Genomic DNA, 111,960 nt, shown 5'->3' with positions numbered 1-111,960 from the left:
TGTGAGCATGTCGACCTTGATGTCGTTGCGCACGATGTCGAGCTGCGTCGCTTCGCGCACCAGCTTCAGCAGCGCGTCCATCAGGTTGCCGGCACCGAACACCGCAGGCTCGGTGAGCGCGGCGGCGAAGCGCTCGGCCGTGGCCGGCAACGGCACCAGGCGCGAGCGCGGTCGCTGGTGCAAGGTCTTGAGCAGCGCCAGCAATTTGTCCTTCAACATGCCGGGCACCAGCCAGTCGCAGCGGTCTTCGCTCACCTGGTTGAGCGCAAAGATCGGCACCGTGACGCTCAGGCCATCGCGCGGATCGCCCGGCTCGTGCAGGTAGGTGCAGGCGCAGTCCACTCCGCCCAGGCGCAGCGTCTTCGGGAACGCCTGCGTGGTGATGCCGGCCGCCTCATGCCGCATCAGCTCGTCTTTGGTCAGCAGCAACAGCTTGGGGTTGAGCTTGACCGCACCCTGGTACCAGCGCTCGAAGCCGGCGCCGTTGCACACGTCGGCGGGCAGCTGCTGGTCGTAGAACGCGTAGATCAGCTCGTCGTCGACCAGCACGTCCTGCCGGCGCGACTTGTGCTCCAGCTCCGCCACCTGCTTCACCAGCTTCTGGTTGGCAGCGAGGAACTGCAGGCGCGTCTCCCAGTCGCCGGCGACCAGCGCCTCGCGGATGAAGATTTCGCGCGCGCCCGCCGGGTCCACCCGGCCATAGTCGGTGCGGCGGTTGTGATAGACCACCAGGCCGTAGAGCGTGGCACGCTCCAGCGCCGACACGCGCGCGGCCTTCTTCTCCCAGTGCGGGTCGAGCAACTGCTTCTTGATCAGGTGGCCGCCGACCTGCTCCAGCCAGGTCGGGTCGATGTTGGCAATGCCCCGCCCGAACAGGCGCGTGGTTTCCACCAGCTCGGCGCAGACGATCCAGCGCCCCGGTTTCTTGCTCAGGTTCGCGCCCGGGTGGCGGTAGAACTTGATGCCGCGCGCGCCCAGGTACCAGTCTTCGGTTTCGCTCTTCTGGCCGATGTTGCCCAGCAGGCCCGAGAGCATGGCCAGGTGCAGCTGTTCGTAGCTCGCCGGTTGCGTGTTCAACGTCCACTTGTGTTCGGCCACCACGGTGTGCAGCTGGGTGTGGATGTCGCGCCATTCGCGCACGCGGCGCACGTTGATGAAGTTCTCGCGCAACAGGTTTTCGTACTGGCGGTGGCTCAATTTGTGATCGTTGCCGTGGCCGCCCTTGGCGTCGTCCAGCCACTTCCAGAGCTTGAGCGTGCCGCTGAACTCGCTCTTCTCGTCGTCGAACTTGGCATGCGCCTGGTCGGCCTGGGCCTGCTTGTCCATGGGCCGGTCGCGCACGTCCTGCACCGAGAGCGCCGAGGCGATCACCATCACCTCGTCGAGCGCGCCACGCTGCTGCGCCTCCAGGATCATGCGGCCCACGCGCGGATCGAGCGGCAGGCGCGAGAGCGTCTGGCCGATGGGCGTGAGCTCGTTGGCCTCGTCCACCGCGCCCAGTTCGGAGAGCAACTGGTAGCCGTCCACGATGGCGCGCTTCTGCGGCGCCTCGATGAAGGCGAAGTCTTCCACCGCGCCCAGGCGCAGCGCCTTCATGCGCAGGATCACGCCGGCAAGCGAGCTGCGCAGGATCTCGGGGTCGGTGAAGGCCGGCCGGCCGTTGAAACCGGCTTCGTCGTACAGCCGGATGCAGATGCCGTCGGCCACGCGGCCGCAACGGCCGGCGCGCTGGTTGGCCGCCGCCCGACTGATGGGCTCGACCATCAACTGCTCGACCTTCTGGCGGAAGCTGTAACGCTTCACCCGCGCCGTGCCGGCGTCGATCACGTAGCGGATGCCCGGTACCGTGAGCGAGGTCTCGGCCACGTTGGTCGAAAGCACGATGCGCCGACCGCTGTGGTCCTGGAAAATGCGGTCCTGCTCGGCCTGCGACAGGCGTGCGAACAGCGGCAGCACTTCGGCGTTGCGCAGCGTGGGGATGTGGCTGAGGTGCTTGCGCAGGTGGTCGGCGGCTTCGCGAATTTCGCGTTCGCCGGGCAGGAAAATCAGGATGTCGCCACCTTGCGGTGTCCGCCACAACTCGTCCACGCCATCGGCGATCGCGTTGTTGAGGTCGTAGTCGCGGCTCTCTTCAAATGGCCGGTAACGCACCTCCACCGGGAAGGTGCGGCCCGACACCTGGATGACCGGCGCCGGGCCTGCTTTTGAGGCGAAGTAGTCGGCAAAACGCTGCGCGTCGATGGTCGCCGAGGTCACCACCACCTTCAGGTCCGGCCGGCGCGGCAGCAGCTGGCGCAGGTAGCCGAGCAGGAAGTCGATGTTGAGCGAGCGCTCGTGCGCCTCGTCGATGATGATGGTGTCGTAGGCACGCAGGTCGGGGTCGGTCTGCGTCTCCGCGAGCAAGATGCCGTCGGTCATGAGCTTGACCGAGGCGTCCTTGGAGAGCCGGTCCTGGAACCGCACCTTGAAGCCCACCACCTCGCCCAGCGGCGTCTTCAATTCCTCGGCAATGCGCTTGGCCACGCTGGAGGCCGCGATGCGGCGCGGCTGCGTGTGGCCAATCAGCTGCGGGCGCTGGCCCGGCTTCGCGTTGAGCTTGCCGCGGCCCATCTGCAGCGCGATCTTGGGCAGCTGCGTCGTCTTGCCCGAGCCGGTCTCGCCGCAGACGATGACCACCTGGTGCTCGCGCAGGGCGGTCTCGATCTCCTCCCGGCGGGCGGAGACGGGCAGGGACTCGGGAAATTCGATGTGCAGCGGCGCGGAGGTCAAGGAGGAACTTCAGTCAAAATCAGGCAACCGGCGATTATCCGCGCCCCGCCCAACGTCTGTCCGATCCGCTGCCCATGTCCAACGTCTTCAACTTCACCTTCGTTCCCTGGTTCCGCTCGGTCGCGCCTTACATCCACAAGCTGCGCGGCAGCACGGTGGTGGTGGGCGTTGCCGGTGAGGCCATCGCGGCTGGCAAGTTGCCCCTGATCGCGCAAGACCTCGCGCTGATCCAGAGCATGGGCGTGCAGATCGTGCTGGTGCACGGCTTTCGCCCACAAGTGAACGAGCAGCTCCAGGCCAAGGGCCACGAAGCAAAGTACTCCCACGGCATGCGCATCACCGACTCGGTGGCGCTGGACTGTGCGCAGGAAGCCGCAGGGCAGCTGCGCTACGAAATCGAGGCCGCCTTCAGCCAGGGCCTGCCCAACACGCCCATGGCCGGCGCGACGGTGCGTGTGATCTCGGGCAACTTCATCACCGCGCGCCCGGTGGGCCTGATCGACGGCGTGGACTTCATCCACTCCGGCCTGGTGCGCAAGGTGGACACCGAAGGCATCCAGCGAACGCTGGACATGGGCGCCATGGTGCTGCTCTCGCCCTTCGGCTTTTCACCGACCGGCGAGGCCTTCAACCTCACCATGGAAGACGTGGCCACCTCCATCGCCGTGGCGCTGCAGGCGGACAAGCTGATGTTCCTGACCGAGGTGGCGGGCATCGCGCTCGACGCGGGAGCGCCACACCCGGCCAAAGACAGCGAGATCGACACCGAGCTGCCGCTGGCCGACGCCAAAAAGCTGCTCACTGCCCTGCCCCAGGCCACACAGCCGACCGACACGGCTTTCTACCTGCAGCACTGCATCCGCGCCTGCGAGGGTGGCGTGGAGCGCAGCCACATCCTGCCGTTCGCGGTGGACGGCGCGCTGCTGCTGGAGATCTACACCCACGACGGCATCGGCACCATGGTGGTGGACGAGAAGCTGGAGAGCGTGCGCGAAGCCACCATGGACGACGTGAGCGGCATCGTGGCGCTGATCGAGCCGTTCGAGAAAGACGGCACCCTGGTCAAGCGCGACCGCACCGAGATCGAACGCGACGCCGGCAACTACACCATCATCGAACACGACGGCGTGATCTTCGGCTGCGCCGCGCTCTACCCGTACCCCGAGGCCCGCACCGGCGAGATGGCCGCACTCACCGTGTCGCCCGACACACAAAGCCAGGGCGACGGCGAGCGGCTGCTCAAGCGCATCGAAACCCGCGCCAAGGCGCAGGGCCTGCAGAGCATCTTCGTGCTCACCACGCGCACCATGCACTGGTTCCTCAAACGCGGCTTTGTGCAGGTCAACCCCGACTGGCTGCCCGAGGCGCGCAAGCGCAAATACAACTGGGATCGCAAAAGCCAGGTGCTCGTGAAAAAAATCGGTTGACCCTGCCTTTGAATGGGCCGATTTGACAAATATCAAACAGCCCATTCAGCATCTCAACATACTGGGATGTTTGATGACAGGAGCCGAAGAACATGACCGAACGAAGCCTGCCCGCTGTCACCGCGCCCGTGTCCGCCAGCGGTTCGGGCCATAAACCCGCAGCCAAACCGGCGGTCCGAAAAATCGCAAAAGCCCAGGCTCTCCCGAAGAAAGCCGTGGCCGCCAAAGCGGTCAAAACCCGCAAGACGGGCGCTGCGCCTGTCGAAAAGCCGCGCCGCACCAGCCTGGGTGACGTCACCGGGAGCCAGCAGCCCGGGAAGATCGCCAGGATCAGCGCGGCCACGGTCACCGAAGCCCGCCAGCAAGCCAAGTTCGCCGCCGTGCGCGACATCCTGGGAAAAACCAGTACCAGCAAAAGAGCCAAGGCCGAGTCCCTGCGCGCGATCCTCGAAGGCGCTGCACCGGACGACGCCAAGGCAATCCGCCGGCTGCTGCGCCAGGAAGCCGATGTGGCGCGCAGCAAGGCCATGGCCGTCGCCAATCCGGATGAAGTGCTGGCGGCCGACTGGCGCAGTGGCGCCTACCCCTACAAGAACCTGCTCTCGCGCAAGGTGTACGAGTCGCAGAAATACCTGCTCCAGGTCGAGCTGCTCAAACTGCAGGCCTGGGCCAAGGAGACCGGGCAACGCATCGTGATCCTGTTCGAAGGGCGCGATGCAGCCGGCAAGGGCGGCACCATCAAACGCATGATGGAACACCTGAACCCGCGCGGCGCGCGCGTGGTCGCACTAGAAAAGCCCAGCGAGGTCGAGCGCGGACAATGGTATTTCCAGCGCTATGTGCAGCACCTGCCCACCGCGGGTGAGATTGTGCTGTTTGACCGCAGCTGGTACAACCGCGCCGGGGTCGAGCGCGTGATGGGGTTCTGTTCCACCCCCGAGTACGAGGAGTTCATGCGCCAGGCACCCCAGTTCGAGCGCCAGTTGGTGCGCAGCGGCGTGCACCTGATCAAGTTCTGGTTTTCGGTCAGCCGCGAAGAACAGCGCCGCCGCTTCAAGGAGCGCAAGGCCCACCCGCTCAAGCAGTGGAAGCTCAGTCCTATCGACCTCGCGTCGCTCGACAAGTGGAACGACTACACCAAGGCCAAGGAATCGATGTTCTTCGAGACCGACACGGCCGACGCACCCTGGACCGTGATCAAGAGCGACTGCAAGAAGCGCGCGCGGCTGAACGCCATGCGCTACGTGCTGCAGAAACTGCCCTACACCAACAAGGACACGGCCAACATCGGTTCGCTGGATTCGCTGATCGTGGGTCGCGCGCACGTGGTCTACGAGCGCGGCGAGCGCCCGGGCAACGCGATTCTGTGAGCTGCGAAGTGGCGGGCAAAACAAAGCCGCCCGAGGGCGGCTTTGTTTTGTGCGAGGCACTGGTAGCTCAGGCGGCCCGGGGACGCAACAGCAGTACCAGGGCCAACAGGGCAATGGCCGAGAAACACAGGAACGACCAGTTGGCGATCGACAGGCCGAGGAAAGTCCAGTCCACGGCCGAACAATCACCGCTGCCCTTGAAGATCATGGGAATGGCCCGCTTGAGCGGGAACGATTCGATCATTCCGTAAATGTCACGACCGCAGGTCAGGATCTCCGGCGGATTCCACTGCAACCAGGTCTGGCGCGCCGCCACAAAGGCGCCCGCCAACGCGAGCGCGCCCATGAGACCCACGCCGATCTGTCGGGTACTGCGCCCGCTGCAGGCCGCCGCCACACCCGCCATCAGGGCCACCAGCAACAACGCATAGCGCTGCACGATGCACATGGGGCAAGGCACCAGGCCCACGACCTCCTGCAGGTAGATGCCAAAGGCCAGCAACCCCAAACAACCCACCGCCACCAGGGTCAGCAGGCGGCGCGGGTGGCGGTCAAACAAAGCAAGCACGGGGGCAGCGGTTGTCAAGTGATCTCCTGAAAATGAAACAAGGCGCCCCGGTGGACCCGGCGAACGCCTCGGAGTTCCGGCCGCTCGGATGGGTTCAACTGTCAGCGAAAGCGCGCTCGATCACGAACTGGCCCGGGCGCGTGGTGTTGCCTTCGGCAAAGCCGCGCTTCTCGCACAGGGCCTTGAGGTCGCGCAGCATTTCAGGGCTGCCGCAGATCATGACGCGGTCTTCTGCGGGGTTCAACTCAGGCAGGCCCAGGTCTTTGGCGACCTGACCGTTTTCGAGGATCACGGGGATGCGGCCCTGGTGCACAAAGGGCTCGCGTGTGACCGTGGGGTAGTAGAGGAATTGCTGCTGCACCATTTCGCCCAGGAACTCGTCCTGCTTGAGCGTGTGCTCCAGCATCTCGCGGTAGGCCAGCTCCTTGACCTCGCGCACACCGTGGATCAGCACCACCTGTTCAAATTTTTCGTAGGTCTCGGGGTCGCGCACGATGGACAGGAACGGCGCCAGACCGGTGCCGGTGGCCAGCAGGTACAGGCGCTTGGCCGGCAGCAGGTAGTCGATCAGCAGCGTGCCAGTGGGTTTGCGGCCCACCACGATGCTGTCACCCACCTGGATGTGCTGCAGGCGCGAGGTCAGCGGACCGTCCTGCACCTTGATGCTCAGGAACTCCAGGTGTTCGGCGTAGTTGGGGCTGGCGATGCTGTAGGCGCGCAGCAGCGGCTTCTCGTTCACGCGCAGGCCGATCATGGTGAAATGCCCGTTGGAGAAACGCAGCGCCTGGTCGCGGGTGGTGGTGAAACTGAACAGGCGATCGGTCCAGTGGTGCACGCTCAACACGCGCTCTTCCAGAAATGCACTCATGGTCTTGGGTCAGATGAACGGCCGCCCCTTGGCAGGCCTGTGAAAAAACTGGGCAAACGGACAGGGAAAACCCTGATCGATCACCGCGCGGATAACCAGCGATTGTAAAAGTCTTGCCAACCGTCCCTCTTGCGATATGTCAGGAACCGGATCGGCCACGACCTGAAGTCGCCCCGAGGGCCTTCATTCGTTGATACAGTCGGAGACTCGGGCACCCAGCGCCCCCGGCGCGTCTCAAACGTTCAGGCGTTCGCATGATGCCCACAAGCTTATAAAACCGGAAAGAATAAATTCTCATTTCGGTTATACGGAAATCAATCTTAAACAGGAAACCCCATGGCACGCACCGTCAACTGCATCAAGCTCGGCAAAGAAGCCGAAGGCCTGGACTTTCCGCCCTACCCGGGCGAACTGGGCAAGCGCCTGTATGAAAACGTGAGCAAGGAAGCCTGGGCCGCCTGGCTCAAGCACCAGACCATGCTGCTCAACGAAAACCGCCTCAACCTGGCCGACGCGCGTGCGCGCCAGTACCTGGCCCGCCAGATGGAAAAGCACTTTTTCGGCGAGGGCGCCGACGCCGCCGCGGGCTATGTTCCGCCGGCTGACGCCAGCTGAGGCCGGTCGGTGCCATCTGCCCTGGTGATCGGGGCCGGACTCGCTGGAGCTGCCAGTTGTGTGGCGCTGGCCCGACGTGGCTGGCAACTGACCTTGCTGGACGCAGCCGATGGTCCGTCCTTGGGTGCATCGGCGCTGCCGGTGGGCATGCTGAGCCCGCACGTCACCCGCGCCCCCACGCCGCTCTCCCGCCTGTGCGCGTTGGGCGTGTCCGACATGCGCTCCCAGCTGGAGCGGCTGGTTCCACCTGGCCGGGGCTGGCAGCCCTGCGAGGTCGACAACCTGGGGCACGACCCCGGTCGATGGCCAGCGGCGCTGGTGAGGCCTTCCGCGCTGGTTGAAGCCTGGCTCGACGAATGCCGGCGGCTATCGGCCCTCACGACACGCTGGCGAAGCCCTGTCGATCGCCTGGTCAACCGGTCAACCCCGGACCAGCCGCTGTGGCAGGCCCTGGATGCCGAAGGCCAGGTGCTCGCCGAGGCACCGGTGGTGGTCATCGCCGCTGCGTTTGGCAGCCATGCCCTGCTCACGCAAGAAAACGGCCCGATGTCGCCCGAGGCCCTGCCCTTGCGCCCGGTGAAAGGCCAGATGAGCCTGGCCGCCCTGCAGGGCGAACCGCTGGCCGAACGGCCACAGCGCAACAACGGTGTTTTCGTACCCATTTATGAAGACGCTGGCCTGCCGCCCCAGTGGCCGGCACGCATCTGGGCCATGGGCTCCACCTACGAGCGGGGCGACAACTCCAGCCATGTGAACGCTGCAGCGCACGAGCGCAACGCCCACAGCCTAGAGAGCATCAGTCCCGCAGCCGCCTTGCGACAGCGCGAAACCGCCGCCCGGGGTGAGTTGCTGGGCTGGGCGCAGGTGCGTTGCGCCTCGCTGGACCGCGTGCCCATGGTGGGCGCGGTGCCCCATCTGCAGGATCTGCAAGCGCTGATGCAACAAGCCGGTGCACGGCGAGGACGTGTGCCCATGGCCGACACGCCACGCTGGCCCGGGCTTTTCATGCTGGGCGCGCTGGGTTCCCGTGGCCTGACCCTGGCGCACGCGATGGGTGAATTGCTGGCCCGGCTGATAGAGGGCGAAGACCCGAACCTTGAGGCCGATCTGCTGCGTGCACTCGACCCGGCGCGTTTCGCCTGGAAACAGGCCCGGCGCCAGCCCGCCTAGCGCAGGCGCTCCAGGCCCTGCATCAGATCGGTCGTCTGCAGCGGCCGCCCCAGCAGCGCGTGGATGCCGGTTCGCTGGGCGTCGCGCACGACCCGCCTACGGCGCCACCAGGCGGCCAAGGGCCCTGCGTGTTCGCTGATGCCCATGTTGAGGGCTCGTGGATTGCCCTGCCCGAAATACCGGGCCAGTGACCAGGCATCCAGATGCGGGTTGTCCAGATTGAACACGCCACAGCAATAAGGGTGGCGCCGCATCAGGTTCATCGTGGCCTCGGTGCTGTCGACCTCATCGATCTCCGGCACAGCCATCGCTGTCAGCCCGGCACGCAAAGTCAACCGCTCCTGTCCGTTGAGCCCGACAAGCAATGCCCGCCGCACGGGCTCGCGGCTGGGCTCGAGTTCCATGTCCAGCGGCGCCGGCTGGGTGACATCCAGGTCCAGAAGACCTGAATCGGCCTGTCGCGCCGCGTACACAGCGTCAAGGTCGTTCAGCACACTGGCCCACTGAATGGGGCGATCCAGCACACGCCAGGCATGGGCCGGTGCACCCGGACCGACCCAGATCAGGCGTTGCCCGGTGGGCAAGCCCTTGGCGTGTGAGAGCACCGCCTCCGCGCTCTCACCGTCCACCAGCATCACTTCAGCGTTCATGGCGGGTGGTTTGGCGCCGGGAGCGACGAGCGGCACCCAGGGGGCATACGACAGCTCGCGAGTCTCCGAAAGACGGAACACGGTGTTGAGTGCGTGCCTTTCGACATCCGAAAAGCCCACAACGCCGACAAATATCCGCTGTTTTTGCATGACGGTCATGGTACCTCGGCACCGTCTTTCTGGGCAGATGCAGGTCGCCTGAACCGCCTGCATGCTTCCCTTGCCCGGGCTGGGAGCGCGGGCATTGAAAACGCGGCGTCGCTCGCTTATTCAAATATGGAATAAGCGAATGAGAAAAAAATCGTTTGGAATATATGGAGTCAAAACTACAGTCGCCTCCATGCCCGAATTCGCCATCATCTTTGCCGGCTTTGCCGTTGGACTCATCGTCGGTCTGACCGGCGTGGGTGGCGGCTCGCTGATGACGCCGATCCTGATCTTCTTCTTCGGCATCAAGCCCTACCTGGCCGTTGGCACCGACCTGCTGTTCGCTGCGGTGACCAAGGCCGGTGGCACGCTGAGCCTGGCCAAGCAACGCTTGGTGCCCTGGCGCGTGGTGGGCCAGCTCTGCGCCGGGAGCATCCCGGCCGCACTGATCACCCTGGCGGTGTTGCACCGGGTCGGCCCGGCCAACCCCCAGGTGCAGGCGGTCATGACGCACACCCTGGGCATCGCCCTGCTGCTGACCGCCGCCGCCATGCTCTACAAGGCCGCCCGCGGCAAACAGCTGCCACGCACCCTGCCCGAAGGCCGGCTGCAGGACGCGACCCGCGCCCGCCACTGGAGCCTGCCGGTGCTGTTTGGCGCGGTCATCGGCACCCTGGTCACGCTCACCTCGGTCGGCGCCGGTGCCATCGGCGTGTCGGTGCTGCTGATCCTGTTCCCGCTGCTGCCGCTGCCGCGCATCGTGGCGGCCGACATCGCCTACGCCGTGCCGCTCACGCTGGTGGCCGGTCTGGGCCACGCCAGCCTGGGTTCGGTGGACTGGCCGTTGCTGGCCCAGCTGCTGGCGGGTTCGCTGCCCGGCATCTGGCTTGGCACACGCCTGATGCGCCACACCCCCGAGCGCCTGGTGCGCTCGGTGCTCTCGCTGCTGCTGGCCTACGCCGGCACCAAGCTGATCGCCTTCTGATACCCCTATCCCACGAAGCCCATGTACCAGTACTCCGACTTTGACCGCCAGTTCGTCCAGCAGCGCGCTGCCCAGTTCCGCGACCAGCTCGAACGCGCCGATGCGGGCACGCTCGGCGGCGACGAGTTCAAGCCCCTGCGCCTGCAGAACGGCTGGTACATCCAGCGCTTCGCGCCCATGCTGCGCGTGGCCGTGCCTTACGGCGAAATCTCCAGCGCCCAGCTGCGCGTGCTGGCGAAGATCGCGCGCGACTACGACCACAAGGAAGACCACGACGTGTCCAAGGCCAACGCGGCCCTGGCCGATGTGCCCAGCCTGCCCGACCGCTGCGGCCACTTCACCACGCGCCAGAACGTGCAATACAACTGGATTCCGCTGCACCGCGCGGCCGACGTGATGGACCTGCTGGCCAGCGTCAACCTGCACGGCATCCAGACCAGCGGCAACTGCATCCGCAACATCACCACCGACGCGCTCGCCGGCATCGCGGTGGACGAAGTCGCCGACCCGCGCCCGTTCTCCGAAATCATGCGCCAGTGGAGCACGCTGCACCCCGAGTTCGCCTTCCTGCCGCGCAAGTTCAAGATCGCCATCACCGGCGCCCGCGAAGACCGCGCCGCCACGCCGTGGCACGACGTCGGCCTGCGCCTGCTGCGCAACGTGGACGGCGACCTGGGCTTCCAGGTGCGCGTGGGCGGCGGCATGGGCCGCACGCCGATCATCGGCACGGTGGTCCGCGAGTTCCTGCCCTGGAACCAGATCCTCAACTACCTCGAAGCCGTGGTGCGCGCCTACAACCGCTTCGGTCGCCGCGACAACATCTACAAGGCGCGCATCAAGATCCTCGTGAAAGCCGAGGGCCAGGCCTTCACCGACCAGGTGGAAGCCGAATACGCCGACATCATCGAGAAAGACGGCGCGCCCCACACCATCACCCAGGCCGAACTGGACCGCGTGAGCGCCTTCTTCGTGCAGCCCGAGCTGCGCTGCGACCGCAAGAGCGCCGACGCCAAGATCGCCCACATCCTCAAGGCCGCGGCCGAAGACGACGTGGAGTTCAGCCGCTGGCTCACGCAAAACGTGAAGCCACACCAGAACCCCGACCTGCGCGCCGTCACGCTGTCGTTCAAACGCCTGGGCGCGGCCCCCGGCGATGCGAGCGCCGATCAGCTGGAGCGCGCCGCCGACCTGGCCGACCGTTTCTCCGCCGGTGAAGCCCGCGTGACGCACGAACAGAACCTGCTGCTGCCCTGGGTCAGCTGCGACCAGTTGCCCGAGCTGTGGCGCGAAGCGCGCCGCCTGGGCCTGGCCAAGCCCAACATCGGCCTGCTGAGCGACATGATCGCCTGCCCCGGCGGTGATTTCTGCGACCTGGCCAACGCCCGCTCGCTGCCCATCGCGCAGGCTCTGCTGGCGCGTTACCAGGACCTGGACGAACTGCACGACCTGGGCGAGATCGACCTGCACATCAGCGGCTGCATCAACAGCTGCGGCCACCACCACAGCGGCCACATCGGCATCCTCGGTGTCGACAAGGACGGCCAGGAGTGGTACCAGGTGACGCTGGGCGGATCGGATGGCACGCGCCTGTCGGGTGAAGCCGTGCCGGGCAAGGTGATCGGCCCATCCTTCGCCGCCAACGAAATGACGGACGTGATCGAGGCCCTGCTCACCACCTACCGCGCAGAGCGCCAGTCGGCCGAAACCTTCACCCAGACCGTCAAGCGCGTCGGCATCGACCCCTTCAAGACCGCCGCCAACGCGGTGCGCGTGGCCACCGCCCGCACACCCGTCGCCGCCTGAGCCCAGCATCCGAGAACCGCATGAAACCCACGCTCCAACTCCTCCAGGCCGAAGCCGTCCCTGCAGACGAAGCCGGCACCCTGACGCTGGCCAACGATGCCGATCCGCGCGAGGCCGATCTGGACGGCGTCACCACCGTCGTGCTGCAGTTCCCCAAGTTCACCGACGGTCGCGCTTTCAGCCAGGCCTTCCTGCTGCGCCGCCGCCTCGGTTTCACGGGCGAGATCCGCGCCACCGGCGACGTGCTGATCGACCAGCTGGCTCAGATGCAGCGCAGCGGCTTCAGCCAGGCCGTGCTGCGCGAAGACCAGAGCCTGGACCACGGCCGCAAGCTGCTGGCCCACTACCCCGCCTTCTACCAGGGCGATGCGGTGCACACGCAACCGCACTTTGCCGTCGTTGCCTGAACGGAGAAACCATGAGCCCCCACGTTCACATTCGTTCTCTGCCCCCCAAGGGGGTGTTGCCCTCCTTGAGGCGGCTCGGCGGAGGTCAGCCATGAGCGCCATCGACCTCTACAACAAGCCCTCGGCCGACTTTGATGCCAAGGTCGCGAACAGCATCGCGCTGCTCCAGCGCGCCGCTGCGCAGTACCCCGCGCTGACCCAGGCCTCCAGCCTGGGCGCCGAAGACATCGTGGTCACCCACCTGATCCACCTCGCTGGCATCTCCTCCGGCGTTTTCGTGCTCGATACGGGCAAGCTGCACGCCGAGACGCGGGCCCTGATCGGCCTGATCGAGAAGCGCTACACCCGCAGCGTCGAGGTCTACCGCCCGAAGAACGAATCGGTGATCAAGTTCGTTCGCCACCACGGTGAAAAAGCCATGTACGACAGCATCGAGCTGCGCAAGCAGTGCTGCGACATCCGCAAGATGGAACCACTGGCCCGCGCCCTCGCGGGCAAGGACGGCTGGATCACCGGTCTGCGCCGCGAGCAGTCCAATGCCCGCGCCGAAGTGGCCGACATCGTGCAGGAACCGGGCCGCGTGAAGATCAGCCCCATCGTCGAATGGACCTGGGGCGACGTCTGGCATTTCATCGCCCAGCACCAGCTCGACTACAACGCCCTGCACGACCAGTTCTTCCCCAGCATCGGCTGCGAGCCCTGCACCCGCGCCATCAGCGTCGGCGAAGACTTCCGCGCCGGCCGCTGGTGGTGGGAGCAGGAGAGCGCCAAGGAATGCGGCCTGCACGTCGAGCCCATCGGCGAAACCAGCCCGCTGAAACAGCCCGCCTGAAGAAGAACACACCATGAACGCACGCACCGAACCCGAAGTGATCCATACCGCCCTGCAGGCCGCCGCCGGCCACCATCTGAGCAACGCCCACCTGGACGCGCTCGAAGAAGAAACCATCTTCATCCTGCGCGAAGTGGCCGCGGCTTTCGAGCGCCCCACCCTGCTGTTCTCGGGCGGCAAGGATTCGCTGGTGATGCTGCGCTGTGCCGAAAAGGCCTTTGGTGTCGGCCGCATCCCCTACCCGCTGCTGATGATCGACACCGGCCACAACTTCCCCGAAGTGACCGATTTCCGCGACCGCCGCGCCGCCGAGCTGCAGGCCGAACTGATCGTGCGCAACGTCGAGGACTCGATGAAGCGCGGCACCGTGCGCCTGGCCCACCCGGGCGAAAGCCGCAATGTGCACCAGTCGGTCACGCTGCTCGAGGCGATCGAAGAATTCCGCTTCGACGCGCTGATCGGCGGCGCCCGCCGCGACGAAGAAAAGGCCCGCGCCAAGGAGCGCATCTTTTCGCACCGCGACAGCTTCGGCCAGTGGCAACCCAAGGCCCAGCGCCCCGAGCTCTGGACACTGTTCAACACGCGCCTGGCCCCGGGCGAACACTTCCGCGTGTTCCCCATCAGCAACTGGACCGAGCTGGACGTGTGGCAGTACATCGAGCGCGAAGCCATCGCCCTGCCATCGATCTACTACACGCACCAGCGCGAGGTGGTGGACCGCCGCGGCCTGCTGGTGCCGGTGACCGAACTGACCCCGCCAAAAGACGGCGAAACGGTGCAGGTGCGCGACGTGCGCTTCCGCACCGTGGGCGACATCACCTGCACCTGCCCGGTGGCAAGTCTGGCCGCCACGGCCGGCGACATCGTCATCGAGACCCTGGCCGCCGACGTGAGCGAGCGCGGTGCGACGCGCATGGACGACAAGACCTCGGATGCTTCCATGGAAAAACGGAAGAAAGACGGGTACTTCTAGCCCACCCCCATCGCCGGCTCACTGCGTGTAGCCAGCTCCGCCCCTCAAGGGGCAACACCTGCGGCCCGGCGAAGCCGGTTCCGCGGTGTTCTGGGTTTCAGGCACCTGCTCCGGCCACCTCTTTGATTTTGTGATTGACTGACATGAACACCACTTCCTCCGTTCGGGCTGAGCCTGTCGAAGCCCTCGCACAAGACACCCGCCCCGCCCTGAAATTCATCACCTGCGGTTCGGTCGATGACGGCAAGAGCACGCTGATCGGCCGCCTGCTGGTGGACAGCAAGGCGGTGCTGCAAGACCATCTGGCCGGTGTGCAGCGCCAGGGTGAAACCGACCTCGCCTTGCTGACCGACGGCCTCTCGGCCGAGCGCGAGCAGGGCATCACCATCGATGTGGCCTACCGTTACTTCAACACCGAAACCCGCAAGTTCATCATCGGCGACGCACCCGGCCATGAGCAGTACACGCGCAACATGGTGACCGCCGCTTCCGCCGCCGACGCGGCCGTGGTGCTGGTCGATGCCACCAAGCTGGACTGGCAGGACGCAGGCCTCAAGCTGCTGGTGCAGACCCGCCGCCACTCGCTGCTGCTCAAGCTGCTGCGCGTGCCGTCCATCGTGTTCGCGGTCAACAAGCTCGACGCCGTGGCCGACAGCGCGCTCGCGTTCGCCCACATCAGCGCCGCACTCACCGCCTTCGCGGCCGAAGCCGGCATCGCCGTGACGGCCACCGTGCCGGTTTCGGCCCTCAAGGGCTGGAACGTGGTGGACGCCGCGGCCGACGCCGCCTGGTGTGGCTACAACGGCCCCACGCTGCTGGACATCCTGGAGCACCTGCCGGTGACCGCGGCCGACACCGCGCTGCCCTTCGCGTTCCCGGTGCAGTGGGTGGAGAAGTTCTCTTCATCGTCCGACACCAGCCAGGGTCGTCGCGTGTTCTGGGGCCGTGTGGCCACCGGTGGCGTGGCGCCCGGCCAGCCCGTCAAGGTCATGCCCAGCGGCCAGACCGCGACCGTGGCCCAGGTGCTCGATCACGCGCGCAATCCAAAGGCCGTGCTGGCCGGTCACAGCGCCGGCATCGTGCTGGACCGTGAAGTCGATGTGTCGCGCGGCGACTGGTTGCTCGCGGCCGACGGCGAAGGCGCTGCGCTCGAAGCCAGCCGCGAGATCAGCGCCACCGTGGCCTGGATGGACGACGAAACCCTGGTCGCCGGCCGTGTGTACTGGGCGCTGCACGGCCACCGCTGGGTCAAGGCCAAGGTCAAGCGCATCGTGCACAAGCTGGACATCAACACCCTGGCAGAGGAAGATGCGACACAGCTGGAGCCCAACGCCATCGGCCACATCGAACTGGCCTTGCAGGAGCCGCTGGTCACCCTGCCCTTTGCCCAGTCGCGTGCGCTGGGCTCGCTGGTGCTGGTCGATACGGCCAGCCATCGGACCTCGGGAGCACTGCTCGTGAACTGACGCCAGGCCGGCTCCTGCAGCCGGCCAAACCGGTTAACTTATGTCAAGGCAAGGGCCTAGGCCCTGCCTTACGCTCCGGAAACCCTAAAATCCGGGGTCTTACCGATTTCTCACCATTACCATGACCCACGTCGTCACCGAATCCTGCATCCGCTGCAAATACACCGATTGTGTTGATGTCTGCCCTGTGGACTGCTTCCGCGAAGGTCCCAACTTCCTGACCATCGACCCCGACGAGTGCATCGACTGCGCGGTGTGTATTCCGGAATGCCCGGTGAGCGCCATCTACGCCGAAGAAGACCTCCCCAAAGACCAGTTGCACATGACGGCCCTCAACGCCGAACTGGCGCTGTTGCCGACCTGGAAGAGCATCACCAAGCGCAAGGACGCGCTGCCCGACGCCGAAGAGTGGAAAGACCGCACGGGCAAGCTGAACCAGCTGATCCGCTGAAGCAGCGCCCGCCATGGAACCCCAGCTGAACCGGCAAGTGGTGGACACCGCGGTGGCCCATGACGGGCCGATTGAAACCGATGCCGTCATCGTCGGCGCCGGGCCGGTGGGCTTGTTCCAGGTGTTCGAGCTCGGACTGCTCGAAATCAAGGCCCACGTGATCGACTCTCTCGCCTACCCGGGCGGCCAGCCGGTGGAACTGTATCCCGACAAGCCCATCTACGACATCCCGGCGGTTCCGGTCTGCACCGGTCAGGAACTGACCGATGCCCTGCTCAAGCAGATCGAGCCTTTTGGCGCCACTTTCCACCTTGGGCAGGAAGTCACCACGGTCCAAAAACAGGACGATGGCCGCTTCTTCGTGGAAACGTCCAAGGGCACGCGCTTCCTCACCAAGACCATCTTCATCGCCGCTGGCGTGGGTGCCTTCCAGCCGCGCACGCTCAAGGTCGAAGGCCTGGATCCGTTCGAAGACTCACAACTGTTTTACCGGGTGAAGAACCCCGCCGACTTCGCCGGCAAGAACCTGGTGATCGTGGGCGGCGGCGACTCCGCGCTCGACTGGGCGCTGAACTTCGTCGCCGAGGGCCCGAACAAGGCCGAGAGCGTGATCCTGATCCACCGCCGCGACGGCTTCAAGGCCACACCTGCCAACGTGGCGAAGATGCGCGAACTGTGCGAGCAGCTGGAGATGCAATTCATCGTCGGCCAGGTCACCGGCTGCGAGGAAAAGAACGGCCGCCTCACCGGCATCAAGGTGACCGGTTCCGATGCCGTCACCCGCGTGGTCCCGCTGGACGTCCTGCTGGTGTTCTTCGGCCTGTCCCCCAAGCTCGGCCCGATCGCTGAATGGGGCCTGGAGATCGAGCGCAAGCAGCTCGTGGTGGACACCGAAAAGTTCTCCACCAGCATCCCAGGCATCTTCGCGGTGGGCGACATCAACACCTACCCGGGCAAGAAAAAGCTCATCCTCTCGGGCTTCCACGAATGCGCGCTGGCCGCCTTCGGCGCCATGCCCATCATCTTTCCAGAGAAAAAAGTGTTCCTCCAGTACACGACCACCAGCCCGAAGCTGCACAAGGTGCTGGGCGTGGAGTCACCGGTGTTCGACTGAGGATCACCATCGCTGGGTGCTGCGACATTTTTTGACAAAAATTCGCCAACCTCCAAAAACGGCAAAAATCACACTATAATTTGAGGCTGTTCCCTGATAGCTCAGTCGGTAGAGCGACGGACTGTTAATCCGCAGGTCCCTGGTTCGAGTCCAGGTCGGGGAGCCAGAAATTTGGAATCGAATCAAGCACTTGTGTCTCACGACCCAAGTGCTTTTTTCTTGCCTGATGACAACTCAGTTCGCTGCAAAACAATAGAACAGCCCTGCCCCTCCGGTGGCCTTGAGCGCGTCCATGCCGCAACCCCGTGTGCCGTGCGACGCGTTCCACGACTTGGCGGGTGCGGAGTCGTCCAGACCCATGCGGTCGTGGTGACCAACGACGGCGGACCCAGCGCCGCTCTGACTCCAGTTGCCACAGGTCGTGTCACCCGACGCCATGGCCACGCGCCCGTCTGGTGTCGATCCGGTCAGGATGTCGTGCATGTTGACCGGGTCACCCCGGCCGCTGATGACCTCGCCTTTTTCGGTCAGCGCCGTCTGCTTGTTGAGCATGTTGGATCCATGCAGTTCATCCACGCTGGCCGCGACCAGCGCGCCCTTGGCGTTGTGCCAGGGTCCACGGCCGATGCGGTCGCGGGCGTTCACGGCGGGGCTTCCGCCACTCGCCGTGGCGCTGAGATAGGCACGCCAGTTCTTGCCACCCGCGTTGACAGCGGCGGCGAGCTTCTCGCAATAGGCATCGGCGCCCGCCAGCCCACCGACGTCTGCACCCTGCCCCGGGTTGGCACTGGTCAGAAAAAAGCTCATCGCGTTTTGCGACACCGCGGGTGTCGACAGACTCACACCCAGAACAGCCATGGGCAAAAGCAGAACGGCACGTTGGATCCGAAGTTGCATGACAGTCTCCTTTTCTTGACGTCGCAGACAGCTCGACGCGAGGCTCAACATACTCCGACCCTTTGGTCAGTTCAAGAAACCACACGGTTCGTCGGTACACTGCAAAACAAAATAGGGGGGCATCAGCACCCTACCCGACGAGAAGCTCCATGTCCCTCCTGCTCAAGACATCGTTCTGGCTCAGCACCATGGCGGTGGTCGTGCTGTCCCTGCTGCCGGTGGCCTACCTGCCACCACAAAGCTTCGACATCTGGGACAAGACCCAGCACGCCGCAGGCTTTCTCGTCCTCACGGTGCTGGGACTGGCGGCATATCCCGCCACCCCGGCCCTGCGACTGTGCCTGGGGTTGCTGCTGCTGGGAGGCGCGATCGAGTTCGCCCAGTCAGCCACGGGCTGGCGACAGGGTGATCTGCTGGACCTGCTGGCCGACGCGGTGGGCATTGTGCTCGGTGGCGGCCTGGGCTGGCCGTTGCGCCGGCTGCTCGCTGCGGCTTCCCGCCATGTCCGGCACCAGGGTTGATGGCAGGTTCTCTGGCATCGGGTGAAAACGGCGAAGCACAATAGCGGCATGTCGTCTTCGCCCACCTTGCCCGCACTGCCCTGGCTTGAACCCGGTGACGTTTTCCCTCCGGTTGAACAAGCCTGGGGACCTGCCGATCCGGCCCCCGGTCTGTTGGCCGCCGGTGGCGTGCTGGACGTGCCAACGCTGGTCGCCGCCTATTCCCAGGGCATCTTCCCCTGGTACAGCGCCGGACAGCCCATCTTGTGGTGGAGCACCGATCCACGCATGGTGCTGCACTGCCATGCCGTGCGGCTGCACCGCTCCCTGCGAAAGACGATCCACAAGCTTTTGCTGCAGAACCGGCTGGAAGTTCGTTTCGACAGCGCTTTTGACCGGGTGATCCAGGCCTGCGCGCACATTCCCCGCGATGGTCAAAACGGTACCTGGATCGTGCCCGCCATGGTGCAGGCCTACATCCAGCTGCATCGGGCGGGCCGGGCGCACAGCGTGGAAACCTGGATCGATGGCGAGCTCGTCGGCGGTCTGTACTGCGTGAACCTGGGCGCCATGGTGTTTGGTGAGTCCATGTTCTGCCGCCAGAGCGATGCCTCCAAGATTGCACTGATGGCGCTGGTGTCGTTCTGCCGGGCACAGGACATTCCCCTGATCGACTGCCAGCAGGACACACCCCACCTCTCGTCTCTGGGTGGACAGTTGATGCCGCGCGAAGTCTTCAGCCGACACCTGCAACAGGCCACGCCGCAACCGGCGCCGGTTTGGCGCTTCGAGCCCGTATACTGGAAACACCTCCTCTCCGAAGACGGCGAACGAGCGTGACCCACCTCAAAGAACTTCCACTGCAGGCGCTGCAGTTTTACGCCACGGCACCGTACCCGTGCAGCTACCTGGCGGGCCGCATGGCCCGATCACAGGTCGCCACCCCCAGCCACCTGATCAACAACGATGCCTATTCGGATCTGGTAACGCACGGTTTTCGCCGCAGCGGCATGTTCACCTACCGCCCGAACTGCGATGACTGCAAGGCCTGCGTACCCCTGCGCTTGCCGGTGGCCCAGTTCAAGCCCAGCCGCAGCCAGCGTCGCAGCCGGGCAAACCACGACCAGTTGCACACCCGGGTGCTCAAGCTCTGCTTCATCCCCGAGCACTACCAGCTGTACCTGCGTTACCAGAACAGCCGCCACGCGGGCGGCGGCATGGACCACGACAGCATCGACCAGTACACCCAGTTCCTGCTGCAGAGCCGGGTCAATTCGCGTCTCGTCGAGTTCTATGAACCGGCGGCGATCGGCCGTCCGGCCCGGCTCAAGATGGTGTCCATCGTGGACGTTCTCAACGACGGACTCTCGGCGGTCTACACCTTCTACGAGCCTGACGACAAGGCGAGTTACGGCACCTACAGTGTGCTTTGGCAAATCGAACAGGCCCGTTCCCTCGGCCTGCCCCATGTGTACCTGGGCTACTGGATCGCGCAGAGCAGCAAGATGAGCTACAAGGCGGGCTTTCGGCCACACGAAGTCCTGCTCAACGGCAGCTGGGTCCCGGTTGCCTGATCGCCTGGCAACCGACCGCACCCGCGGTGGGTGGTTGCACCTTCGTGCCACGCAATTTCATCTTGTAAAATACAGGTCAACCTCTTGCAGCCATGACCAAACGTCCAGACTCCCTCCCCAGCACGCCGACCGTCCAGGTGATTGAGCGCATGTTCAACCTCCTCGAAGTGCTGGCAGCACGCGAAGAACCTGTTTCACTCAAGGACATCAGCGAAAAGACGGGGCTCCATCCTTCCACCGCTCACCGCATCCTCAACGACCTCACGATCGGCCGGTTCGTCGACCGGCCCGAGGCAGGCAGTTACCGACTGGGCATGCGGCTGCTCGAATTGGGCAATCTGGTCAAGGCGCGCCTGAGCGTGCGCGACGCGGCGCTCGCCCCCATGCGCGAACTGCACAAATTGATCCAGCAGCCGGTCAACCTGAGTGTGCGCCAGGGCGACGAAATCGTGTACGTGGAGCGCGCCTACAGCGAACGCTCGGGCATGCAAGTCGTGCGCGCCATCGGCGGCCGTGCGCCCCTGCACCTGACATCGGTGGGAAAACTCTTCCTGGCGGCCGATGACCCCCAGCGTGTTCGCGCCTACGCCGCTCGCACCGGCCTGGCCGGCAACACGCGCAACAGCCTGACGCAACTGGCCACCCTGGAGCGTGAACTCAACCAGTGTCGCCAGGCCGGGCTGGCCCGAGACAACGAGGAACTGGAGCTCGGCGTGCGCTGCATGGCCGCGGGCATCTACGACGACCAGTGCAAACTGGTGGCCGGGTTGTCCATTTCTGCGCCAGCCGACCGCATTGACGAAAGCTGGGTGCCGAAGCTGCGTGCAACCGCCGCCGACATCTCGGTCTCTCTGGGTTGCCCGAAGGCAACGGCCGCCATCGCCAATAGCCGTTGATCCGGCAAAAGCAAAAAAAGGGACCCCGTTGCGGAGTCCCTTTTTTTATGGCTGGCTACAGACAGGCAGATCGATCAACCTTGCGGTCTGCTGGCCATCAGTCGCTGGCTGGCGCCTTGGGCCTCGACCCAGTGGCGAACCCGTTCCGCGTCCTGCGCCCGACCGAGTTTGCCGGCCGAATCCAGGAAGACCATGATGAGCTTGCGACCGCCCACCTTGGCCTGCATCACCAGGCAACGCCCGGCTTCTGATATGTAGCCGGTTTTTTGCAGACCGATGTCCCAATCCGGGTTGCGGATCAGGCGGTTCGAGTTGTTGAACTGCAGGGTACGGTTGCCCAGTTCCAGCAGGTGGCTGGGCGACGTGGACAGGTCGCGAAGGATCGGGCGCTCATAGGCCACCGACACCAGCGTGGCCAGATCGCGGGCACTGGACTGGTTCTGGCTCATCAATCCGGTAGGCTCGACATAGCGAGTGTCCATCATGCCCAGATCACGGGCCTTGGCGTTCATCAGTTGGACAAAATGCGCCAGGCCACCAGGATAGGTGCGCCCCAGGGCATTGGCCGCCCGGTTTTCACTGGACATCAGCGCCAGGTGCATCATTTCACCTCGGCTCAGCGTGGTGCCAACGGCCAGACGGGATCGGCTGCCCTTGTGGGTGTCCACATCATCCTGTGTGATGGTGATCATTTCGTCCATCGGCAGGTTGGCATCGGCGATCACCAGGCCCGTCATCAATTTGGTCAGCGAAGCAATGGGCAACACCGCCGAATCGTTCTTGCTGAACAGCACTTCGCCCGTGTCCTGGTCCATCACCAGCGCCACGCTGGAGTTGAGTTCCAGCGGGTCGTTCACTGAACGCAAACCCAGACGCTCACCGGTGGACAGGCTCGGAAGGCTCGCCACACGGACCATGCTGGAGCGGCTTGCCCGCGGGTACGCCGCAAGCTGCATGCTGCCCTTGTTGCTGCGCGCCAGACGACTGGCCCTGCGCGCCTCAAGGCGACGGGCCGTGGCCGTCATCGGCGTCTTGGCCAGCCTGCGCGCCTCCAGGCGCTGGATCTGACGGGCCTCTTCACGGCTCAGCCGCTTGCCCTTGGTCGCCACCACCTGTTTGCGCGGCGCCTTGGCCACAGCGGTCTTCCGGGTGGTCGATTTCTTGCGCTCGACCACCTTGGTGGCCACCGGCTTTTTGCTCTTTCCGGACTGCTTTCGTTCAGAGGCAGCCTGACCACTCATCGGCGTGAGCAATGCAGCAGCCAGCACCGTACAGACGGCAATCTGCAAGGTTTTCTGAAAGCAGTCAGGGAAATAAGTCATCGCTCCACTCCAGCGCGCGGGTTGTGCTGGAGCGGAGTATATGAGATGTCAAAAAAACTAGCAATATCAAAAACTTGCGACGTCTTCTTCAGCGAACGGTGGAACAGGTGCTACTTTTGGTATCTGTTTCACGTATATCACCTGAATTTGTTACAAGTCCTTGATTCCATTGGCTTTAACCCTGAGCCGCAACCTTGTCGGATTTGTTTTCCAGCTTGTTGAGCGCGCTCAGATAGGCCTTGGCCGACGCCACAACGATGTCCGGGTCGGCGCCCACGCCATTGACCACCCGCCCGCTGTGCTGCAGGCGCACCGTCACTTCGCCCTGGCTTTCGGTCGAACCACTCGTGATGGCATTGACCGAATACAGCACCAGCTCGGCCCCGCTCTTGACGTGGCTTTCGATGGCTTTGAGCGAAGCATCCACCGGCCCGTTGCCGTCGGAGATGCCCTGATATTCCTTGCCCGCGATGGTGAACACCACCTCAGCGTGCGGGCGCTCCCCCGTTTCGCTGCGCTGGGAGAGGGAAACCAGCCCGTACTGCTCTTTTTCAGCACTCACGCTCTCATCGCTGCACAGCGCCAGAATGTCCTCGTCGAAGATTTCACTCTTGCGGTCAGCCAGTTCCTTGAACGCGGCGAAAGCGGTGTTGATCTCGCTCTCCGACTCCATCTCGATGCCTAGCTCCTGAAGGCGTTGCTTGAAGGCGTTGCGGCCGGAGAGCTTGCCCAGCACGATCTTGTTGGCGGCCCAGCCCACGTCCTCGGCGCGCATGATCTCGTAGGTGTCGCGTGCCTTGAGCACCCCGTCCTGGTGGATCCCGCTGGCGTGCGCGAAGGCATTCGCACCGACCACCGCCTTGTTGGGCTGCACCACGAAACCGGTGGTCTGGCTGACCATGCGGCTGGCCGGCACGATTTGCGTGGTGTCCACGCCCACATCGAGGTTGAAATAATCGCGGCGGGTGCGCACCGCCATCACGACCTCCTCCAGAGAGCAGTTGCCCGCGCGCTCGCCCAAACCGTTGATGGTGCACTCGATCTGGCGCGCACCGCCAATCTTCACGCCGGCCAGCGAATTGGCCACGGCCATGCCCAGATCATTGTGGCAATGCACCGACCAGATGGCTTTGTCGGAGTTCGGCACGCGCTCACGCAGACTGCGGATGAACTCGCCATACAGTTCGGGAATCGCGTAGCCCACGGTATCCGGGATGTTGAGTGTGGTGGCACCTTCATTGATCACCGCTTCGAGCACACGGCAGAGAAAATCCGGGTCGCTGCGGTAGCCGTCTTCAGGACTGAACTCGATGTCGGCACACAGGTTGCGGGCAAAACGCACCGACTGGATGGCTTGCTCCAGCACCTGTTCAGGCGTCATGCGCAGCTTCTTCTCCATGTGCAACGGACTGGTCGCAATGAAGGTGTGGATGCGGGCGCTGTTGGCACCCTTGAGCGCCTCGGCCGCACGGGCAATATCGCGGTCGTTGGCGCGGGCCAGCGAGCACACCGTGGAATCCTTGATGGTGTTGGCAATGGCATGCACACAATCAAAGTCACCATTGGAACTGGCGGCAAAACCAGCCTCGATCACATCAACCTTCAGGCGCTCCAGCTGACGTGCAATGCGCAGCTTCTCGTCCTTGGTCATGGACGCGCCGGGCGACTGCTCGCCGTCACGCAAGGTGGTGTCAAAAATGATGAGCTTGTCCGTCATGTGATTCTCCGGTGGGTTGCCTCGTGGGCAGCGCTTGAAAAAACCCGCAGTCCAAAACAAAACGGCCCGCTGCGGGTGCAAACGGGCCGTTGTTGGAAATCACTCTCGCGTTACCAGACCTGCCCGTGTCGGACACCCAGTAGTAGCGAAAGCGAAACTTGTTTCATGCCAAGCAATGTATCACAAAGCCTGGGTATTCCGCATGGAGGAAAACCATGGGCATCATGCGCGGATCCTATTCGTGCAGACCGCGCTCGTCGGGCTCATCGGTGGAGGTGCTGATGACGCTGGTCGGACGTCCCTTGGCCTTGCGCCAGAAGTACATCGCATAACCCGACAGTCCGTAAACCACAAACAGCCCGAACAGCACGGTGGGCGGATGGATGTTGATCACCGCAATGCCCAGAGCCACCAGCACGATGGCTGCGAACGGCACACTCTTCTTGAGGCTCAGGTCCTTGAAACTGTAGAACGGCACATTGGTCACCATCGTCAGGCCCGCGTACAGCGTGAGCGCAAACATGGGCCAGGTCAAGTCGGCCCGGTCGAGTTCCAGCTCGGTCGCCAGCCAGATAAACCCGGACACCAGCGCGGCCGCTGCAGGCGACGGCAAGCCCTGGAAATAGCGCTTGTCCACCACGCCGGTGTTGACGTTGAAACGCGCCAGACGCAACGCCGCACAAGCGCAATAGACGAAGGCGGCGATCCAGCCCCAGCGGCCAATGTCCTTGAGCACCCAGACATAGGCCACCAGCCCGGGAGCGGCGCCAAACGACACCATGTCCGACAGCGAGTCCATCTGCTCACCGAAGGCGCTCTGGGTATGGGTCATGCGCGCCACACGGCCATCCAGGCTGTCCAGCACCATGGCCGCAAAAATGCCCACCGTGGCCAGATCGAAACGACCGTTCATGGCCATGACGATGGCGTAGAACCCGCCGAACAAAGCGGCCAGCGTGATCATGTTGGGCAGCATGTAGATGCCCTTGCGGCGCCTGGGGATGTCGGCGCTGGGTTCGTTCAGGGGATCGGATCCGTCGTGCATGGGTGGTTCTTGGCGTCAGCCGCAATGGAGCGCGCAGAGCGCAGGCTGGCAGTGTAAGCCAGTGCATGGACCCCAGAAAACACAAAGGCCACCGAAGTGACCCTTGTGCAAACGGAAAGCCAGATCAGTTGCGGGTCTGGTCGACCAGCTTGTTCTTGGCGATCCAGGGCATCATGGCGCGCAGCTGGGCGCCCACCACTTCGATCTGGTGATCGGCGGTGTTGCGGCGGCGGGCGGTCATGCTCGGGTAGTTCAGGCGGCCTTCCTGGATGAACATCTTGGCGTAGTCGCCGTTCTGGATGCGCTTCAGGGCATTGCGCATGGCTTTGCGCGACTCTTCGTTGATCACCTCGGGGCCGGTCACGTACTCGCCGAACTCCGCGTTGTTGGAGATCGAGTAGTTCATGTTGGCGATACCGCCTTCGTAGATCAGGTCGACGATGAGCTTGAGTTCGTGCAGGCACTCGAAGTACGCCATTTCGGGGGCGTAGCCGGCTTCCACCAAGGTCTCGTAACCCATCTTGATCAGTTCGACGGCACCGCCGCACAGCACAGCCTGCTCGCCGAACAGGTCGGTCTCGGTCTCTTCCTTGAAGTTGGTCTCGATGATGCCGGCCTTGCCGCCACCGTTGGCCATCGCGTAGCTCAGGGCCAGATCGCGGGCCTTGCCGCTCTTGTCCTGATGGATCGCGATCAGGTGGGGCACGCCGCCACCCTGGGTGTAGGTGTTGCGCACGGTGTGGCCGGGGGCCTTGGGAGCAACCATCCACACGTCCAGATCGGCGCGTGGCACGACCTGGTTGTAGTGCACGTTGAAGCCGTGGGCGAACACCAGCGAAGCGCCCTGCTTGATGTTGGGCGCCACGTTGTTGGTGTAGACCTCGGCGATCTGCTCGTCGGGCAGCAGGATCATGACCACGTCAGCGGCCTTGACGGCATCGTTGACTTCCATCACGGTCAGGCCGGCCTTGCCAACCTTGTCCCAGGAAGCGCCGCCCTTGCGCAGGCCGACCACGACCTTCACGCCGCTGTCGTTCAGGTTCTGGGCGTGTGCATGGCCTTGCGAGCCGTAGCCAATGATGGCAACCGTCTTGCCCTTGATCAGGCTCAGGTCACAGTCTTTGTCGTAGAAAACTTTCATGAGGTTGCTCCAGTTGAAATCTTGAAAAAAACCGCTAATGGTAACCAGCGGAAGTGACTTATCCAGCGGGTGCCGTGGAACCGGCTTCGCCGGGCCACTGGCGCCGTCACCTTGAGGGGAAGCCGCGCAGCGGCGCAGGGGTGGGCTTATCTAAACCCTCAGGATGCGCTCACCCCGACCGATGCCGCAGGAACCGGTGCGAACCGTTTCCAGAATGGCCGCCCGGTCGATGGCTTCCAGAAAAGCGTCGTTCTTGCCCTGGTCGCCGGTGAGTTCGATGGTGTAGCTCTTCTCCGTCACGTCGATGACGCGGCCACGGAAGATGTCGGCCATGCGCTTCATTTCCTCGCGCTCCTTGCCCACCGCACGCACCTTCACCAGCATGAGCTCACGTTCGGTGTAGGCGCCTTCGGTCAGGTCCACCACCTTGACGACTTCGATCAGCCGGTTCAGGTGTTTGGTGATCTGCTCGATCACATCGTCCGAACCGGTGGTCTGGATCGTCATGCGCGAGAGGCTGGGGTCTTCCGTGGGAGCCACGGTAAGGGATTCGATGTTGTAGCCCCGCGCAGAGAACAACCCCACCACGCGCGAGAGCGCACCGGGTTCGTTTTCGAGCAGGACAGCGATGATGTGTTTCATGAATGAGATTCCTCTTTTCTGAGCCCTCCCCTGCGCACGGTAATGCGCAGGCTTGGCTGCAAATAGATTCGTCGAAGGGACTGCCACTCGGGGTGGCAGGGGGAAAAGCTCAGAGATCTTCGGCGCCCAGCGTCATCTCGGTGATGCCCTTGCCGGCGCGCACCATGGGGAAGACGTTTTCCGTCGGGTCGGTGCGGAAGTCCATGAACACCGTGCGGTCCTTGAGCTTGCGCGCCTCGCGCAACGCACCTTCCACGTCCTGTGGCCGCTCGATCAGCATGCCGACGTGGCCGTAGGCCTCGGCCAGCTTGACGAAGTTGGGCAGCGCATCCATGTAGCTGTGGCTGTAACGACCCTCGTAATCGAGTTCCTGCCACTGGCGCACCATGCCGAGATAGCGGTTGTTCAGCGCCACGATCTTGATCGGCGTGTTGTATTGCAGGCAGGTGGAGAGTTCCTGGATGCACATCTGCACCGAGCCTTCGCCGGTGACGCAAAACACTTCGCTCTCGGGCTTGGCCAGCTTGATGCCCATGGCGTAGGGAATGCCCACGCCCATGGTGCCCAGGCCACCGGAGTTGATCCAGCGGCGCGGCTCGTTGAACTTGTAGTACTGTGCGGCCCACATCTGGTGCTGACCCACGTCGGACGTGATGTAGGCATCGGCGTCCTTGGTCATGTTCCAGAGCGTTTCCACCACGTGCTGCGGCTTGATCACGTCCTTGTTGCCACGGTCGTACTTCAGGCAGTCCGTCGAACGCCAGCCTTCGATGGCTTCCCACCAACCCGCCAGCGCCTTTTCGTCGGCCCGGGTGCTGCTTTCGCGCACCATGTTGATCAGCTCGGTCAGCACATCCTTCACGTCACCGACGATGGGCACGTCCACCTTGACGCGCTTGGAAATGCTCGACGGGTCGATGTCGACGTGGATGATCTTGCGTTCGTTCTGCGCAAAGTGTTTGGGATTGCCGATCACGCGGTCATCAAAGCGCGCGCCCACAGCCAGCAGCACATCGCAATTCTGCATCGCGTTGTTGGCCTCGACCGTACCGTGCATGCCCAGCATGCCGAGGAACTTGCGGTCGGAGGCGGGATAGGCCCCCAGGCCCATCAGCGTGTTGGTGACGGGATAGCCCAGCAAGTCCACCAGAGTGCGCAGTTCCTGCACCGCATTGCCCAGCAGCACACCGCCACCGGTGTAGATGTAGGGACGCTTGGCCGTCAGGAGCAGTTGCAGGGCCTTGCGGATCTGGCCGCCGTGGCCCTTGCGCACCGGGTTGTACGAACGCATCTCGACCGACTCGGGGTAACCGGCGTAAGCGGTCTTGTTGAAGGACACATCTTTCGGAATGTCCACCACCACGGGACCGGGACGGCCGGTGCGCGCGATGTGGAAGGCCTTCTTCATCACCATGGCCAAATCACGCACATCCTTCACCAGGAAGTTGTGCTTGACGATGGGACGCGTGATGCCGACGGTGTCGCACTCCTGGAAGGCGTCCAGACCGATCGCGGCCGTGGGCACCTGGCCGGCGATGATCACCATCGGGATGCTGTCCATGTAAGCGGTGGCGATGCCGGTCACGGCATTGGTCAGGCCGGGGCCCGAGGTGACCAGGGACACGCCCACATCGCCAGTGGCGCGTGCATAGCCATCGGCGGCGTGCACAGCGGCCTGCTCATGGCGCACCAGCACGTGCTGGATGGTGTCCTGCTTGTAGAACGCGTCGTAGATGTGCAGCACAGCACCGCCGGGATAGCCCCAGATGTACTTCACGCCTTCGGCCTGAAGGGCCTTGACGAGGATTTCTGCGCCGCGGAGTTCTTGAGTGGCTGCGCCGTGGGCGGCAGCAGCGGAGGCCAGCTCGGCCTTGTTGATTTCCATGATGAACCTTTCGAGAATTTCTCTGACGAAATACCTTGGGTGCCCCTCCACCCACTCTTGTGAAGCGGTGTCAGGACTTGAGGCCAATGGACATGAGCGGACACATACCCCGCCGGACCTTGACCCGTTTGCCTTTTTGAATTGCAGCCTGACATTATCGCACTGCAACACGCCATTGCACCAGCCTGCGACTTGAGCATTGGAACAAAACAGGTTGGCATGGGCCGCAATGCGACAATCCAGTGCCCGTCCTGATCACAAAAAATGACCGAAGCCGCCTCTCCAGCGCCCTCAACAGGCGCCCTCACCGCCCCACCGATCGCGCGCCGCATGGCCTGCTGGCTCTACGAGGGCATGCTGATGTTTGGCGTGGTATTCATCGCGGGTTATCTGTTTTCCACACTGACGCAGACCCGGCACGCGCTTGACAACCGCCACATGCAACAGGCCTTTCTGTTCGTGGTGTTCGGCATCTACTTCACCTGGTTCTGGGCCAAAGGACAGACGCTGGCCATGAAAACCTGGAACATCCGCGTGGTGGACCGGCAAGGCCGACCGATCACGCAAGCGCGCGCGCTGGGGCGCTACGTGCTGTCATGGTTGTGGTTCCTGCCACCGCTGGCCGTGGGTGGCGCGTTCGGTCTGCCTGGTGGCGAGCTGACGGTGATCGTGATCGGCTGGGTGGCCATCTGGGCCTTGCTCTCACGCTTCCATCCCCAGCGGCAGTTCCTGCACGACGCGCTGGCGGGCACGCGCCTGGTTCATTTCAAACCGCCTCAGCCCGTCAAAGCCCAGAAGAGACCCGCCTGAGCCATCGCGGGAACCACCGCTCAGCGGACACGCCTGAAACATGACCGACACAACACACCGCGAACCCACCAACGCCCAGAAACAGCGCACCGGCCTGGCCCGCATGTGGCACGCCTTCGGCTATTCCATGGCGGGTCTGCGTGCAGGCTGGCACGAAACGGCCTTCCGCCAGGAGGCCCTCGCGGCCATGGTGCTGGTGCCGCTGTCCTTCTGGCTGGGCCGCACCTGGGTCGAGGTCGCTTTGCTGGCTGGCTCGGTGGTCCTGGTGATGGTGGTGGAACTGCTCAACACCGGCATCGAGACCGCCATCGACCGCATCGGCCCCGAGTGGCACGATCTGTCCAAACGCGCCAAAGACATGGGCAGCGCCGCTGTGCTGCTGAGCCTGCTGGTGTGCACCGGGATCTGGAGCGCAGCGCTCTGGACCGCCTTGACCTGAGCATCTTCAAACGGAACTCCTTCGATGAGCGATCCCCATTTTTCCCTCTGCGTGTACTGCGGATCCCGCCCCGGCAGCCGACCCGAATTCACCGAAGCAGCGCGGGCAGTGGGCGAGTGGATCGGCCGCCATGGTGGACAACTGGTCTATGGCGGGGGCTGCAACGGGCTGATGGGCACCGTCGCGCAGGCCACGCTGGATGCGGGCGGGCGTGTCGTCGGCGTCATCCCGAAGGCGCTGGTTGACAAGGAGTGGGCGAACCACGCCTGCACCGAACTGCATGTGGTGGAGACCATGCACGAGCGCAAGCGCCTGATGGCCGAACACGCCGACGCCTTTCTGGCCCTGCCCGGCGGCATCGGAACGTTCGAGGAATTTTTCGAGGTCTGGACCTGGCGCCAGCTCGGCTACCACGACAAGCCTGTGGGACTGCTCAATGTGGCTGGCTACTACGACGGCCTGATGCAGTTCCTGCACAGCACCGTAGAGCAGCAGTTCATGGGCACCTGGCAGATGAACCTGATCCGCATGGACTCAGACCTGCAGCGCCTGCTGCCGGGTCTGGTTCAGGACGCCGGTCTGGCGCCAGCCGCGCAGCTCGAAGCGATCTGAAACCGTCGTCGCGCAAGGGGCGCACCGTCAGACCGCGGTTTCGTCCTCTTCGCCGGTGCGGATGCGCACAACACGCTCCACCGTCGTCACGAAAATCTTGCCATCCCCGATCTTGCCGGTGCGGGCGGCGCGCACGATGGCGTCCACACAGCGCTCCACGTCATCCGTCTTGACCACCACTTCCAGCTTCACCTTGGGCAGGAAATCCACCACGTATTCGGCACCGCGATAGAGCTCGGTGTGGCCTTTCTGCCGGCCAAACCCCTTCACCTCGGTCACGGTCAGGCCCGTCACGCCCTGCTCGGCCAGGGCCTCGCGCACTTCTTCGAGCTTGAACGGTTTGATGACGGCGGTGATCTGCTTCATGGGGGTCTCCAATGCGGGTCGGGTATCGATGGCTTTTGATTATGCCCAAGGCCTGCTCGCCCACAGGGCAGGAAGGACAAACCCGCGCATCAAGCGCGGTACTTGCTGGTGATCGGGTATCGCCAGTCCTTGCCAAAGCTGCGGTGGGTCACGCGGATGCCCACCGGCGCCTGACGGCGCTTGTACTCGTTGATGCGGATCAGCCGCACCACCTTGTCGACATCGGCCCGGTCAAAGCCATCGGCCACGATGCTGGCCGGGCTCTGGTCGTTCTCCATGTAGCGCTCGATGATGGTGTCGAGCACATCGTATTCGGGCAGGCTGTCCTGGTCCTTCTGGTCGGCCCGCAGTTCGGCGCTGGGCGGGCGGGTGATGATGCGTTCGGGAATCGGGTTCGCCCCGGTGCCATACGGATCGTGCTCGTTGCGCCAGCGCGCCAGGCGAAACACCATGGTCTTGGCCACGTCCTTGATCACCGCAAAGCCACCCGCCATGTCGCCATAGAGCGTGCAGTAGCCGGTCGCCATCTCACTCTTGTTCCCGGTGGTCAGCACGATGCTGCCGAACTTGTTGGACATGGCCATGAGCAGCGTGCCGCGGATGCGCGCCTGCAGGTTTTCTTCGGTCGTGTCCTCGGTGCGACCCTCGAACAGCGGGGCGAGCGAGGCCTTGAAAGCTTCGAACTCGGGCGCGATGGCGATTTCGTCATGGCGCACACCCAGGCGTTCGGCCATGTCGCGCGCGTCGATCCAGGAAATGTCGGCGGTGTACGGCGAGGGCATCATGACGGAGCGCACGCGGTCCTTGCCCAACGCGTCCACCGCAATGGCCAGCACCAGCGCCGAATCGATGCCCCCCGAGAGACCCAGGATGGCACCGGGAAAACCGTTCTTTCCCAGGTAGTCGCGCACGCCGAGCACCAGCGCGTGCCAGAGATCGGCCTCCAGGCTGTGCGCCCGGTCGGTGATGGCCTCGATGCGCCAGCCAGCCGGTTCGCGGTTGAAGTCGATGTCGAACAAGGCCTCTTCGAAACTGATGGCACGACCCGCCAGGCTGCCATCAGCCGCCAGCACAAAACTCCGGCCCTCGAACACGATCTCGTCCTGCCCACCCACCAGGTGCGCGTACACCAGCGGCACACCCGTGGCCTGCACGCGCTGGCGCATGGTGCCTTCGCGCTCGTTGCCTTTGCCGGTGTGGAACGGCGACGCGTTGATCACCGCCAGCAGTTCAGCGCCCGCGGCGCGGGCATCAGCGGCCGGTGCATCGAACCAGGCGTCCTCGCAGATCAGCAGCCCCACGCGCACGCGCTCGCCCTCGGCATCGGTCACATCGAACACGCCAACCCCGTTGCCGGGCACAAAATAGCGGCGTTCGTCAAACACCTGGTAGTTGGGCAGTTCGCGTTTGGCGTAGCGGTGCACCACCTGGCCGTCACACAGCACGCTGGCGGCGTTGTACAGGCCCGCCACCGAAACACTGCGCTCGCGACGCTCCTCGCCCGCGAGGCTCGGCACGCGCACCGGATGCCCCACCACGATGTGCAGGCCTTTGAGCGCTGCGGTCTCCCCGGCCACGGTTTTCAGGGCATCATCGCAGGCGTCGATGAACGCGGGCCGCAGAAAAAGGTCTTCGGCCGCGTAGCCACACAGGGCCAGTTCGGGCGTGAGCAGCAGGCCGATGCCGCGGGCATGGGCATCGCGAGCGGCATCGATGATCTTTCGGGCATTTCCCGCCATGTCACCCACCACAAAATTCAACTGGGCCACACAGATTTTGAGCGTCATGGAATCGGAAAAACTTGCGGGAAACGGGGTATTGGACAGAAGCCCCCGGCGCCGGGCGGTGAGGACTTCACGGCCCTGCAGACAAGGCTCTGCAGGTCGCTGACATGGCGAAATTTGATTATGTCACCCGGGTCCTGAACTCGCCGCTGGACGTAACGGCGTCTGAGTGGGACGCCCTGCTGGCCCTGGAGCCAGACCCCAGTCCGTTCATGCGCCACGACTACCTCGCTGCGCTGCAGGCCAGCGGCTGCGCCACCGCTGCGACAGGCTGGCAGGCCCGGTTCGTCACGCTGTGGGTGGGCGACACACTGCACGCCGCCTGCCCGATGTACCTGAAGCAGCATTCCTATGGCGAGTACGTGTTCGACTGGGCCTGGGCCAACGCCTACGAGCAGCACGGTCTGTCCTACTACCCCAAGGCGCTGGTGGCGGTGCCGTTCACGCCGGTGCCCGGCGCCCGGTTGCTGGCGCGCGATCCCGCTGCGCGCGCAGCGCTGGTGCAAGCGCTGCTGCAACACGCGCGCGATGAAGACCTGTCCTCACTGCACCTGCTGTTCGCACAGCCACAGGACGTCGCGGCCTGTGAACAGGCAGGGATGATGTTGCGCCACACAGTGCAGTTTCATTGGCAGAACAGGGGTGTTTCCGACTTCGACCACTTCCTGGCCAGCCTGCAGCAGGAGAAGCGCAAGAAGATCCGGCAGGAGCGGCGCAAGGTGGCCGAGGCCGGTGTGAGCTTCCGCTGGTCTCGCGGTGCCGATATTGGTCCAGAAGACTGGGAATTCTTCTACCGCTGCTACGAACGCACCTACCTCGAACACGGCAACGCGCCCTACCTGAACCGCGATTTTTTCCACCGCCTGGCCCGCACAGCGCCCGAAAACTGGCTGCTGTTCGTGGCCGAACGCGAGGGCCAGCCCATGGCCTCCAGCCTGATCGGCATCGATGCCGAACACGGCGTCGCCTATGGCCGTTACTGGGGTGCCCTGGAGCGGGTGGATTGCCTGCACTTCGAGGCCTGCTATTACCAGCCCCTGGCCTGGTGCATTGAACACGGTTTCCAGCGCTTCGAGGGCGGCGCCCAGGGCGAACACAAGATGGCGCGCGCCCTGCTGCCGGTTCGCACCACCAGTGCGCACTGGCTGGCGCACCCCGCCTTCGCCGATGCGGTGGAGCGTTTTCTGCAGCGCGAGGGTGATGGCATCGCGCAGTACCTCGATCACCTGTCCCAGCGCAGCCCCCTCAAGGTAACAGCCGCATCACCGGACGCACCCGTACCCCACAATAGAGAATGAATGCGCAGGAAAGAGCGAAAGCCAGGCCGTGCTTCACGCAGAAGCGCCCCTTGCACTCCGTCTTTTGCAGCATTAAGTTACACAATAGCTACACTCACTCCGCATGGACGAAGCCGACGCCTTTTTCACCCAGACCATTGTGGGCGCGCCCTTCACGGTCTTGCTCGGCCGTCGCATTCAGCCGGGCTCTGCTGAGAGCCAAGGCCTTGAAATCAACCCGATCACCGGCGAAAGCCGCCTGACCCGCGTCTGGCAGGAGTGGGTCGTGCTCAGTCATGCCTGCGATCCGGTGGGTCAATCCCGTTTGCGGCCCGGCCGGTTGCGGCGCCTGCTGGAACGCCACGCCTTGTGGATCGGCGTCCTGGGCCTGCTGTCGTTGGCGGGTTCCCTCGTTGTCTGGGGGATCACTCAATGGAGCTGAAGACCCCGCAAGACACCCTCACGCTGGACCCGATCGCAATGAACGTGGTCAGTCGCGTGGCGGCGGGCAGCCGGCTCAGCGGCGAGCTCCAGTTCGAAGGCGGCCTGCTGGTGCAAGGCGAGATCTCGGGTCATATACGGATCAATGGCCGGCTGATCGTCTGGACCGGTGGCGTGGTGCGTGGGCGCGTGAAGGTGCACGGTGATCTCTACCTGTTTGGGCAACTGGGTGACACCGGTGCCAGCCCGCAAGACACCAGCCTGGAGTGCACCGGCATGGCCTATGTGTCCAAGACCGCCGTGTCCACGGGCACGCTGCTGGCCAGACGCCTGCAGCTCTACGAGGGTGCTGACTTGCAGGGGCCGTTCAAGACGCTCAAACTCGGCGACAACCTGCCGGTGCTGCACGATGTGCACACCGGCCCCCGTTGAACCGCCCGAGTCCGCCACCATGCCGCCCCTGAAAGCCCATCGTTATCAGAACCCCGACCGCCATCTGGAACAAGACATGGAAAACAACGACATGAACGACAACCACCAGACACCCGATGCCAGCCAGGGTTACGACGAGCCCGCCAACGGCCCGGTGGACAGTGGCCAGACCCTGGAAGTGGCCGTCGGCAACGCCATGCCGCCGAGCCAGCCCAGCCACCTGCCCTTGCTGCAGCCCACGCCCCTGTCGGGTGTGGCAGGCGAAGCCCTTGAAACGAACACGGCGCGCAGCATGGTGGCCGAGGGCATGCACTTTGTGGGCAACGCCCTGCTGCGCGGCCCCTGCAGCGTGGCCGGTCTGGTGGAAGGCAACCTGACGCAGGCCCCCGATGCCTCGGTGGCGGTCGTCGTGACCGAAACCGGGCGCGTCAAAGGCGACATCACCGCACAAAAAATCTCGGTCATGGGCCACACCGATGGCATCCTGGACTCCGGTCAGGGTGAAGTGGCCCTGCACGACACCGCCAGCGTGCACGGTCTGGTGCGCTATGGGCGGATCCAGGTCAACGGCGCCGACCTCAATGCCACGCTGGAGCGTGTGGCGATCCAGAAGCCGGGGGCCTGACGGTTTTCCATGCTGTGGCGCCAAACTCCACAAACCCTCCTGATTCCGCAAACAGCGCCCGTGCCGGACGCCGAAGCCTTGCGCCGCGCGGTGCTGCAGGCGAGCTGGCGGCGCGATCGCAGGGTCGCGCGTCGGCGCGTGTGGTTGCGCTGGCTGCTCTGGTTGACCGGGCGTTACCTGTTGCCGGCCCTGCTGGTCTTCGGCTTGGGCGCCTGGCTCTGGCTGGGGGTACTGCCGGGCATGGGCAACCCTTTGGACCAACTGACCAGCATCCAGAAACCCACCGCCAGCCTCGCACCGGCCGCCACGCCAACGCACAAGGCTGTGCCCGAACCTGCCATGTTGCCGCCGCCTTCATCGGCCGAGCCAGAAGAGTTGGTCAGCTACAGCCCGGAGGGCGAAGAACTGCCCGTGCCACTGACCCTTCGGTTCGAATCGCGCTGGGCGACAACGGTCACCGGCAACCACACCACCACCGTGTCCGCTGCACCCGACAAATTCACCCCGATCCAACCGCATCTGAAACCCGAAAACTGGTTGCACAGCAAGGAGCCCTGACCCCATGAACAACAATCCCGCTTCCACCCGCCTCGTCCCGGCCGAACGCCTCTCCGCCATCACCAGCCTGATCGCCGAAGGTGCCGTGTTCGACGGCAACTTCCACACCACGCGCGACCAGGGCATCAAGGTCGACGGCCAGCTCAAGGGCAACATCACCTTCGAGACCGGCGGCACGCTGCATGTGGGCGCCACGGGTGTGATCGAAAACACCCGCCTGGAAGCGGACTACGTGTTCATCGAAGGCAAGGTGATCGGCACCGTGATCGCACGCAAGGCGCTGGAGATCACCGGTTCGGCCACGCTGATCGGCGACGCCAGCTACGACGAAATGATCGACATGCACCCGCGTGCCCGCGTGCGCGGCAAGATCGAATACCGCGGCGACATTGACGCGACGCAGTCCTGATCCCGCCTCCAGAATCACAAAAAAAAGCCTGCCAGATCGCTCTGGCAGGCTTTTTTTTCAGAGTGACGCCCCGCGCACGGCGGGGTCTTCAACAGGGATCAGGCCGCTTTGGCGTTGTAGGCCGCGATGCCGTCCAGGATTTCCTTGTGGGCGGATGCCTTGTCTTCCCAGCCCTGCACCTTGACCCACTTGCCCGGCTCCAGGTCTTTGTAGTGCTCGAAGAAATGCTCGATGGCCTTCAGGCGCATCGGGTTCAGGTCCTCCGGCTTTTGCCAGCGGCTGTAAAGCGACAGGATCTTGTCGGTCGGCACGGCCAGCACCTTGCCGTCTTCGCCGGCTTCGTCGGTCATCTTCAGGATGCCGATGGCGCGGCATGGCACCACCACACCGGGGATCAGCGGCACGGGCGTGATCACCAGCACGTCCACCGGGTCCCCGTCGCCCGACAGGGTCTTGGGCACATAACCGTAGTTGGTCGGGTAGTGCATCGCGGTGCTCATGAAACGGTCCACGAAGATCGCGCCGGTTTCCTTGTCCACTTCGTACTTGATCGGGTCGGCGTTCATCGGGATTTCGATGATCACATTGAACGACTCGGGAACATTCTTGCCAGGGGTGACGTTGTCGAGAGACATGGGAATTTTCTGAGAGTTGATGAATTGGAAGCGGCCACGTGTGCACAGGCATGGCGCACGGAACCCGAACAGATGGGCGCAAACGGTGCGCGCATGGGCAGGATTTACCCTGATTTTACTGATCCCAGCCTTACTTCCTGATCCATATCATTTCCCAAACGAAGCAATTCCCGCTAAATTCCAGCCGTTGGCCAATCGCCCTGCCGTGCTGCACCACCTGTAGCACAAGGACACGAGGAAGCAACGCAGCGGGGGCCACCCTCAAAGCGTTGCCCCCTCCAAGTCAAAACGAATGAGCAGGAGTAATCTATGGTTGGACAATCCGCGCTGATCTTTGCGCTGGTGTGTGGGCTCGTGGCCGTGGCATACGGTTTCTGGTCCCGAAGCTGGATTCTTTCTCAGGACGCGGGCAACGCCCGCATGCAGGAAATCGCCGGGGCCATCCAGACTGGTGCCGCCGCCTACCTCGCCCGACAGTACAAGACCATCGCCATCGTGGGCGTGGTGCTGGCGATTCTCATCGGTGTCTTCCTCGACAGCACGACCGCCATCGGCTTCGTGCTCGGCGCAGTGCTTTCGGGTGCCTGCGGCTTCATCGGCATGAACGTCTCGGTGAAAGCCAACGTGCGCACGGCGCAGGCCGCCACCCGGGGCATCGGCCCGGCGCTGGACGTGGCCTTCCGTGGCGGCGCCATCACCGGCATGCTGGTGGTCGGCCTGGGCTTGCTGGGCGTGGCCGGCTTCTTCTGGTTCCTGGTCGGCAACGGCAACCTGACGCCCGACAAGAACCTGGCCAACCTGCTGAACCCGCTGATCGGCTTCGCCTTCGGTTCCTCGCTCATTTCCATCTTCGCCCGTCTGGGCGGCGGCATCTTCACCAAGGGCGCCGACGTCGGCGCCGACCTGGTGGGCAAGGTCGAAGCCGGCATCCCCGAAGACGACCCGCGCAACCCGGCGGTGATCGCCGACAACGTGGGCGACAACGTCGGCGACTGCGCCGGCATGGCGGCCGACCTGTTCGAGACCTATGCGGTGACACTGATCGCCACCATGGTGCTGGGCGCCCTGATGGTGACGGTGGCCCCGATGCAGGCCGTGCTCTACCCCTTGGTGCTCGGTGGCGTGTCGATCATCGCGTCCATCATCGGCTGCTTCTTCGTGAAGGCCAGTCCGGACATGAAAAACGTCATGCCCGCGCTGTACAAGGGCCTGGCGATTGCCGGTGTGCTCTCGCTGATTGCCTTCTACTTCGTGACCGCCTGGATCATGCCTGACGACGCCATCAGCGCCAGCGGCAGCCAGCTGCGCCTGTGGGGCGCCTGCGCCGTGGGCCTGATCCTGACGGCGGCCCTGGTCTGGATCACCGAGTTCTACACCGGCACCCAGTATTCACCGGTCAAACACATCGCCCAGGCCTCCACCACCGGCCACGGCACCAACATCATCGCGGGTCTGGGGGTGTCCATGCGCTCCACCGCCTGGCCGGTGCTTTGCGTCTGTATCGCCATCATCGCGGCCTACACGCTGGCCGGTCTGTACGGCATCGCCATCGCCGCGACCTCCATGCTGAGCATGGCCGGCATCGTGGTCGCACTCGATGCCTACGGCCCCATCACCGACAACGCCGGTGGCATCGCCGAGATGGCCGAGCTGCCCAGCAGCGTGCGCGATGTGACCGACCCGCTGGACGCGGTGGGCAACACCACCAAGGCCGTGACCAAGGGCTACGCGATCGGCTCGGCCGGTCTGGCCGCGCTGGTGCTGTTTGCCGACTACACCCACAAACTGGAAACCTACGGGCACCAGATCAGCTTCGACCTGAGCAACCCGATGGTGATCGTCGGCCTGTTCATCGGCGGCATGATCCCCTACCTCTTCGGTGCCATGGCCATGGAAGCCGTGGGTCGCGCCGCGGGCGCCGTGGTGGTCGAGGTGCGTCGCCAGTTCAAGGAGATCCCCGGCATCATGGAAGGCACGGCCAAGCCCGAATACGGCCGCGCGGTCGACATGTTGACCACCGCGGCCATCAAGGAAATGGTGATTCCCTCGCTGCTGCCGGTGGTGGCGCCCATCCTGGTGGGCGTGTTCCTCGGACCCCAAGCACTGGGCGGTCTGCTCATGGGCACCATCGTCACCGGCCTGTTCGTGGCCATCTCCATGTGCACCGGCGGTGGTGCCTGGGACAACGCCAAGAAATACATCGAAGACGGCCACCACGGTGGCAAGGGCAGCGAAGCCCACAAGGCGGCCGTGACCGGCGACACCGTGGGCGACCCCTACAAGGACACCGCTGGCCCGGCCGTGAACCCGCTGATCAAGATCATCAACATCGTGGCCCTGCTGATCGTGCCGCTGCTGCCGATGGCCGCCTGACCCGCGGGCAGGATCACCAACCTCAAGGCCCGCTTCGGCGGGCCTTGTTGTTTTCGGGACTTTGCCTGCCCCAACGACAGCTAGGTTGCGTCGGCCCGGGTGAGCAGGCGCACCACCGCGCTGGCACTGGGTGTCAGTTCCTGAAGCCGATCGACCTCCCCGCGCTCGATGGCCAGCATCACCAGTTCATGGATGCCCCCCACTGCGGCGAGGGCCATGGTGGGTGTCAGCACCGGGCTCATGGACACCCCGCCAGAACAGGACCCACCGTTGACCGTCTCCAGCACAAAGTCGGCAAACTGCGCCATCACTTCGCGGCGCACCCGGAGTCCTTCGGGTCCCAGGTGATGGATTTCAACAAACAGCGTCCCGACCAGCCCCGGCCCCGCCGCCAGGTGCGCGAAATAGGCGTCCAGCGCATGCTCCACCTGGGTTTGCCAGGGGCGATCGGGCTGGACCGCTTCGCGCAGCGTGCGCAGCGCCGATGCGCTGGTCAGCCGGTACAGCGTCAGAAAGCAGGCTTCCTTGCAGTCGAAATGTTCATAGAACGTGCGCTTGGAAACCCCCGCTTCGCGCACGATGTCGGCAATGGTGGCCGCGGCAACGCCTTTGCTGGCCGACACACCCGCCATCGCTTGCAGCAAGCGCGACTGGTGTTCGTGATGCTCGCGGGTGGTGTCGCCTGTAGCCATGGATGGGGCATTCATGCGCGGCATCTTAGGCCAGCCGCTTGTCCGCCGGCTGACAACGCCCGGCCTTGTTCACCGCGGAACCCCGCTTGACAGTGCTCCCTCAGGCAGGCAGCATGACCCCCTTGGTACCCAAAAGTACCGCCACCCGAAAACCGCCCATGACCGAACTGATTGTCCGCCGCCTGCTGATCGATCTGGAGCAGCCGGTCGCCCGCCACTGGTGCGCCGGCGATGCGTTCCTGACCGCCTGGTTCAACGCCCTGTCCATGAGCTTCCCGGTGGGCGAACAGTTCTTCATCGACTCGGTGCGCAACGGTCTGCAGGCGCTGGCGCCGGAGCAGCGCAACCGCCACCAAGGCGAGGTCCAGGGATTCATCGGCCAGGAAGCGACCCACCGCCGCATTCACGCGCTCTTCAATGCGCAGATCGAACGCCACGGTCTGGTCAACGACTGGGAACCGCGCGCCCGCGAGCGCCTGCGGCTGGTCGAAGGCACCGACCCGCGCCACGGCCTTGCCATCACCGCGGCCAATGAACACTTCACCGCCCTGTTTGCCGAATGGATGCTGTCGCACCACCACCTGCTGGACGGCTGCGAGCCCCGTCTCAAGGCTTTGTGGCTCTGGCACAGCGCCGAAGAGGCCGAACACAAATGCACCGCGTTCGACCTTTACCAGGCCCTGGGTGGCAGCCACGCCTGGCGGGTGAAATGGATGCGGCGCATCACCCTGATCTTCCTGACCGACACGCTGCGCCAGACCGCCAACAACCTGCGGCGCGACGGCACGCTCTGGCGCTGGAGCACCTGGCACAGGGCGGCACGTCACATGCTCGGCCGCGAGGGTCTGCTGCGCCAGAGCTTCAAACCCTGGCGGGCGTATTTCCGGCGCGATTTCCACCCCAGTCAACAAAGCAGCGATCTCTCACAGAACTGGCTGCGCGACAACAGCCGCCTGTACACCCGGGTCGGCGCCGCCTGAGTGCCCCACCCCCTGGGGTTTAACCCCGATTCGCCAGGGTCTGTGTGCCAGCTCCCGCGCAGCGTCCACCATAATCGGAGCATGTCCGAACGCGTCATTCCCCTGGTCGATCACCGCATGTCCACACTGTCTGCGGCGATCCCGTCAAAGGCCATTCCCGCCACGGGTCTGCTGGGCGATGCCCTGGGCCGGCCGCTGCGCGACCTGCGCATCAGCGTCACCGACCGCTGCAACTTCCGTTGCAGCTACTGCATGCCCAAAGAGGTCTTCGACAAGGACTACCCCTACCTGCCGCACAGCGCGCTGCTGAGTTTTGAAGAGATCACGCGCGTGGCGCGCCAGTTCGTGGCCCATGGCGTGCAGAAGATCCGCCTCACCGGCGGCGAGCCCCTGCTGCGCAAGAACCTCGAAATCCTCATCGCTCAGCTCGCGGCGCTGCGCACGGTTGAAGGCCGGCCGCTGGACATCACGCTCACCACCAACGGGTCGCTGCTGGAACGCAAGGCGCAGGCCCTCAAAGATGCCGGGCTGCAGCGCGTCACGGTCAGCCTGGACGGCCTGGACGACACCGTCTTCCGCGCCATGAACGACGTCGATTTCCCGGTGGCCGACGTGCTGCGTGGCATCGAAGCCGCGCAGGCCGCGGGCCTGGGCCCGATCAAGGTCAACATGGTGGTCAAGCGCGGCACCAACGAGCATCAGATCCTGCCCATGGCGCGCCATTTCAAAGGCACCGGCATCGTGCTGCGCTTCATCGAATTCATGGACGTCGGCGCCACCAACGGCTGGCGCATGGACGAAGTGATGCCGAGCGCCGAGGTGGTGCAGATGATCCACCGCGAGCTGCCGCTGGTGCAGCTGGAACCGTCGGCGCCGGGTGAGACCGCCGAGCGCTGGGGCTATGCCGATGCGAACGGCCAGCACGATGTACGGGCGGGCGAGATCGGCGTGATCAGCAGCGTCACGCAGGCCTTTTGCAGCGACTGCAACCGCGCCCGCCTGTCCACCGAAGGCAAGCTGTACCTGTGCCTGTTCGCCAACCAGGGCCACGACCTCAAACCGCTGGTGCGGGGTGGTGCGTCTGACGAACAACTCGCCAGCGCAATCGCGGCCATCTGGCAGGGTCGCAGCGACCGGTACTCCGAACTGCGCGCCAGCCTGCCACCCGACGAGTCGGGTGGTGGCCGGCGGGTAGAGATGAGCTATATCGGAGGCTGAACAGGAACACCCCTGCGCCGCCTCGCGTCACCCCCTCAAGGGGGAGGCACTGGCCGTCCGGCAAAGCCGACCCGGCGGTGCCCCCGGTTAAAAACACCCCAATCGCTGCACCTCAGAAAACCTGACCGCGTTCCGCCATGAATCCCATACAACCTGGACAAATCACCGCCCTCGTGCTCGCCGGAGGCCGCGGCTCCCGCATGGGCGGGGTGGACAAGGGCCTGCAGAACTTCAACGGCACGCCGCTGGCGCTGCACACCGTGTTGCGGCTGCAGATGCAGGCCGGTGGCCTGATTGGCGACCTGATGATCAACGCCAACCGCAACCTCTCGGCCTACGAGGCCTTTGGTGCGCCGGTCTGGCCCGACACGCTGTCCGACTACGCCGGACCGCTGGCGGGTTTCATGACCGGGCTGGAGCGCTGTGAAACGCCTTACCTGCTGACGGCCCCCTGCGACACACCGCTGTTCCCGCTCGACCTCGCACAGCGGCTGGCGCAGGCCTTTGAAGACGACTCCACCGAGATCGCCATGGCCGCGGCGCGCGAAGCCGACGGCCAGGTCCGCACCCAGCCGGTCTTTTGCCTGATGCGGGTGAACCTGCTGGAGAGCCTCGTCGCCTTCACCCAGGCGGGCGGTCGCAAGATCGACCGATGGACCGACCAGCACCGCACCGTGGTGGTGACCTTTGACCAGCCGGACGACGATCCACGCGCCTTCTGCAACGCCAACACCCTCGCCGAACTGCACGCGCTGGAAATCGGCTGAAACCCGACCCGATGAAAACGATAGAACAGATCGCAGCCGAGCTGCAGGGCTACGACCCGCAGGCCCTGAGCGCAGAACGCGTCAACCAGTTCCTGGCCCACCTGGTCGAACCCGTCACAGCCACCGAAACGGTGGGCGTGTTCGAGGCGCTCGACCGCGTGCTCGCGCAGGACGTGGTCTCGCCCATCAGCGTGCCGCCGCACGACAACTCGGCCATGGACGGTTTTGCGTTTCACAGCTCACAGCTCCAGCCGGGGCAGCCGCTGTCGCTGCGCGTGGTCGGCACCGCCTTCGCCGGCAAAGCCTGGCAGGGCACGGTGGCGGCAGGTGAGTGCCTGAAGATCATGACCGGCGCGATCATGCCGCCCGAGCTGGACACCGTGGTGCCACTGGAGTTTGTGAAGGCGCAGGATGACCGCGTGGAAATCCCCTCCGGTGTGGTGAGCGCCGGTGACAACCGCCGCCTGCTCGGCGAAGACCTCATGGCGGGGCAGCCCGCGCTGCGCAGCGGCCAGACGCTCGGCCCCGCTGCGCTCGGCCTGATCGCCAGCCTCGGCCTGCCTAGGGTTGCGGTGTATCGACGGGTCAAGGTGGCCTACTTCTCCACCGGCGACGAAATCCTCAGCCTGGGCGAACCGCTGCGCGAAGGCGCGGTGTACGACAGCAACCGCTACACCGTCTTCGGCCTGCTCACGCGCATGGGCGTCGAGGTGATCGACATGGGCGTCATCAAGGACGAACCCGCCGCCCTCGAGGCCGCCTTCCGCCAGGCCGCGCTGGAGGCCGACGCCATCATCACCAGTGGCGGCGTGAGCATGGGCGAGGCCGACCACACCAAGGCCATGATGAAGCAGCTCGGTGACGTGGCGTTCTGGCGCATCGCCATGCGGCCCGGTCGGCCCATGGCCGTGGGCAGGATCACAGAAAACAGCAAGTCAGCCGTCCTCTTCGGCCTGCCGGGCAACCCGGTGGCCGTGATGGTCACGTTCCTGGCCTTCGTGCGCCCCGCCCTGCAGCGCCTGATGGGCTGCCAGGCCTGCGAGCCGGTGCTGCTCAAGGCGCACAGCGCCGAGGCCCTGCGCAAGAAACCGGGCCGAACCGAATACCAGCGCGGCATCGTCAGCCGCGGTGCCGACGGCTCGCTGCAGGTGCGCACCACCGGCAACCAGGGCTCGGGCGTGCTGCGCTCCATGGCGGAGGCCAACGGCCTGATCGTGCTGCACCACGGCCAGGGCAACGTGGCCGTGGGCGACGAGGTGGACGTGATGATGTTCGACGGCGTGATCTGAGCGCTTGATGCCACCTGCCCGGCCACTGGGCGCAGGGTAGGCGCCCTGTTTATCGTGCGTCCTGCTCTCGCGCAACCGCTGCGGACTGCTGGGCCAGAAACTCGTCGGCCCAGCGCTGGGCGCGGGGCAGGCAACTCGCCAGCGAGGCCTGCAGCTCGGGCACCTGAAAGTACTCAGGATCATGCAGGTAAGGGTGGCGCATGCACGCGACATCCCGCGCTTCATGACTCAGATCCACCCGTTGCCCGTCGATGAAGTTGTACTGGTGCTCATAGTGCCCCCGGATGGCACCGCCAAACACACGCTGCATGAAGAGGGACCCGTACTTGCAGGCGCCCGAGAGGTCCTGCGGGACTTTGTCCGGCTGGCCGATGGCTTCTTCACACCACTTAGCGAACACGAAGACTTTGGCCGCCCGGAAGTTCTCGTCGGTGTAGGGCAGGCGCCCGGCCTGCGGCAAGGTACAGTCCAGGCCCATCGGTGGCTCCGGATCGGCCATCACTTCGCCACCAGGATGTCTTCGGACCCGGGTTCTCCGTGGCCCGGCACATCTTTCGGCAGCACCCGGGAACCATGCCTGGTACGCGCCAGCAACGTGTACATGGTGGGCACCACAAACAGCGTGAGCAGCGTGCCCAGGCTCATGCCGCCCACGATCACCCAGCCGATCTGCTGGCGGCTCTCGGCACCGGCCCCGGTGGCCAGCGCCAGTGGCATGGCGCCGAGCACCATGGCACCGGTGGTCATCATGATCGGGCGCAGGCGCAATGCGGCAGACTCCTTCACCGCTTCGAGCTTGTCTTTGCCCTTCTCGCGCAGCTGGTTGGCGAACTCCACGATCAGGATGCCGTGTTTGGTGATCAGGCCCACCAGCGTGATGAGCCCGATCTGACTGAACACGTTGAGCGTGCCGCCGCTGAGCTTGAGCGCCAGCAGCGCACCCAGCATGGACAGCGGCACGCTGAGCATGATGATGAGTGGATCGACAAAGCTCTCGAACTGCGCCGCCAGCACCAGGTAGATGAACAGCAGCGAAAGCGCGAACACGATGGCCAGCGAGCCCGATGAGCTGCGGAATTCGCGGCTCTGCCCGTTGAGATCGGTGGTGTAGCCGGGTGGCAGCACCTCGGCCGCGATCCCGTTCATGATCTGGAGCGCCTCGCCCAGCGCCAGTTCGGGCGCGAGGTTGGCCGTGATGGAGGCACTGCGGCGCTGGCCGAAGTGGTTGAGCTCGCGCGGCACCACGACCTCGCGCAACTGCACCAGCGAAGCCAGCGGGATCATGGCGTCGCCGCGACCGCGCACGAAGAGCTTGTCGATGTCATCGGGCGCGCTGCGCTGGGCACTGTCGGTCTGCACCACCACGTCGTACTGTTCACCGCCCTGCTTGTAGCGTGTGACCACGCGCCCGCCCAGCAAGGTTTCCACCGTGCGCGCGATGACTTCGACGCTCACGCCCATGTCGGCGGCGCGCTCGCGGTCCACGTCCATGCGGATCTCGGGCTTGTTCAGGCGCAGGTCGGTGTCCACCTGCACGAAGCCCGGGTGTTTGGCCATCTCGTCCTGGAAGCGGCGCACGGTTTGTGAGAGGTTCTGGTAGCTGTCGCTGGTGACGATGACGTAGTTGATCGGCCGCTCGCGAAAGCCCTGGCCCAGCGAGGGCGGCGTGATAGGGAAGCCGCTGATGCCGGGCAACGCGCCGATGCGCGGTGCGATTTCGCGCGCGATCTCCTGCGTGCTGCGTTCGCGTTCTTCCCAGGGCTTGGCACGCAGGAACACCGAACCCTGCGCCACCGTGGGGTTGCCGATGTTGCTGAAGATGCGGTCGAACTCGGGGTAGTCCGCACCGATGCGCTCCACCGCCTCGGCGTAACGCCGGGTATAGGCCAGCGTGGCACCGTCAGGGCCGTTGACGTTGACCAGGATCACACCACGGTCTTCCAGCGGCGCGAGTTCCTGCTTGGTAGTCTGCAGCAGCCACCAGCTGCCCGCAGCACTCGCCAGCATCACGCCCACCACCAGCCAGCGCACGCGCAGCGCCCCGGCCAGCAGGCGGCTGTAGCCCCGGGTGATGGCGACGAGCACGCGCTCCATGCCGCGGTCGAACCCGCCCGGGTTGGGGTTGTGGCGCAACAGCTTGCTGCTCATCATGGGCGAGAGCGTGAGCGCCACGAAGCCCGACACCACCACCGCACCTGCCAGCGCGAGCGCGAACTCGGCGAACAGGCGCCCGGTGCGCCCGGGCGTGAAGGCCAGCGGCGCGTACACGGCGGCGAGCGTGAGCGTCATGGCCACCACAGCGAAGCCGATCTCGCGCGCCCCTTTGATGGCCGCTTCAAACGGCTTCATGCCTTCCTCAATGTGCCGGTAGATGTTCTCCAGCACCACGATGGAATCGTCCACCACCAGGCCGATGGCCAGCACCAGCGCCAGCAGCGTGAGCGTGTTGATGGAAAAGCCGAACAGCGCCATGAGCGCGAAGGTGCCGATCAGGCTGACCGGAATCGTCACCAGCGGGATGATGGACGCGCGGAAGGTGCGCAGGAAGACGAAGATGACCAGCGCGACCAGCACCACGGCCTCGGCGATGGTGGTGTAGACGGCCTTGATCGAACGGTCGATGAAGACCGAGTTGTCGTTGGCGATCTCGACGTTGATGCCCGGCGGCAGGTCGGTCTTGACCTTCTCCAGCAACTGGCGCACACCGGCCGCGAGCTCCAGCGGGTTGGCCGTGGCCTGGCGGATCACGCCCAGCGACACCGAGTCGCGCCCGTTCAGCCGCACCGAGCTGCGTTCGTCCTGCGGGCCCTGCACCACACGCGCCACATCGCCCAGCCGGATCGACTGGCCGTTGACCGTGCGCAGCGTCACCGCGCGGAACTGCTCGGGCGTCTGCAGGTCGGTGGCGGCCGTGACGTTGAACTCGCGCTGGCTGCTCTCGATGCGCCCGGCGGGCACTTCGAGGTTGGAGCGGCGCAGCGCGTCTTCCACGTCCTGCACCGTCAGGTTGTAGGCGGCCAGGCGGTCGGGGTCGATCCAGATGCGCATCGAATAGCGGCGCTCGCCGTAGATGCGCACCTCGGCCGCGCCGGTGGCCGTCTGCAGCACCGGTTTGGCGATGCGGTTGGCCAGGTCGGAGAGCTGCAGCGCGTTATGGGTGTCGGAATTGAGCGAGATCCACATCACCGGAAACGCATCGGCCTCGACCTTGGCGATCACCGGCTCGTCAATGCCCTGCGGCAGGCGCTGGCGCACCCGGCTGACCTTGTCGCGCACGTCGGCGGCGGCCGAGTCGGGGTCGCGCTCCAGCTTGAAGCGCACCGTGATCTGGCTGCGCTCCTGCCGGCTGATGGAGGTGATCACGTCCACGCCTTCGATGCCGGCGATGGAATCTTCCAGCGGTTTGCTCACCTGCGACTCCACCACCTCGCTGGAAGCGCCGGTGAAGGTGGTGCTCACGGTGACGGTGGGCTCGTCGATCTTGGGGTACTCGCGCACCGTGAGACCGCTGAAGGCCACCAGCCCGATCAGCAGGATCAACATCGACAGCACGCTGGCAAAAACGGGCCGGCGGATCGCGACTTCAGGCAGTTGCATGGTGCGCTTCCTGCGGGATCAGCCGCCACTCGCCGGCGGGGTGCCAGCGGGTGCGCCCTGGGGTCCGGCGACCGGAGCGCCCGGGGGACGGCCCATCTCCACCACGCGCACGGCCGTGCCGTCTTTCTGCAAACGCTGCTGGCCCGCCACCACCACGGTGTCGCCCTCGGCCACGCCCTGCGTGATCTGCACCTGGGCGCCCCGGCGCACGCCGAGCTGCACCTCGGTGCGGCGCGACACCAGCTTGGCGCCATCGCCCTCGCCTTCTTTCAGCAACCGGAAAACAAACTGCTTGCCCGCCTGCGGCACGATGGCTTCTTCGGGCACCACCAGCGCAGCGGCGTTGGTGGTGAACACGGTGGTCACGCGGGCGAACATGCCGGGGCGCAACTCGCCGCCGGGCGCGGGCGGCAGCACGGCGCGCACGGCGATCGAGCGGCCGTTGGCGTCCAGCAGCGGATCCACCGCCTGCACCTTCGCGCTGAAGCGTTTTCCGGGCAATGCGTCCAGTTCCACCTCGACCGGCTGGCCGGCGGCGATGCGGGTCTGGAAGCGCTCGGGCAGACGGAAGTCCACCGTGAGCTGCGAGGTGTCTTCCAGGTTCACGAGGTCCGCGCCGTCCTTGACGTAGTCGCCCAGGTGAACCACGCGCAGCCCCACGGTGCCGTCGAACGGTGCGGTGAGGCGCATGCGCGAGAGGCGCGCCTGCGCCAGCGCCACCTGCGCTTCGGCCACCTGCAGTGCCGCGCGGTTTTCGTCCAGCACGCGCTGGGCCACAAAGGCCTGCGCCACCAGTTCCTCGTTGCGTTTGAGGTTGGCGCGCGCGATGGAGAGCTGGGCCTGCGCCTGGCTGAGTTCGGCCTTCTGCAACACGTCGTCCAGCTGCACCAGCAACTGGCCACGCCTGACCCGGGCGCCGTCGGCAAAGGCGATCTGAGAGATGCGGCCGCTGACCTCGGGCCGCAGGGTGACTCTCTGGCGCGAGCGCAGGGTGCCCACCGCCTGAGCGTCGTCCCGCAAGGCGAGGGACTTGACCTGCGCCACCTCGACACCGGGCGTGCCGGCGGCCGGTCGTCCCGCGGAAACCGCGGCGCTGCCCCCAGGGCTGCCACCCGCAGCAGCAGCCTGGTTGGGCGCACGGTTCTGGAGCCACCAGGCACCCGCCGACGCCAGCCCGAGGCCGGCCGCAGCGATCACCACATAAAGGGTCTTTTTTGCCATGTTTCGATCAGGTGCAGGGGAGCGCGCCAAGTGTCACAACCTTTTGCAATGTATCAGTGCATAGACACCCACAAGCGCATAAGTTCAATCGCCCGGCCAACCGGAGGCTCGCCGTCCCAAGCTCTCAGCCCGGCACGCCCCGGTTGGCCAGTGCATCGGCCTTTTCATTCCCCGGGTCGCCGGCATGGCCTCTGACCCAATGCCATTCGATCTGGTGCACCCCGTCGTGCACCAGGGCATCGAGCTTCTGCCAGAGGTCGGCATTCTTGACCGGCTGTCTGGCCGCCGTCTTCCAGCCCTTGGTCTTCCAGCCATGGATCCACTCGGTGATGCCTTTGCGGACGTATTCGCTGTCCAGGTAAAGCGACACCTTGCAGGGGCGCTTGAGCGCACCGAGTGCTTCGATCACGGCCGTGAGTTCCATGCGGTTGTTGGTGGTCTCGCGCTCACCACCCCAGAGCTCTTTTTCATGGCCGCCGGCCTTGAGGTAAACGCCCCAGCCGCCCGGGCCCGGGTTGCCTTTGCAGGCGCCATCGGTGTAGATCACCACGTGATTCAAATCAGAGTCTCCAGAGATATGGGGGAACCGGTCCGCTGTCCAGCACGCCGGTGATGAAAAGGTGCGCTGCGTCAATGCCGGTTGGCCACCGACACCGGCGCCGCGGCCACAGCCCGCCGCGGCTTCCACGCCGGACCGAGCAGGCGCACGCCCCGCACGCGCTTGACCGCCACCTGAAAATAGACCGCGCCGAAGATCGGCCACCAGCGTGGGCCGGCCCGGTCCATCCAGGCGCTGTGATTGAGCCACTTTTCGGTCCTCACCGCCGGCCGGTAGCAGCCAAAGCGCTCCGACTCTACTTCAAAACTCAGCAGCCGCAGCCAGTCGCGCAGCCGGCGCGGGCCGATGAATTCACCGGCCTCGGGCAGGTACAGGCTCGACAAACCCAGCCCATGCAAACCCAGCCGCCCTGCCAGGCGGGCGCGCCCCTGGCGCAGGCCCCAGAGACTGGTCGGATTGAAACCCGAAATCACCACCCGGCCCTCGGGCACGAGCACCCGCTCCACCTCGCGCAACACGTGGTGGGGGTCGGCGCTGAGCTCCAGCGTGTGCGGCAGCACCACCAGGTCCAGACTCGCCGGCGGAAACGGCAGCGCAGCCGCGTTGGTCACCAGCGCGACCCGCGGCGACTCGCCCGGGGCCGGCCAGGTCGAGACCCGGTCACCACGGTCCACGGATGGGGACTGCGGAGCATCCAGATCCACCGTGCGACCGCCCTCCCCGGTGAACAGCCGCTCGTCCAGCGGCGCAACGAGCATCTCTTCGGGCAAGGCCAGCCAGCGGTGCGGCATGCGGTTCGCGTCAAGGGTACGCAGCTCGGGCAGTCCCAGCTGCAGCGCGTTGTAACCAAACAGATCGCTCACGGCCAGGTCAAACTGCCGCTGCTCCCAGTCCAGCAAGTAACGCCCTGGAGCGGTCTGAAACCAGTCGGTCAAACTTATAATGGGTGGATACATGGTGTGAGATGAAAAGACGGAGCTGGCGCAAGTCCGGCACCCCCAACCCGGCTTTTCCGCGTACTCTACACGCCAACCCCGCATTCACACCGGGCTCCGCGCATGACACTTTTTCCCCTACCCGCGTTCAGCGACAACTACATCTGGGTGTTGCACGACGGGCAGCGGGCGCTGGTCGTGGATCCCGGCGAGTCCGATGGGGTACTGGCCTGGCTGGCCGACCAACGGATCGACCTCGACACCATCCTGATCACCCACCACCACGCCGACCACACCGGTGGCGTGGCGGCCTTGCGCCGGGCCACCGGCGCGCGTGTCATCGGCCCGGCGGACGAACCCATGCCCGAGCCCCTGCTGCGCGTGGGTGAGGCCGATACCGTAAGTGCGCTGGGTCTGGACTGGTCGGTGATCCATGTGCCGGGACACACGGCCGGCCACATCGCCTACTTTTGCCCCGACGTGGACGGCCGGCCCCTGGTCTTTTGCGGCGACACCCTGTTCTCGGCGGGCTGCGGCCGGCTGTTCGAGGGCACGCCGGCGCAGATGCTGGACTCACTCACCCGCCTGGCCCAGTTGCCCGACACCACCCGGGTCTGCTGCACACACGAATACACGCTCTCCAACCTGCGTTTTGCGCTGGCGGTCGAGCCCGGCAATACCGAACTGACGCAGCACGCCGCGCATTGTGCGCAGCTGCGTGCCGGGAACCTTCCCACGCTGCCCAGCTCCATCTGGCTGGAAAAGCAGATCAACCCCTTCCTGCGCACCCATGTGCCCGCGGTGGCCCAGGCGGCCCGTGCACATGAACCCGGCGCAGGATCCGATACCGTGAGCGTGCTGGCCACCCTCAGGGAATGGAAAAACAATTTCAAATGACTCTCGCCTCCGCTCCGACCGCTTTCCATCCGCCCCCTGATCCCTCCCGCACCCGCCCGCCATTGACACCGTCAGGCGGTCGTCTGGCCGGACTGGTCTGGACCCTGGGCCTGACCTTGCTGATCGCCGGTTGTGCCGGTACGCCAGCACCGCGCCAGTCCACACAGACAGGGGATGGGTCAACGGTGCCCAGCGGCAGGCCCCTGCCAGCCACCGCGTCCCCCAACTACAACCACCCACCGCTGAGCACCATCGTCTCCGCACAGGCCAGCGCGCCCCCGGTCGTCACACTGGCCGCCCCGGAAGACATCTGGGACCGCATACGGCGCGGCTTTGCCATGGCGGACCTGCAGAACGATCTGGTCCGCGACCGTGAGCAGTGGTACATCAGCCGTCCCGACTACATGCAGCGCATGACCGAGCGGTCGAACCGGTACCTGTTCCACATCGTCGAAGAAGTCGAGCGCCGCAACCTGCCCATGGAGCTGGCCCTGCTGCCCTTCATCGAGAGCGCGTTCAATCCGCAGGCGGTGTCCAGCGCACGCGCTGCCGGCATGTGGCAGTTCATGCCAGCCACCGGCCAGTCGTTCGACCTGAGGCAGAACGCGTTCCGCGATGACCGCCGCGACGTGCTGGCGTCCACCCGCGCCGCGCTCGACTACCTGGAGCAACTGCACGGCCGCTTTGGCGACTGGCACCTCGCCCTTGCGGCCTACAACTGGGGTCAGGGCAACGTCAACCGCGCCATCACGCGCAACCAGCGTGCCGGTCTGCCCACGGGTTACACCGACATCGACATGCCGCTCGAGACGCGCATGTACGTGCCCAAGCTGCAGGCCGTGAAAAACATCCTGGCCCGGCCCGAATCGTTCAATGCCCAGCTGCCACCGATCGGCAACCACCCCTTCTTCGACACCCTGACGCTGGAGCGTGACATCGATGTGGCGCTCATCGCCCGCCTGGCGGAGGTGAGCGAGAAGGACTTCCGGGCATTGAACCCTTCGATCAAGCAGCCCATCGTGATGGCGGCCGGTACGCCTTACATCCTGCTGCCCTGGGACAACGCCAACATCTTCGAGCGCCGTCTGGCCGAGTACAAAGGCCCGCTCGCCAGCTGGACGGCCTGGGTCGTTCCCAGCACCATGACGGCGGCACAAGCCGCCAGCCGCGTGGGCATGAGCGAGTCCGAACTGCGCGCTGTCAACAACATCCCGCCCCGCATGCGGGTGCGCGCCGGTTCGAGTTTGCTGGTGGCGCGCAGCGACCAGCACAACCGCGACGTGAGCGAATTCGTCGCCGACAACGCCAGCCTCAGCCTGCAACCCGAGGCCATCGTGCGGCGCGGCTCCGTGATCGTCCGCGCGGGCGACACCCTGAGCCGGCTGGCCGCGCGCCATGGCGTCAGCGCCTCGAATCTGGCGCGCTGGAACAACCTGCGGGTCAGCTCCAAACTCAAGGCCGGTCAGCGCCTCTCGCTGGTCAAGACCCAGCGCGCTGTCGCAGCGAAGAGCGGCAAGAAGATGACCCAGAAGAGCACGCGGGCCCAAGGCAAGAGCGTCAAGCGCAGCACCAAAAAAGCCACGATCAAACCCACGCGCACGGCGAGCAAAAAGAAAGCGCGCAAAAACTGAGAATGTTGTCCGCTTCGCCGCGGATTCAGGCGCGGAAGCGGGCCTTCGACTTCTGCGCAAACTCGTTGGTGAAGGTGCGGTCCAGGTTCACGCGCTGCAGCATCTGCGCATCGTCAAAATGCGCCAGCATGCGCACCGTGGTCGGAGGGCCGGCTTCGGGCATCAGACCATCGGGCGTCCACGACTCACGGGCCCGACTGAACGCGGCCAGGTACAGCGCCCGATCCCCGAGAAAATAGGTTTCGGGCACGATCCTGATCAGGTCGGAGGGCCCGGCGGTCTGCAGCCATTTCAGGGCATGCACCATCGCATCGGTGATGGCCTGGCAATGCTTCGGGTTGTTCTCCACGAAGTCGGCCGAAGCGCTCAGGCAACCCGCGGGCAGCGGTCCGCCAAACACATCGGCATTGCCCCGTGTGGTGCGCGTGTCGGCCACCACCCGGAGTTGCCCCGCCTGCTCCAGCTGGGTGATCACCGGGTCGGTGTAACAGATGGCATCCACCTGACCCGAGCGAAAAGCCCCAACCGCTGCCGAAGCACTCGGAAAGGCCTGGTAGGTCACGTCCTGCGGACCCAGCCCTGCCCTGGTCAGCAGCAGGCGCGCAATGCGGTGACTGGCCGAACCCAGCGCCGTGACCGCGATGCGTCGACCACGCAGGTCGCGCAGCTGCCGGTAGTGTTCCATGGTCTGCAGCGATACGCCGAGCACGATTTGTGGTGTGCGCCCCTGCAACACGATGGAGCGTATCGACTGCCCCCGCATCTGCAGACTGATGGTGTGGCTGTAGGGTCCCGACACCAGGTGGGTGGCGCCGCTGAGCATGGCCTGCAGGGCTTGCCCCGGTTCCGTGAAATCGCGCAGCTGGACGTCCAGCCCCTCAGCGGCAAAATAGCCCAGACGATCGGCGATCGTGAGCGGCAGGTAACAGAACGACGAGCGGTTCTCCACCGCCATCACCACGCGGCCCAGCGTGTTGCGAGTGACGGGCGCCGCGGCGCTGGTGGCTGGCCGCGACTGTGCAAACACCGCAGGAAGGCCTGCCGTCAGCATCGCCGACGCGCACACACGACCCCACCCCCGGCGACTCCACATGACACATCCTCTCTGGTACCTGTCTTCAAGGTGTCAGCGTATGCGCCATCACAAAAACCCGCATCGGGACGAATCCCGAGCGGGTTTCCACCAAGCCTAAAAGCAATTAAAAGTAACAGCCTCGCAGGCGGCGTCAGACGAACAGGATCGCGATGTTGACCAACAGTGCCAGGGTCCATGCGATGCTGCGCGCCGTGGCCAGATCGGCCACATACAACATGATGTAGACCAGTCGCAAAACGATGTAGAAGAAGGCCAGCAGATCCAGCCGGGTCTGGTAGGTGCCGAGCTGGTGGGCGATGATCACCGCACCTATGAAAAACGGCAGCGCCTCGAAGCTGTTGGCCTGCGCCGCATTGGCGCGCGCGCGCCAGTCGTTTTGCTTCGCCAGCCAGGCGCGCGGGTTGTGGTTGTCATAGCCGCCTTCGCGCCTTGGCTTGGCGAACGTGCCCCACTTGGCCAGCCCCGCGCAAACAATCGGCAGCAGCGCCGCCACGATCACGGCCCAGTAGGCCACGGTGAGTCCCGCGATTTTCATGAAGCGCTTTCTTTTGAATGCGAGTGGTCAGCGCCGGTCCACCAGGGCGTGGGCGATCGTGCCAAGATCCACGTACTCGAGCTCACTGCCCACCGGCACGCCCCGCGCGAGCCGCGTGACGTTCACGCCGCGCGCCTTCAGGGCCTGAGCGATCACATGGGCCGTGGTTTCGCCCTCGGCGGTGAAGTTGGTCGCGAGGATCACTTCACGCACCTCGCGCGCGCCGTCCACCAGGGTGTCGATGCGGTCAAAGAGTTTTTGCAGGCCAATATCGCGCGGACCCACGCCGTCCAGCGGGCTGAGCTTGCCCATGAGCACGAAGTACAGGCCCTTGTAGGCTCCGGTGCGTTCCAGCGCCGACTGGTCGGCCGGGTTCTCCACCACACACAGCTGGCTGCGGTCGCGCCGCCCATCGCGGCAGGTGGGGCAGATCTCGTCTTCGGTGAAGGTGTGGCACAGCGTGCAGTGCTTGACCTCGGCGCAGGCGTGTTGCAGCGCCTGTGAGAGGTGCAGCGCGCCCTCGCGGTCGTGCTGCAGCAGGTGAAACGCCATGCGCTGGGCCGACTTCACCCCCACGCCCGGCAGGCGCCGCAGCGCCTGCACCAGCAGTTCAAGAGAGTGGTTTTCGGCCAAGTGGGCGGTCGTCAGAAGGGGAACTTCATCCCGCCGGGAAGGCCTGGCATTCCTGCCGTGAGCTTGCCCAGTTTCTCGTTCGAAGTTTCTTCAGCCTTGCGCACCGCGGCGTTGAACGCGGCGGCCACCAGGTCTTCCAGCATGTCCTTGTCGTCGGCCAGCAGGCTGGGGTCGATGGTGACGCGCTTCACATCGTGCTTGCAGGTCATGAGCACCTTCACCAGGCCGGCGCCGGACTCACCGGTGACTTCGATGAAAGCCAGTTCGTCCTGCGCCTTCTTGAGGTTGTCCTGCATGGCCTGGGCCTGCTTCATGAGGCCGGCGAGTTGTCCTTTGTTGAACATGGTTTTCCTTGTATGTCCTGAATGAAATGAATCGGCGTAACCGAAAAGCTCAGGCGCCTGTGGCCTTGAGCGTGCCGGGTACGATTTTGCCGCCAAAGTCGCGCATCATCGTTTGCACGAAGGGGTCGTCGCGGATGATCTGTTCGGCTTCGCGCTGCCGGCGGGCGGCCTCGGCCGCCAACCGCAGCGCGGCGGAGTCCTCGACCGGGCCGATCTCCACCACCAGGCGGATCTCGTGGCCCAGCGTCTTCAAGGCCGCGCTCAGGCGTTCCCGGGTGTTGCCCTGGTTGAGCGACTCGCGCTCCACCCGCAACAGCCATTGGTCCGCGTCGCGCGCCACCAACTGGGACTGCAGCCCCAGCTCGCGCACCAGCGCTGTGATGGTTTCGGCCTTGGTCAGTTGCTGGACCGCATCGAACCAGAAATCACCCTCGGCACTGAGCACCGGCTCGCGCATGGGCGCGGCTTCGCCCGGCTCGCGCAGGCGGTCCAGCCGCGGCGCGGGTCCGGGATCACGCACGGGAACCTCCACCACGCGACGCGAGGTCTGCACACCCTCGTCCAACGGTGCATCGTCTGGCTCCTCCACCCAGGGTGGGCCGTCGGCGTCGTCTTCAAAGTGCGCAGGTTCAGCTGCGGGCAATGTCTGGGTCGCTGGCGCCGCAGGTACGGAGCGCGAGACAGGCGGAGCCTGCACAGTCGCTGCGGCCAAAGGTGCTGCCGGAGCCGATGCCACAGGTGCAACCGCCACGGCAGCGGGCCTGACCACAGGCGCCACAGGCCGGGGGGCCAGCGCCGCAACGGGCTGAGGCTCTACGACCGGGGCCTCAGCCCCGGATTTCAGTGTTTTTTTTTCCGCCGCGGCGCCGGTCGCCGTCTGCGAAGGCTTGAACGCGAGCAGCCGCAGCAGCACCATGGTGAGCGCGGCGTACTCGTCGGGAGCCAGGCCCAGCTCGGCACGGCCGTGCAGACACAGGCTGTAGAGCAGCTGGGTTTCGTCGGCGGGCAGCGCGTGCGCCAGGCGCACGATCTCCGGCGTGTCGGGGTCGTCCGACTCCTGCAGGGCCAGGCGCTCGGGCACCGCCTGCAACACCGCCATGCGCTGCAGCAGACTGGTCATTTCTTCGAGCGTCGAGGCGGCATTCAGGCCATTCAGGCGCAGGCTGTCGATGGTGTCGACCACGGTCGCGCCATCGCCCCGCGCCAGCCCGTCGATCAGCCGCAGCACATACGAACGGTCCACCGCGCCCAGCATCTGGCGCACCGTGGCCTCCTGCAACTGCCCGCCACCGAAGGCGATGGCCTGGTCGGTCAGCGAGAGCGCATCGCGCATCGAGCCACGCGCAGCGCGCGAGATCAGGCGCAGCGCCAGCGTTTCGGCCGGCACGCTTTCGGCCTGCAGCACCTGCGCCAGGTGCTGCAGCACGGTCTCGGGCGCCATGGGCCGCAAGTTGAATTGCAGACAGCGCGAAAGCACCGTCACCGGCACCTTCTGCGGGTCGGTCGTGGCCAGCACGAACTTCAGGTACTCGGGCGGCTCCTCCAGCGTCTTGAGCATCGCGTTGAACGCGTGCCCGGTGAGCATGTGCACCTCGTCGATCATGAAGACCTTGAAGCGGCCCTGCACCGGTTTGTAGACCGCCTGCTCCAGCAGCGCCTGGACCTCGTCCACGCCGCGGTTCGAGGCCGCGTCCAGCTCGGTGTAATCGACGAACCGGCCGGCGTCGATGTCGGTGCAGGCCTGGCACACGCCGCAGGGCTCGGCCGTGATGCCGCCCTGCCCATCGGCCCCCAGGCAGTTGAGCGACTTGGCCAGGATGCGCGAAACCGTGGTCTTGCCCACGCCGCGCGTGCCGGTGAACAGGTAGGCGTGATGCAGCCGCTGCGTGGTCAGCGCGTTGGAAAGCGCCTGAACCACGTGCTCCTGCCCCACCATTTCGGTGAAATTGCGCGGGCGGTACTTGCGGGCCAGAACGACATAGGACATGGCAGGGATTCTAAGCGGCGCCCTTGGTCGGCAAAGGGTGGCCGTCATCGCCTACAATCGACCTTGACGGGCCTTCCCGCATGGTGAAGCGGCCAACCGGGTCAGGTGGGGAACCAAGCAGCCCTAACTGTGTAGCCAGTGCCGGGGTCAAGGCTCGTCACCTTATTCAGCGCCAAACAGGCGCCGCAGCGAGCCCGCTGAAGTGCACCACCGCCGTGCCGTTGGGCACCGCGGATCGGGTGCCCTCAAAGTTTGGGCACCGGCGGACCCTCCAGCCCGCGCGCCCATTCCCGCCAGATCGCCACCAGCAGCGCCATCAGCACCGGGCCAACGAACAGGCCCACCAGCCCCATCGTTTTGACACCGCCGACCAGCCCGAAAAACGTGGGCAGGAACGGCAGCTTGACCGGCCCGCCCACCAGCCGCGGGCGCAGGGTCTTGTCCACGATGAAGAGCTCGACCGAGCCCCAGGCAAACAGCAGCAGGCCGGCCGTCGCATGGCCGGAGCCCACCAGATAGAGCGACACCAGCGTGAACGACAGCGGCGCGCCGCCGGGAACCATGGCCATGAAGCCGGTGATCACGCCCAGCAACACCGGTGAAGGCACACCGGCGATCCAGTAGGCCACGCCCAGCACCACGCCCTCGCCGATGGCGATCAGGCCCATGCCGGTGACGGTGGCGCTCACCGTGGCCGGCACCACCCGAGAGAAACGCTGCCAGCGCTCGGGCAGCAGGTGCTCACCCACCCGGTCCACCTGGCCCGCGATGCGCACGCCGTCCTTGTAGACAAAAAACAGCGTGATGAGCATGAACAGCACCAGCAGGAACAGCCCGAACAAATTGCCTGCGACCGCCAGAACCGTGCGCGAAATGTTGCCAGCGTGCTGACCGGAGAGCATCTGGATCCACGTGCCCAGCGCGTGCGGCTGGCCCAGGTGTTCGCGCCACAGTTCGGCCAGTTGCACGCCCACGAGAGGCAGCGCCTCGATCCACGCGGGCACTGTGGCGCCGTAACGGTTGGCCTCGATCGCCCAGCGCACGAATTCGCTGGCTTCGCGGATGGCGTAGTGCAGCGCCACCGACAGCGGCACCACGAGCACCAACAGCACCAACAGAATCGCCAGACTGGCCGCCAGCGTGGTGTTGCCGCTGCAGCGACCCACCAGGCGGTGGTACAGCGGCCAGGTGGCGAAACCGATGATCAGCGCGGCCAGCGCCGGGACCAGAAAGCCGTGGAAAAAATAGACACCAGCGGCGAGGATCAGCAGCAACAGGCCGCGGGTGATGAGGGGAGCACGCAAGACAGGGGGCATCGTTTCATTCTGACATGGGGTGCAGCACGCGCCGGGCCCAGGCGGGCAAGGACTCTGCCTGCCAGATCACCGCGCCGCCACGCAAGCGCGCCACCAGTCGAGGCACCTGGATCACCTGCTCCGGAGGCCGCGAGGTGTCGTACAGCAGCGCCAGATCGGCCCGCCGCACCGCCTTGCTGAGGTGGCGCACGGTGCGCGGGTAGCGCGCGAGCACGCGTTCGGGTGGCACCGGGTGGCCGCCCTCCTCCACCCGCTGGCTCACGCGATCGAGCAGCTGCTGCGGGTCGTCCACGCACACCACCAGCAGCACCACGGCAAACCCCACGTGCTGGGCGGCGCTCATGAGATCGAGCTTGGAGGTGTGGGAAAACACGGTCTCGCTGGCGAACGACTGGCCTTCGGCCAGGCACTGCGCCCGCCGCGCGTCGGCCCATTGACGCGCCTGGCGCGAGCGCTCGACGGGGTCGCCCACCTGCTGCAGGTGAGCCGCTTCGTGCAGGTCGGCGTTGACGAATTCGGCTTCTGCCGGGATCAGACCCTGAGCCACCGCGCTGCGGTACAGCGTGGACTTGCCCGCGCCATTGGGGCCGGCCAGCAGGTAAAAAACCGGGACAGTCAATGCGGCCTGTCGCGTCAGGCGGCGCGGCGCGCCGGCGCCACCTTCTGGCGGTTGGACAACACCGTGTCACGCACCGCCTGGGCCAGGCGGCCACTCGATTCAGCGGCCAGAAAACGGGCCTCGATGGCGTCCAGCGATTCATCGGTGGTGCCCGAGGCGCCAGCGCGGTGCCGGGCGTCGTACAGCGCAATCGCCTCGCGAGCCTCCTGCACCGTGAGGCCGGTTTCGTCGGCGATGCGTCCCAAGGTTGCCCAGTATTCGATCTGGCCGGCCACCGAGCGGCGCTGCGGCTGTGCCGCCTCCCGGGCTTGTTGCACCAGGGCGGCGGGCAGTTTCACGGACGAAAACGGGCTGACGGCGTTGGACATGGAGAACTCCTGTTTGGCGCATTTTGCGCCAAATTGAACCATGCGGCAAGCCCAGATGATCCACGGCGCCATCAGATGGTTCAGCGCAGCGCAGGCGCCACAAAACAAAAGGCCGCATCATCAGCGGCCTTTTGCTTGTGCCGTCAGGCCTGAAAAACGCTCGGCCTATTCGCCGCCAAACAGGCGTGCGAAGAAACCGCGCTTCTTCTTCAGGTGCAGTTCACGGATCAGTTCTTCCTTGATCTGCGCTTTCATGTCGGCATCGCCGTGGCTGACGTTTTTCAGGTAGACCTTCACCGAGTCGGCGTAGCTCTTGTCGTCGTTGCGGATGTGATTGAACAACCAGCGCGAGAGCATGGCGTGCAACTCGGACGCCACATCCTCGCCGGCCTCGAAACGCATGCGGTACTCGCCGACCTTGCGTGTGAACAGCTCGTGCACCTTCTTGTGAGGACCGGAGAACATGTAGCCGGCGTCGGCCATCAGGGATTCTTCAAATGCGAAGTGCGAGAGCGTGTAGTCCACCATCTCGTCGATCACCGCCCCCACGGCCTCGCGGTCGTGGTGGTCACGTGCGTCGTACAGCTGGTTGATGTACTCGACGATGCGTTTGTGCTGCCCGTCGATCTCGCGGATGCCTGTTTCCAGGTCGGGGGTCCAGTTCAGGTGTGCCATGGGCCACTTTCTCTCATGCGGGGAACAGGGATTACCCTGTGAATGAAACAAATTGTGAACCCGATGCCGCCAACGTGGTGCGGGATTCGCAGGTTTCATGACATATCTCAAGCGCAACGAAAGTGCCTACCCCGCTGGAACACCGGCAACGTGCCATTGCAACAACGCCGCGACCGCTGCCGGGGCCTTGCTGCGCCCGGCAGCCGGTCCACCGCGATCAAAAACCGGCGGGATCACCCCCAACGGACTTCAGGTGGCCTGGCGCGCATCCGTAGCCTGGCTACGGTGGAGCGGGCGCAGGCCTCAGAACGCATCCATCTTGAGCTTCTGATGCGCCACCACCCGCTTCCAGCCTTCGACGTCGTTCTGCAGAAACTGCGCCAGCTGTGCGGGGGTTCCGGTGGCAGGTTCCAGCGCGTCTTTGCCCAGGCGCTCCTTCACATCCGCCATTTCAACCACCCGAGCCAGCGCAGCGTTGAGTTGCTGCACAACCGCCTCGGGTGTGCCTTTGGGCGCCACCAGCGCGAAGTAGTTCAGCACGTTGAAGTCGGCCATGCCGGCTTCCTGCATGCCGGGCACCTGAGGCAGCGCAGGGCTGCGTTCGGGGCTGGTGACGGCCAGCGCCTTGAGGCGGCCGTCACGGATGTAGGGGGCCAGCGCGGGGATGGTGCCGGTGAGCAGTTGCACCTGGCCCGCGAGCGTGTCCACCGTGGCTGGTGCGATGCCGCGGTAGGGGATGTGGGTGATGAAGGTGCCGGTGCGTGCCTTGAGCGATTCCAGCACCAGGTGGTTGATGCCGCCCACGCCGGCCGAGCCGTAGTTGAGCCGCCCCGGCTGGCTGCGCGCGAGGGCCACGAGTTCGGGCAAGGTGTTGGCTGGCAAGTCCTTGTTGGCCGCCCAGACCAGCGGGCCGTGCGCGATCATGCCGACCGGGGTGAAGCTGGCGATCGGGTCGTAACCGGCGGTGGGCAGTGCGGCGGGCACGGTGGTGAAGGGTGCGGCCGCGAGCAGCAGGGTGTGGCCGTCGGGTGCGGCCCTGGCCACCTCTTGGGCACCCAGCGCACCCGAGGCACCCGTCCGGTTGTCCACGACCACGCTGACCTTGAGCAGCTCGGCCAGTTTGCCCGCCACCAGGCGGCCCATGGCGTCGGTGCCGGCGCCGGGCGCAAAGGGCACGATGATCTTGATGCCGCGTTCGGGAAAGCTGCGGGCCCAGGTGGAACCAGCGCCCAGGCCAACGAGGCCCGCGCCCAGCTGCAGGCAAAAGTGGCGACGATCCGGGGAGGGGATGGTCATGTGAGTCTCCAGACAGTACAGAACGATCGGGCCACTGTATGCCTTCGACATGACGACGCGGTGACGGACTTGCGACAACCGCGCGACCGCACCGCCGAACAACGCAGCGCCCGACGTCCACCGGAGCGCTCTGGCGGTTGGCTGTCAGCGCCCGCCGCGGGGCTTCATCGCCTTGCCGCCCACGCCTGCCCGAGGCGGCAGTCCTGTGTGCTGGGTCAAGATCGCACCGCGCTGGGGCTGCCCCGATTTCATCCCCGGCTTCACCACCGCGGCCATCCTCTCGCTGGCCTTGCCCACGGCGGTGCTGTTCTTGCGGCGCGCGCTCTGGTAGCTGCCGTCCGTCATGGGCTGGAAAGTCGGGATCAGGTGGTGTTTGCCATTGCCGATCAGGTCGGCGCGGCCCATGGTCTTGAGCGCCTCGCGCAGCAGCGGCCAGTTGTTCGGGTCGTGGTAGCGAAGAAAGGCCTTGTGCAGGCGGCGGCGTTTGTCGCCGCGCACGATGTCCACCTTCTCGGCCCGGTCGTCGCGGTGCACGCCCTTGAGCGGGTTCAGGCTGGTGTGGTACATCGCCGTGGCCGTGGCCATGGGGCTGGGGTAGAAGGTCTGCACCTGGTCGGCGCGGAAGCCGTTTTTCTTCAGCCAGATGGCGAGGTTCATCATGTCCTCGTCGCTGGTGCCGGGGTGGGCAGCGATGAAGTACGGGATCAGGAACTGCTTCTTGCCCGCCTCTTCGCTGTACTTCTCGAACATCGCCTTGAACTTGTCGTAGCTCCCGATGCCGGGCTTCATCATCTTCGACAGCGGCCCGCCTTCGGTGTGCTCGGGCGCGATCTTGAGGTAGCCGCCCACGTGGTGCTGCACCAGTTCCTTGACATATTCCGGGCTCTTGACGGCCAGGTCGTAGCGCAGGCCAGAGCCGATCAGGATCTTCTTGATGCCCTTGAGCGCACGGGCCCGGCGGTAGATCTTGATGAGCGGGTCGTGGTTGGTGGTGAGGTTCTGGCAGATGCCGGGGTAGACGCAGCTGGGCTTGCGGCAGGCGGCTTCGATGGCCGGGCTGCGGCAGCCCAGGCGGTACATGTTGGCGGTGGGGCCGCCGAGGTCGGAGATGACGCCTGTGAAGCCGTCGACCTTGTCGCGGATGTCTTCGACCTCCTTGATGATCGACTCTTCCGAGCGGCTCTGGATGATGCGGCCCTCGTGCTCGGTGATGGAGCAGAAGGTGCAGCCGCCAAAGCAGCCGCGCATGATGTTGATCGAGAAGCGGATCATTTCCCAGGCCGGGATCTTGGTCGCGCCGTCGTGTTTGCCGTGTTCGTCGGCATAGGCCGGATGCGGGCCCCGCGCGTACGGCAGGTCGAACACATAGTCCATCTCGGCCGTGGTCAACGGGATCGGCGGCGGGTTGATCCACACGTCGCGCGCCGTAACGCCCTCGCCGTGCGCCTGCACCAGCGCACGGGCGTTGCCGGGGTTGGTTTCCAGGTGCAGCACGCGGTTGGCGTGGGCATAGAGCACGGCGTCGCTTTTCACCTGCTCGTAGCTGGGCAGGCGGATCACACTGCGGTCGCGCGACAACTTGGCCACGCCGCCGGGACCTTGGGGGCGGTGGATGGTGATGGGTTTGTAGGCTGAAGCGCCCTCACCCCGGCCCGCTCCCTCAGGCGTGAGAGGGGATTGGGAGCCATCTTCCTTGGAGCAGCTCTGACCTTGGGCCTGTGCCTGCTCGCTGGTGGTCTGGTAGGGGTTGATGTGGTCTTCGACGTGGCCGGGCTGGTCCACCTCGCTGGAGTCGATCTCGATCCAGCCCTCGGCCGTGGGGTCGTGCGGGCGGCGGATGAAAGCGGTGCCGCGCACGTGGGTGATGTGTTCGATGGGTTCGCGGGCGGCGATGCGGTGCGCCACCTCCACCAGCGCGCGTTCGGCGTTGCCGTACAGCAGCAGATCGCACTTGGCGTCCACCACGATGCTGCGGCGCACCTTGTCGCTCCAGTAGTCGTAGTGGGCGATGCGGCGCAGGCTGCCTTCGATGCCACCGAGCACGATGGGCACGTCCTTGTAGGCCTCGCGGCAACGCTGGCTGTAGACGATGGCCGCGCGGTCGGGCCGCTTGCCGCCCACGTCACCGGGGGTGTAGGCGTCGTCGCTGCGGATCTTCCGGTCGGCGGTGTACCGGTTGATCATGGAATCCATGTTCCCCGCGGTCACGCCCCAGAACAGGTTGGGTTTGCCCAGTGCCTTGAAGGGTTCGGCGCTCTGCCAGTCGGGCTGGGCGATGATGCCGACGCGAAAACCCTGGGCTTCCAGCACGCGGCCGATCACCGCCATGCCGAAGCTGGGGTGGTCCACATAGGCATCGCCCGTGACCAGAACGATGTCGCACGAGTCCCAGCCGAGCTGCTCCATCTCGGCGCGGCTCATGGGCAGGAACGGCGCCACGCCGAACCGCTTGGCCCAGTAGGGGCGGTAGCTGGTCAGCGGCTTGGCGGCGCGCGCGAAAAAAGAGACGTCGACGGGGGCGTTCATGGTGCGAAGGGGGAGTGAGGGCGAAGTGTACGGTTTTGCGCATCCACGCCGCGTCATAGGGTTACCGGTCGAGGAACGAGGCAATGCGTTACTTCTGGATGCAATACCTGCCTGAACATTGCCTGACACCTTGAGCATGATCAATTTCACTCCAATGGGTCGGATCAGAATGTGGTTAGCGAGCAGATACTGGGTGGAGTAGATAGCTTCCGGTGTTGCTTGATTCGTTGCTCAGTCAATCTTCCAAAGGAACCTCCATGAAAAAGCAATCCGTGATCAACGCCGTTGTCCTGATCTTGGCACTGGGTGGTGTCGGCATGGCGTCTGCGCAGGACCAGTTGAAGACCCAGGACAGGGACCAGCTGAAAACCCAAGACAAAGACCTGCTCAAGACACAGGACAGGGATCAGCTGCGCGATCAGGACCGCCTCTACGCCGATGAGTTGTTGACCGATCAGGAGCGCACCAGGCTGCGTGAGCGTCTGCGTCTGGCCAAGACCGAACAGGAACGTGCCCGCATCCGCGAAGAGCACCGCCTGCAGATGGACGCCAGAGCAAAGGAGCGCGGCGTCACGATCAAGAGCGTCACGGGTTCCTCGCAAGCAGGGATGCAGAGCAGCGGTGGCTCTTCGCAGTCAGGATCGCAGGGCGGCAGTGGTTCTTCGCAGACAGGCACACAGAGCGGCAGCGGCTCCTCGAAGGCAGGGATGCAGGGCGGCAGTGACACCTCGGGTGGTGGCGCTGGCGGCAAGAAATAGGACCGCCGGGTTGAGCCAGAGACTGCCGTGTCTGGCCCAGACCCCACCGTCGGGCAGTCATGCGGGTGCGGGCATCGTGCGGGCGTGCCCGGCGGCTCACATATCTGCCCCTGGGAATCCCCAGTAAACGGCACAGGTTCACCCGCCAGCGGCTCCTGCTGCCGGGGCCTCTCAGAGGTCGCGCAAGGCGGCCGCGAGGTGCCGTTGAAACTGCTCGGGATCGCCAAGCGCCTGCGCGTTCATCAAGGCAAGCTTCACGAGAAACAGCTCCGTCTTCTCCGGTCCTGCCCCGTCGATGGCCGTGGCCAGCGCGTCGTAGACCTGCTCCAGGCCCGGGATGGTCAATGTGTTCTGGCTCATGTTCAGGCTCCTTGCAATCCGGCGGCGTTGATCAGGGCGGTGCGCAGGCGGGTGGCGTCCAGGCTCAACCACCGCGCACACACATGCTGGTCGGGCCGCAGCAGGTAGGCTGCGCCACTGGCGGGCACACCGTAGCGCTGGCGCAGGTGGTCTTCGACATCGGCCAGGGTTTCATCGGCGCCTGCGACCGGCTGGGCGCTGCCCACGGCGATCACTTTCAGCGGCAGGCCCCGCGCCTGCAACTCGCTCACCACCGCCTGCAACGCATCGGGCACGGCGGCGCCTTCGGTGAAGTACAGCAGCGAAAAGCGGTGATCCAGGTGGTCGAGCAGGTGGTCGTCGGCGCCCAGGTGCACGTTCTGTGGTGGCGCGCCGTGGCCGGGGCCGACCTTAAACAGTGCATTGTCATCGTCCATGCTGTTGGCCGGCGAGTGGCGGTACTCGTGCGGCCGCGAGGTGCGCCAGTGGTACAGCGGCCCCACGAAAGGCTCGCTGAGTGACAGCGAGAGCACCGCATCGCGCAGCAGGCGGAAACCGCGCGTGGGCGGCGTCATGAAGCGCGTGCTCTTGCCGGCTTCGTCAATGATCTCGCGCGCCGCGCCCACGCGTTCGCTGCTGTAGCCCTGCAGCAGCGTCGCCGGCGCGAGGCCCCTGGCCACCAGCGCCAGCCGCCAGGCCAGCCCCTGCGCGTCCTGGAAGCCGGTGTTGGCGCCGCGCACACCGAAGATGGGCAGCAGGTGCGCCGCGTCGCCGGTGAACAGCACACGACCATGCACGTAGTCGGGCAGCGTCAGCGCGCGCGCCGAATAGACCGAACACCAGTCCATCTCCCAGGGCGCGCCGGCGTGGCCGATCATGGCCAGCTGGGCGTCGATGCGGGCCTTGAGCGACTCCGGTTTCAGGGCATCTTCGGGTTCTTCTCCGGGCGGCAGCTGGTAGTCCACACGCCAGATCCCGTGCGGCTCGCGGTGCATGAGGATGGTGTTGCCGGGGTTCCAGTCGGGGTCGAAGAACGCCAGGCGCTCGGTGGGCAGGGGCAGATCGATGCGGATGTCGGCGATGACGAAGCGGCCTTCGTAGGACGCACCTTCAAGCTTCAGGTCGAGCATCGAACGGATGCCGGAACGCGCACCGTCGGCGGCCACCAGCCAGTCGGCCTGCAGCGTGTAAGGTCCTTCGGGGGTGTCCACCTCCAGCGTGGCGCCCTGCCCGTCTTGCGTCACGGCGTTCACGCGGTTGCCCCAGCGCAGCTCGATCAGCGGGTTCGCCCGCACCGCATCGACCAGGTATTCCTCCAGGTACTGCTGCTGCAGGTTGATCATGGGGAAAAAACGGTCATCCGGGTCGTGCGGGGCTTCCATGCGGAACACGCGCTGGCCCCGGTAGTACGAGTTGCCAAAACCCCAGGGCAGGCCGTTCTGGGTGACGCGGTCGGCCACGCCCACCTGCTGCAGGATCTCCATGGATCGGCGCGTGAACACGATGGCGCGGCTGCCTTCGGACACCTGTCGCTCCGATTCGAGCAGCACACACTTCACGCCGTGGCGAGCCAGTTCCAGCGCGGCCACCAGACCTATCGGCCCGGCACCAGCGATCACCACGGCGTGGTGCTGTGGCTGCGGGTGCTGTGAAGGCAACCAGGCGTCGAACACCTGATACTTGTAGTAGATGGAGCGCCGGGGTTCGGCGTGCGGCTGGTGCATGGCTTGTCTCCTGTTGGTGGGCGCAGTGTAGGCAAGGCCCATGACGGATATGTCTCCATATGGGAACAAACTGAACCCACCTCGGGAAGACCCGGATCAGGCGCCGCCGTCGAGCAGCAAGGCCAGCAGTTCGCGCTGCCCGGCCACGCCGAGCTTGCGGTAGAGACGCTTCTGGTAGGTCTGTGCGCTGGCCAGCGTCAGGCCCAGGCGTTCGGACAGGGCCTCGGTGCCCAAGCCGTCGATGAGCGCGCGCAGCACGTCGTGGTCGCGCTGGGTCAGCGCCGGAAAGCGGCGCACCAGCCGCGCCAGCACCAGGTCGGGCAGCTCCTGGCTCAGCGCCTGGCCGGTGTGGTGCAGACGCACGGCGTGCACGATCAGTGGCGCAAAGGCCTCCACCACAGCAATGGCCGCATCATCGAACGGCCCGTGCTCGGTGCCGCGGTACAGGTTCACCGAGAGCCAGCGCCGGCCCTCGTAGAGCGCCATCACGGCCAGCCGCTCGGCCACCTGCGGCAGCTCGTAGCAGATGCGCCGGTACTCGGGGTGGGCGATGTCTTCACCGCGCTGACGGTGCAGCACGATGCGCGGCTCGGCCATACCGGCCTTCTGTGCCGCGGCGAACTCCTGGCGCATCACCGCCACGCTGCCGTCCAGCCGGTAGAAACGCGAGACGTAGGCCTCGGAAATATCGGGCAGCGCCTGCGTTCGCGAGCGGTCGCCCATGGCCACGGTGCGCGGCCGGCGCTGACCTTCGAAGGCAAAGATGGTGCACTGCGCCAGCGGCAGCTGCGCGCCCACCAGGCGCAACAGGTCCTCGGCCACGGCGTGCCGGTCCGCCAGGCCCAGGCGCGCCAGCAGCGCCACCACCTGCGACAGGGGCACGGCGATGGATGAGGCAGGACGGGTGCCCAGCACCCAGTGATCGGACATGATGGGGCACTGTAGCGCAGGGCCGGCCGTCGCCCTCTGCGGGGCCACGGCCGGCCCGCAACCACACCCCGCCGTTCGTCGCATCGGGAGGGCTGCGCCGTTACGAGAAAAAATGCAAAACAGGCAACCGCATGTACCGTTCTTCCCGTTACCACTCTTACGGGACAAACGGGAATGTAAGCCGCGTCGCCTTTAGCATGGGCGCTTCACTTTTGAAGGAGCTGACATGGCATTGCACTTTGGCAAACGCGAGACCGAACAACCCAAGACCCTGAACTCCGGCATGGCCACGCAACGCTACGGCGTTGGCAGCAACAGCTCATCTCCCGTGACGCCGCAAGCGACCACCGCGTCCGAGCCCACACCCACCCCCACACCATCAACCCCTCCGGCGCGCACCAGCGTTGTGACTCCCGAAGGTGGCAGCAAGCTGACCGTAGGACCGAACATCAAGCTCAAGGGCGTCGAGATCACCGACTGCGACACGCTGGTGGTCGAAGGTCTGGTGGAGGCCACCATGGATTCGCGCGTGATCCAGATCGCCGAACAAGGCGCCTTCAAAGGCTCGGCCGAAATCGACATCGCTGAAATCCACGGTGTGTTCGACGGCAACCTCACCGTGCGCCAGAAGCTCGTGATCTACGCCACCGGCCGGGTCACCGGCAAGATCCGCTACGGCAAGGTGGTCATCGAAGAAGGCGGTCAGCTCTCCGGCGACATCGAGTGCTCGCTGAACGCCTCCGTCAGCAACAGCAGCAAGTCCAGCTCCGCCGGCATGCCAGCCATGGCCCTCGCCGCCTGATCGAACGCCTCTGACACGCGCCCGGCCAACGCATGCCGGGCGCGGTTGTCCCAGCTTCTGGCGCCCGCTATGCTGCGGGCATGTACGCCGACTTCTTTGGCCTGAAGCAAAGCCCCTTCTCCATCGCGCCCGACCCGCGTTACCTCTTCATGAGCGAACGCCACCGGGAGGCGCTCGCCCATCTGCTGTACGGCGTTCAGGGCGGTGGCGGTTTTGTGCTGCTCACCGGCGAGATCGGCACCGGCAAAACCACCATCTGCCGCTGCTTTCTGGAGCAGACCCCCGAGAACTGCCGGGTCGCTTACATCTTCAACCCCAAGCTCACGGTCGTCGAACTGCTGCGCACGGTCTGTGACGAGTTCGGGGTGGTGGTGAACCACCAGGGTCCGGGTGAGGCCACCGCCAAAGACCACATCGACCCGCTCAATGCTTTTCTGCTGGCCTCCCACGCCGCAGGACAGCACGCCGTGCTCATCATCGATGAAGCACAGAACCTGTCGGCCGACGTGCTTGAACAGCTGCGCCTGTTGACCAACCTGGAGACCAACACCCGCAAGCTGCTGCAGATCATCCTGATCGGTCAGCCGGAGCTGCGCCACCTGCTGGCCCGACCCGAACTGGAGCAGCTCGCACAACGCGTGATCGCGCGCTTTCACCTCGACGCACTCGACGAGACCGAAACCCGGCAATACATCCAGCACCGCATGGATGTGGCGGGATTGCATGGGCCCCTGCCCTTCACGCGCGACGCCTTGCGCCGGATTCACTCGCTCACGGCCGGCGTGCCCCGGCGCATCAACCTGCTGTGCGACCGCGCCCTGCTCGGCGCCTATGCCGGCGGCCAGCACCGGGTGGAACGCGCCGTGGTGGACAAGGCCGCCACCGAGGTGTTTGACACGCTCAAGGCGTCGGCGCCCACCCGCACACGCCGCCCGCTCGCCAGCCTCGCGTTGCTGGCCGCGGGCGCGGTGGGTGGCGCGCTGCTGCTGTTCGCGGCCATGCAGATCGGCAAGCACCCGGCCGGCCTCGCCACCGAATCAGCTGCATCGTCCTCGGCGCCTGCGCCACTGCCGCCAGCCATAGCCGCTGCAGCGCTGGCCGATGGGCCCACCGCGGCAGCCACTCTGCGCGATGTCGAACCACCGCCCCTCGTTGAAGTGCCCGCGTTCAGCGACCTCCTGCGTTCCGAAACCCTGGCCTGGCATGCGCTCGGCCGGACATGGAACCAGCCCATCGAGCAAGGCGAGCCCTGTGCCACCGCCCTGAAAAACGGGTTGCAGTGTTACCGCACCGGCCGCATGACCTTGCACGGCCTGCGACAGCTGGGCCGCCCGGGCATCCTGACCCTGCGCCTGCCCGGTCAACCGCCGGCCTGGGCCCTGCTGGTCGCCATGGGAGCGGACAGCGCGGTGCTGCAGGCCGGAGAACGCCGCTGGCAACTCCCGTTGACCGGGCTCGCCGACATCTGGCGCGGCGACTACGCCACCCTGTGGCGGTTACCGCCGGGGCAATCAAGCCGGCTGGTCGACGGTCGTCAAGGGCTGGCGGGCGCGTGGCTCAACGCACAGCTCGGCACTTTGCAGCGCGACGGCAAACTGGCGCCTGGCGCGGTCAGCCTGGACGCCCGGGTGAAGGCGTTCCAGCGTGCACACGGCATCGACGCTGACGGACTGGCAGGCCCTGTCACGTACATGCAGGTCAACCGCGCCAGCGGTGTGGACGAGCCCCGCCTGCAGCCCCTCTGAAAGACGGCCAGGAGACCGCACCCACCATGTCCTACATCCTCGACGCACTCAAACGGGCCGATGCCGATCGCGAGCGCGGCCATGTTCCCGGTCTCCACAGCCAGGGAGCGTTCCACCCGGCAACCGGACCCGGCGCATCGTGGCGCCGTCCCACCGCAGGGGTCGCTGCCGTTCTGGTCTTGCTCACGGCGACGGCTCTGACGTGGTGGTCGCTGCGCACGCCAGAAGCGCCCGATCCCACCGAGGTGCGCACCGCAGCGGCACCCGCTGAACCGGCTTCGGCCGACACAGCACCCTCCGCCCCGCCCGGCTTGCCCATTCTGGCGCCCGAACCGGCGGTTGAAACCCCAACCCCGGCAACCGCCCCACCACCTTCAGCGCCTCCGCGCACGCAGCCAGGCCAGGCGACATCCGAGGTGGCAGAAGAGAATGTGGAAGCCGACGCAGAAGACACGGTCGACACCGCCACGGAAGCGGAAGACACCGTCAACGCCGTGGCCACACAACCCCCGCCGCCGTCACCGCAATCAACCCTGCCCTCGCGACCAGCGCCCCCCCGCCCAATGGCCACGGCCGATGCCAGCGGAAGGCCACCGGTCAAAGTCAGCGGCTCGTCCTACTCACAGAACCCCGCGCATCGCATGCTGATTGCCAACGGCAAGGTGGTGCACGAGGGGCAGGAGATCGAGCCGGGCCTGAAACTTGAAACCGTCGGGCCCCGCAGCGCCGTGCTGAACCACCGTGGCACGCTCTACAACATCACCTACTGACAACCTGCCTTCACCGCGCACGGCAAGACGAACCTCTGGCCGGATCGGTTCGAGAGTTTGCCCGCCCAACGAAGCCAGGTCACGCCGCCATGCCCATGAACAAGGTCTCGTCCGTCCTGCAAACCCAAAATCTCTGTTTCCATTGGCCGGAGCGAACGCTCTTCTCCGACTTGAGCGTCAGCGTTCCACCAGGCGTGAGCCTGATCCGTGGTGAAGAGCACACCGGTAAGACCACCCTGCTTCGCCTGCTCGCCGGGGATGTCCATCCCCGGAGCGGCACCTTGGCCATCCAGGGCAACGGCCTGCATGAAGATCCCGAGCGTTACCGCCAGCAGGTCTTTCGAACCGATCCGCGCAGCGAAGCCCTCGATCAGATCAGCGCCGCATCCTGGTTCCAGAGCTTGGCGGGCAGATACCCGAACTTCAATCCGGAAGCCTTGCCCGATCTGATCCAGGCTTTTGCCCTGACACCCCACATCGAAAAACCGTTGTACATGCTTTCAGCGGGCAGCAAACGCAAAGTCTGGCTCGCCGCAGCATGGGCCGCCGGCACACCGCTCACGCTGATCGACCAGCCCTTTGCCGCACTGGACACCCCGTCCATGCGCTTCCTGACCGAACTGCTGCAGGAGGCGTCCGAGCACCCGAGCCGGGCCTGGGTGCTGGCCGACTACGAAGCACCGGCTGCTCTGAACCTGGCCAGTGTCATCACGCTCTGAGCGAAGGTGCGGGCTGGTCTCGCGCCCGGCAACCGGCTGCAATGGTGGACCCGTCAGCTGGGGCTGTCACTGTCCGATGTCGCCGAGCGCGCGGGCAGGACGTGCGGGTCTTGGCGACAGACGTGTCACGGTGCCTGATCACACCGTCTTCCTGCCGGGCGAACGTTTCACCAGGACCTGGGTGTTGCAGAACCCAGGCAGGGTGCCATGGAATGCCCCCGCCTGGCGCAGGCCGACGGCGAACTTGATGTCCCTGCGCAATGCCCTCGGGCAGCTGCAGCCGCTGCTCGATTCACATCTGGACAGCCTGGGGCGGAGTGTGATGGTGCCCATCACGCGGCCCGGGCAATTGGTGGCGTTGAGCGTGGAGTTTTCTGCTCTGCTGGAGAACTGCTCGGTCGCGAGCATCTGGCGTCTGGAGGACGCGCAGGGTCGTCCGTGCTTTGGCCCGCGCTGCTTCCTGCAGGCGGTGGTGTCCGTGGTGGGCTGCTGAAACGCGGTGGCTGGAGGTCAGCCCTGGCCTTCCGCGCCAGGGGCCGTATCCTGACCGGATTCAGGGGCCTGCTCGGTCGGCGCTTCGGACCCATCGCTGTCGTCGTGGGGTTTGCCCGCGGCCTTGGCCCGCAACTTCTCTTCCTTCTTCTTCTTTTTGGCGAGCTCGCGCTGGCGCTTTTCGTATCCGTAATTGGGAGTGGCCAAAACAGTCTTTCTTTGGAGGGGTTGGAAGGATCGGTCAGGCGTTGAGTGTAGCCAGCGCCTGCGCCAGATCGGCGCGCAGGTCGTCCACGGCTTCGAGACCGACGGCAAAGCGCACCAGACCACCCTTGTGAGGCCAGGCGCGGGTGCGGATCGAGGACACGTTGTGCGGCGCACACAGGCTGATGGGACCGGCCCAACTCCAGCCCAGCTTGAACAGTTCCAGCTGATCGCAGAAAGCGTCGATTTGCGCCTGGTTGAACCGGGCATCAAACACCACGCTGAACAGACAGGCCGCGGCCCGGGCGTCGCGCTGCCAGTTGGCGTGGCCAGGCGACCCGGGCAAGGCCGGGTGCAGCACCTGCACCACACCGCTCTGCGTCTGCATCCAGGTGGCGAGTGCGCGTGTGGCGGTGTCCTGCGCCTGGTACCGCAGGGTCATGGTGTTGAGGCCCCGCAGCACGAGTTCGGTGTCGTTGCCGCTGACCCCCAGCCCCAGCCGCATGTGTGTCATGAGCAACTGCTGGTGCAGCGCCTCGTCGCGGGTGACGACCGAGCCCATGAACACGTCGGACCCGCCACTCGGGTACTTGGTGAGCGCCTGCATGGACATGTCCACCCCCAGCTCGAAGGCGTTGAACGCGATCCCGGCTCCCCAGGTGTTGTCGAGCACGGTCAGGATAGGCCGCTCGCCTTGGCGGGCAGCATTGGCCTGTTGCACCGTGGCCACCAGCGCGGGCAGATCGGGGAACTCCAGCGTGATGGACCCCGGCGCTTCGAGCCACACCAGGCGCGTGGCGGGGCTGATCTTGGCGGCCAGATCGGCCGGGTCCTGCGCATCGTAGTAACGGTGCGTGATGCCCCAGGCCGCCAGCTCGACGCTGGCAAAAGCCTTGTTCGGCCCGTAGGCGTTGTCGGGAATCAGCAGTTCGTCACCCTGCCGCAAAAAGGCCATGTCCACCAGCGACACGGCCGACAGGCCACTGGGCGCCAGCACGCAAAAGCGCCCGCCTTCGACGGTGGCGATGCGTTCTTCGAGAATGAAGGTGGTGGGCGTGCCGTGCAGGCCGTAGGTGTAGCCGCTCTTGTCTTTCCACTCTTGCGTGCGCAGTGCATGCACATGGGGAAAGATGACAGTCGACGCTTTGTGAACGCCGGGCGCAACGGCATCAAACCCCTCAGGCGGGCGGTACGGATGGTGAATCAGTCGGGTAGAAAGATCGCTCATTCAGTTCAGAGCTTCCATTTTTCCAGCAGTTGTTCGGGGCGCATGCTGTCGTACCCCTCGAACGGCTGATGGATCCAGGGGTTGGTGGGCAGGAATTCCACCGAGTAGTCGGGCGTGAAGGTCGAGAGCTGCTTGGTCCAGATCACCGCGCTGCGCAACTCGGTGATGGGCGCATAGTTGTTCTTCAACATCTCGATCACCGCCTTGAGCGTGTGGCCGGAGTCGGCCAGATCGTCGACCAGCAGGACCTTGCCGGCGATCTCGCCCTTGGGGGTCGTGATGTAGCGCGCGATGTCCAGATTGCCCTGCTGCGTGCCCGCGGCGGCACGGTACGAGCTGGTGGACATGATGGCCAGCGGCACATCAAAGATGCGCGACAGCACATCACCCGGACGCATGCCCCCGCGCGCCAGGCACAGGATGGTGTCGAACTGCCAGCCCGACTGGTGCACCTTGAGCGCCAGCTTTTCGATGAGGTTGTGGTACTCGTCGTAGGAAACGTAGAGGTGTTTGCCGTCTTCGGTCAGCATGGAAGCTCCGGGTTGGATGGTCTGTGTTTCATTCTGCACGATTCCGCGCAGAGCCCCATCAGGCGTGGTACGGATGGTGGAGCAGGATGGTGTGATCGCGGTCCGGACTGGTCGAGACCACATGGATCGGCACGCCCGTGGTTTCTTCGATGCGTGTGAGGTAGCGGCGTGCGTTCTCCGGCAGATCGTCGTAGCGTGTGACGCCGACCGACGAATCGCTCCAGCCCGGCAGCGTTTCGTAGATCGGCGTGCAGCGCGCGATCTCGTCGGCTCCCATGGGCAGGATGTCGATGGTCTCGCCATCGAGTTCGTAGCCGGTGCAGAGCTTGAGCTCGGTCAGGCCATCGAGCACATCGAGCTTGGTGATGCACAGGCCTGTCAAGCCGTTGACCTGGGCCGAGCGCTTGAGCAGCGCCGCATCGAACCAGCCGCAACGGCGGCTGCGTCCGGTGGTCACGCCTTTTTCCGCACCGATGGTGGCCATGTGCCAGCCCGGTGTGCCCTCTTTCTCCCATTCCAGCTCGGTCGGGAACGGGCCGCCACCGACACGGGTGCAATAGGCCTTGGTGATGCCCAGCACGTAGTGCAGGAGGCTCGGACCCACGCCGGCGCCGGCAGCGGCGTTGCCCGCCACACAGTTGCTGGAGGTCACAAACGGATAGGTGCCGTGATCGATGTCGAGCAGCGTGCCTTGCGCGCCCTCGAACAGCAGGTTCACCCCTTGCTGATGGGCCTCGTTCAGCTCGCGCGAAACATCGGCAATCATGGGCTTGAGCTGTTCGGCCTGGACCATGGCTTCGGCGTACACCGCCTCGAACTGGATCGCACCGTCCTGCATGTAGGCCGCGATCTTTTCGTCCCAGACCATCTCAGCCGAGTGCAGATAGGTCTTGAGCACGTGGTTGTGCAGGTCCAGCAATTCGCGCAACTTGGTGGCGAAACGCTCAGGGTATTTCAGATCCATCACACGCAGGGCGCGGCGGGCGATCTTGTCTTCGTAGGCCGGACCGATGCCACGGCCGGTGGTGCCGATCTTCTCGGTACCGGCCTTCACCTTGGCGGCTTCGCGCGCGATGTCGATGGCGGCGTGGAACGGCAGGATCAGCGGACAGCCCTCGCTCACGCGCAGGCGCGAACGCACTTCCACACCGGCCCGCTCCAGCCCAGCGATTTCTTCAAACAGCTTGCCCACCGACAGCACCACACCGTTGCCGATGTAGCACTTGACCCCGGTGCGCATGATGCCGCTGGGAATCAGGTGCAGCGCGGTCTTCACGCCGTTGATCACCAGCGTGTGACCGGCGTTGTGGCCGCCCTGGAAACGCACCACGCCCTGCGCGGTTTCGGTCAGCCAGTCCACCAGCTTGCCCTTGCCTTCATCACCCCACTGGGTGCCCACCACGACCACGTTGCGCCCGGGTACCACGGCGCTGCTGTTTTTGATCATCTGCTGTTTCCGGTTAAATGTTCTTCAGTGTCCACACACCGCCCTGCGCTGGCACCTGCACCAGCTCGCGGTCGCAATGAAACTCATCGACTTCGTGTTCATGGCCCGGCAAGGCGCACACCACGGTGTGGCCCTGGGCACGCAGGCTGGCAATGGCTTCACGCAGTTCGACATCCATGCCCCAGGGCGCGCGGATCGCGGCCACCAGGGGGCGCGGTGCAATGGCCGAAACCAGTTCCTTGATGTCCAGGCTGAAGCCGACCGCCGGGCGGTTGCGCCCGAACACGGCACCCACCTCGTCGTAGCGCCCGCCGCGCGCCAGCTCCACCGGTTCACCACCGGTGCCCTGGGCAAACAGGGCAAAGCGCATGCCGGTGTAATAGGCATAACCGCGCAGATCGGCCAGATCGATCGACACATCCAGACCCTGGGCCTGCTCCGCCAGCCAGGCCAGGCTGTCCAGCGCGGCGAGCAGTTCGGGCGAAGTCTGCAAGGTGCGACGGGCTTCATCGAGCACGGCGACACCGCCGAACAGACGCGGCAAGGCGCAAAGGTCACGACCCACAGCGGCCGGCAAGTCACGAGACAGCGACTGCAGCTCGGCCACATCCTTGATGGCCAGCGCCGCATGAATTTGCGCCGTGCGGGCTGCGCTGAGCTGCACCGGTGCGAGCACGGCGTCGATGATCCGCACGTCGGCCATGTCGAGCAGCAAGCGCTCCACGCCCGCACCGCGCAGACACGCGCGCGCCAGCTCAATGACCTCCAGGTCGGCCTCCAGACCGGCGTGACCATAAATTTCCGCACCGAACTGCAAAGGTTCGCGGCTGGCCAGGGGACGGTCGATGCGCGTGTGCACCACCGGTCCGCAATAACTCAACCGTGCAACGCCCTGGCGGTTGAGCAGGTGGGCATCGATGCGGGCGACCTGGGGCGTGCTGTCCGCGCGCAGACCCAGTGTGCGACCCGAGAGCTGGTCCACCAGCTTGAAGGTCTGCAGATCGAGCGCTTCGCCGGTGCCGGTGAGCAAGGATTCAAGATGCTCCAGCAACGGTGGCATGACCAGTTCATAGCCGTAGCTACGCGCTGTGTCCAACAAACCCCGGCGGAGTTCTTCGATGTGACGGGCCTCTGAGGGCAGGACATCGGCAATGTGATCCGGGAGGACCCAGGCAGACATGGGCATAGGGGAACGCTGTTAAAAACGAGATTTTACCGGCCCGGCAGACCGCTCGGCGGCACCCTGACCAGTCAATTGACATCTGCCTGGGTGGCAGACGGTTCAGGCACTCAGCCGACCCACCACCAGAGCAGCACACCCGCGCACAGACTGCACAGCCCGAAAAACCGGATCTGGCCGTCGTGCATCTTGAGCATTTCAGAAAAAACCCGGCGCCAGGCGCCGGGTGCGATGAAGGGCAACAAGCCCTCGAAGATCAGGACAAGCGCCAGCGCTGGCCAAAACAGATCCGCCATCCGCAGCTCTGGATCACTTGGCGACGTTGCTGCTGCGCAAGGCCTTGAAGAAGTCCGACGATGGGTCGACGACCATGACGTCGGACTTGCCCGCGAAGCTGGCCTTGTAGGCATCGAGGCTGCGGTAGAACTGGGCAAACGCCGGGTCGCGGCCAAATGCCTCCGAGAAGGAAGCAGCGGCCTTGGCGTCGCCCTCACCCTTGATGCGCTGCGCGTCGCGGTAGGCCTCGGACACGATCACCTCGCGCTGACGATCGGCATCGGCACGGATCTTTTCACCCTCGGCAAAACCGGTGGAACGCAATTCGTTGGCCACACGCTTGCGCTCGGCTTCCATGCGCTGGTAGACCGAGGCCGTGATGCTTTCCGCATAGTCCACCCGGGTGATGCGAACGTCCACCACGTCCATGCCCCAGGGCTTCTCGGCACCGCGCACCGCTTCAAGCACTTCGCGCTTCACGTCGGCCATGAGGTCCTCACGCCGGGTCGACAACAGTTCGTTGACGGTGCGCTTGTTCACTTCCTGCTGGAACGAGTTGCGCACCACGCGGTTGAGCTGCAAGGCGCCCGCGCGTTCGTTGACACCCACGTTGCGGATGTATGCCTGCGGCTCGCTGATGCGCCAGCGCACATACCAGTCAATCACCACGCGCTGCTTCTCGGCCGTCAACGAGGGCTCGGTGTCGGTGCTCTCCAAGGTGAGCAGGCGCTTGTCGATATACGACACGTTCTGGAACGGCGGCGGCAGCTTGAAATTCAGCCCCGGCTCGGTGACCACCTGCTTGATCTGCCCCAGCTGGAACACCACGCCAAACTGGCGCTGGTCCACGACAAACAGCATGGAACTGGCAATCGCCAGAGCCACCAGAAAAGATGTGAGTATGAAACCCAGTTTGTTCATTTGCGTTGCTTTCTCATCGCTTGTACTTGGGTCCCGGCTCAGCGGCTCTCGCGCTCACGGGAGCGTGCCGCATTGTCCAGACTGCGGCTGGCAGGCGTTGCCGGCGCGCTTGTCGCCGGTGCTGCGCCGGTGGCGGGAACCGCGGAAGGGGTCGGACCGGTCATCTGCATGAGCTTGTCGAGTGGCAGGTACAGCAGGTTCGAGCCCGATTTGGAATCCACCACCACCTTGGTCACGTTGGAGTACACCTCCTGCATCGCATCGGTGTACATGCGCTCACGGGTGACCTGGGGTGCTTTCTGGTATTCGGTCAAAACCGAGCGGAAGCGTTGCGAGTCACCTTCGGCCTGCGCCACGATGCGCGCCTTGTAGCCCTCGGCTTCTTCGGTCAGACGGGAAGCCGCACCCCGTGCGCGCGGCACCACGTCGTTCGCATAGGCCTGGGCTTCGTTCTTGGCCCGTTCCCGCTCCTGTCCGGCCTTCAGCACATCGTCAAAAGACGCCTGCACCTGCTCGGGTGGTCGCACACCGCCTTGCTGCAAGTTGATGCCCACCACCTCGATACCCACCTTGTAGCGGTCCAGGATCGTCTGCATCAGGGTGCGCACCCGCGGCGCGATCTGATCGCGTTCTTCGGCCAGCGCGGCGTCCATCTTCATCTTGCCCACCACCTCGCGCACCGCCGTTTCTGCCACCTTGATCACCGATGCATCGGGATCCAGGCTTTCAAACAGGAACGCACGGGCATCGTTCAAACGGTACTGAACCGCGAACTTGATCTCGACAATGTTCTCGTCCTGGGTCAGCATCGCCGACTCGCGCAGGCCCGTGGCGGGCATCAGGTTGTCGCGACCCACATCCACCGAGCGGATCTGGGTGACGAAAACCGTCTCGTGGCGCTGCACCGGATACGGCAGACGCCACTGGAAACCGGCGCCGACCGTGCTGTGGTACTTGCCGAACTGCGTGATGACGGCCTGCTGACCTTCCTGCACGATGAAGAAGCCGGTGCCCAGCCAGATCAGCGCCGCCACACCAACAATCAAGCCGGCACCGATGCCGGTGGTCTTCGGACTCGGATTGAAGCTGGGCAGTCCGCCACCGCCACCGCCCGAACCGTTGCCCCCGCCCTGCCCGCCGCTGCGACCACCCTTGCCGCCCAGCATGCCGCCAAGCTTGCGGTTGAAGTCGCGCCAGAGCTCGTCCAGATCCGGCGGCCCCTGGTTGGGCCCCTGGCCGCGCGGCGGCTTCTGATCGCCCTTCGGCCGTTCCTCGGCATCCGGCTCGCTGCCCTGAGGCTTGTCGCCATCGCGAGCGTCGTCGCCGCGACCCCATCGGGGATCGTTGAGATTGAACACGCCCAGCAGGACACGCCAGCCTTTGCGGCGTCCGCCGGACTCAGCACCGCGGGTCGGTGATTGCAGATTCACATCCATGTGTTGCCAACTTCTATTCGAATCAAAACCATGACATTGTGCCCAATCAAGGCAGCACATCCCCGATCACGGAGATATCCCTGGGGTACTACCGTCTTCGGGCCCCACAGGCGCCGCAACCTGCCTCGCCAGCAAGGCGCGCAAAGCCGGCAGACCATCCCCGGTACGGGCACTCACAAAAATACGAGGCACCAACTCACCGCCAAGTTCCATCACATCTTCCAGCGCACGGGGCACCGCAGCAGGGTCCATCGCATCGAGCTTGTTGAACACCAGGATCTGCGGCACGCAATCGGCTCCAATGTCCTTGAGCACACCCTGCACCGAAGCGATCTGCTCCAGGTGCGAAGGGTTGGACGCATCGACCACGTGAAGCAACAAATCCGCGTCGGCGGCCTCCTGCAAGGTGGCGGCGAACGCATCGACCAGTCCATGAGGCAGGTCGCGGATGAAGCCCACGGTATCGGACAGTGACACCGAACGCCCGGCTTCACCGAGGTAGAGCTGGCGCGTGGTCGTGTCCAGTGTGGCAAACAGCTGATCGGCCGCATACGCACGGGCCTTGACCAGGGCGTTGAAGATGGAAGACTTGCCCGCGTTGGTGTAGCCCACCAGCGATATCGCGAACGAGTCCCGGCGTTCGCGCTGCCGGCGCTGCGTGGCCCGCTGCTTCTTGACTTTTTCCAGGCGCTCCTTGGTGCGCTTGATGCTGTCACCGATCATGCGACGGTCCAGCTCGATCTGGGTTTCACCGGGACCCCCGCGCATGCCGATGCCGCCACTTTGGCGCTCCAGATGCGACCATCGGCGCACCAGGCGGGTCGACAGGTATTGCAGGCGAGCGAGCTCCACCTGCAACTTGCCTTCATGGCTGCGGGCGCGCTGCGCGAAGATCTGAAGAATGAGCAAGGTACGGTCATTGACCGGCAAGCCAAGCGTGCGCTCCAGGTTGCGCTGTTGCGCCGGACTCAAGGCCTGGTCAAAAAGAATCTCGCTGGCGCCCCTGGACTGGGCCAGCATCTTGATCTCTTCGGCTTTTCCGGACCCGACAAACAGGGCCGGATCGGGTGCGCGACGCTTGCAACTGACCCGATCAGCCACCGCGAAACCCGCGGTCTGGGCCAGCAGACCGAGCTCTTCCAGTTCGGCATCAAAATGCGGCAAACCAAAATCCACCCCAACCAGGATGACCGATGGTATGGATGGGTTTTGGGAGGCGGACGGGTTCAGATCCATTCAACAGCCGCCTGTGCCGTGACCAGCACGGCAGGATTCAGGGGCTCGGTCAAGAGGCTGGCGCTTCGTCCGGGCCGGCTGCGGAGAATTGCACCGGACGACCCGGCACAATGGTGGAAATCGCATGCTTGTAAACCATCTGCGTCACGGTGTTGCGGAGCAACACGACGTACTGGTCAAAGGATTCGATCTGGCCTTGCAGTTTGATGCCGTTGACCAGGTAAATCGACACGGGAACATGTTCCCGGCGAAGCTGGTTCAGGAAAGGATCTTGCAAGAGCTGGCCTTTGTTATTGCTCACGATATGCTCCGTGTTCAAAAAAAGTTGATAGGGAATGCACCATACCACACCCCTGCGCCAACGCAGGGGCTTGGGCAGAAGTCGTTCACTCCTTGAAGGGGTTCTCCGAAGTCTTGTACTCGATGCGCAGCGGCGTGCCCACGAGGTCGAACGCCTTGCGGAAGCGGCCTTCGAGGAACCGGGTGTAGGCGTCGGGCACGTGTTCCAGTGAATTGCCGTGGATCACGATCACCGGCGGGTTCATGCCGCCCTGGTGCGCGTAGCGCATTTTGGGTCGGAACATGCCGCTGCGGGTGGGGGCCTGGAAGGCCACGGCCTCCATCAGCAGGCGCGTGAGCACGGGTGTGGACATTTTCCGCATGGCCGAAGCATGGGCCTGCGCGATCGACTTCCAGACCGGGCCAAGGCCTTGGCGTTTCTGGGCCGAAATCAGGTGCAGCGAGGCAAACTTCAGGAACGCCAGCCGGGTTTCGATCTGGCGCTCGATCTGCTCGCGCTGGTAGGCATCAACAGCGTCCCATTTGTTGATCGCCAGCACCACGGCGCGCCCGCTCTCCAGGATGTAGCCCGCGATGTGCGCGTCCTGATCGGTCACGCCCTGGGTGGCGTCCAGCAACAGGAGCACCACGTGGGCATTTTCAATCGCCTGCAGCGTCTTCACGACCGAGAACTTCTCAATGGCCTCAAACACCCGGCCCTTGCGACGGATGCCCGCGGTGTCGATCAGCTCGTATTTCTGGCCGCCGCGCTCGAAGGGCACCGAAATGGTGTCGCGCGTGGTGCCCGGCAGGTCGAAGGCCACCAGGCGCTCCTCACCCAGCCAGGCGTTGATCAACGTGGACTTGCCCACATTGGGACGCCCCGCAACCGCCAGTCGGATCACGCCGGTGTCAACCTCGACCGCTTCCTCATCTTCTTCGGCAAGTCCCGGGATCGCCTCCAGCGCCATGTCGAGCATGGAGCGCACACCTTGCCCGTGGGCGCCGGAGACCGGCACCACTTCGCCAAGACCCAGTTCAAAAAACTCCACCAGCTGCAGCCCCTGAGTCATGCCCTCGGCCTTGTTGGCCGCCAGCACGGTGGGCTTGCCCAGGCGTCGCAGGTAGTTGGCGATTTCATGGTCCTGTGCGTTGACGCCGGCTCGTGCATCGACGACGAAAATCACCACGTCCGACTCGGCCACGGCCTGTCGGGTCTGCTTGGCCATTTCCTTGTAGATGCCAGACTCGGCCGTGGGCTCGAAGCCACCGGTGTCGATGACGATGTATTCCTGCTTGCCCGACTTGCCGTTACCGTAATGCCGGTCGCGGGTCAGGCCGGCAAAGTCGGCCACGATGGCGTCGCGAGAACTCGTCAAGCGGTTGAACAGGGTGGACTTGCCCACATTGGGGCGTCCCACCAGAGCGATGACGGGTTTCACTAAAGAGCTTTCGTTCAGGACCAGGCGAACCGGCGGTTCGCCCTGCGATCGTTATTGGGGACGCCAGCCGTAGACGCCGCCGTTGCGGGTCTGCACCACCAGGGTCTGCCCGGCCAGCACCGGAGCACCGACGATCGGTGACCCGTCGGTGGACAGCCGGTTCATTTCGCTGCCGTCCTCGCGGGACAGCAGGTGCACCAAGCCCTTGCTGTCGCCAATGGCCACCACGCGGCCCACGGCCAGCGGCGACGTGAGTTCGCGGTATTTGAGTCGTTCGATTTCCCAGCTGCGTTCACCGCTGGCGCGCTGCCAGGCGACCACACGGCCGTCGGATTCGGTGCCAAACACCGTCCGGTCATCGCCATGCACGCCGGTGGAACCGCGCGCGGGTTTGCTCCACACCACAGCGCCACGGCTGGTGTCCACACAACCGACCGCGGCGCCAAAGGCGCGCGCACAGACGCTGTCGCCCTGCCGGCTGACGGTGCCCACCAGGTCCACCAGGCGTTCGACCTCGTTGGTTCCTCGAGCGCTGGCCACCAGGGCCTCCCAGCGGATCGTGCCGTTGAGGGGATCCAGGCCGGTCAGGCGCGCGGACAAGCCGGCAACGAGGGTGTTGCCCACCGCCAGCAGCACGCCGGACTGCCCCAGCACCAGAGGTTCGCCAGGGCGGGCCTGGCTCCACAGACGCGCGCCGGTCCGACCGTCAAAGGCCGTCACGCTGCGGTCCGCCGTCAGGACAAACACGCGCTGCCCGGCCACCAGTGGAGCCGTGAACGCGCGCGCCGGCAAGCGCACGCGCCAGAGTTCACGCCCATCGGCAATGGCCACCAGGTCGTTGGTCTGTGTGATCACCGCGGCCGTCTGGCCGTCCGACCCCACGCCCGCCGAAATGCCGGTGCGCAGATCCAGGCGCCAGACATCCTTGCCGGTGTCGGCATCGAGTGCAGCCACGGTGCCCGAAGCACCCGCCACAAAGACGCGACCGGCTGTCGCCAGCGGCGTCAAGGAGGTCCCGGATGTCCCCACCTGGGTCGACCAGGCCAGGTTGGCACCCAGCAAAGCGGCAGGAGGCGCCAGGGGTGCCGGTTCAAATTTGGCGGGCGAAGAACAGGCGGACAGCCCGATAGCCATGGCAACACCCAGCCCCGACAGGAGCAAACGCCCCCGCGAAGCCAGTTGCAGCGAAAACCCATTTCCCTGGGGCAGGATCGTTTTCATCAACGCGTCACCTCCGCAGCGCCACCCAGTGTGGAAGCATCCACCCCCAGCGACGCAAGTTTGACTTCCACCAGTTGGCGGTATTCGGTTTGTGCACCCAGCGCGCGCCAGGCGGCCTGGTACTGGGCTTTGGCTTCTTCGGTTTTCCCCTGGGCCAGGAACACGTCGCCCCGCCGGTCCGCCGCGAGTGGCTCAAAGGATTTGGGCATCGGCGTTTCCAGCGTCTTCAATGCCTGATCAAAAGCCTTGCTCTCCACATCCAGCGCCGCCAGCCGCAGACGGGCGATGGCCCGGAGGGATTCGTCCGACGCCTTTTCCGATACCCAGGTGAGCGCGGCCCGAGCGCCGTCCACCTTGCCCGATTCGTACAGCGTCTTGCCGGCCAGCAAAGCCCCTTGGGCAGCGAAGGTGGTGCCGGCAAAGCGGTCTGTCATTTCCCCATAGGCACGCTGAATCTTGTCGGCATCGCTGGCCAGCGCGGCGCGCTCGATCTCTTCGTACAGCGCCGAGGCTTTGGCGGCCTGGCTGCGTTCCCAGTAGTTCCAGCCGTTCCAGGCAGCCATGCTGCCAAACACCGCGATCAACACCCAGGTGATCAGGTTGCCGTACTGGGCCCAGAAGTGTTTGATCTGGTCGAGCTGTTCCTGCTCTTCAAGGTCGAGATGTTTGGCCATGCGTGGTAGTCAGTGATTAACAGGGGATTGTAGGGCGCAGGCTCTGCGCCCACGCGGCCACATCGGCCAGCGGCTGCGACACCTGGGTGGGCGCCTCGCCAGCGTCCTCGCCGGGTCGTGGTCCCCGCAAAGGCTTGACCGACACCCGACCCTGAGCCAGCTCGTCGGGACCGAAGATCAGCGCAAAACGTGCGCCGCTGACGTCGGCCTTCTTGAATTGCGACTTCATGCTGCCCATGCCTTCGGCCCCGCCGGCGTGCATCTGCACCTGCACGCCCTGCTGGCGCAAGGCACGCAGCACCGGCATGACCCGGGGCACGCTGCCCGCATCGGGCACCACGGCGTAGGCGTCGGGCGCGGGTTGCCCGGGCAGCTTGCCCTGCTCTTTCAGCAGTTCGAGGATGCGCTCCATGCCCAGCGCCCAGCCCACGGCCGGCGCTGCCTTGCCACCGATCTGTTCGAACAGGCCGTCGTAGCGGCCTCCGGCACAGACCGTGCCCTGCGACCCCAGCTGCGTGGTCACGAACTCGAACACCGAGAGGTTGTAATAGTCCATGCCGCGCACCAGGCGCGGGTTGATGCGGTAGCCAATGCCGTGTGCGTCGAGCAGACCGCGCAGGCGGTTGAAGTGATCCAGAGACTCGGCCCCCAGGTGGTCCATCAGGCGCGGCGCGGCGTTGACGAGTGCCTGCATCGCCGGGTTCTTGGTGTCCAGGATGCGCAGCGGGTTGCTGTGCAGACGGCGCCTGGCGTCCTCATCGAGCTGGTCGGCGTGGCCTTCCAGGTAGGTGATCAGCGCCTGGCGGTGCGCCTGACGCTCGGCCGGCTGGCCCAGGCTGTTGATCTCCAGCTCGATGCCTTCCAGCCCCAGTTCGGCCCAGAGGTCGCAGGCGAGCACAATCAGCTCGGCGTCCACATCGGGACCGACGAAGCCCAGCGCCTCGGCGCCGAACTGGTGGAACTGGCGGTAGCGGCCACGCTGCGGTCGTTCGTGGCGGAACATCGGCCCCATGTAATAGAGGCGCTTGCCGCCGTCGTACAGCAGCGAGTGTTCGACCGCCGCACGCACCACGCCGGCGGTGTTTTCCGGGCGCAGGGTCAGCTGCTCGCCGTTGAGCCGGTCTTCGAAGGAATACATCTCCTTCTCGACGATGTCGGTCACCTCGCCCAGGCCGCGCACGAACAGCGCCGTGGGCTCCACGATGGGCGTGCGCAGGTTGCGGTAGCCGTAGCGCAACATGAGCGAGCGCAGCTTGTCTTCGAGCCACTCCCAGTGTGCGGACACGGGCGGGGCGATGTCGTTCATGCCTTTGACGGCGCTGAGTTTTTCTGCCATGGGAATGCGGTGCGACCGGGCACCGTCTGAACCGCTGGCGCCGTTCACCGGCACCAGCATCGGGGTCAGACGGCAGCGCCGAATCTCTTTTCTATGTAGTTTTCAACGATCTGCTGGAATTCGCGGGCGATGCCCTCGCCGCGCAGGGTCATCGCTTTCTGGCCATCGATGAAGATTGGCGCAGCCGGTGCTTCACCCGTGCCCGGCAGGCTGATACCGATGTCGGCGTGCTTGCTTTCACCGGGGCCGTTGACGATGCAACCCATCACCGCGACCTTCAGGTTTTCAACGCCGGGGTAACGCGCGCGCCAGACCGGCATCGACGAGCGCAGGTAGTCGTCGATCTGCTTGGCGAGTTCCTGGAAGGTGGTGCTGGTGGTGCGGCCACAACCCGGACAGGCGGTGACACTGGGCACAAAGGCCCGCAAGCCCAGCGCCTGCAGGATCTCGGCAGCGATCACCACCTCCTGCGTGCGGGCCTCGCCGGGCTGCGGCGTGAGCGACACCCGGATGGTGTCGCCGATGCCTTGTTGCAGCAGCACCGACAGCGCCGCCGCCGATGCCACGGCCCCCTTGGTGCCCATGCCGGCTTCGGTCAGGCCCAGGTGCAGCGCGTAGTCGCAGCGCTGGGCCAGGGCCTGGTAGACCGCGATCAGGTCCTGCACGCCACTGACCTTGCAGGACAGGAAGATGTTGTTGCCGTTCAGACCCAGCGCCTCGGCCTTGGTCGCGGAGTCGAGCGCCGACATGATCAGCGCCTCGTACATCACCTGGCGGGCGTCCCAGGGTTCGGTCCGCTGCGAGTTCTGGTCCATCAGGCGGGCGAGCAGGTCCTGGTCAAGGCTGCCCCAGTTCACGCCGATGCGCACGGCCTTGTCGTGGCGCGCGGCGATCTCGACCATCTGGGCGAACTGGCGGTCGCCTTTTTCGCCCTTGCCCACGTTGCCGGGGTTGATGCGGTACTTGGACAAGGCTTCGGCACAAGCCGGATGGTCGCTCAGCAGCTTGTGGCCGTTGTAATGAAAATCGCCGATCAGGGGCACGTGAATGCCCATGCGGTCCAGCTGTTCGCGGATGTGGGGCACCGCCTTGGCGGCTTCGTCGTTGTTGACCGTGATGCGCACCAGCTCGGACCCGGCGATGGCCAATTCCTTGACCTGGATGGCGGTGCCGATGGCGTCGGCGGTGTCGGTGTTGGTCATGGACTGCAGACGCACCGGCGCGTCGCCACCCACCGTCACGTGGTGGTCACCCCAGGACACCACACCCCGGCGCGACTTGCGGGGTCGGGCGCCGGCCAGCGCGACCGGCACATCCGCCAGGTTGTCCACTGTTTCAGACCGGTTGGCTACGGGCATGTCCATGGTCATTTCACCTCGAATCGGGCCACGCTGTTGCGGGCGTAGGGCATCACGTCGAACGGTCGTCCTCGCACCTGCACCTGCACCGCATCGGCACGCCCGAGCACCACCGAATAGGGCGGCATGCTGGAAAAGTTCAGGGCATCACCCGCCTTGAGCATGCGCTGCACCTGCACCTTGCCCGTGCCGTCGATCACCTCGACCCAGGAGTCGCTGCCCGCCTGAATGCTCAGCAGACCGCCAGGGGCGGCCGGATCGGTCACCGCAAGCGGTGTTGAGCCGGGTGAAGCAGGCGCCACCTCCACAGCGGAAGCCGCAGGGGTTTCAGGAACCGGCGCAGCAACCGGCTCGGTCGTTGTGGCTGGCAGCGGCGCGACACGAGCCGCCGGCGCTTCAGAACCGGGCATTTGAACCACGGTCGTCACCACCTCGTCCGTCTTGGGTTCCGTGCTGAAAACTCGAGCGGCGCCGGTCAGCAGGTCCTTGCCAGGCACCGTGCTCCAGTCGGGCACCAGCACAATCACCAGCGCACCCAGCAGCGCCACCGAAGCAATCAACACCGCCGGACGGCGTAGCCAGTCCAGGGGACTGAAGCTCGACGCACTCTGATCCCCCTTGAACGGGGCATTGATGGTCTGGCGGGAGTCCCCCAGCACGGGCATGTGCCCCAAGGGGATCTGTTCGAGGACGGGGCCGGGATCTGTCTTGAGCTGGCGGCAGGCGCTGGAAGCCAGCGCGCGCGCAAACGTCAGGTCGGGCAACTCGTCGTAGCGCCCGGCTTCCAGCGCTTCCAGTTTCTTGACCGGAACCTTCAGCGCCGCCGCCAGCGCGGCGATGTGCAGGCCCGCGGCTTCCCGCGCCTGGCGCAACAGAACCGGCGCGGTCCAGACCGTTTCGCCCGGATGGGCGTCGTTGGTCTGTTCGTGCATCACCGACTCATTCATTGAACAAACCCCGTTGGTAGGCCGCCCATTCACGCGACTTCGGATACCGCCGCTCCAGCTGTTGCGCCAGCTGGCCGACCGCCGCGTTGTTGTTCAGCTTGCGCTCGACCTTGATGCCCAGCCACAGCGTCTCGGCATTGGCCAGATCGGAATTGTTGATGCGGCGAATCACGAACTGCGACTTGGTGTAGTCGTTGCGGCGAAACTGAAGATTGGCCAGGTTGAAGCCGACATACGGATTGGCCGGGTCGAGTTCGTAGGCGCGCGCAAAACTGCTCTCCGCCTCGGGCAGTTGACCCATGCGGAGCTGACAGGTGCCCTGCAGCATCAAGGTCTTGGCCTGCCCACGGTAGACGGGACTGGCCAACGCCTGGGTAAAGAACTGCAAGGCCTCAGGGTAGCGCGCCTGGTTGCAGGCAAACCAGCCGTAGTTGTGCAGCGCATCCGGGTCGCGGGGATTGATCTGCAGGGCACGGCGGAAACTGTCTTCGGCCAGACGGGGATCATTGAGGCGCATGTAGACGAGCCCTCGCAACACATAGGCAGGCCCGTACCCCGGGTCGGCCGCCAGCGACTGCTTGATTTCGTCCAGCGCTACCGTGTTCTGCCCTTGTTCGAAATAGTTTGTCGCCAGTTCCACACGAATCCGGGCCCGCTTGCGCGTTTCGGGCTCGTCGGAATCGGTGATCGGCTCGACCGTGGTGGTCGTGTTCGAAACCGGCGCCCCGGCGCATGCCGCCAGCTGCGCCGCACCCGCGGCCAGCAGCAGCCACAACAGCGCCATCCGCATCCGGTACCGATGGCCAACACCGAGCCACCGGACACCGGGCAAGGCGCCCCGTCCAGCCTGTGAAGGCGCAGGGGCTTGATCTCGGCGGCTGTCGGCAAATGCGTCTGTCATACCTGTTTGTCCTTGGCTGTGTGCACGAATCGAATGGGTTGCACGGCGGCGTTCTGGCGGCGCTCGGCCAGGCGGCGGGCGGCATCGGTACGGTCGAGCACGTCGCCCGCCAACTGGCCGCAGGCGGCGTCGATGTCGTCGCCGCGGGTCTTGCGCACCGTCGTGACCACCCCACCCTCGTTGAGGATCTGCCCGAAGCGCAGCACCACGGCGCGCTGTGAGCACTTGAGCCCCGAGTCGGGAAAGGGGTTGAAAGGGATGAGGTTGATTTTGCACGGAACGCCGCGCCCACCATGCGTCTTGACGAGCGACAACAGCTGCTGCGCGTGTTCTGGCTGGTCGTTCACACCCTCCAGCATGCAGTACTCGAAAGTGATGAAGTCGCGTGGCGCGGCCGGCAGATAGCGCAGGCAGGCGTCGAGCAGTTCGGCAATCGGGTATTTGCGGTTCAGAGGCACCAGGGAGTCGCGCAGGGCATCGTTGGGTGCGTGCAGCGACACGGCCAGCGCCACCGGCACGTCCTGCGCCAGGCGATCGATCATCGGCACGACGCCGGACGTGGACACCGTGACCCGGCGGCGCGAGAGACCATAACCGTGGTCGTCCAGCATCACGCGCAAGGCGGGCACGAGGGCGCTGTAGTTCTGCAGCGGCTCGCCCATGCCCATCATCACCACGTTGGTGATCACGCGCTCGGTCGACTTCAGGTGTTTTCGAAGGAAATGTTCGGCGTGCCAGAGCTGCGCCAGGATCTCACCCGTGGTGAGGTTGCGCGAAAAACCCTGGTGACCGGTGGAGCAGAAACGGCATCCCACGGCGCAACCGGCCTGGGAAGAAACGCAGAGCGTGCCCCGGTCGTCTTCGGGGATGAACACCGTCTCTACGGCGTTGCCGTCACCCACATCAAACAGCCACTTGATGGTGCCGTCGACCGAGTCCTGGCGCGAGAGCACCGGCAGGTCTGTGACGTGGCAGACCGAGGGCAGCTTCTCGCGCAGACTTTTGGCGAGATCGGTCATCTCGTCGAAACGAGACGCCCCTTTTTGATGGATCCAGCGAAACAGCTGGACGGCGCGGAAACGCTTTTCGCCCAGCTGTTCGCAAAAGGCGGCCAGGCCTTCAAGATCAAAGTCGAGCAGGTTGGCCGTCATCACATGATCAACGCGCGTGTTCAGCGCGAGTAAACGTTCATGCCAGCGAAGAAGAACGCCACTTCAGCGGCGGCCGTCTCGGGGGCATCAGAACCGTGCACGGCGTTGGCATCGATGCTGTCGGCGAAATCGGCGCGGATGGTGCCGGCAGCGGCTTTCTTGGGATCGGTGGCGCCCATCAGATCGCGGTTCTTGGCAATGGCGCCTTCGCCTTCCAGGGCCTGGATCATCACCGGGCCGGAGATCATGAAGTCCACCAGGTCCTTGAAGAAAGGACGCTCTTTGTGCACAGCGTAGAAGGCTTCGGCTTCGCCGCGCGACAGGTGGGCCATGCGGGAGGCCACGACCTTCAGGCCGGCCGCTTCAAAACGGGCATAAATCTGGCCGATCACGTTCTTGGCGACGGCGTCGGGTTTGATGATCGAGAGGGTGCGTTCGATGGCCATGGTGGTCCTTGAATTTATTGATAAAAAACGAATTTTTCGCAGAGCTGCAAAGCCCTAGATTCTACATTGCGCCCATGTCCGGCATGGGGCACACGCTACAGCCCTGGCGCTCAGCGACCGCCGGTGCGCCCGCCGCCGCCGCCGCGGCGACGACCACCGGGCGGGCCGCCACGCCCCCCGTCCTGCTCGCGTTGGCGCTGCAGGGCGTCCTGGCCGATGTAGCCAAACGAAGTTTTCATGGGATCGGGCTGACCCGCGCCGCCGCCCGGCCCGCCGGGTTTGCCCCCACGGGCCTTGGGGTTGTCCGCGGGGCCGCCAAACATGCTGCTGCGCCGCACGGCGGGCGCCTCACCCCGGCTGCCGGGGGGATTGCCATAGTTGCGACCGCCGCCCTTGGGCGCCGACTTGCCACGGGTGGCCGGATGCCGTCCGCGGGGCGCACGGTCATCGCCCGTTGCGGGCATGCCGGCCGCGGCGGTCAGGCGGTCGATGTCCTGCTGGTCCAGCTCCACCCAGACACCGCGTTTGAGACCCCGCGGCAGCATCATGGCGCCGTAGCGGATGCGGATCAGGCGGCTGACCGCATGGCCCACCGCTTCAAGCATGCGGCGCACCTCGCGGTTGCGCCCCTCGCCGATGGTCACGCGGTACCAGCAGTTGGCCCCTTCCCCGCCCCCGTCTTCGATGCTCGAAAACTGGGCGATGCCGTCGTCGAGGCGCACACCGTCGAGCAAGCGCTGCTTTTCTTCGTTGGACAGAGCCCCCAGCACGCGCACCGCGTATTCGCGCTGCAGCCCGAAACGCGGGTGCATCAGGCGGTTGGCCAGTTCACCCGAGTCGGTCAGCAGCAACAACCCTTCGGTGTTCAGATCCAGGCGACCCACCGACTGCCATTTGCCTTGGTACAGGCGTGGCAGGCGGCGGAACACCGTGGGCCGGTTCTGGGGGTCGTCGTGGGAAACAACCTCACCCGCGGGCTTGTGATAGGCGAGCACGCGCGGCGGCGGCGGCGTCATGCGCACGCGCACCGGTTTGCCGTTGACCTTGATCACATCGCCGAACTGGATCCGCTGCCCCACATGGGCCGGCTCACCGTTGACGGAGATGCGCCCCTCCAGGATCAGCTGCTCCATCTCCAGCCTTGAGCCCATGCCCGCTTGTGCCAGCACCTTGTGCAGCTTCGGCGAATCGGCTTGGGGCGCGAGCACGCGCTTGGTCGGCAACGGCAGGTCCTGTTCCTGCTCGGCGTCAAAGGCACCGCTGACCACGTCATCGAAGCGCAGGGCATCGGGGGACGCGGCCGGAACTCGGGCAGGCACCGCGGGGGCATCAGGCTGCACCTGAGGCACGGTGGAATCGAGGCCCGCAGGTTCGACCGTTTCGACCTCACGGGGCGTGTCTGGAGGTGTGGGGTTGTTTGCCATGGTCATGGTGTTCCTGTGGGAGGCTCGTTCGTCTCGGTAGCGGTTTCTGATTCGGGTGGCACGGCATCGGTCAACGACACCTCGGCGGTTTCGCCTGCTTCGGGCAAGAGGCTGGTTGAAAGCGCCTCAAAGTCCAATCGGTCCAGCGCGGACTCCTGCACCTCGCTGCCTTCGAGCGGCGGCAGCTGGTCCAGCGAAGCAATGCCCAGATCGTCCAGAAACTGGCGGGTGGTGGCAAACAGGGCCGGACGACCCACGGTTTCGCGGTGGCCAATCACTTCGACCCAGCCCCGGTCTTCGAGTTGCTTCAGCAGCAGCGAATTGATGGTCACGCCACGGATGTCTTCCATGTCACCCCGGGTGACCGGCTGGCGGTAGGCAATGATGGCCAGCGTTTCCAGCGTGGCGCGGGTGTATCTGGGGGGCTTCTCGGGGTGCAGCCGGTCCAGATAGGGGCGCATTTCGGGCCGGCTCTGGAAGCGCCAGCCACTGGCCACCTGCACCAACTCCACGCCGCGGCCGGTCCACTCCAGCTGGAGATCGGCCAGCAGGCTCTTGAGGGTGTCGGGCGAGACTTCCATGTCGAACAGCACGCCCAACTCCCGCACGGAGAGCGGTTGCGGCGCGCAGATCAAAGCCGTCTCGAGGACGCGTCGGGCATCCGTGGTGTTCATCGCTGGTGTCTGTCAAAAACCGGTTGTCCGGTACGGGCTGCGAGAGGGTTCGAAGGCTGCCTGTGTGCCCGCCCGGCGGCGGGGCTGGGTCACCTGGAGCACCGCAACATCAGGGCATGGAGCGGCGCGATCCGGGTGGGGCTGTCTAAACGATCGGGAATCATCCCGAAAAAGCGGCCTGCTGAAGGCATTTGCACTGCCGGGGTGGCATCACCCCAACTGCGCTTCATTGTAATGGAGCCCGGACTTTGACAGGGCTTCCTGAAAATCGGCCGGTGGCGCGGACTGGAATACCAGCGGCTCGCCCGAAATCGGGTGCAAGAGACGCAGGCGTGTGGCGTGCAAGGCCTGGCGCGGCATGTCGAACAAAGGCTTGCCGCCGTACAAGGCATCTCCCACCAGCGGATGCCCGAGCCAGGCCATGTGCACCCGGATCTGGTGCGTGCGGCCGGTGTGCAGCTTGCAGACCACCAGACTGGCCTGCTCGTTGCCGTCGAGCAGCCGGATGGTGGTCTGGGCGGGTTTGCCACTGGTGGCATCGGGCCGCAGCACCGCCATGCGCAAGCGGTTGTGGGCGTCGCGACCCACGGGCTGGTCCACCAGCTGCTCGGCCGCGCCCTTCCAGCGGCCCTGTGCCAGCGCGACATAGCCGCGGTGCACTTCGCGCGCAGCGATGGCACGCACCAGGGCGTCCACCGCCGCCCTGCTCTTGCCCACCAGCATCAGGCCCGAGGTGTCCTTGTCGAGCCGGTGCACGATGCCCGCGCGCGGCAACTGGGCCGCCGCAGCGTGGTGGGCCAGCAGACCGTTGAGCAGCGTGCCGCTCCAGTTCCCGGCCGCCGGGTGCACCACGAGCCCGGCGGGCTTGTTGACCACGAGCAGGTGCGCGTCTTCAAAAACCACATCCAGCGCCATCGGCTGGGCCACGAACGCCATGGCCTGCTGGGTGGGGCGCAACTCCACCTGCAGCAGATGCCCCACCTGGATGCGGGTCGAGGGCTTGAGCACCGCAGCCCCCAGCATCTGCACGGCACCATCGGCCATGAGCTGCTGCAGGTAGGAACGCGAGAATTCGGGGATCAGTCGGGCCAGCGCGCGGTCGACCCGCCAGCCATGCATCTCGGCCGGGATTTCGCAGCAACGGGTCTCGGCCTCCAGCAGGGCGTCATCGCCGCCGGTCGTTGACTCGGAAGCCTCTGGGGTCATCCCCGGTGTCGACACCCCCCCCATCGATATAATTTCTGCTGACAAGACCTGTGTTCCTGTTGTAAAGGTGTGCGTGTGAAGTGTTCGTTCAGATTATCGGCGGTGTCCTTGTACACGCTGGGCTCATTGCTCGCCCTGTCGGGGTGCAGCAGCACACCGGTGGATGAAACTGCGGGCTGGAGCCCCAACAAGATTTACAGCGAAGCCATCGACGAGCGCGATGCCGGCCACTTCGAAAAAGCCGTGACGCTGTACGAAAAGCTCGAAGGCCGGGCGGCCGGCACGCCGCTGGCACAGCAGGCCCAGCTCGACAAGGCCTATACCCACTACAAGGCTGGCGAGCAGGCCCAGGCCCTGGCTGCGCTCGACCGCTTCCTGCGGTTGCATCCCGCCAGCCCCGCACTGGACTACGCGCTCTACCTCAAGGGCCTGGTCAACTTCAACGACAACCTCGGCCTGTTCGGCGCGCTCGCGCGTCAGGACCTGTCCGAGCGCGACCAGAAGGCGGCCAAGGCCTCGTTTGAATCGCTGCGTGAAGTCGTCACGCGATTCCCCGATTCGCGTTATGCACCCGACGCGCGTGCGCGCATGACCTACATCGTGAACTCGCTGGCGCAGTACGAAGTGCACGTGGCCCGCTACTACTACAACCGGGGCGCGTATGTGGCGGCCATCAACCGGGTACAGAGTGCGCTGACCGACTACACCGATGCCCCGGCGCTGGAAGAAGCGCTGTTCATCCTGGTGCGCAGCTATGACGCATTGGGCATGACCCAGTTGCGCGACGATGCCCGACGGGTGATGCAGACCAACTACCCGCAAAGCGCCTACCTCGGCGAGGGTGGCAAGTCGGTCAGCGACCCCTGGTGGAAGCTCTGGTGAGCGCCAGCTCGTCCAGCGCACGCATCACTTCGCCTTCATCGACCAGCCGCCGCATCGGCGGCAGGTCGGCCAGCAAGGCATTGCCGTAGGACCGCGTCAGCAGACGCCGGTCTCCGATCACCAGCACCCCGCGGTCGGTTTCGCTGCGGATCAGGCGCCCAACGCCCTGTCTGAGCGCCTGGGCCGCCTGGGGCATATAGACACCGTTGAATGCGCTGAGCCCGGCCTCGGTGAGTTTCTGTGCCCGCGCCTCGATCAACGGATCGTCGGGTGACGGAAAAGGCAGCTTGTCAATCACCAGCAGCTGCAGCACGTCACCGGCCAGATCCACGCCTTCCCAGAACGACGCGGACGCCACCAGGATGGCGCCCGCGTGTCCTTCGCCAGCGGCCGCGCGGAACCGCGCGAGCAGCGCCCGCCGGGACAAACGCCCTTGGCCCAGCACCTGCAGCGCAGCGCCCGGACCGGTCGGCAACATCGATGCGAGCAGCTCGGTCATGCGGTCGGCCGCCCGCAAGGTGGTGGTCAGCACCAGGGTGCGCCCACCGAGGCGCGATGCCCAGCGCGATACCGCATGAGCCAGCCGCTCGGTGTGATCGGGTTCACCGGGTTCGGGCAGATCGTGGGGCACGTACAGCGAGGCCAACGCGGCGTGATCAAACGGACTGGGCAGGCGCAAGGTGCGCAACCCCGGGTGGTGGTGCAAGCCCAGCGGTTCGGTGAACCAGCGCAGCGCATCGTCGCCGCCCAGGGTGGCCGAGGTGAATATCCAGCTGCGTGCCAATTGAGGCGCCGGATCCACCTGTGAAAACCGGGTCGAAGCGTCCGGCGGCACGCTGACCAGACGCCAGCCACCGACCCCGTCGACATCGGCCCAGCGCACACCTTCACCCTCCAGACCAGCGGCCCGGGGGCTCGTCCACCGGAGCCATTCGGCCTGCAAGGCGCGCACGCTCTCCAGGAGGCGCTGCAACTCGACGGCAGCGCCCTGGGTGGCCTCCAGCGCGTGTTCCATGGCGCGCAGGGCCTGGGCCAAACCCATCAGGGCCTGCGTCCAGAGCCGCGGATCCAGCCCATCCGGCGTTGGCCCCGACCAGCGACAACGACCCACCGCCACCGCGCCGGTTCGTGGCACGCCAGCCAGGCCTCGCACGGCCTGTTCCAGCTCCAGCGCCAGATGCGCCCAGGGTCGCTGGCCGCGCGCCCACACCTGCCCCTGGCCCGCCACCTCGCGCGCCAGCTCCCGCAAGCGCCCCGAGTCCAGCGTCACGCCCATGAACTGCACGCCGATCTCGTTGAGCCGGTGCGCCTCGTCAAACACCACCACCTCCACCTGGGGCAACAGCAACGGCTCACCGGACGCCTGCACGGCCTGGTCCGAAAAATACAGGTGGTGGTTGATCACCACCCAGTCGGCCTGCTGAGCCACGCGCCGCGCCCGGTTCACATGGCAGCTTGCCAGCCGCGGGCAGGCGCCCCCCAGGCAGTTCTCTCGCGTGGAGCTGATCCAGGGGCGCAATGGCGAACGCTCATCCAGCCCGGGCAGTTCGGCGAGGTCACCCTGCACCGACGCGGTGGCCCAGCGGTGCACATGCTCCAGCCCGGCGGCCAGCGCCGGGTCACGCAAGCTGCCGGCAACAGGTCCGCTGCGGGCCTGCTCCAGGCGCTGCAGGCAGACGTAGCTGGCACGGCCCTTGAGCAGCGCCACCCGCACCGGCAGGCCCAGCGCGCGACTCAGCGCCGGGATGTCGCGTGCAAACAGCTGCTCCTGCAGAGACTGGGTGGCGGTTGACAACAGGGCCCGACGTCCACTCAGGAGCAGCGGTGCGAGGTAGGCAAAAGTCTTGCCCACTCCCGTACCGGCCTCCACCGCAAGCCAGGTCTGGGTCTCCAGCGCTTCGGCCACGGCACACGCCATCTGAATCTGGGCCTGGCGTGGCTGCAAGCCTCCAGGCGTGTTTGCTGCCAGTGGACCATCGGCGGTAAAAAGCGCTGCTACCGTATCCACAAAGACCGTCAAACGCTGCCCCCCACGGGCACCGGCAGCCCGATGGTGAACAAGGCGCAACAGGACACCGCCCACCCCCGTCGGCCACCGGGTTGAACCGGGCGCATTTGGTGATAGTCTCGGCTTCTGATGGGTTTTCTGGTTACCATCCGAAGCGCCTCGACACCGACTGTGTCGTTCTGATTGTTGATCCACATGTCCAAAGGCTACCGCATCCACGCGTCCACCGGCACCCACCGGGGCGATCGCGACTACCAGCAGGACCAGGTCTGTCTGCTGCACCACCAACGCAACGACGGTTGCCTGCTGTCGGTGGTCGCCGATGGCATGGGAGGACGCAGCGGTGGACGCAAGGCATCGGATCAGGTCATGCTGACCGCGCGGCAACTGTTTGAGCGTTTTGATCCCGAGACCGACGACCCGTCGGCGATGCTGCGCCAGATCGTGGAAGAGTCGCATCTGGTGATCAAACTGACGGCGGTTTCAGCCGAGCAGGAACCGCACAGCACCATTGCCGCCTTCCTGATCAACCCGGGTGGCGACAGCCACTGGATCCACGCCGGCGACTCGCGCATCTACCACTTCCGCCAAGGTCAGCTGGTCTTCCGCACCATGGACCATTCCTATGTGCAGACCCTGGTCAACCAGGGCGAGATCACGGAAGAAGAGGCGCTGGACCACCCGCACTCCAACATCCTCATGGGCTGTCTGGGCACCGACAACGACCCGCCGGTGGACATCCACGTGGCACAAAAGCTCGGCCCGGGAGACGCCTTGCTCGCCTGCAGCGACGGCATCTGGCACTACTTCACGCCGGAAGAACTCGCCAGCACGGTGGCCATGCTCACACCGCGCGAAGCCTGTGAGTTCCTGATCCAGAAAGCACGCTCGCGTGCCAAAGGCATGGGCGACAACCTGTCGCTGACCATCGTCAAGTTCGATCCACTGACCTGAACGCGTTCAGGTCAGACCGGTGTCCACCTGCCTGTGCTCCAGCGTCAGGTATTCGGCCGACTGCATCTCGCCCAGGCGCGACACCGTTCGGGGAAATTCGTGTGACATCGGCCCTTCCAGATACAGCTGTTCTGGCGGCACGGCGGCCGACATCACGAGCTTGACCCGCCGGTCGTACAGCACGTCGATCAGCCAGGTGAATCGCCGCGCCTCGGACGCCTGGCGCACCGCCATCTGCGGCACGTTGGACAACAGCAGCGTGTGGAACTGCGTGGCGATTTCCAGGTAGTCGTTCTGCGAACGGGGACCGCCGCAGAGCGTGCGGAAGTCGAACCAGATCACGCCACCCGCGCGACGCACCGCGCTGATTTCGCGCGATTCAATGTGCATCACCGGGTCCTGGTCGGCCATCTCGGCCAGCTCGCCAAAGGTGGTTTCCATCGCCGCATCGGCCGCCGGGCCCAGCGGGCAATGGTAGAGCTGGATGTGCGTGAGGGTGCGCTGGCGGTAGTCGGTGCCGTTGTCCACGCTGAGCACTTCCAGCCGCGACTTCAGCAACTCAATCGCCGGCAGGATGCGGTCGCGGTGCAGGCCGTCCGGGTACAGGCCATCGGGGTGGAAGTTGGAGGTGGTGACAAAACCCACACCGGCCTTGAACAGCGCGTCCAGCAAGCGGTGCAGGATCATGGCGTCGGTCACGTCCGCCACATGGAATTCGTCGAAACAGATCAGCTTGTAGCGCTTGGCGATGCGCGCACCCAGCTCGTCCAACGGGTTGACCGTGCCTTGCAGCTCGCGCAGTTCGCGGTGCACCTCGCGCATGAATTCGTGGAAGTGCAGCCGCGTCTTGCGGCGCAGCGGCACCGCGTTGTAGAAGCAGTCCATCAGGAAACTCTTGCCCCGCCCCACCCCGCCGAACATGTAGACCCCACGCGGGATCTCGGGATTGACGAACATCTTCTTCAGCGCGTTGGAGCGCCGCTGCTTGTACGTCGCCCACTCGGATGCACACCGCTCCAGCGCGTCGATGGCACGCTGCTGGGCGGGGTCGGTGGTGTAGCCGCGCTCCTTGAGCGCGGCTTCGTAGGTGCTGCGGACCGACAAGGGCGAACCCGGATCAGAAGTTCAAGGTGCGCTTGTCAACGGCCAGTGCCGCCTCTTTCGTCGACTCGGAGAGCGACGGATGGGCATGGCAGATGCGGGCGATGTCTTCGGCCGAGGCTTTGAACTCCATCGCCATCACGGCTTCGGCGATCAACTCGGACGCCTGCGGGCCGATGATGTGCACGCCCAGGATTTCATCGCTCGTCGCATCGGCAACGATCTTGACAAAGCCGGTGGTGTCGCCCAGCGCGCGCGCGCGGCCGTTGGCCAGGAAGGGGAACTGGCCCGCTTTGTAGGCCACACCTTCGGCCTTGAGCTGCTGCTCGGTCTTGCCGACCCAGGCGATCTCGGGGCTGGTGTAGATCACGTAAGGGATGGTGTTGAAATTCACGTGACCATGCTGGCCCGCGATGCGCTCGGCCACCGCCACACCCTCTTCTTCCGCCTTGTGCGCCAGCATCGGACCACGCACCACGTCACCCACCGCCCAGACGCCCGGCAGGTTGGTGCGGCAGTCGGCATCGACCATGATGGCGCCACGTTCGTCCAGCTGCAGGCCGACGGCCTCAGGGTTCAGACCGATGGTGTTGGCCACTCGGCCGATCGAGACGATCAGCTTGTCCACCGCCAGCTCCTGGGCTTCGCCCTTGGCGTTGGTGTAGGCGACGCTGACGCCCTTCTTGCCGTTCTTGATCTCGCTGATCTTCACACCCAACTCGATCTTCAGGCCTTGCTTGGTGAAGACCTTCAGGGCTTCCTTGGCGATGCCTTCGTCGGCCGCCGGCAGGAAAGCGGACATGGCTTCCAGCACCACGACCTCCGCACCCAGGCGGCGCCAGACCGAACCCATTTCCAGGCCGATCACGCCGGAGCCGATCACGCCCAGCTTCTTGGGCACGGCCCCCACGCGCAGCGCGCCGTCGTTGGACAACACGTTGACTTCGTCGAAGTCCACGCCGGGCAGCGCACGCGCGTTGGATCCGGTAGCGACGATGACCTGCTTGCCGCTGATGACTTCTTCTGCGGCACCGGCCACCTTGATCTGGTAGCCACCATCAGCCGCTGCCACGAAAGAGCCACGGCCGTGGAAGAAGGTGACCTTGTTCTTCTTGAGCAGGTAGAGGATGCCGTCGTTGTTCTGCTTCACGACGCCGTCCTTGCGGGCCACCATCTTGGCCACGTCCATCGTCACCTTGCCGGTGCTGATGCCGTGGTCGGCGAAGTGGTGGTTGGCGTGCTCGAAGTGCTCGCTGGACTGCAGCAGCGCCTTGGAGGGGATGCAACCGACGTTGGTGCAGGTACCTCCCGGGGCGGGTCCGCCAGCGGCGTTCTTCCACTCGTCGATACACGCGACCTTGAAGCCCAGCTGGGCAGCGCGGATGGCAGCGATGTAGCCACCGGGGCCGGCGCCGATCACGACGACGTCAAATGCTTGAGACATGTTTTCTTATCCTGAATGGGGTTGGACAAACGCCCCCGAAGGGGCGTCTGGACTTTCGCTGTTCGATCAGATGTCAAAGAGAAGACGAGCCGGGTCTTCCAGCGCTTCCTTCATGGCCACCAGGCCCAGCACGGCTTCGCGGCCGTCGATGATGCGGTGGTCGTAGGACATGGCGAAGTAGTTCATCGGACGAACCACCACCTGACCGTTTTCCACCATGGCGCGGTCCTTGGTGGCGTGCACGCCCAGGATGGCCGACTGCGGCGGGTTGATGATGGGAGTGGACATCATCGAACCGAAGGTGCCGCCGTTGGAAATGGAGAAGGTGCCACCGGTCATGTCGTCCATGCCCAGCTTGCCGTCCTTGGCCTTCTGGCCAAACTCGGCGATCTTCTTCTCGATCTCGGCAAAGCTCATCTGGTCGGCGTTGCGCAGGATGGGCACCACCAAGCCGCGCGGCGAACCGACGGCGATACCGATGTCGAAGTAGCCGTGGTAGACGATGTCGTTGCCGTCCACCGAGGCGTTGAGCACGGGGAACTTCTTGAGCGCGTGCACAGCGGCCTTCACGAAGAAGCTCATGAAGCCGAGCTTGACGCCGTGTTCCTTTTCAAACCGCTCCTGCATGCGCTTGCGCATGTCCATGACCGGAGCCATGTTGATTTCGTTGAACGTGGTCAGGATGGCGTTGGTCGATTGCGACTGCAGCAGACGCTCGGCCACGCGGGCACGCAGGCGCGTCATGGGCACGCGCTCTTCGGGACGGTCGCCCAGATCGGGCGCCACTGTCGCCACCTGCGGCAGCACCTTGGTGGGTGCACCGGTCGGGATCGCCACGGGGGCGGCCACGGCTGGCTTGGGTGCTGCGGCGGCGGACAGGACATCGCCCTTGGTCACACGGCCGTCTTTGCCAGTGCCGGCCACAGAGCCTGGCGCCATGCCACCGTCGGCCATCAGCTTGGCGGCGGCGGGCATGGCCACACCGGCCATGGACTGGGACGCAGCAGCGGCAGCTGGCGCAGCGGCTGCGGGTGCCGGGGCTGCAGCGACGGGTGCAGCAGCAGCGGCTGGCGCAGTCGCACCGGCCACGGCGGTGGTGTCGATGCGGGCGATCAGCTGCTCGGCAGCCACGGTGGCGCCATCGCCTTGCAGGATCTCCACCAGAACGCCGGAGGACGGTGCCGGGCACTCCAGCACCACCTTGTCGGTCTCGATCTCGATGAGTGTCTCGTCAGCGGTGACGGCATCACCGACCTTCTTCTTCCATTGCAGCAGGGTGGCTTCGGCCACCGATTCGGAGAGCTGCGGAACTTTGACTTCTACGATTGCCATGTGTCTTCTACCTTGATTTTTTCGATTCGCGCCGGCCTTCGTGTCACCCCTCAAAGAGGTGCTGGGCCAGCGCGGGTCCGGATTATTTGGTGAGGATGAAGCCCTTGAGCTTGCTGAAAGCGGCTTCGATCAGGGTCTTCTGCTGCTCCTGGTGCAGGTGCGCGTATCCCACCGCAGGCGACGCCGAAGCGGCCCGACCGGCGTAACCCAGCTTCTGGCCATCGAGCATGTTCTCGTGGATGTAGTGCTGCACAAAGAACCAGGCGCCCTGGTTTTGCGGCTCGTCCTGGCACCACACGATGTCGGTGGCGTTCGGGTACTTCTTGACCTCGGCACCGAACACCTTGTGCGGGAACGGGTAGAGCTGTTCCACACGCAGGATGGCCACGTCGTCGTCGCCACGCTCATCGCGCTTCTTGACCAGGTCGTAATAAACCTTGCCAGAGCAGCAGATGAGACGCTTGACCTTGTCCGCGTTCTTGACCACGTCGGCGTTGCTCTCGGGAATCACGGTCTGGAAGCTGCCTTTGGTGAACTCGGACAACGGTGACGTGGCGTCCTTGTTGCGCAGCAGCGACTTGGGCGTGAAGATCACCAGCGGCTTGCGCAGGTTGCGGATCACCTGGCGGCGCAGGATGTGGAAGATCTGGCTCGCCGTGGTGGGCTGCACGATCTGCATGTTGGTGTCGGCCGCCAGCTGCATGAAACGCTCCAGACGCGCCGAGCTGTGCTCGGGACCCTGGCCTTCGTAGCCGTGCGGCAGCATCAGCGTGATGCCGTTGACACGGCCCCACTTCACCTCACCGGAAGCGATGAACTGGTCAATCACGACCTGCGCGCCGTTGGCGAAATCGCCGAACTGCGCTTCCCAGATCACCAGGGTGTTCGGGTCGTTGGAGGCGTAGCCGTATTCAAAGCCCAGCACCGCCTCTTCGGACAGGATGGAGTCGATGACGACGAACGGCGCCTGGTTGTCGGCCACGTTCTGCAGCGGCGTGTAGGTACCGGTGTCCCACTTTTCGCGGTTCTGGTCGTGGATCACGGCGTGGCGGTGCGTGAACGTGCCACGGCCGCAGTCTTCGCCCGACAGGCGCACCGGGAAGCCGCTGGCCACCAGGGAGGCAAACGCCATGTGTTCGCCCATGCCCCAGTCCACCGGGATGTCGCCACGGCCCATGGCCGCGCGGTCGGCGTAGACCTTCTTCACCAGCTGGTGTGGGCTCACGCTCTCCGGAATGGTGGTCAGGCGACCGGCCAGGCGCTTCCACTCGGCCATCGGGATCGCCGTGTCGCCCGCGTCGGTCCATTTCTTGCCAAGGAAGGGCGACCAGTCGACCGCGTACTTGCTCTTGAAGTTGGTCAGCACCGGGTCCACCGTGTGGCGGCCGGCGTCGAGTGCAGCGCGGTAGGCCTTGGCCATGTCATCGCCCAGCGTTTCACCCAGGCCCTGCGCAGCCAGCTTGTCGGCGTAGAGCTTGCGGGTGCCTGGATGCGCGCTGATCTTCTTGTACATCAGTGGCTGGGTCAGGCTCGGGGTGTCCTGTTCGTTGTGACCCAGCTTGCGGAAGCAGATGATGTCGAGCACCACGTCCTTGCGGAAGGTCATGCGGTATTCCAGCGCCAGCTGGGTGGCCAGCACCACGGCTTCCGGATCGTCACCGTTGACGTGCAGCACCGGCGCCTCGACACCCTTGACGATGTCGGTGCAATACAGCGTGGAGCGCAGGTCGCGCGGGTCGGAGGTGGTGAAACCAATCTGGTTGTTGATGATCAGGTGCACCGTGCCGCCCGTGGTGTAGCCGCGGGTCGCCGCCAGAGCCAGGGTTTCCTGGTTCACACCCTGGCCGGCAAATGCGGCATCGCCGTGCACCAGCACCGGCAGTACCTGCTTGCCCAGCGGATCGCCGCGGCGGTCCATGCGGGCGCGCACCGAACCTTCGACCACCGGGTTCACGATTTCCAGGTGCGAAGGGTTGAAAGCCAGCGAGAGGTGCACCGGACCGCCGGGGGTGGTCACGTCCGAGCTGAAGCCCTGGTGGTATTTCACGTCACCGGCGGGCAGGTCTTCGGGGGCTGTGTGGTCGAACTCGGCGAACAGGTCCTTGGGCATCTTGCCCAGGATGTTGACCAGCACGTTCAGGCGGCCACGGTGGGCCATGCCGATCACGATTTCCTGCACGCCCTGCGCACCGGCCTGCTGGATCACTTCGTCCATGGCGGCGATGAAACTCTCGCCACCTTCGAGCGAGAAGCGCTTCTGCCCCACGTACTTGGTGTGCAGGAAACGCTCCAGACCTTCGGCCGCGGTCAGGCGGTCGAGAATGGCTTTTTTCTTCTCGGCATTGAAGGCTGGCTTGCTGCGGATGGCTTCCAGCTTTTCCTGCCACCAGCGCTTTTGCGTCTGGTCGCTGATGTACATGTACTCGGCACCCACGCTGGCGCAGTAGGTTTCGCGCAACGCATTGAGCAGGTCACGCAGCGACATGACCTCTTTGCCGAAGAAGGTGTTGCTGGTGTTGAAGACGGTTTCGAAATCGGCGTCGGAAAAACCGTAGAACGCGGGATCGAGTTCGGGGATGTTGTCGCGCTCGGTGCGCTTGAGCGGGTCGAGATCGGCCCAGCGGGAGCCGACATTGCGGTAAGCGGCGATCAGCTGCTGGACGGCGACACGTTTGCGACCCAGATCGGAGTCGGCACCTGCGGCCACAACGACCTTGGTACCGCCTTGTTTGGCGCGCTCGGCAAAAGCGTTGATGACCGGCTGGTGGGGGACGTCGCGGGCATCGGAGCCGTCGCCGGCAGGCACATGCTGAAGGGCGTCAAAGTAGCCGCGCCAGTTGTCCGGCACGCTGCCGGGATTTTCCAGGTACTTCTCGTACATCTCTTCCACGTACGGTGCGTTGCCGCCGAAGAGATAGGAATTGTTCTGGTAGGCAACATAGACGTTGCCCCCGTTCGATGGGGAATTGCTCATAGATTCGCTGACCTCCGCTTCCCTCTGGGAAACATTAGCTGGTTAAAGAAACCTCCCGCGACACGGCTTAACCGATTGGCGGATGCGACAGTGACTGTGGAAGGACCTGACTGCAGCCCGTGATTGTGCCACCTGAGCGCAGGCTCAGGGAAAAAGAATGCAGTGGAGGATGCCCCGGGGGGCGGAATCACCCCGGAGTTGTTGCAGCTGCGCGAAGCGACAGCGCCGTGTCAGGCGACACGATCCAGGATCAGGAAACCACGCGGGGCGACAGGCGCTCGGACGCAGGCACTGCGCTGGGCTCGTCCATTTCAATCGCGATCTGCGTGCAGACCGTGCGGCACAACGTGACCGCTTTTTCGCTTTGCACACGGTAGATGACCTGGGTGCCGTCCTTGCGTTTGGCCAGCACACCCGCCCGGTACAACAGGTTCAGATGCTGGGACAGGTTGGGCTGGGTGGTGTCGATTTCCTGCAGCAGCTGGGAAACCGATTTCTCTCTGTCGCACAGGGCGCTGAGGATGCGCAAGCGCATGGGCGTGGCCAGCACGCCAAACAACTCGGCGGCCATTTCGAACACGCGCACCTTCTCGACATTGGCATCGGACTCGATCATTTGTTCCATGGCAGACCACACTTTTGTCAATATAAGCATGGATCATACTTACAAAAACCGCCGTTGACCATGCGTTTTTGTCGGGATTGACGCGGGTTTGGCGCCCCCAAAAAAGAAACCCGGTGCGTCAGGCAACGTCACCGGGTTTCAACAGGATTCTGGCACCAGGCCAGATGGGGAGATCAGGCCCGCAGATCCTTGATCTGCTGCAGTGCGGCGGGGTCGTCCATGGTGGTCAGATCGCCGGGGTCGCGGCCTTCACAGACCGCCTGTATGGCGCGGCGCAGCAACTTGCCCGAGCGCGTCTTGGGCAACACATTGACAAAGCGCACCCGTGCCGGGCGCGCCACGGCACCCAGTTGCTCGTCCACCAGCTTCATCACTTCGCCCTCCAGCTTCAGGCGCGCCGCATCGTCGGTGAGCACCGAGGCGTCCTTCACCACGGCAAACGCCATGGCCACCTGGCCTTTGAGCTGATCGGCCACGCCCACCACCGCCACCTCGGCGATCTTCGGGTGGCTGGAAATGCTCTCTTCGATCTCGCGCGTGCCCAGGCGGTGGCCGGCGACGTTGATCACGTCGTCGGTGCGACCGAGGATGAAGTAATAGCCGTCGTCGTCGCGGATGCCCCAGTCGAAGGTGCTGTAGACCATGCGGCCGGGCACGCTGGTCCAGTAGGTCTTGACGAACCTGGCGTCGTCGCCCCAGATGGTCTGCATGCAACCCGGGGGCAAAGGACCTTCGACCGCGACAACCCCTTTCTGGTTGCCGCCCTGCAGCTCGGCACCCGTCTGGTCGTCCAGCAGCTTGACGTTGTAGCCATAAACCGCCTTGCCCGGCGAGCCGAATTTGCTGTCGGCCTTCTCCACGCCGTTGCAGATCGCCAGAATCGGCCAGCCGGTTTCGGTCTGCCAGTAGTTGTCGACGATGGGTTTGCCCAGTTCGTCGGAGATCCACTTGGCGGTCGGTTCGTCCAGCGGCTCACCAGCGAGAAACAGCGCCTTCAGGCTGGAGAGGTCGTATTTCTTGATGAAGGACGAATCGTATTTCTTGAGCACGCGCACCGCGGTGGGTGCGCTGAACATGACACTGACCTTGTACTTCTCGACCAAGCTCCACCAGATGCCGGCGTCGGGCCGGATCGGCAGGCCTTCGTACATGATGGTCGCCATGCCGCCGATCAGCGGGCCGTAGATGATGTAGCTGTGGCCCACAACCCAGCCGATGTCGCTGGTGGAGAAATAGGTTTCGCCCGGCTCGCCCATGTAGATGTGCTTCATCGACGCCGCCAGGGCCACGGTGTAGCCACCGGTGTCGCGCTGCACGCCCTTGGGTTTGCCGGTGGTGCCGCTGGTGTAGAGCGTGTAGCTGGGGTGCGTGGCGTCGACCCATTCGCAGGGCACCACGGTGTCCATGTGGCGCGCGCGTTCGGCCGAGTAGTCCACGTCCCGGCCGTCCACCGAGTTGAATGCCACCAGCCCGCGGTTGACCATCACCACCTTCTGCGGTTTGTGGGCCGAGAGCTTGATGGCTTCATCCAGCAGCGGCTTGTATTCCACCACCTTGCCGCCACGCGACCCGGCGTCGGCACTCACGATGGCCACGGGCGACGCGTCTTCGATGCGGCTGGCCAGCGAGTGGCTGGCGAAACCGCCGAACACCACCGAGTGGATGGCACCGATGCGCACGCAGGCCAGCATCGCGAACGCGGCCTCCGGAATCATGGGCATGTAGATCAGGACGCGATCACCCTTCTTCACGCCCTGGTCCTGCAGGATGGCGGCCATGCGCTGCACCTCGGCGTGCAGTTCGCGGAAGCTAAAGATCTTTTCGACATTGGTTTCGGTCGAGACGAAGATCAGCGCGTTCTGGTCCGCGCGGTCTTTCAGGTGGCGATCGACCGCGTTGTGGCACAGGTTGGTCAGTCCACCCTCAAACCAGCGCGCAAACGGCGGGTTGTCGTAGTTGCAGACGCGGTCGAAGGGCTTGTGCCAGTCCACCAGCTTCGCCTGCTCGGCCCAGAAGACGTCACGGTCTTCGATCGAACGGCGGTGGAAATCGGCGTAGCCCTGAGCGTTGCTCATGTGAGTCTCCTGCGTGGTAGTCGGTTGAAATGCGACAACGACCGCGCCGGACCCCTAGGATTTACGGCGTGGTCGCGAAAAACTGAATTCATAATTATGGCGTTCAGACTTGCGACAGTCTGACAAATCCCCCCCTCCACGCCCATCCGCCAAACGCACCGGCCTGACGCTGGTCAACCCATCGCCACGTCTGCTGGATGCCGCGAGCACCCTCTTCCAGCAGCGTTTGGGCGCCCTACTTGATCAGCGCGTGGATTTCCCGGAACGCCGGGTGGTCGGCCGTGCGCAGCCACTCGAAAGCCAGCATCTCCGTTGTGATGAGCTCTGCGCCAGCTCCCGCCAGGCGGTCAAAGGCCGCATCGCGGTTGCGCTCGGTGCGCGAGCCGCAGGCGTCGGTCACGACCCAGACGTCGATCTCCTGCTCGATCAGTTCAAGCACAGTCTGCAGCAGGCAAACATGCGCCTCGCAACCGGCGATCACCACCGTGTTGCGCTCGGGCGCCTGGCTCGGGGCGGCCTTTTGCAGGTGTTTGGGCAGGCTGCGGGCGTTGCCAGAGACCGGGCGCACCGCTGGACGCAAGCAGTCCAGCAAACCGGCCTCGACGGCGCTGAAGCTCATCTTGCTCAGGGTTTTCTGGCACAAGGCCCGCAACGCCGCGTCGTTGCCACCGAGTTTTTCCGGGTTCTGTTCGGTACCGAAAACCGGTACCCGAAACACTTGAGCCATGCGGGCCAGGCGAACCGCATTGGCCAGCACCAGCGGCGCCTCGTGGATCGCGGGCAACAAGCGGGTTTGGTAGTCGACCAGCACCAGCTGGGAATCGGCGGCATCAAGCAGCATCGGGCAGTCTCTTCGTTGGGTTGGAACACACCGGCCAGATGGCGGTGCAGCAGGTTGAGCCCAGCATTGTGACAAAGGCGCATGCCGCGCGGCCGCCCGGACAGGCCCAATCGCGCAATGTTCAAACAAATCAATGCATTGCTTGACTTTCCTCGCTTGACTTCTCGAAGCTTCACCCTTAACCTGAAAAGATATGAAGCGTTGGATCCCTGTTCTGCTGCTGGCTGGCATGCCGTTGGTGCATGCTGCGCCAGGCGAAGTTGTCTACGAAGACATGGACGTGCTGCTACAGGAAAAAGGTGTCATCTCGCGCCTGAGCGAGCAGATTCAGCAGGTTCGCGACAACGTGGGTGCGTCGGCCTCGAACCTCGTGATCCATGCCATGGGGTTCCTGGGCGTCCCCTACAGTTACGGCGGCAACAGCGCCGAAACCGGGGTCGACTGCAGCGGTCTGGTGCGCACGGTCTTTGAAAAGTCGGTGGGCAAGATCCTGCCGCGCCGGGCAGTGGACCAGGCCGCGGCGACCGAAACCATAGACCGCAGCGAACTCAAGCCCGGCGACCTGGTTTTCTTCAACACCATGAAACGGGCGTTCAGCCACGTGGGCATCTATGTCGGAGACGGGAAGTTCATCCATGCCCCACGTTCAGGTTCCTCCGTCCGGGTGGAAGACATGCGCGTCGCGTACTGGAGCACCCGGTTCAACGGTGCCCGGCGTGTCCCGCTGCAACCATCGACCCATACGGCCGTGCGTTGAACCCGCCGCGGCCTCATCAAAAAAACCGGGGCAAGCCCGGTTTTTTCATGTCTGGTCGGCAAGGCATTCAACCACCCATCACTTCAAGTTGCCCAGGTAGGCGGCCACGGCCTTGGTTTCCAGCGGGCTCAGGCGCGAAGAGATCACGGCCATGACCGCGTTGTCGTTGCTGCGTGCGCGCTGGTGAAACTGGAGCAGTTGGGTCTCGATGTAGCCAGGATGCTGACCGGCCAGGCGCGGCATGTTGGCGCTGCCACGGCCCTGCGTGTCGTGGCAGGACAGGCAGGCGGGCAACCCCGCATACACATTGCCCCGTTCGTAAACAAACTGTCCCACCGCCATGAACTGCGTGTCATCGGACGGGGTGCTGGCCGCCTTCTGACTTGCGTAATGCGCGGCGAGCGAACGGATCATTCGATCGTCCATCATGGCCACCTTTTCTTTCGTCAAGGGGCTCTTTCGGTCCCCCGAGGCGAAGTCCTTCAACTGCTTGACCAGGTAGGTTTCGTTCTGCCCCGCCAGACGCGGGAAGTTGGGCGCCACGCTCTGTCCGGTGGCACCGTGACAGGCGCCGCAGTGTTCTGCGGCGAAGCGGGCCCCGGCGGTGATGTCGGCGTCCAGGGACTGTGCACCCGCCGACCAGGCCAGCGACCCCAGCAGCCCGATGGCCAGCAGCGCACGGGGCCGGTGCACCCGGCCGACCCGCTGGTGTGTGCATCCCAAGGCGGCCGTCTTGAGCTTGTTGCCCATCCATGTCTCCTGTCGGTGTAAGTCAGAGGCATTCTGGTCACACGACGCGGGCCACCGATTGATACAAGTCAACAATGATTAACTTATATTTAGGTCAAAAAAAGCGCATTTACCGACGGCTGGCCTGTGCTCTGTCCGGCAAACCGGAACGGGGCGAAGGAGGCGTGCAAGGCGGATCGCCCGCCCATCGCGTTAGCTTGAGGGCCCCGCGGCGGAGACCGGACCAGTCACAACCAGACTGCGCTATGCGTGGTGTGGGGAGGCCTGATGGCCCGGCCAGGTTCCGGAGGCAATGTAGATGCCGCCCATCCAGGTGGAACGGACATCCAGCCCCGGCACGTGAGCCGCAAGGCCACTCCAAGGTTGAACCAGGCCATCCAGCGTGCTGACGGAACGCAGTGCCGCTCCCCAGACAAAGAGGTTGACCGGCCAGGCCCAGGGATCGGCCCATTGCAGCCCGGTGGCCACCACGCGGGCACCAGGCTTGAGGTGCTGCAGCACATTGGCAATCGCCTCGGGGCGACGCAGCACATCGTGCGTGAAGTGAAACAGCACGGCATCGGCCTGCCCCGCCCAGCGCGCCGATTCGACCGGTGCGTTGATCAGCAAAATCTCGCATGGCCCGACAGACGTGAGACGCTCGCGCGCCTTGACCAGCATCTCCGGGCATTGTTCGATCCCCACGATCCGGCCGCCTGGACCCACGGCGCTGGCGAGCAGGGGAAAACTCAGACCGGTACCACAACCCACATCCAGAACGGTCGAACCGGGACTCAGCCGCAGACTGGCCACGGCCTCGCGGCGAAGCGGCTCGAACATCGCGAGCTCGTGGTCGTACACGCCGGCTCGCAACCGGTACTGCTCCAGTGCAAAGCCGCGATCAGGCATGTGTGCGTCCCTGCGACTGACGGAAGGTCTTTTCATGGTCTTTCTGGCCTAAGGCAATACCCCTCGGCCCAGCATAGTGCGCAGATCCTTGCACCGCAAGCGGCAACGGCCCGTGTTTGTTACCGAGTGTCCCCGTGCGCGCAAAGACCTGCACGCCAACGCAGGAGCCGTGCCCCTGGAGGACGTCAGAAGCTGTAGTTGTAATTGATGCGCAGGGTGTTCTGCCGGTGCGACACCGTGCCGGCCATGCCCGGACCGAACATGTTCGGGTTGGTGCGGGTCACCTTGGGCGCAATGGCGATGGAGCCGGCCACCGCATGGCCACCACCCATGTTCCAGCCCAGACCCAGTGTGTAG

107 protein-coding genes, 1 tRNA gene, 1 other RNA gene and 1 pseudogene (2 of these 110 cut by a window edge) are annotated in these 111,960 nt (G+C 65.1%); 43 read left to right on the top strand and 67 right to left on the bottom strand.

From position 1 onward, the window contains the following. Positions 1-2,769: the 5' portion of an ATP-dependent RNA helicase HrpA gene (hrpA, locus tag ACN5W5_RS04385; protein ID WP_420047331.1), read on the bottom strand. Its footprint begins 1,125 nt before the window's first position; the window shows 2,769 of its 3,894 coding nt (coding positions 1-2,769); it begins with the start codon at positions 2,767-2,769; its stop codon lies off the left edge, out of view. Between the two features lie 74 nt (positions 2,770-2,843). Between hrpA and argA the strand changes: the two genes are divergently transcribed. Both argA and ppk2 read left to right on the top strand, forming a co-directional pair. Beyond that, entirely contained in the window at positions 2,844-4,196 is a 1,353-nt protein-coding gene (argA, locus tag ACN5W5_RS04380; RefSeq protein WP_420047330.1) for an amino-acid N-acetyltransferase, read from the top strand. Positions 4,197-4,288: 92 nt separating this feature from the next. After that, complete coding sequence (ppk2, locus tag ACN5W5_RS04375; RefSeq protein ID WP_420047329.1) at positions 4,289-5,566, top strand: polyphosphate kinase 2; 1,278 nt, start codon at positions 4,289-4,291, stop codon at positions 5,564-5,566. Between the two features lie 67 nt (positions 5,567-5,633). On the opposite strand, the gene ACN5W5_RS04370 is transcribed toward ppk2, so the two are convergent. Both ACN5W5_RS04370 and ACN5W5_RS04365 read right to left on the bottom strand, forming a co-directional pair. Beyond that, positions 5,634-6,152, bottom strand: a complete 519-nt coding sequence (locus ACN5W5_RS04370; RefSeq protein WP_420047328.1) for a disulfide bond formation protein B — start codon at positions 6,150-6,152, stop codon at positions 5,634-5,636. A gap of 76 nt (positions 6,153-6,228) precedes the next feature. Beyond that, positions 6,229-7,002: a ferredoxin--NADP reductase gene (locus ACN5W5_RS04365; protein ID WP_177134438.1), complete on the bottom strand. Its 774-nt coding sequence runs from the start codon at positions 7,000-7,002 to the stop codon at positions 6,229-6,231. A 336-nt stretch (positions 7,003-7,338) separates the two neighbouring features. Here ACN5W5_RS04365 and ACN5W5_RS04360 point away from each other — a divergent pair, with 336 nt between their 5' ends. Then, positions 7,339-7,617: an oxidative damage protection protein gene (locus tag ACN5W5_RS04360; protein ID WP_177134440.1), complete on the top strand. Its 279-nt coding sequence runs from the start codon at positions 7,339-7,341 to the stop codon at positions 7,615-7,617. Between the two features lie 9 nt (positions 7,618-7,626). After that, positions 7,627-8,787 carry an FAD-dependent oxidoreductase gene (locus ACN5W5_RS04355; protein ID WP_420047327.1) on the top strand — a complete coding sequence of 387 codons (1,161 nt, stop codon included), beginning with the start codon at positions 7,627-7,629 and terminating at the stop codon, positions 8,785-8,787. Here the strand turns inward: ACN5W5_RS04355 and ACN5W5_RS04350 are convergent. Next, entirely contained in the window at positions 8,784-9,596 is an 813-nt protein-coding gene (locus ACN5W5_RS04350; RefSeq protein WP_420047326.1) for a hypothetical protein, read from the bottom strand. The genes ACN5W5_RS04355 and ACN5W5_RS04350 overlap by 4 nt on opposite strands. A 181-nt stretch (positions 9,597-9,777) precedes the next feature. Between ACN5W5_RS04350 and ACN5W5_RS04345 the strand changes: the two genes are divergently transcribed. The 9 genes from ACN5W5_RS04345 (at position 9,778) to ACN5W5_RS04305 (ending at position 17,781) form a co-directional block, all read left to right on the top strand. Further along, positions 9,778-10,569, top strand: a complete 792-nt coding sequence (locus tag ACN5W5_RS04345; RefSeq protein ID WP_420047325.1) for a sulfite exporter TauE/SafE family protein — start codon at positions 9,778-9,780, stop codon at positions 10,567-10,569. Between the two features lie 21 nt (positions 10,570-10,590). After that, positions 10,591-12,372: a nitrite/sulfite reductase gene (locus tag ACN5W5_RS04340; RefSeq protein WP_420047324.1), complete on the top strand. Its 1,782-nt coding sequence runs from the start codon at positions 10,591-10,593 to the stop codon at positions 12,370-12,372. A 20-nt stretch (positions 12,373-12,392) separates the two neighbouring features. After that, complete coding sequence (locus ACN5W5_RS04335) at positions 12,393-12,779, top strand: DUF934 domain-containing protein (protein WP_420047323.1); 387 nt, start codon at positions 12,393-12,395, stop codon at positions 12,777-12,779. A 91-nt stretch (positions 12,780-12,870) separates the two neighbouring features. Beyond that, entirely contained in the window at positions 12,871-13,611 is a 741-nt protein-coding gene (locus tag ACN5W5_RS04330; protein WP_420047322.1) for a phosphoadenylyl-sulfate reductase, read from the top strand. Positions 13,612-13,624: 13 nt separating this feature from the next. Then, positions 13,625-14,584, top strand: a complete 960-nt coding sequence (gene cysD / locus ACN5W5_RS04325; RefSeq protein WP_420047321.1) for a sulfate adenylyltransferase subunit CysD — start codon at positions 13,625-13,627, stop codon at positions 14,582-14,584. 143 nt (positions 14,585-14,727) lie between these two features. After that, positions 14,728-16,050: a sulfate adenylyltransferase subunit 1 gene (locus ACN5W5_RS04320; protein ID WP_420047320.1), complete on the top strand. Its 1,323-nt coding sequence runs from the start codon at positions 14,728-14,730 to the stop codon at positions 16,048-16,050. 121 nt (positions 16,051-16,171) lie between these two features. Continuing rightward, positions 16,172-16,501, top strand: coding sequence for a ferredoxin FdxA (gene fdxA, locus ACN5W5_RS04315; protein WP_420047319.1), 330 nt, complete (start codon positions 16,172-16,174; stop codon positions 16,499-16,501). Between the two features lie 13 nt (positions 16,502-16,514). After that, entirely contained in the window at positions 16,515-17,615 is a 1,101-nt protein-coding gene (locus ACN5W5_RS04310) for an NAD(P)/FAD-dependent oxidoreductase (protein WP_420047318.1), read from the top strand. 90 nt (positions 17,616-17,705) lie between these two features. Then, positions 17,706-17,781 (top strand) — tRNA-Asn (locus tag ACN5W5_RS04305). A gap of 68 nt (positions 17,782-17,849) precedes the next feature. Here ACN5W5_RS04305 and ACN5W5_RS04300 read toward each other — a convergent pair. After that, entirely contained in the window at positions 17,850-18,512 is a 663-nt protein-coding gene (locus tag ACN5W5_RS04300) for a hypothetical protein (RefSeq protein WP_420047317.1), read from the bottom strand. Positions 18,513-18,661: 149 nt separating this feature from the next. Between ACN5W5_RS04300 and ACN5W5_RS04295 the strand changes: the two genes are divergently transcribed. The 4 genes from ACN5W5_RS04295 to ACN5W5_RS04280 all read left to right on the top strand — a co-directional run bounded on the left by ACN5W5_RS04295 (position 18,662) and on the right by ACN5W5_RS04280 (position 21,482). After that, positions 18,662-19,033, top strand: a complete 372-nt coding sequence (locus ACN5W5_RS04295) for a VanZ family protein (RefSeq protein ID WP_420047316.1) — start codon at positions 18,662-18,664, stop codon at positions 19,031-19,033. A 48-nt stretch (positions 19,034-19,081) separates the two neighbouring features. Continuing rightward, the gene (gene aat / locus ACN5W5_RS04290) at positions 19,082-19,852 is read left to right on the top strand and encodes a leucyl/phenylalanyl-tRNA--protein transferase (RefSeq protein WP_420047315.1); all 771 of its coding nucleotides are present in this window, start codon (positions 19,082-19,084) and stop codon (positions 19,850-19,852) included. Further along, on the top strand, positions 19,849-20,586 hold the full coding sequence (locus ACN5W5_RS04285; RefSeq protein WP_420047314.1) for an arginyltransferase: 738 nt from the start codon (positions 19,849-19,851) through the stop codon (positions 20,584-20,586). Before aat ends, ACN5W5_RS04285 begins: the two co-directional genes overlap by 4 nt. A gap of 92 nt (positions 20,587-20,678) precedes the next feature. Then, complete coding sequence (locus ACN5W5_RS04280; protein WP_420047313.1) at positions 20,679-21,482, top strand: IclR family transcriptional regulator; 804 nt, start codon at positions 20,679-20,681, stop codon at positions 21,480-21,482. Between the two features lie 74 nt (positions 21,483-21,556). Here the strand turns inward: ACN5W5_RS04280 and ACN5W5_RS04275 are convergent, their stop codons facing one another. The 6 genes from ACN5W5_RS04275 to ACN5W5_RS04250 form a co-directional block, all read right to left on the bottom strand. Continuing rightward, on the bottom strand, positions 21,557-22,804 hold the full coding sequence (locus tag ACN5W5_RS04275) for a serine hydrolase (RefSeq protein ID WP_420047312.1): 1,248 nt from the start codon (positions 22,802-22,804) through the stop codon (positions 21,557-21,559). A gap of 175 nt (positions 22,805-22,979) precedes the next feature. After that, positions 22,980-24,521 (bottom strand): 2-isopropylmalate synthase, encoded by a 1,542-nt coding sequence (locus ACN5W5_RS04270; RefSeq protein ID WP_420047311.1) that lies wholly within the window; start codon positions 24,519-24,521, stop codon positions 22,980-22,982. Between the two features lie 235 nt (positions 24,522-24,756). Continuing rightward, complete coding sequence (gene pssA, locus ACN5W5_RS04265) at positions 24,757-25,566, bottom strand: CDP-diacylglycerol--serine O-phosphatidyltransferase (RefSeq protein ID WP_420047310.1); 810 nt, start codon at positions 25,564-25,566, stop codon at positions 24,757-24,759. Positions 25,567-25,690: 124 nt separating this feature from the next. Beyond that, on the bottom strand, positions 25,691-26,707 hold the full coding sequence (gene ilvC / locus ACN5W5_RS04260) for a ketol-acid reductoisomerase (protein ID WP_420047309.1): 1,017 nt from the start codon (positions 26,705-26,707) through the stop codon (positions 25,691-25,693). Between the two features lie 150 nt (positions 26,708-26,857). Further along, positions 26,858-27,349, bottom strand: a complete 492-nt coding sequence (ilvN, locus tag ACN5W5_RS04255) for an acetolactate synthase small subunit (RefSeq protein ID WP_068168656.1) — start codon at positions 27,347-27,349, stop codon at positions 26,858-26,860. 109 nt (positions 27,350-27,458) lie between these two features. Continuing rightward, entirely contained in the window at positions 27,459-29,234 is a 1,776-nt protein-coding gene (locus ACN5W5_RS04250) for an acetolactate synthase 3 catalytic subunit (protein ID WP_420047308.1), read from the bottom strand. 264 nt (positions 29,235-29,498) lie between these two features. On the opposite strand from ACN5W5_RS04250, the gene ACN5W5_RS04245 reads away from it, so the two are divergent. The 3 genes from ACN5W5_RS04245 to ACN5W5_RS04235 are packed head-to-tail and all read left to right on the top strand — an operon-like array spanning position 29,499 to position 31,095. Further along, positions 29,499-30,044, top strand: coding sequence for an RDD family protein (locus ACN5W5_RS04245; RefSeq protein WP_420047307.1), 546 nt, complete (start codon positions 29,499-29,501; stop codon positions 30,042-30,044). 40 nt (positions 30,045-30,084) lie between these two features. Then, positions 30,085-30,483, top strand: a complete 399-nt coding sequence (locus ACN5W5_RS04240; RefSeq protein ID WP_420047306.1) for a diacylglycerol kinase — start codon at positions 30,085-30,087, stop codon at positions 30,481-30,483. A 24-nt stretch (positions 30,484-30,507) separates the two neighbouring features. After that, complete coding sequence (locus tag ACN5W5_RS04235) at positions 30,508-31,095, top strand: TIGR00730 family Rossman fold protein (RefSeq protein WP_420047305.1); 588 nt, start codon at positions 30,508-30,510, stop codon at positions 31,093-31,095. A 27-nt stretch (positions 31,096-31,122) separates the two neighbouring features. On the opposite strand, the gene ACN5W5_RS04230 is transcribed toward ACN5W5_RS04235, so the two are convergent. Together ACN5W5_RS04230 and ACN5W5_RS04225 are read right to left on the bottom strand one after the other, a co-directional pair. Beyond that, positions 31,123-31,461, bottom strand: a complete 339-nt coding sequence (locus tag ACN5W5_RS04230) for a P-II family nitrogen regulator (protein ID WP_226466551.1) — start codon at positions 31,459-31,461, stop codon at positions 31,123-31,125. Between the two features lie 89 nt (positions 31,462-31,550). Continuing rightward, the gene (locus tag ACN5W5_RS04225) at positions 31,551-33,248 is read right to left on the bottom strand and encodes an NAD+ synthase (RefSeq protein ID WP_420047304.1); all 1,698 of its coding nucleotides are present in this window, start codon (positions 33,246-33,248) and stop codon (positions 31,551-31,553) included. A 104-nt stretch (positions 33,249-33,352) separates the two neighbouring features. On the opposite strand from ACN5W5_RS04225, the gene ACN5W5_RS04220 reads away from it, so the two are divergent. From ACN5W5_RS04220 to ACN5W5_RS04195, 6 genes are all read left to right on the top strand, one after another. Further along, positions 33,353-34,543, top strand: a complete 1,191-nt coding sequence (locus tag ACN5W5_RS04220; RefSeq protein ID WP_420047303.1) for a GNAT family N-acetyltransferase — start codon at positions 33,353-33,355, stop codon at positions 34,541-34,543. A gap of 103 nt (positions 34,544-34,646) precedes the next feature. Then, positions 34,647-34,964, top strand: coding sequence for a hypothetical protein (locus ACN5W5_RS04215; RefSeq protein WP_420047302.1), 318 nt, complete (start codon positions 34,647-34,649; stop codon positions 34,962-34,964). Beyond that, a complete protein-coding gene (locus ACN5W5_RS04210; RefSeq protein WP_420047301.1) occupies positions 34,955-35,395 on the top strand; it encodes a bactofilin family protein in 441 nt (146 codons plus the stop codon). The genes ACN5W5_RS04215 and ACN5W5_RS04210 overlap by 10 nt, the downstream gene beginning before the upstream one ends. Before the next feature lie 76 nt (positions 35,396-35,471). Continuing rightward, positions 35,472-36,020, top strand: coding sequence for a bactofilin family protein (locus ACN5W5_RS04205; protein WP_420047300.1), 549 nt, complete (start codon positions 35,472-35,474; stop codon positions 36,018-36,020). 9 nt (positions 36,021-36,029) lie between these two features. Next, positions 36,030-36,578, top strand: coding sequence for a hypothetical protein (locus tag ACN5W5_RS04200; protein WP_420047299.1), 549 nt, complete (start codon positions 36,030-36,032; stop codon positions 36,576-36,578). 4 nt (positions 36,579-36,582) lie between these two features. Continuing rightward, positions 36,583-36,987: a bactofilin family protein gene (locus tag ACN5W5_RS04195; RefSeq protein WP_420047298.1), complete on the top strand. Its 405-nt coding sequence runs from the start codon at positions 36,583-36,585 to the stop codon at positions 36,985-36,987. Between the two features lie 98 nt (positions 36,988-37,085). On the opposite strand, the gene ppa is transcribed toward ACN5W5_RS04195, so the two are convergent. Beyond that, a complete protein-coding gene (ppa, locus tag ACN5W5_RS04190; protein WP_420047297.1) occupies positions 37,086-37,622 on the bottom strand; it encodes an inorganic diphosphatase in 537 nt (178 codons plus the stop codon). A 309-nt stretch (positions 37,623-37,931) separates the two neighbouring features. Between ppa and ACN5W5_RS04185 the strand changes: the two genes are divergently transcribed. Continuing rightward, entirely contained in the window at positions 37,932-39,995 is a 2,064-nt protein-coding gene (locus ACN5W5_RS04185; protein ID WP_420047296.1) for a sodium-translocating pyrophosphatase, read from the top strand. Positions 39,996-40,075: 80 nt separating this feature from the next. On the opposite strand, the gene ACN5W5_RS04180 is transcribed toward ACN5W5_RS04185, so the two are convergent. Continuing rightward, on the bottom strand, positions 40,076-40,702 hold the full coding sequence (locus tag ACN5W5_RS04180; RefSeq protein WP_420047295.1) for a TetR/AcrR family transcriptional regulator: 627 nt from the start codon (positions 40,700-40,702) through the stop codon (positions 40,076-40,078). A gap of 143 nt (positions 40,703-40,845) precedes the next feature. Here ACN5W5_RS04180 and ACN5W5_RS04175 point away from each other — a divergent pair, with 143 nt between their 5' ends. The 4 genes from ACN5W5_RS04175 to glp all read left to right on the top strand — a co-directional run bounded on the left by ACN5W5_RS04175 (position 40,846) and on the right by glp (position 44,941). Further along, on the top strand, positions 40,846-41,667 hold the full coding sequence (locus ACN5W5_RS04175; RefSeq protein WP_420047294.1) for a metal-dependent hydrolase: 822 nt from the start codon (positions 40,846-40,848) through the stop codon (positions 41,665-41,667). A gap of 81 nt (positions 41,668-41,748) precedes the next feature. Then, the gene (moaA, locus tag ACN5W5_RS04170) at positions 41,749-42,885 is read left to right on the top strand and encodes a GTP 3',8-cyclase MoaA (protein ID WP_420047293.1); all 1,137 of its coding nucleotides are present in this window, start codon (positions 41,749-41,751) and stop codon (positions 42,883-42,885) included. Between the two features lie 137 nt (positions 42,886-43,022). After that, positions 43,023-43,652, top strand: coding sequence for a molybdenum cofactor guanylyltransferase MobA (mobA, locus tag ACN5W5_RS04165; RefSeq protein ID WP_420047292.1), 630 nt, complete (start codon positions 43,023-43,025; stop codon positions 43,650-43,652). An 11-nt stretch (positions 43,653-43,663) separates the two neighbouring features. Continuing rightward, entirely contained in the window at positions 43,664-44,941 is a 1,278-nt protein-coding gene (gene glp, locus ACN5W5_RS04160; RefSeq protein ID WP_420047291.1) for a gephyrin-like molybdotransferase Glp, read from the top strand. Positions 44,942-44,990: 49 nt separating this feature from the next. On the opposite strand, the gene ACN5W5_RS04155 is transcribed toward glp, so the two are convergent. From ACN5W5_RS04155 to ACN5W5_RS04135, 5 genes are all read right to left on the bottom strand, one after another. Continuing rightward, positions 44,991-45,440 carry a hypothetical protein gene (locus ACN5W5_RS04155; RefSeq protein ID WP_420047290.1) on the bottom strand — a complete coding sequence of 150 codons (450 nt, stop codon included), beginning with the start codon at positions 45,438-45,440 and terminating at the stop codon, positions 44,991-44,993. Further along, positions 45,440-48,538, bottom strand: a complete 3,099-nt coding sequence (locus tag ACN5W5_RS04150) for an efflux RND transporter permease subunit (RefSeq protein WP_420047289.1) — start codon at positions 48,536-48,538, stop codon at positions 45,440-45,442. The genes ACN5W5_RS04155 and ACN5W5_RS04150 overlap by 1 nt, the downstream gene beginning before the upstream one ends. 18 nt (positions 48,539-48,556) lie before the next feature. Continuing rightward, positions 48,557-49,759, bottom strand: coding sequence for an efflux RND transporter periplasmic adaptor subunit (locus ACN5W5_RS04145; protein WP_420047288.1), 1,203 nt, complete (start codon positions 49,757-49,759; stop codon positions 48,557-48,559). 124 nt (positions 49,760-49,883) lie between these two features. Continuing rightward, positions 49,884-50,318, bottom strand: coding sequence for a ribonuclease HI (rnhA, locus tag ACN5W5_RS04140; protein ID WP_420047287.1), 435 nt, complete (start codon positions 50,316-50,318; stop codon positions 49,884-49,886). Positions 50,319-50,389: 71 nt separating this feature from the next. Further along, positions 50,390-51,274: a class I SAM-dependent methyltransferase gene (locus ACN5W5_RS04135; RefSeq protein ID WP_420047286.1), complete on the bottom strand. Its 885-nt coding sequence runs from the start codon at positions 51,272-51,274 to the stop codon at positions 50,390-50,392. Positions 51,275-51,376: 102 nt separating this feature from the next. Here ACN5W5_RS04135 and gloB point away from each other — a divergent pair, with 102 nt between their 5' ends. Further along, entirely contained in the window at positions 51,377-52,150 is a 774-nt protein-coding gene (gene gloB / locus ACN5W5_RS04130; RefSeq protein WP_420047285.1) for a hydroxyacylglutathione hydrolase, read from the top strand. Beyond that, on the top strand, positions 52,147-53,781 hold the full coding sequence (locus ACN5W5_RS04125; RefSeq protein ID WP_420047284.1) for a transglycosylase SLT domain-containing protein: 1,635 nt from the start codon (positions 52,147-52,149) through the stop codon (positions 53,779-53,781). Before gloB ends, ACN5W5_RS04125 begins: the two co-directional genes overlap by 4 nt. Before the next feature lie 25 nt (positions 53,782-53,806). Here the strand turns inward: ACN5W5_RS04125 and ACN5W5_RS04120 are convergent, their stop codons facing one another. The 5 genes from ACN5W5_RS04120 to dnaX form a co-directional block, all read right to left on the bottom strand. Beyond that, the gene (locus tag ACN5W5_RS04120) at positions 53,807-54,808 is read right to left on the bottom strand and encodes an ABC transporter substrate-binding protein (protein WP_420047283.1); all 1,002 of its coding nucleotides are present in this window, start codon (positions 54,806-54,808) and stop codon (positions 53,807-53,809) included. Between the two features lie 199 nt (positions 54,809-55,007). After that, positions 55,008-55,412 (bottom strand): MAPEG family protein, encoded by a 405-nt coding sequence (locus ACN5W5_RS04115; protein WP_420047282.1) that lies wholly within the window; start codon positions 55,410-55,412, stop codon positions 55,008-55,010. 27 nt (positions 55,413-55,439) lie between these two features. Continuing rightward, positions 55,440-56,045, bottom strand: a complete 606-nt coding sequence (gene recR / locus ACN5W5_RS04110; RefSeq protein ID WP_420047281.1) for a recombination mediator RecR — start codon at positions 56,043-56,045, stop codon at positions 55,440-55,442. Positions 56,046-56,056: 11 nt separating this feature from the next. Continuing rightward, the gene (locus tag ACN5W5_RS04105) at positions 56,057-56,389 is read right to left on the bottom strand and encodes a YbaB/EbfC family nucleoid-associated protein (protein ID WP_226466519.1); all 333 of its coding nucleotides are present in this window, start codon (positions 56,387-56,389) and stop codon (positions 56,057-56,059) included. A 49-nt stretch (positions 56,390-56,438) separates the two neighbouring features. Next, positions 56,439-58,376 (bottom strand): DNA polymerase III subunit gamma/tau, encoded by a 1,938-nt coding sequence (gene dnaX, locus ACN5W5_RS04100; RefSeq protein ID WP_420047280.1) that lies wholly within the window; start codon positions 58,374-58,376, stop codon positions 56,439-56,441. Between the two features lie 65 nt (positions 58,377-58,441). Here dnaX and ffs point away from each other — a divergent pair. Further along, positions 58,442-58,538: signal recognition particle sRNA small type (gene ffs, locus ACN5W5_RS04095), an RNA gene on the top strand. A gap of 83 nt (positions 58,539-58,621) precedes the next feature. On the opposite strand, the gene ACN5W5_RS04090 is transcribed toward ffs, so the two are convergent. The 6 genes from ACN5W5_RS04090 to ACN5W5_RS04065 all read right to left on the bottom strand — a co-directional run bounded on the left by ACN5W5_RS04090 (position 58,622) and on the right by ACN5W5_RS04065 (position 65,176). Further along, positions 58,622-59,692, bottom strand: coding sequence for an AI-2E family transporter (locus ACN5W5_RS04090; protein ID WP_420047279.1), 1,071 nt, complete (start codon positions 59,690-59,692; stop codon positions 58,622-58,624). Positions 59,693-59,696: 4 nt separating this feature from the next. Beyond that, complete coding sequence (locus tag ACN5W5_RS04085; protein ID WP_420047278.1) at positions 59,697-60,311, bottom strand: AAA family ATPase; 615 nt, start codon at positions 60,309-60,311, stop codon at positions 59,697-59,699. Between the two features lie 14 nt (positions 60,312-60,325). Beyond that, a complete protein-coding gene (locus tag ACN5W5_RS04080) occupies positions 60,326-60,679 on the bottom strand; it encodes a TA system antitoxin ParD family protein (RefSeq protein ID WP_177134862.1) in 354 nt (117 codons plus the stop codon). 165 nt (positions 60,680-60,844) lie between these two features. Then, entirely contained in the window at positions 60,845-61,354 is a 510-nt protein-coding gene (locus ACN5W5_RS04075) for a bacteriohemerythrin (RefSeq protein WP_290970692.1), read from the bottom strand. Positions 61,355-61,657: 303 nt separating this feature from the next. After that, the gene (locus ACN5W5_RS04070) at positions 61,658-62,650 is read right to left on the bottom strand and encodes a tripartite tricarboxylate transporter substrate binding protein (protein ID WP_420047277.1); all 993 of its coding nucleotides are present in this window, start codon (positions 62,648-62,650) and stop codon (positions 61,658-61,660) included. A gap of 144 nt (positions 62,651-62,794) precedes the next feature. Then, entirely contained in the window at positions 62,795-65,176 is a 2,382-nt protein-coding gene (locus ACN5W5_RS04065; protein ID WP_420047276.1) for a YgiQ family radical SAM protein, read from the bottom strand. A 257-nt stretch (positions 65,177-65,433) separates the two neighbouring features. Here ACN5W5_RS04065 and ACN5W5_RS04060 point away from each other — a divergent pair, with 257 nt between their 5' ends. After that, positions 65,434-65,934: a hypothetical protein gene (locus ACN5W5_RS04060; RefSeq protein ID WP_420047275.1), complete on the top strand. Its 501-nt coding sequence runs from the start codon at positions 65,434-65,436 to the stop codon at positions 65,932-65,934. Positions 65,935-66,105: 171 nt separating this feature from the next. On the opposite strand, the gene ACN5W5_RS04055 is transcribed toward ACN5W5_RS04060, so the two are convergent. From ACN5W5_RS04055 to ACN5W5_RS04045, 3 genes are all read right to left on the bottom strand, one after another. Next, positions 66,106-66,294, bottom strand: a complete 189-nt coding sequence (locus ACN5W5_RS04055; RefSeq protein ID WP_290970703.1) for a DUF2783 domain-containing protein — start codon at positions 66,292-66,294, stop codon at positions 66,106-66,108. 2 nt (positions 66,295-66,296) lie between these two features. Beyond that, positions 66,297-67,997 (bottom strand): FAD-dependent monooxygenase, encoded by a 1,701-nt coding sequence (locus ACN5W5_RS04050; RefSeq protein ID WP_420047274.1) that lies wholly within the window; start codon positions 67,995-67,997, stop codon positions 66,297-66,299. Between the two features lie 96 nt (positions 67,998-68,093). Continuing rightward, positions 68,094-68,927, bottom strand: a complete 834-nt coding sequence (locus ACN5W5_RS04045; protein ID WP_420047273.1) for a helix-turn-helix transcriptional regulator — start codon at positions 68,925-68,927, stop codon at positions 68,094-68,096. A gap of 226 nt (positions 68,928-69,153) precedes the next feature. Between ACN5W5_RS04045 and ACN5W5_RS04040 the strand changes: the two genes are divergently transcribed. The 5 genes from ACN5W5_RS04040 to ACN5W5_RS04020 all read left to right on the top strand — a co-directional run bounded on the left by ACN5W5_RS04040 (position 69,154) and on the right by ACN5W5_RS04020 (position 73,456). Further along, the gene (locus ACN5W5_RS04040) at positions 69,154-69,729 is read left to right on the top strand and encodes a bactofilin family protein (RefSeq protein ID WP_420047272.1); all 576 of its coding nucleotides are present in this window, start codon (positions 69,154-69,156) and stop codon (positions 69,727-69,729) included. Positions 69,730-69,809: 80 nt separating this feature from the next. After that, positions 69,810-71,474, top strand: a complete 1,665-nt coding sequence (locus ACN5W5_RS04035) for an AAA family ATPase (RefSeq protein WP_420047271.1) — start codon at positions 69,810-69,812, stop codon at positions 71,472-71,474. A gap of 26 nt (positions 71,475-71,500) precedes the next feature. Further along, entirely contained in the window at positions 71,501-72,244 is a 744-nt protein-coding gene (locus ACN5W5_RS04030) for a general secretion pathway protein GspB (RefSeq protein ID WP_420047270.1), read from the top strand. Between the two features lie 89 nt (positions 72,245-72,333). Then, positions 72,334-72,963: an ABC transporter ATP-binding protein gene (locus ACN5W5_RS04025; RefSeq protein ID WP_420047269.1), complete on the top strand. Its 630-nt coding sequence runs from the start codon at positions 72,334-72,336 to the stop codon at positions 72,961-72,963. A gap of 76 nt (positions 72,964-73,039) precedes the next feature. Beyond that, on the top strand, positions 73,040-73,456 hold the full coding sequence (locus tag ACN5W5_RS04020) for an NBR1-Ig-like domain-containing protein (RefSeq protein WP_420047268.1): 417 nt from the start codon (positions 73,040-73,042) through the stop codon (positions 73,454-73,456). 17 nt (positions 73,457-73,473) lie between these two features. Here ACN5W5_RS04020 and ACN5W5_RS04015 read toward each other — a convergent pair whose 3' ends face one another. The 22 genes from ACN5W5_RS04015 to ACN5W5_RS03910 form a co-directional block, all read right to left on the bottom strand. Further along, positions 73,474-73,662 (bottom strand): hypothetical protein, encoded by a 189-nt coding sequence (locus ACN5W5_RS04015; protein WP_420047267.1) that lies wholly within the window; start codon positions 73,660-73,662, stop codon positions 73,474-73,476. Between the two features lie 34 nt (positions 73,663-73,696). Next, positions 73,697-74,887, bottom strand: coding sequence for a PLP-dependent transferase (locus tag ACN5W5_RS04010; protein WP_420047266.1), 1,191 nt, complete (start codon positions 74,885-74,887; stop codon positions 73,697-73,699). 5 nt (positions 74,888-74,892) lie between these two features. Then, positions 74,893-75,417, bottom strand: coding sequence for a phosphoribosyltransferase (locus tag ACN5W5_RS04005; protein ID WP_177134893.1), 525 nt, complete (start codon positions 75,415-75,417; stop codon positions 74,893-74,895). Positions 75,418-75,475: 58 nt separating this feature from the next. Next, positions 75,476-76,864: an adenylosuccinate synthase gene (locus tag ACN5W5_RS04000; protein ID WP_420047265.1), complete on the bottom strand. Its 1,389-nt coding sequence runs from the start codon at positions 76,862-76,864 to the stop codon at positions 75,476-75,478. Positions 76,865-76,877: 13 nt separating this feature from the next. Beyond that, positions 76,878-78,044 (bottom strand): ATP phosphoribosyltransferase regulatory subunit, encoded by a 1,167-nt coding sequence (locus tag ACN5W5_RS03995; protein WP_420047264.1) that lies wholly within the window; start codon positions 78,042-78,044, stop codon positions 76,878-76,880. Between the two features lie 110 nt (positions 78,045-78,154). Then, positions 78,155-78,340, bottom strand: a complete 186-nt coding sequence (locus tag ACN5W5_RS03990) for a DUF2065 domain-containing protein (protein ID WP_420047263.1) — start codon at positions 78,338-78,340, stop codon at positions 78,155-78,157. A 13-nt stretch (positions 78,341-78,353) separates the two neighbouring features. Continuing rightward, positions 78,354-79,241: a protease modulator HflC gene (gene hflC, locus ACN5W5_RS03985; RefSeq protein WP_420047262.1), complete on the bottom strand. Its 888-nt coding sequence runs from the start codon at positions 79,239-79,241 to the stop codon at positions 78,354-78,356. Positions 79,242-79,279: 38 nt separating this feature from the next. Next, positions 79,280-80,677 carry an FtsH protease activity modulator HflK gene (hflK, locus tag ACN5W5_RS03980; protein WP_420047261.1) on the bottom strand — a complete coding sequence of 466 codons (1,398 nt, stop codon included), beginning with the start codon at positions 80,675-80,677 and terminating at the stop codon, positions 79,280-79,282. Between the two features lie 66 nt (positions 80,678-80,743). Continuing rightward, entirely contained in the window at positions 80,744-81,913 is a 1,170-nt protein-coding gene (gene hflX / locus ACN5W5_RS03975) for a GTPase HflX (RefSeq protein ID WP_420047260.1), read from the bottom strand. A gap of 49 nt (positions 81,914-81,962) precedes the next feature. Next, positions 81,963-82,214 carry an RNA chaperone Hfq gene (hfq, locus tag ACN5W5_RS03970; RefSeq protein ID WP_413466255.1) on the bottom strand — a complete coding sequence of 84 codons (252 nt, stop codon included), beginning with the start codon at positions 82,212-82,214 and terminating at the stop codon, positions 81,963-81,965. Positions 82,215-82,299: 85 nt separating this feature from the next. Beyond that, the gene (gene der, locus ACN5W5_RS03965) at positions 82,300-83,634 is read right to left on the bottom strand and encodes a ribosome biogenesis GTPase Der (RefSeq protein ID WP_420047259.1); all 1,335 of its coding nucleotides are present in this window, start codon (positions 83,632-83,634) and stop codon (positions 82,300-82,302) included. Between the two features lie 51 nt (positions 83,635-83,685). Beyond that, on the bottom strand, positions 83,686-84,855 hold the full coding sequence (gene bamB, locus ACN5W5_RS03960) for an outer membrane protein assembly factor BamB (protein WP_420047258.1): 1,170 nt from the start codon (positions 84,853-84,855) through the stop codon (positions 83,686-83,688). Beyond that, positions 84,855-85,529 carry a YfgM family protein gene (locus ACN5W5_RS03955; RefSeq protein ID WP_420047257.1) on the bottom strand — a complete coding sequence of 225 codons (675 nt, stop codon included), beginning with the start codon at positions 85,527-85,529 and terminating at the stop codon, positions 84,855-84,857. Before ACN5W5_RS03955 ends, bamB begins: the two co-directional genes overlap by 1 nt. Before the next feature lie 16 nt (positions 85,530-85,545). After that, a complete protein-coding gene (hisS, locus tag ACN5W5_RS03950; protein WP_420047256.1) occupies positions 85,546-86,865 on the bottom strand; it encodes a histidine--tRNA ligase in 1,320 nt (439 codons plus the stop codon). A 65-nt stretch (positions 86,866-86,930) separates the two neighbouring features. Then, positions 86,931-88,223: a flavodoxin-dependent (E)-4-hydroxy-3-methylbut-2-enyl-diphosphate synthase gene (gene ispG, locus ACN5W5_RS03945; RefSeq protein WP_420047436.1), complete on the bottom strand. Its 1,293-nt coding sequence runs from the start codon at positions 88,221-88,223 to the stop codon at positions 86,931-86,933. Positions 88,224-88,231: 8 nt separating this feature from the next. Next, the gene (locus tag ACN5W5_RS03940) at positions 88,232-89,155 is read right to left on the bottom strand and encodes a RodZ domain-containing protein (RefSeq protein WP_420047255.1); all 924 of its coding nucleotides are present in this window, start codon (positions 89,153-89,155) and stop codon (positions 88,232-88,234) included. 7 nt (positions 89,156-89,162) lie between these two features. Continuing rightward, the gene (pilW, locus tag ACN5W5_RS03935) at positions 89,163-89,960 is read right to left on the bottom strand and encodes a type IV pilus biogenesis/stability protein PilW (RefSeq protein ID WP_420047435.1); all 798 of its coding nucleotides are present in this window, start codon (positions 89,958-89,960) and stop codon (positions 89,163-89,165) included. A 107-nt stretch (positions 89,961-90,067) separates the two neighbouring features. Next, positions 90,068-91,222, bottom strand: a complete 1,155-nt coding sequence (gene rlmN, locus ACN5W5_RS03930; protein WP_420047254.1) for a 23S rRNA (adenine(2503)-C(2))-methyltransferase RlmN — start codon at positions 91,220-91,222, stop codon at positions 90,068-90,070. A 20-nt stretch (positions 91,223-91,242) separates the two neighbouring features. After that, on the bottom strand, positions 91,243-91,668 hold the full coding sequence (gene ndk, locus ACN5W5_RS03925) for a nucleoside-diphosphate kinase (protein ID WP_226466462.1): 426 nt from the start codon (positions 91,666-91,668) through the stop codon (positions 91,243-91,245). A 110-nt stretch (positions 91,669-91,778) separates the two neighbouring features. Then, positions 91,779-93,098, bottom strand: coding sequence for a pseudouridine synthase (locus ACN5W5_RS03920; protein WP_420047253.1), 1,320 nt, complete (start codon positions 93,096-93,098; stop codon positions 91,779-91,781). Then, complete coding sequence (gene scpB, locus ACN5W5_RS03915) at positions 93,095-93,766, bottom strand: SMC-Scp complex subunit ScpB (RefSeq protein WP_420047252.1); 672 nt, start codon at positions 93,764-93,766, stop codon at positions 93,095-93,097. Before scpB ends, ACN5W5_RS03920 begins: the two co-directional genes overlap by 4 nt. A gap of 210 nt (positions 93,767-93,976) precedes the next feature. Next, positions 93,977-94,972 (bottom strand): RluA family pseudouridine synthase, encoded by a 996-nt coding sequence (locus ACN5W5_RS03910; RefSeq protein ID WP_420047251.1) that lies wholly within the window; start codon positions 94,970-94,972, stop codon positions 93,977-93,979. A 75-nt stretch (positions 94,973-95,047) separates the two neighbouring features. Here ACN5W5_RS03910 and ACN5W5_RS03905 point away from each other — a divergent pair, with 75 nt between their 5' ends. Beyond that, a complete protein-coding gene (locus tag ACN5W5_RS03905; RefSeq protein WP_210829358.1) occupies positions 95,048-95,854 on the top strand; it encodes an outer membrane protein assembly factor BamD in 807 nt (268 codons plus the stop codon). Here the strand turns inward: ACN5W5_RS03905 and ACN5W5_RS03900 are convergent. Next, on the bottom strand, positions 95,826-97,799 hold the full coding sequence (locus tag ACN5W5_RS03900) for an ATP-dependent DNA helicase (protein WP_420047250.1): 1,974 nt from the start codon (positions 97,797-97,799) through the stop codon (positions 95,826-95,828). The two genes, ACN5W5_RS03905 and ACN5W5_RS03900, sit on opposite strands and share 29 nt — an antisense overlap. Positions 97,800-98,057: 258 nt before the next feature. Here ACN5W5_RS03900 and ACN5W5_RS03895 point away from each other — a divergent pair, with 258 nt between their 5' ends. Then, complete coding sequence (locus tag ACN5W5_RS03895) at positions 98,058-98,816, top strand: PP2C family protein-serine/threonine phosphatase (protein ID WP_420047249.1); 759 nt, start codon at positions 98,058-98,060, stop codon at positions 98,814-98,816. A 6-nt stretch (positions 98,817-98,822) separates the two neighbouring features. Here ACN5W5_RS03895 and zapE read toward each other — a convergent pair whose 3' ends face one another. The 7 genes and pseudogenes from zapE to ACN5W5_RS03860 all read right to left on the bottom strand — a co-directional run bounded on the left by zapE (position 98,823) and on the right by ACN5W5_RS03860 (position 109,208). Further along, entirely contained in the window at positions 98,823-99,920 is a 1,098-nt protein-coding gene (gene zapE, locus ACN5W5_RS03890) for a cell division protein ZapE (RefSeq protein ID WP_210829351.1), read from the bottom strand. Between the two features lie 13 nt (positions 99,921-99,933). Then, entirely contained in the window at positions 99,934-101,361 is a 1,428-nt protein-coding gene (gene lpdA / locus ACN5W5_RS03885; protein ID WP_420047248.1) for a dihydrolipoyl dehydrogenase, read from the bottom strand. A gap of 66 nt (positions 101,362-101,427) precedes the next feature. Then, a complete protein-coding gene (gene odhB, locus ACN5W5_RS03880; RefSeq protein WP_420047247.1) occupies positions 101,428-102,693 on the bottom strand; it encodes a 2-oxoglutarate dehydrogenase complex dihydrolipoyllysine-residue succinyltransferase in 1,266 nt (421 codons plus the stop codon). An 82-nt stretch (positions 102,694-102,775) separates the two neighbouring features. Then, entirely contained in the window at positions 102,776-105,667 is a 2,892-nt protein-coding gene (locus ACN5W5_RS03875) for a 2-oxoglutarate dehydrogenase E1 component (protein WP_420047246.1), read from the bottom strand. 250 nt (positions 105,668-105,917) lie between these two features. Beyond that, positions 105,918-106,292, bottom strand: coding sequence for an ArsR/SmtB family transcription factor (locus tag ACN5W5_RS03870; RefSeq protein ID WP_177134943.1), 375 nt, complete (start codon positions 106,290-106,292; stop codon positions 105,918-105,920). Positions 106,293-106,465: 173 nt separating this feature from the next. Then, positions 106,466-108,376, bottom strand: a pseudogene (locus ACN5W5_RS03865) (propionate--CoA ligase); the annotation flags it as partial. A gap of 226 nt (positions 108,377-108,602) precedes the next feature. Further along, entirely contained in the window at positions 108,603-109,208 is a 606-nt protein-coding gene (locus ACN5W5_RS03860) for an isochorismatase family protein (RefSeq protein ID WP_420047245.1), read from the bottom strand. Between the two features lie 193 nt (positions 109,209-109,401). Between ACN5W5_RS03860 and ACN5W5_RS03855 the strand changes: the two genes are divergently transcribed. Then, complete coding sequence (locus ACN5W5_RS03855) at positions 109,402-109,965, top strand: C40 family peptidase (RefSeq protein ID WP_420047244.1); 564 nt, start codon at positions 109,402-109,404, stop codon at positions 109,963-109,965. 78 nt (positions 109,966-110,043) lie between these two features. On the opposite strand, the gene ACN5W5_RS03850 is transcribed toward ACN5W5_RS03855, so the two are convergent. The 3 genes from ACN5W5_RS03850 to ACN5W5_RS03840 form a co-directional block, all read right to left on the bottom strand. After that, complete coding sequence (locus ACN5W5_RS03850) at positions 110,044-110,715, bottom strand: c-type cytochrome (RefSeq protein ID WP_420047243.1); 672 nt, start codon at positions 110,713-110,715, stop codon at positions 110,044-110,046. A 243-nt stretch (positions 110,716-110,958) separates the two neighbouring features. Next, a complete protein-coding gene (locus ACN5W5_RS03845) occupies positions 110,959-111,603 on the bottom strand; it encodes a class I SAM-dependent methyltransferase (RefSeq protein WP_420047242.1) in 645 nt (214 codons plus the stop codon). A 185-nt stretch (positions 111,604-111,788) separates the two neighbouring features. Continuing rightward, on the bottom strand, positions 111,789-111,960 hold the end of the coding sequence (locus ACN5W5_RS03840) for an OmpP1/FadL family transporter (protein WP_420047241.1). Its footprint extends 1,112 nt past the window's final position; 172 of the gene's 1,284 nt are visible here — the last part of the coding sequence; the start codon falls outside the window, past its right edge; the stop codon is at positions 111,789-111,791.

Origin of the sequence: Hydrogenophaga sp. ZJX-1, from assembly GCF_048590325.1 — a bacterium.
Classification (GTDB): domain Bacteria; phylum Pseudomonadota; class Gammaproteobacteria; order Burkholderiales; family Burkholderiaceae_C; genus Hydrogenophaga.
This window is presented reverse-complemented; position numbering and strand designations above follow the sequence as displayed.

What these genes read in the sequence shown, in the direction of transcription:
- argA (WP_420047330.1), top strand. Translation starts at nt 2,844, where the DNA reads ATGTCCAACGTCTTCAACTTCACCTTCGTTCCCTGGTTCCGCTCGGTC.
- ppk2 (WP_420047329.1), top strand. Translation starts at nt 4,289, where the DNA reads ATGACCGAACGAAGCCTGCCCGCTGTCACCGCGCCCGTGTCCGCCAGC.
- ACN5W5_RS04365 (WP_177134438.1), bottom strand. Translation starts at nt 7,002, where the DNA reads ATGAGTGCATTTCTGGAAGAGCGCGTGTTGAGCGTGCACCACTGGACC.
- ACN5W5_RS04360 (WP_177134440.1), top strand. Translation starts at nt 7,339, where the DNA reads ATGGCACGCACCGTCAACTGCATCAAGCTCGGCAAAGAAGCCGAAGGC.
- ACN5W5_RS04350 (WP_420047326.1), bottom strand. Translation starts at nt 9,596, where the DNA reads ATGACCGTCATGCAAAAACAGCGGATATTTGTCGGCGTTGTGGGCTTT.
- ACN5W5_RS04345 (WP_420047325.1), top strand. Translation starts at nt 9,778, where the DNA reads ATGCCCGAATTCGCCATCATCTTTGCCGGCTTTGCCGTTGGACTCATC.
- ACN5W5_RS04340 (WP_420047324.1), top strand. Translation starts at nt 10,591, where the DNA reads ATGTACCAGTACTCCGACTTTGACCGCCAGTTCGTCCAGCAGCGCGCT.
- ACN5W5_RS04335 (WP_420047323.1), top strand. Translation starts at nt 12,393, where the DNA reads ATGAAACCCACGCTCCAACTCCTCCAGGCCGAAGCCGTCCCTGCAGAC.
- ACN5W5_RS04330 (WP_420047322.1), top strand. Translation starts at nt 12,871, where the DNA reads ATGAGCGCCATCGACCTCTACAACAAGCCCTCGGCCGACTTTGATGCC.
- cysD (WP_420047321.1), top strand. Translation starts at nt 13,625, where the DNA reads ATGAACGCACGCACCGAACCCGAAGTGATCCATACCGCCCTGCAGGCC.
- ACN5W5_RS04320 (WP_420047320.1), top strand. Translation starts at nt 14,728, where the DNA reads ATGAACACCACTTCCTCCGTTCGGGCTGAGCCTGTCGAAGCCCTCGCA.
- fdxA (WP_420047319.1), top strand. Translation starts at nt 16,172, where the DNA reads ATGACCCACGTCGTCACCGAATCCTGCATCCGCTGCAAATACACCGAT.
- ACN5W5_RS04310 (WP_420047318.1), top strand. Translation starts at nt 16,515, where the DNA reads ATGGAACCCCAGCTGAACCGGCAAGTGGTGGACACCGCGGTGGCCCAT.
- ACN5W5_RS04300 (WP_420047317.1), bottom strand. Translation starts at nt 18,512, where the DNA reads ATGCAACTTCGGATCCAACGTGCCGTTCTGCTTTTGCCCATGGCTGTT.
- ACN5W5_RS04295 (WP_420047316.1), top strand. Translation starts at nt 18,662, where the DNA reads ATGTCCCTCCTGCTCAAGACATCGTTCTGGCTCAGCACCATGGCGGTG.
- aat (WP_420047315.1), top strand. Translation starts at nt 19,082, where the DNA reads ATGTCGTCTTCGCCCACCTTGCCCGCACTGCCCTGGCTTGAACCCGGT.
- ACN5W5_RS04280 (WP_420047313.1), top strand. Translation starts at nt 20,679, where the DNA reads ATGACCAAACGTCCAGACTCCCTCCCCAGCACGCCGACCGTCCAGGTG.
- ACN5W5_RS04275 (WP_420047312.1), bottom strand. Translation starts at nt 22,804, where the DNA reads ATGACTTATTTCCCTGACTGCTTTCAGAAAACCTTGCAGATTGCCGTC.
- ACN5W5_RS04270 (WP_420047311.1), bottom strand. Translation starts at nt 24,521, where the DNA reads ATGACGGACAAGCTCATCATTTTTGACACCACCTTGCGTGACGGCGAG.
- pssA (WP_420047310.1), bottom strand. Translation starts at nt 25,566, where the DNA reads ATGCACGACGGATCCGATCCCCTGAACGAACCCAGCGCCGACATCCCC.
- ilvC (WP_420047309.1), bottom strand. Translation starts at nt 26,707, where the DNA reads ATGAAAGTTTTCTACGACAAAGACTGTGACCTGAGCCTGATCAAGGGC.
- ilvN (WP_068168656.1), bottom strand. Translation starts at nt 27,349, where the DNA reads ATGAAACACATCATCGCTGTCCTGCTCGAAAACGAACCCGGTGCGCTC.
- ACN5W5_RS04250 (WP_420047308.1), bottom strand. Translation starts at nt 29,234, where the DNA reads ATGGAAATCAACAAGGCCGAGCTGGCCTCCGCTGCTGCCGCCCACGGC.
- ACN5W5_RS04245 (WP_420047307.1), top strand. Translation starts at nt 29,499, where the DNA reads ATGACCGAAGCCGCCTCTCCAGCGCCCTCAACAGGCGCCCTCACCGCC.
- ACN5W5_RS04240 (WP_420047306.1), top strand. Translation starts at nt 30,085, where the DNA reads ATGACCGACACAACACACCGCGAACCCACCAACGCCCAGAAACAGCGC.
- ACN5W5_RS04235 (WP_420047305.1), top strand. Translation starts at nt 30,508, where the DNA reads ATGAGCGATCCCCATTTTTCCCTCTGCGTGTACTGCGGATCCCGCCCC.
- ACN5W5_RS04230 (WP_226466551.1), bottom strand. Translation starts at nt 31,461, where the DNA reads ATGAAGCAGATCACCGCCGTCATCAAACCGTTCAAGCTCGAAGAAGTG.
- ACN5W5_RS04225 (WP_420047304.1), bottom strand. Translation starts at nt 33,248, where the DNA reads ATGACGCTCAAAATCTGTGTGGCCCAGTTGAATTTTGTGGTGGGTGAC.
- ACN5W5_RS04220 (WP_420047303.1), top strand. Translation starts at nt 33,353, where the DNA reads ATGGCGAAATTTGATTATGTCACCCGGGTCCTGAACTCGCCGCTGGAC.
- ACN5W5_RS04215 (WP_420047302.1), top strand. Translation starts at nt 34,647, where the DNA reads ATGGACGAAGCCGACGCCTTTTTCACCCAGACCATTGTGGGCGCGCCC.
- ACN5W5_RS04210 (WP_420047301.1), top strand. Translation starts at nt 34,955, where the DNA reads ATGGAGCTGAAGACCCCGCAAGACACCCTCACGCTGGACCCGATCGCA.
- ACN5W5_RS04205 (WP_420047300.1), top strand. Translation starts at nt 35,472, where the DNA reads ATGGAAAACAACGACATGAACGACAACCACCAGACACCCGATGCCAGC.
- ACN5W5_RS04200 (WP_420047299.1), top strand. Translation starts at nt 36,030, where the DNA reads ATGCTGTGGCGCCAAACTCCACAAACCCTCCTGATTCCGCAAACAGCG.
- ACN5W5_RS04195 (WP_420047298.1), top strand. Translation starts at nt 36,583, where the DNA reads ATGAACAACAATCCCGCTTCCACCCGCCTCGTCCCGGCCGAACGCCTC.
- ppa (WP_420047297.1), bottom strand. Translation starts at nt 37,622, where the DNA reads ATGTCTCTCGACAACGTCACCCCTGGCAAGAATGTTCCCGAGTCGTTC.
- ACN5W5_RS04185 (WP_420047296.1), top strand. Translation starts at nt 37,932, where the DNA reads ATGGTTGGACAATCCGCGCTGATCTTTGCGCTGGTGTGTGGGCTCGTG.
- ACN5W5_RS04180 (WP_420047295.1), bottom strand. Translation starts at nt 40,702, where the DNA reads ATGAATGCCCCATCCATGGCTACAGGCGACACCACCCGCGAGCATCAC.
- ACN5W5_RS04175 (WP_420047294.1), top strand. Translation starts at nt 40,846, where the DNA reads ATGACCGAACTGATTGTCCGCCGCCTGCTGATCGATCTGGAGCAGCCG.
- moaA (WP_420047293.1), top strand. Translation starts at nt 41,749, where the DNA reads ATGTCCGAACGCGTCATTCCCCTGGTCGATCACCGCATGTCCACACTG.
- mobA (WP_420047292.1), top strand. Translation starts at nt 43,023, where the DNA reads ATGAATCCCATACAACCTGGACAAATCACCGCCCTCGTGCTCGCCGGA.
- glp (WP_420047291.1), top strand. Translation starts at nt 43,664, where the DNA reads ATGAAAACGATAGAACAGATCGCAGCCGAGCTGCAGGGCTACGACCCG.
- ACN5W5_RS04155 (WP_420047290.1), bottom strand. Translation starts at nt 45,440, where the DNA reads ATGGCCGATCCGGAGCCACCGATGGGCCTGGACTGTACCTTGCCGCAG.
- ACN5W5_RS04150 (WP_420047289.1), bottom strand. Translation starts at nt 48,538, where the DNA reads ATGCAACTGCCTGAAGTCGCGATCCGCCGGCCCGTTTTTGCCAGCGTG.
- ACN5W5_RS04145 (WP_420047288.1), bottom strand. Translation starts at nt 49,759, where the DNA reads ATGGCAAAAAAGACCCTTTATGTGGTGATCGCTGCGGCCGGCCTCGGG.
- ACN5W5_RS04135 (WP_420047286.1), bottom strand. Translation starts at nt 51,274, where the DNA reads ATGTATCCACCCATTATAAGTTTGACCGACTGGTTTCAGACCGCTCCA.
- gloB (WP_420047285.1), top strand. Translation starts at nt 51,377, where the DNA reads ATGACACTTTTTCCCCTACCCGCGTTCAGCGACAACTACATCTGGGTG.
- ACN5W5_RS04125 (WP_420047284.1), top strand. Translation starts at nt 52,147, where the DNA reads ATGACTCTCGCCTCCGCTCCGACCGCTTTCCATCCGCCCCCTGATCCC.
- ACN5W5_RS04115 (WP_420047282.1), bottom strand. Translation starts at nt 55,412, where the DNA reads ATGAAAATCGCGGGACTCACCGTGGCCTACTGGGCCGTGATCGTGGCG.
- ACN5W5_RS04105 (WP_226466519.1), bottom strand. Translation starts at nt 56,389, where the DNA reads ATGTTCAACAAAGGACAACTCGCCGGCCTCATGAAGCAGGCCCAGGCC.
- dnaX (WP_420047280.1), bottom strand. Translation starts at nt 58,376, where the DNA reads ATGTCCTATGTCGTTCTGGCCCGCAAGTACCGCCCGCGCAATTTCACC.
- ACN5W5_RS04090 (WP_420047279.1), bottom strand. Translation starts at nt 59,692, where the DNA reads ATGCCCCCTGTCTTGCGTGCTCCCCTCATCACCCGCGGCCTGTTGCTG.
- ACN5W5_RS04080 (WP_177134862.1), bottom strand. Translation starts at nt 60,679, where the DNA reads ATGTCCAACGCCGTCAGCCCGTTTTCGTCCGTGAAACTGCCCGCCGCC.
- ACN5W5_RS04075 (WP_290970692.1), bottom strand. Translation starts at nt 61,354, where the DNA reads ATGGCACACCTGAACTGGACCCCCGACCTGGAAACAGGCATCCGCGAG.
- ACN5W5_RS04070 (WP_420047277.1), bottom strand. Translation starts at nt 62,650, where the DNA reads ATGACCATCCCCTCCCCGGATCGTCGCCACTTTTGCCTGCAGCTGGGC.
- ACN5W5_RS04065 (WP_420047276.1), bottom strand. Translation starts at nt 65,176, where the DNA reads ATGAACGCCCCCGTCGACGTCTCTTTTTTCGCGCGCGCCGCCAAGCCG.
- ACN5W5_RS04060 (WP_420047275.1), top strand. Translation starts at nt 65,434, where the DNA reads ATGAAAAAGCAATCCGTGATCAACGCCGTTGTCCTGATCTTGGCACTG.
- ACN5W5_RS04055 (WP_290970703.1), bottom strand. Translation starts at nt 66,294, where the DNA reads ATGAGCCAGAACACATTGACCATCCCGGGCCTGGAGCAGGTCTACGAC.
- ACN5W5_RS04050 (WP_420047274.1), bottom strand. Translation starts at nt 67,997, where the DNA reads ATGCACCAGCCGCACGCCGAACCCCGGCGCTCCATCTACTACAAGTAT.
- ACN5W5_RS04045 (WP_420047273.1), bottom strand. Translation starts at nt 68,927, where the DNA reads ATGTCCGATCACTGGGTGCTGGGCACCCGTCCTGCCTCATCCATCGCC.
- ACN5W5_RS04040 (WP_420047272.1), top strand. Translation starts at nt 69,154, where the DNA reads ATGGCATTGCACTTTGGCAAACGCGAGACCGAACAACCCAAGACCCTG.
- ACN5W5_RS04035 (WP_420047271.1), top strand. Translation starts at nt 69,810, where the DNA reads ATGTACGCCGACTTCTTTGGCCTGAAGCAAAGCCCCTTCTCCATCGCG.
- ACN5W5_RS04030 (WP_420047270.1), top strand. Translation starts at nt 71,501, where the DNA reads ATGTCCTACATCCTCGACGCACTCAAACGGGCCGATGCCGATCGCGAG.
- ACN5W5_RS04025 (WP_420047269.1), top strand. Translation starts at nt 72,334, where the DNA reads ATGCCCATGAACAAGGTCTCGTCCGTCCTGCAAACCCAAAATCTCTGT.
- ACN5W5_RS04020 (WP_420047268.1), top strand. Translation starts at nt 73,040, where the DNA reads ATGTCGCCGAGCGCGCGGGCAGGACGTGCGGGTCTTGGCGACAGACGT.
- ACN5W5_RS04010 (WP_420047266.1), bottom strand. Translation starts at nt 74,887, where the DNA reads ATGAGCGATCTTTCTACCCGACTGATTCACCATCCGTACCGCCCGCCT.
- ACN5W5_RS04005 (WP_177134893.1), bottom strand. Translation starts at nt 75,417, where the DNA reads ATGCTGACCGAAGACGGCAAACACCTCTACGTTTCCTACGACGAGTAC.
- ACN5W5_RS04000 (WP_420047265.1), bottom strand. Translation starts at nt 76,864, where the DNA reads ATGATCAAAAACAGCAGCGCCGTGGTACCCGGGCGCAACGTGGTCGTG.
- ACN5W5_RS03995 (WP_420047264.1), bottom strand. Translation starts at nt 78,044, where the DNA reads ATGTCTGCCTGGGTCCTCCCGGATCACATTGCCGATGTCCTGCCCTCA.
- ACN5W5_RS03990 (WP_420047263.1), bottom strand. Translation starts at nt 78,340, where the DNA reads ATGGCGGATCTGTTTTGGCCAGCGCTGGCGCTTGTCCTGATCTTCGAG.
- hflC (WP_420047262.1), bottom strand. Translation starts at nt 79,241, where the DNA reads ATGAACAAACTGGGTTTCATACTCACATCTTTTCTGGTGGCTCTGGCG.
- hflK (WP_420047261.1), bottom strand. Translation starts at nt 80,677, where the DNA reads ATGGATGTGAATCTGCAATCACCGACCCGCGGTGCTGAGTCCGGCGGA.
- hflX (WP_420047260.1), bottom strand. Translation starts at nt 81,913, where the DNA reads ATGGATCTGAACCCGTCCGCCTCCCAAAACCCATCCATACCATCGGTC.
- bamB (WP_420047258.1), bottom strand. Translation starts at nt 84,855, where the DNA reads ATGAAAACGATCCTGCCCCAGGGAAATGGGTTTTCGCTGCAACTGGCT.
- ACN5W5_RS03955 (WP_420047257.1), bottom strand. Translation starts at nt 85,529, where the DNA reads ATGGCCAAACATCTCGACCTTGAAGAGCAGGAACAGCTCGACCAGATC.
- hisS (WP_420047256.1), bottom strand. Translation starts at nt 86,865, where the DNA reads ATGGCAGAAAAACTCAGCGCCGTCAAAGGCATGAACGACATCGCCCCG.
- ispG (WP_420047436.1), bottom strand. Translation starts at nt 88,223, where the DNA reads ATGCCCGTAGCCAACCGGTCTGAAACAGTGGACAACCTGGCGGATGTG.
- ACN5W5_RS03940 (WP_420047255.1), bottom strand. Translation starts at nt 89,155, where the DNA reads ATGCACGAACAGACCAACGACGCCCATCCGGGCGAAACGGTCTGGACC.
- pilW (WP_420047435.1), bottom strand. Translation starts at nt 89,960, where the DNA reads ATGCGGATGGCGCTGTTGTGGCTGCTGCTGGCCGCGGGTGCGGCGCAG.
- rlmN (WP_420047254.1), bottom strand. Translation starts at nt 91,222, where the DNA reads ATGACGGCCAACCTGCTCGACTTTGATCTTGAAGGCCTGGCCGCCTTT.
- ndk (WP_226466462.1), bottom strand. Translation starts at nt 91,668, where the DNA reads ATGGCCATCGAACGCACCCTCTCGATCATCAAACCCGACGCCGTCGCC.
- ACN5W5_RS03920 (WP_420047253.1), bottom strand. Translation starts at nt 93,098, where the DNA reads ATGACCATGGCAAACAACCCCACACCTCCAGACACGCCCCGTGAGGTC.
- scpB (WP_420047252.1), bottom strand. Translation starts at nt 93,766, where the DNA reads ATGAACACCACGGATGCCCGACGCGTCCTCGAGACGGCTTTGATCTGC.
- ACN5W5_RS03910 (WP_420047251.1), bottom strand. Translation starts at nt 94,972, where the DNA reads ATGACCCCAGAGGCTTCCGAGTCAACGACCGGCGGCGATGACGCCCTG.
- ACN5W5_RS03895 (WP_420047249.1), top strand. Translation starts at nt 98,058, where the DNA reads ATGTCCAAAGGCTACCGCATCCACGCGTCCACCGGCACCCACCGGGGC.
- lpdA (WP_420047248.1), bottom strand. Translation starts at nt 101,361, where the DNA reads ATGTCTCAAGCATTTGACGTCGTCGTGATCGGCGCCGGCCCCGGTGGC.
- odhB (WP_420047247.1), bottom strand. Translation starts at nt 102,693, where the DNA reads ATGGCAATCGTAGAAGTCAAAGTTCCGCAGCTCTCCGAATCGGTGGCC.
- ACN5W5_RS03875 (WP_420047246.1), bottom strand. Translation starts at nt 105,667, where the DNA reads ATGAGCAATTCCCCATCGAACGGGGGCAACGTCTATGTTGCCTACCAG.
- ACN5W5_RS03870 (WP_177134943.1), bottom strand. Translation starts at nt 106,292, where the DNA reads ATGGAACAAATGATCGAGTCCGATGCCAATGTCGAGAAGGTGCGCGTG.
- ACN5W5_RS03860 (WP_420047245.1), bottom strand. Translation starts at nt 109,208, where the DNA reads ATGCTGCTTGATGCCGCCGATTCCCAGCTGGTGCTGGTCGACTACCAA.
- ACN5W5_RS03855 (WP_420047244.1), top strand. Translation starts at nt 109,402, where the DNA reads ATGAAGCGTTGGATCCCTGTTCTGCTGCTGGCTGGCATGCCGTTGGTG.
- ACN5W5_RS03850 (WP_420047243.1), bottom strand. Translation starts at nt 110,715, where the DNA reads ATGGGCAACAAGCTCAAGACGGCCGCCTTGGGATGCACACACCAGCGG.
- ACN5W5_RS03845 (WP_420047242.1), bottom strand. Translation starts at nt 111,603, where the DNA reads ATGCCTGATCGCGGCTTTGCACTGGAGCAGTACCGGTTGCGAGCCGGC.